108 protein-coding genes and 4 pseudogenes (2 of these 112 cut by a window edge) are annotated in these 115343 nt (G+C 39.9%); 68 read left to right on the forward strand and 44 right to left on the reverse strand.

Annotated elements, in window-relative coordinates:
* The 3 genes in view from BLS46_RS01730 to BLS46_RS01740 are tightly spaced (at most 11 nt apart) and all read left to right on the forward strand, a layout consistent with a single transcriptional unit that may run on beyond the window.
* Positions 1–387: the 3' portion of an amino acid ABC transporter permease gene (locus tag BLS46_RS01730; protein WP_000120844.1), read on the forward strand. It extends 255 nt beyond the left edge of the window; 387 of the gene's 642 nt are visible here — the last part of the coding sequence; its start codon lies beyond the left edge, outside the window; it ends in the stop codon at positions 385–387.
* Between the two features lie 10 nt (positions 388–397).
* The gene (locus tag BLS46_RS01735; protein ID WP_000891749.1) at positions 398–1027 is read left to right on the forward strand and encodes an amino acid ABC transporter ATP-binding protein; all 630 of its coding nucleotides are present in this window, start codon (positions 398–400) and stop codon (positions 1025–1027) included.
* An 11-nt stretch (positions 1028–1038) separates the two neighbouring features.
* Positions 1039–1875: an amino acid ABC transporter substrate-binding protein gene (locus BLS46_RS01740; RefSeq protein ID WP_093585156.1), complete on the forward strand. Its 837-nt coding sequence runs from the start codon at positions 1039–1041 to the stop codon at positions 1873–1875.
* 74 nt (positions 1876–1949) lie between these two features.
* Here the strand turns inward: BLS46_RS01740 and lysS are convergent, their stop codons facing one another.
* From lysS to BLS46_RS01765, 5 genes are all read right to left on the reverse strand, one after another.
* The gene (lysS, locus tag BLS46_RS01745) at positions 1950–3440 is read right to left on the reverse strand and encodes a lysine--tRNA ligase (RefSeq protein WP_093585159.1); all 1491 of its coding nucleotides are present in this window, start codon (positions 3438–3440) and stop codon (positions 1950–1952) included.
* Between the two features lie 138 nt (positions 3441–3578).
* Entirely contained in the window at positions 3579–4202 is a 624-nt protein-coding gene (locus tag BLS46_RS01750; protein WP_093585162.1) for a histidine phosphatase family protein, read from the reverse strand.
* Positions 4202–4684, reverse strand: a complete 483-nt coding sequence (locus BLS46_RS01755) for an aminoacyl-tRNA deacylase (protein ID WP_093585165.1) — start codon at positions 4682–4684, stop codon at positions 4202–4204. The genes BLS46_RS01750 and BLS46_RS01755 overlap by 1 nt, the downstream gene beginning before the upstream one ends.
* Positions 4684–5526 carry a DUF368 domain-containing protein gene (locus BLS46_RS01760; RefSeq protein WP_093585168.1) on the reverse strand — a complete coding sequence of 281 codons (843 nt, stop codon included), beginning with the start codon at positions 5524–5526 and terminating at the stop codon, positions 4684–4686. The genes BLS46_RS01755 and BLS46_RS01760 overlap by 1 nt, the downstream gene beginning before the upstream one ends.
* Positions 5527–5631: 105 nt before the next feature.
* Entirely contained in the window at positions 5632–6432 is an 801-nt protein-coding gene (locus BLS46_RS01765) for a glycoside hydrolase family 25 protein (protein ID WP_093585171.1), read from the reverse strand.
* A 158-nt stretch (positions 6433–6590) separates the two neighbouring features.
* On the opposite strand from BLS46_RS01765, the gene glmU reads away from it, so the two are divergent.
* From glmU to BLS46_RS01800, 7 genes are all read left to right on the forward strand, one after another.
* Entirely contained in the window at positions 6591–7970 is a 1380-nt protein-coding gene (gene glmU / locus BLS46_RS01770; RefSeq protein ID WP_093585174.1) for a bifunctional UDP-N-acetylglucosamine diphosphorylase/glucosamine-1-phosphate N-acetyltransferase GlmU, read from the forward strand.
* Positions 7971–7979: 9 nt separating this feature from the next.
* Positions 7980–8525: an NUDIX hydrolase gene (locus BLS46_RS01775; protein WP_093585177.1), complete on the forward strand. Its 546-nt coding sequence runs from the start codon at positions 7980–7982 to the stop codon at positions 8523–8525.
* An 11-nt stretch (positions 8526–8536) separates the two neighbouring features.
* On the forward strand, positions 8537–8848 hold the full coding sequence (gene macP, locus BLS46_RS01780) for a cell wall synthase accessory phosphoprotein MacP (RefSeq protein WP_093585181.1): 312 nt from the start codon (positions 8537–8539) through the stop codon (positions 8846–8848).
* A gap of 15 nt (positions 8849–8863) precedes the next feature.
* On the forward strand, positions 8864–9556 hold the full coding sequence (locus BLS46_RS01785) for a 5'-methylthioadenosine/adenosylhomocysteine nucleosidase (RefSeq protein WP_093585184.1): 693 nt from the start codon (positions 8864–8866) through the stop codon (positions 9554–9556).
* Positions 9557–9632: 76 nt separating this feature from the next.
* Positions 9633–10127 (forward strand): chromosome segregation protein RocS, encoded by a 495-nt coding sequence (rocS, locus tag BLS46_RS01790; protein WP_000021247.1) that lies wholly within the window; start codon positions 9633–9635, stop codon positions 10125–10127.
* Between the two features lie 80 nt (positions 10128–10207).
* Entirely contained in the window at positions 10208–10798 is a 591-nt protein-coding gene (locus BLS46_RS01795; RefSeq protein WP_093585187.1) for a 3'-5' exonuclease, read from the forward strand.
* Between the two features lie 8 nt (positions 10799–10806).
* Positions 10807–12570, forward strand: coding sequence for a glycerophosphoryl diester phosphodiesterase membrane domain-containing protein (locus tag BLS46_RS01800; RefSeq protein WP_093585191.1), 1764 nt, complete (start codon positions 10807–10809; stop codon positions 12568–12570).
* A 47-nt stretch (positions 12571–12617) separates the two neighbouring features.
* Here BLS46_RS01800 and BLS46_RS01805 read toward each other — a convergent pair whose 3' ends face one another.
* On the reverse strand, positions 12618–12917 hold the full coding sequence (locus BLS46_RS01805) for a YbaB/EbfC family nucleoid-associated protein (RefSeq protein ID WP_000981527.1): 300 nt from the start codon (positions 12915–12917) through the stop codon (positions 12618–12620).
* A gap of 50 nt (positions 12918–12967) precedes the next feature.
* Positions 12968–13690, reverse strand: a pseudogene (locus BLS46_RS01810) (IS30 family transposase); the annotation flags it as partial.
* A gap of 108 nt (positions 13691–13798) precedes the next feature.
* On the opposite strand from BLS46_RS01810, the gene BLS46_RS01815 reads away from it, so the two are divergent.
* The 3 genes from BLS46_RS01815 to ftsY are packed head-to-tail and all read left to right on the forward strand — an operon-like array spanning position 13799 to position 16710.
* Positions 13799–14590 carry a Cof-type HAD-IIB family hydrolase gene (locus BLS46_RS01815; RefSeq protein WP_093585822.1) on the forward strand — a complete coding sequence of 264 codons (792 nt, stop codon included), beginning with the start codon at positions 13799–13801 and terminating at the stop codon, positions 14588–14590.
* Complete coding sequence (locus BLS46_RS01820) at positions 14590–15408, forward strand: Cof-type HAD-IIB family hydrolase (protein ID WP_093585194.1); 819 nt, start codon at positions 14590–14592, stop codon at positions 15406–15408. The genes BLS46_RS01815 and BLS46_RS01820 overlap by 1 nt, the downstream gene beginning before the upstream one ends.
* Positions 15409–15411: 3 nt before the next feature.
* Positions 15412–16710, forward strand: coding sequence for a signal recognition particle-docking protein FtsY (gene ftsY / locus BLS46_RS01825; RefSeq protein WP_093585197.1), 1299 nt, complete (start codon positions 15412–15414; stop codon positions 16708–16710).
* Between the two features lie 44 nt (positions 16711–16754).
* Here the strand turns inward: ftsY and zwf are convergent, their stop codons facing one another.
* From zwf to BLS46_RS01840, 3 genes are all read right to left on the reverse strand, one after another.
* Positions 16755–18242 carry a glucose-6-phosphate dehydrogenase gene (gene zwf / locus BLS46_RS01830; protein ID WP_093585200.1) on the reverse strand — a complete coding sequence of 496 codons (1488 nt, stop codon included), beginning with the start codon at positions 18240–18242 and terminating at the stop codon, positions 16755–16757.
* A 149-nt stretch (positions 18243–18391) separates the two neighbouring features.
* On the reverse strand, positions 18392–19132 hold the full coding sequence (locus tag BLS46_RS01835) for an amino acid ABC transporter ATP-binding protein (protein ID WP_001096337.1): 741 nt from the start codon (positions 19130–19132) through the stop codon (positions 18392–18394).
* A complete protein-coding gene (locus tag BLS46_RS01840; protein WP_093585202.1) occupies positions 19132–20580 on the reverse strand; it encodes an amino acid ABC transporter substrate-binding protein/permease in 1449 nt (482 codons plus the stop codon). Before BLS46_RS01840 ends, BLS46_RS01835 begins: the two co-directional genes overlap by 1 nt.
* A gap of 180 nt (positions 20581–20760) precedes the next feature.
* On the opposite strand from BLS46_RS01840, the gene uvrB reads away from it, so the two are divergent.
* The 5 genes from uvrB to BLS46_RS01865 all read left to right on the forward strand — a co-directional run bounded on the left by uvrB (position 20761) and on the right by BLS46_RS01865 (position 26640).
* Positions 20761–22749 carry an excinuclease ABC subunit UvrB gene (gene uvrB / locus BLS46_RS01845; RefSeq protein WP_093585206.1) on the forward strand — a complete coding sequence of 663 codons (1989 nt, stop codon included), beginning with the start codon at positions 20761–20763 and terminating at the stop codon, positions 22747–22749.
* Between the two features lie 13 nt (positions 22750–22762).
* The gene (locus BLS46_RS01850; protein ID WP_093585209.1) at positions 22763–24580 is read left to right on the forward strand and encodes a DUF2971 domain-containing protein; all 1818 of its coding nucleotides are present in this window, start codon (positions 22763–22765) and stop codon (positions 24578–24580) included.
* Positions 24581–24637: 57 nt separating this feature from the next.
* Positions 24638–25501 (forward strand): hypothetical protein, encoded by an 864-nt coding sequence (locus BLS46_RS01855; RefSeq protein WP_093585212.1) that lies wholly within the window; start codon positions 24638–24640, stop codon positions 25499–25501.
* Positions 25502–25606: 105 nt separating this feature from the next.
* Positions 25607–26149 carry a hypothetical protein gene (locus BLS46_RS01860; RefSeq protein WP_093585215.1) on the forward strand — a complete coding sequence of 181 codons (543 nt, stop codon included), beginning with the start codon at positions 25607–25609 and terminating at the stop codon, positions 26147–26149.
* A gap of 23 nt (positions 26150–26172) precedes the next feature.
* Positions 26173–26640 (forward strand): 8-oxo-dGTP diphosphatase, encoded by a 468-nt coding sequence (locus tag BLS46_RS01865; RefSeq protein ID WP_093585218.1) that lies wholly within the window; start codon positions 26173–26175, stop codon positions 26638–26640.
* On the opposite strand, the gene BLS46_RS01870 is transcribed toward BLS46_RS01865, so the two are convergent.
* The 5 genes from BLS46_RS01870 to coaB all read right to left on the reverse strand — a co-directional run bounded on the left by BLS46_RS01870 (position 26637) and on the right by coaB (position 29733).
* Positions 26637–27152: a transcription repressor NadR gene (locus BLS46_RS01870; protein ID WP_093585221.1), complete on the reverse strand. Its 516-nt coding sequence runs from the start codon at positions 27150–27152 to the stop codon at positions 26637–26639. The two genes, BLS46_RS01865 and BLS46_RS01870, sit on opposite strands and share 4 nt — an antisense overlap.
* Positions 27153–27163: 11 nt before the next feature.
* Positions 27164–27691 (reverse strand): ECF transporter S component, encoded by a 528-nt coding sequence (locus BLS46_RS01875; protein ID WP_093585224.1) that lies wholly within the window; start codon positions 27689–27691, stop codon positions 27164–27166.
* A gap of 242 nt (positions 27692–27933) precedes the next feature.
* Positions 27934–28497, reverse strand: a complete 564-nt coding sequence (locus BLS46_RS01880) for an ECF transporter S component (RefSeq protein ID WP_093585228.1) — start codon at positions 28495–28497, stop codon at positions 27934–27936.
* Positions 28481–29032 (reverse strand): phosphopantothenoylcysteine decarboxylase, encoded by a 552-nt coding sequence (gene coaC / locus BLS46_RS01885; RefSeq protein ID WP_093585231.1) that lies wholly within the window; start codon positions 29030–29032, stop codon positions 28481–28483. The genes BLS46_RS01880 and coaC overlap by 17 nt, the downstream gene beginning before the upstream one ends.
* 11 nt (positions 29033–29043) lie before the next feature.
* Complete coding sequence (coaB, locus tag BLS46_RS01890) at positions 29044–29733, reverse strand: phosphopantothenate--cysteine ligase (RefSeq protein ID WP_093585234.1); 690 nt, start codon at positions 29731–29733, stop codon at positions 29044–29046.
* A gap of 126 nt (positions 29734–29859) precedes the next feature.
* Here coaB and BLS46_RS01895 point away from each other — a divergent pair, with 126 nt between their 5' ends.
* The 5 genes from BLS46_RS01895 (at position 29860) to radC (ending at position 37535) form a co-directional block, all read left to right on the forward strand.
* Positions 29860–31026: a hypothetical protein gene (locus BLS46_RS01895; RefSeq protein WP_093585237.1), complete on the forward strand. Its 1167-nt coding sequence runs from the start codon at positions 29860–29862 to the stop codon at positions 31024–31026.
* Positions 31019–32494, forward strand: coding sequence for a hypothetical protein (locus BLS46_RS01900; protein WP_093585240.1), 1476 nt, complete (start codon positions 31019–31021; stop codon positions 32492–32494). Before BLS46_RS01895 ends, BLS46_RS01900 begins: the two co-directional genes overlap by 8 nt.
* A gap of 173 nt (positions 32495–32667) precedes the next feature.
* Positions 32668–34338, forward strand: a complete 1671-nt coding sequence (locus BLS46_RS01905; RefSeq protein WP_093585243.1) for a formate--tetrahydrofolate ligase — start codon at positions 32668–32670, stop codon at positions 34336–34338.
* 182 nt (positions 34339–34520) lie between these two features.
* Positions 34521–36812 carry a DNA helicase PcrA gene (pcrA, locus tag BLS46_RS01910; protein ID WP_093585246.1) on the forward strand — a complete coding sequence of 764 codons (2292 nt, stop codon included), beginning with the start codon at positions 34521–34523 and terminating at the stop codon, positions 36810–36812.
* A 42-nt stretch (positions 36813–36854) separates the two neighbouring features.
* Positions 36855–37535 carry a RadC family protein gene (gene radC, locus BLS46_RS01915; RefSeq protein ID WP_093585249.1) on the forward strand — a complete coding sequence of 227 codons (681 nt, stop codon included), beginning with the start codon at positions 36855–36857 and terminating at the stop codon, positions 37533–37535.
* Here radC and BLS46_RS01920 read toward each other — a convergent pair.
* From BLS46_RS01920 to BLS46_RS01950, 7 genes are all read right to left on the reverse strand, one after another.
* Positions 37532–38221 carry a gamma-glutamyl-gamma-aminobutyrate hydrolase family protein gene (locus BLS46_RS01920; RefSeq protein WP_093585252.1) on the reverse strand — a complete coding sequence of 230 codons (690 nt, stop codon included), beginning with the start codon at positions 38219–38221 and terminating at the stop codon, positions 37532–37534. The genes radC and BLS46_RS01920 overlap by 4 nt on opposite strands.
* A gap of 15 nt (positions 38222–38236) precedes the next feature.
* Entirely contained in the window at positions 38237–38878 is a 642-nt protein-coding gene (locus tag BLS46_RS01925; protein WP_093585255.1) for a redox-sensing transcriptional repressor Rex, read from the reverse strand.
* A gap of 88 nt (positions 38879–38966) precedes the next feature.
* Positions 38967–39176, reverse strand: a complete 210-nt coding sequence (locus BLS46_RS01930; protein ID WP_093585258.1) for a DUF4649 family protein — start codon at positions 39174–39176, stop codon at positions 38967–38969.
* A 6-nt stretch (positions 39177–39182) separates the two neighbouring features.
* Positions 39183–39530 (reverse strand): DUF1831 domain-containing protein, encoded by a 348-nt coding sequence (locus BLS46_RS01935; protein ID WP_093585261.1) that lies wholly within the window; start codon positions 39528–39530, stop codon positions 39183–39185.
* Positions 39531–39534: 4 nt separating this feature from the next.
* Positions 39535–40650, reverse strand: coding sequence for a cysteine desulfurase family protein (locus BLS46_RS01940; protein ID WP_093585264.1), 1116 nt, complete (start codon positions 40648–40650; stop codon positions 39535–39537).
* A 9-nt stretch (positions 40651–40659) separates the two neighbouring features.
* Entirely contained in the window at positions 40660–41619 is a 960-nt protein-coding gene (locus BLS46_RS01945; RefSeq protein ID WP_001283842.1) for a ribose-phosphate diphosphokinase, read from the reverse strand.
* 67 nt (positions 41620–41686) lie between these two features.
* The gene (locus tag BLS46_RS01950; RefSeq protein ID WP_093585267.1) at positions 41687–42256 is read right to left on the reverse strand and encodes a CYTH domain-containing protein; all 570 of its coding nucleotides are present in this window, start codon (positions 42254–42256) and stop codon (positions 41687–41689) included.
* Between the two features lie 128 nt (positions 42257–42384).
* On the opposite strand from BLS46_RS01950, the gene BLS46_RS01955 reads away from it, so the two are divergent.
* From BLS46_RS01955 to BLS46_RS01995, 9 genes are all read left to right on the forward strand, one after another.
* A complete protein-coding gene (locus BLS46_RS01955) occupies positions 42385–43056 on the forward strand; it encodes a GTP diphosphokinase (RefSeq protein ID WP_061416815.1) in 672 nt (223 codons plus the stop codon).
* Positions 43040–43858, forward strand: a complete 819-nt coding sequence (locus BLS46_RS01960; RefSeq protein WP_000799045.1) for an NAD kinase — start codon at positions 43040–43042, stop codon at positions 43856–43858. Before BLS46_RS01955 ends, BLS46_RS01960 begins: the two co-directional genes overlap by 17 nt.
* The gene (locus BLS46_RS01965) at positions 43855–44751 is read left to right on the forward strand and encodes an RluA family pseudouridine synthase (RefSeq protein WP_093585270.1); all 897 of its coding nucleotides are present in this window, start codon (positions 43855–43857) and stop codon (positions 44749–44751) included. The genes BLS46_RS01960 and BLS46_RS01965 overlap by 4 nt, the downstream gene beginning before the upstream one ends.
* A gap of 42 nt (positions 44752–44793) precedes the next feature.
* A complete protein-coding gene (gene pta / locus BLS46_RS01970) occupies positions 44794–45768 on the forward strand; it encodes a phosphate acetyltransferase (RefSeq protein WP_093585273.1) in 975 nt (324 codons plus the stop codon).
* An 86-nt stretch (positions 45769–45854) separates the two neighbouring features.
* Positions 45855–47033, forward strand: a complete 1179-nt coding sequence (gene mutY, locus BLS46_RS01975) for an A/G-specific adenine glycosylase (protein WP_093585276.1) — start codon at positions 45855–45857, stop codon at positions 47031–47033.
* 56 nt (positions 47034–47089) lie between these two features.
* A complete protein-coding gene (gene yycF / locus BLS46_RS01980) occupies positions 47090–47797 on the forward strand; it encodes a response regulator YycF (RefSeq protein WP_093585279.1) in 708 nt (235 codons plus the stop codon).
* Positions 47790–49139: a cell wall metabolism sensor histidine kinase VicK gene (gene vicK, locus BLS46_RS01985; protein ID WP_093585282.1), complete on the forward strand. Its 1350-nt coding sequence runs from the start codon at positions 47790–47792 to the stop codon at positions 49137–49139. Before yycF ends, vicK begins: the two co-directional genes overlap by 8 nt.
* Before the next feature lies 1 nt (position 49140).
* The gene (locus BLS46_RS01990) at positions 49141–49950 is read left to right on the forward strand and encodes an MBL fold metallo-hydrolase (RefSeq protein WP_001289488.1); all 810 of its coding nucleotides are present in this window, start codon (positions 49141–49143) and stop codon (positions 49948–49950) included.
* Between the two features lie 85 nt (positions 49951–50035).
* Positions 50036–50809, forward strand: coding sequence for a potassium channel family protein (locus tag BLS46_RS01995; protein ID WP_093585285.1), 774 nt, complete (start codon positions 50036–50038; stop codon positions 50807–50809).
* Between the two features lie 37 nt (positions 50810–50846).
* Here the strand turns inward: BLS46_RS01995 and BLS46_RS02000 are convergent, their stop codons facing one another.
* Both BLS46_RS02000 and BLS46_RS02005 read right to left on the reverse strand, forming a co-directional pair.
* The gene (locus BLS46_RS02000; RefSeq protein ID WP_093585288.1) at positions 50847–51194 is read right to left on the reverse strand and encodes a DUF6568 family protein; all 348 of its coding nucleotides are present in this window, start codon (positions 51192–51194) and stop codon (positions 50847–50849) included.
* 111 nt (positions 51195–51305) lie between these two features.
* Complete coding sequence (locus BLS46_RS02005) at positions 51306–53024, reverse strand: phospho-sugar mutase (RefSeq protein ID WP_093585291.1); 1719 nt, start codon at positions 53022–53024, stop codon at positions 51306–51308.
* Between the two features lie 154 nt (positions 53025–53178).
* Between BLS46_RS02005 and BLS46_RS02010 the strand changes: the two genes are divergently transcribed.
* From BLS46_RS02010 to BLS46_RS02065, 12 genes are all read left to right on the forward strand, one after another.
* A complete protein-coding gene (locus tag BLS46_RS02010) occupies positions 53179–55080 on the forward strand; it encodes an ABC transporter ATP-binding protein (RefSeq protein ID WP_093585294.1) in 1902 nt (633 codons plus the stop codon).
* A 2-nt stretch (positions 55081–55082) separates the two neighbouring features.
* Positions 55083–55946, forward strand: coding sequence for an Rgg family transcriptional regulator (locus BLS46_RS02015; protein ID WP_180364046.1), 864 nt, complete (start codon positions 55083–55085; stop codon positions 55944–55946).
* Between the two features lie 80 nt (positions 55947–56026).
* Positions 56027–57205, forward strand: coding sequence for an MFS transporter (locus tag BLS46_RS02020; RefSeq protein ID WP_093585300.1), 1179 nt, complete (start codon positions 56027–56029; stop codon positions 57203–57205).
* An 89-nt stretch (positions 57206–57294) separates the two neighbouring features.
* Positions 57295–59253, forward strand: a complete 1959-nt coding sequence (gene ligA, locus BLS46_RS02025) for an NAD-dependent DNA ligase LigA (protein WP_093585303.1) — start codon at positions 57295–57297, stop codon at positions 59251–59253.
* Positions 59254–59407: 154 nt separating this feature from the next.
* Entirely contained in the window at positions 59408–61693 is a 2286-nt protein-coding gene (gene pulA / locus BLS46_RS02030; protein ID WP_093585306.1) for a type I pullulanase, read from the forward strand.
* A 196-nt stretch (positions 61694–61889) separates the two neighbouring features.
* Positions 61890–63314 carry an NADP-dependent glyceraldehyde-3-phosphate dehydrogenase gene (locus tag BLS46_RS02035; RefSeq protein ID WP_093585309.1) on the forward strand — a complete coding sequence of 475 codons (1425 nt, stop codon included), beginning with the start codon at positions 61890–61892 and terminating at the stop codon, positions 63312–63314.
* A gap of 275 nt (positions 63315–63589) precedes the next feature.
* A complete protein-coding gene (gene glgB, locus BLS46_RS02040) occupies positions 63590–65518 on the forward strand; it encodes a 1,4-alpha-glucan branching protein GlgB (protein ID WP_093585312.1) in 1929 nt (642 codons plus the stop codon).
* Positions 65508–66650: a glucose-1-phosphate adenylyltransferase gene (locus BLS46_RS02045; RefSeq protein ID WP_000787260.1), complete on the forward strand. Its 1143-nt coding sequence runs from the start codon at positions 65508–65510 to the stop codon at positions 66648–66650. The genes glgB and BLS46_RS02045 overlap by 11 nt, the downstream gene beginning before the upstream one ends.
* Positions 66640–67779, forward strand: coding sequence for a glucose-1-phosphate adenylyltransferase subunit GlgD (glgD, locus tag BLS46_RS02050; protein WP_093585315.1), 1140 nt, complete (start codon positions 66640–66642; stop codon positions 67777–67779). Before BLS46_RS02045 ends, glgD begins: the two co-directional genes overlap by 11 nt.
* Complete coding sequence (glgA, locus tag BLS46_RS02055) at positions 67776–69209, forward strand: glycogen synthase GlgA (RefSeq protein WP_093585318.1); 1434 nt, start codon at positions 67776–67778, stop codon at positions 69207–69209. The genes glgD and glgA overlap by 4 nt, the downstream gene beginning before the upstream one ends.
* Positions 69210–69270: 61 nt before the next feature.
* Positions 69271–69915 carry a phosphoserine phosphatase SerB gene (gene serB / locus BLS46_RS02060; protein ID WP_093585321.1) on the forward strand — a complete coding sequence of 215 codons (645 nt, stop codon included), beginning with the start codon at positions 69271–69273 and terminating at the stop codon, positions 69913–69915.
* A 9-nt stretch (positions 69916–69924) separates the two neighbouring features.
* Positions 69925–71040 carry a glycerate kinase gene (locus tag BLS46_RS02065; RefSeq protein WP_093585324.1) on the forward strand — a complete coding sequence of 372 codons (1116 nt, stop codon included), beginning with the start codon at positions 69925–69927 and terminating at the stop codon, positions 71038–71040.
* On the opposite strand, the gene BLS46_RS02070 is transcribed toward BLS46_RS02065, so the two are convergent.
* A complete protein-coding gene (locus tag BLS46_RS02070) occupies positions 71037–71483 on the reverse strand; it encodes a DUF1694 domain-containing protein (RefSeq protein WP_093585327.1) in 447 nt (148 codons plus the stop codon). The genes BLS46_RS02065 and BLS46_RS02070 overlap by 4 nt on opposite strands.
* Before the next feature lie 162 nt (positions 71484–71645).
* Between BLS46_RS02070 and eno the strand changes: the two genes are divergently transcribed.
* The 19 genes and pseudogenes from eno to BLS46_RS02165 all read left to right on the forward strand — a co-directional run bounded on the left by eno (position 71646) and on the right by BLS46_RS02165 (position 91106).
* A complete protein-coding gene (gene eno / locus BLS46_RS02075; RefSeq protein ID WP_000022821.1) occupies positions 71646–72950 on the forward strand; it encodes a surface-displayed alpha-enolase in 1305 nt (434 codons plus the stop codon).
* A 174-nt stretch (positions 72951–73124) separates the two neighbouring features.
* Complete coding sequence (locus BLS46_RS02080) at positions 73125–73619, forward strand: YkgJ family cysteine cluster protein (RefSeq protein ID WP_093585330.1); 495 nt, start codon at positions 73125–73127, stop codon at positions 73617–73619.
* A gap of 202 nt (positions 73620–73821) precedes the next feature.
* Complete coding sequence (locus BLS46_RS02085) at positions 73822–74658, forward strand: AraC family transcriptional regulator (RefSeq protein ID WP_093585333.1); 837 nt, start codon at positions 73822–73824, stop codon at positions 74656–74658.
* 239 nt (positions 74659–74897) lie between these two features.
* Positions 74898–75812 carry a peptidase gene (locus BLS46_RS02090; protein WP_093585336.1) on the forward strand — a complete coding sequence of 305 codons (915 nt, stop codon included), beginning with the start codon at positions 74898–74900 and terminating at the stop codon, positions 75810–75812.
* A 133-nt stretch (positions 75813–75945) separates the two neighbouring features.
* Entirely contained in the window at positions 75946–76488 is a 543-nt protein-coding gene (locus tag BLS46_RS02095; protein ID WP_093585339.1) for a ClbS/DfsB family four-helix bundle protein, read from the forward strand.
* Positions 76489–76781: 293 nt separating this feature from the next.
* On the forward strand, positions 76782–77399 hold the full coding sequence (locus BLS46_RS02100; protein WP_373878960.1) for a hypothetical protein: 618 nt from the start codon (positions 76782–76784) through the stop codon (positions 77397–77399).
* Positions 77400–77488: 89 nt separating this feature from the next.
* A pseudogene (locus BLS46_RS10095) lies at positions 77489–78100 on the forward strand (hypothetical protein).
* A gap of 30 nt (positions 78101–78130) precedes the next feature.
* Positions 78131–78823 (forward strand): pyrimidine 5'-nucleotidase PynA, encoded by a 693-nt coding sequence (locus BLS46_RS02110; protein WP_093585342.1) that lies wholly within the window; start codon positions 78131–78133, stop codon positions 78821–78823.
* A 36-nt stretch (positions 78824–78859) separates the two neighbouring features.
* The gene (locus BLS46_RS02115) at positions 78860–79771 is read left to right on the forward strand and encodes a hypothetical protein (protein WP_093585347.1); all 912 of its coding nucleotides are present in this window, start codon (positions 78860–78862) and stop codon (positions 79769–79771) included.
* A gap of 117 nt (positions 79772–79888) precedes the next feature.
* Positions 79889–80542, forward strand: a complete 654-nt coding sequence (locus BLS46_RS02120) for a uracil-DNA glycosylase (protein ID WP_093585350.1) — start codon at positions 79889–79891, stop codon at positions 80540–80542.
* 9 nt (positions 80543–80551) lie between these two features.
* Complete coding sequence (locus tag BLS46_RS02125) at positions 80552–81016, forward strand: NUDIX hydrolase (RefSeq protein ID WP_001135768.1); 465 nt, start codon at positions 80552–80554, stop codon at positions 81014–81016.
* Between the two features lie 12 nt (positions 81017–81028).
* Entirely contained in the window at positions 81029–82297 is a 1269-nt protein-coding gene (locus tag BLS46_RS02130; protein ID WP_093585352.1) for a dihydroorotase, read from the forward strand.
* 41 nt (positions 82298–82338) lie between these two features.
* Positions 82339–83689: pseudogene (locus tag BLS46_RS02135) on the forward strand (MATE family efflux transporter).
* Positions 83690–83843: 154 nt separating this feature from the next.
* The gene (locus tag BLS46_RS02140; protein WP_093585354.1) at positions 83844–84812 is read left to right on the forward strand and encodes a thiamine pyrophosphate-dependent dehydrogenase E1 component subunit alpha; all 969 of its coding nucleotides are present in this window, start codon (positions 83844–83846) and stop codon (positions 84810–84812) included.
* 15 nt (positions 84813–84827) lie between these two features.
* Positions 84828–85820, forward strand: a complete 993-nt coding sequence (locus BLS46_RS02145) for an alpha-ketoacid dehydrogenase subunit beta (RefSeq protein WP_000448706.1) — start codon at positions 84828–84830, stop codon at positions 85818–85820.
* Between the two features lie 565 nt (positions 85821–86385).
* Positions 86386–87429 (forward strand): dihydrolipoamide acetyltransferase, encoded by a 1044-nt coding sequence (locus tag BLS46_RS02150; RefSeq protein ID WP_093585357.1) that lies wholly within the window; start codon positions 86386–86388, stop codon positions 87427–87429.
* Between the two features lie 43 nt (positions 87430–87472).
* Entirely contained in the window at positions 87473–89179 is a 1707-nt protein-coding gene (lpdA, locus tag BLS46_RS02155; protein WP_093585360.1) for a dihydrolipoyl dehydrogenase, read from the forward strand.
* 191 nt (positions 89180–89370) lie between these two features.
* The gene (locus tag BLS46_RS02160; RefSeq protein ID WP_093585363.1) at positions 89371–90360 is read left to right on the forward strand and encodes a lipoate--protein ligase; all 990 of its coding nucleotides are present in this window, start codon (positions 89371–89373) and stop codon (positions 90358–90360) included.
* A gap of 104 nt (positions 90361–90464) precedes the next feature.
* On the forward strand, positions 90465–91106 hold the full coding sequence (locus BLS46_RS02165; protein ID WP_093585365.1) for a hypothetical protein: 642 nt from the start codon (positions 90465–90467) through the stop codon (positions 91104–91106).
* A 79-nt stretch (positions 91107–91185) separates the two neighbouring features.
* Here the strand turns inward: BLS46_RS02165 and xerS are convergent, their stop codons facing one another.
* The 6 genes and pseudogenes from xerS to ylqF form a co-directional block, all read right to left on the reverse strand.
* On the reverse strand, positions 91186–92256 hold the full coding sequence (gene xerS, locus BLS46_RS02170) for a tyrosine recombinase XerS (RefSeq protein WP_093585367.1): 1071 nt from the start codon (positions 92254–92256) through the stop codon (positions 91186–91188).
* A 185-nt stretch (positions 92257–92441) separates the two neighbouring features.
* Positions 92442–92883 (reverse strand): annotated as a pseudogene (locus BLS46_RS02175) (MepB family protein).
* A gap of 65 nt (positions 92884–92948) precedes the next feature.
* Entirely contained in the window at positions 92949–93689 is a 741-nt protein-coding gene (locus BLS46_RS02180; protein WP_093585369.1) for a CPBP family intramembrane glutamic endopeptidase, read from the reverse strand.
* Positions 93690–93740: 51 nt separating this feature from the next.
* Positions 93741–95291: a ClC family H(+)/Cl(-) exchange transporter gene (locus tag BLS46_RS02185; protein WP_093585371.1), complete on the reverse strand. Its 1551-nt coding sequence runs from the start codon at positions 95289–95291 to the stop codon at positions 93741–93743.
* Positions 95292–95307: 16 nt separating this feature from the next.
* Entirely contained in the window at positions 95308–96087 is a 780-nt protein-coding gene (locus BLS46_RS02190; RefSeq protein WP_093585373.1) for a ribonuclease HII, read from the reverse strand.
* Positions 96074–96925: a ribosome biogenesis GTPase YlqF gene (ylqF, locus tag BLS46_RS02195; protein WP_093585375.1), complete on the reverse strand. Its 852-nt coding sequence runs from the start codon at positions 96923–96925 to the stop codon at positions 96074–96076. Before ylqF ends, BLS46_RS02190 begins: the two co-directional genes overlap by 14 nt.
* Positions 96926–97132: 207 nt before the next feature.
* On the opposite strand from ylqF, the gene mazE reads away from it, so the two are divergent.
* Positions 97133–97348, forward strand: a complete 216-nt coding sequence (gene mazE / locus BLS46_RS02200; protein WP_001098942.1) for a type II toxin-antitoxin system PemI/MazE family antitoxin — start codon at positions 97133–97135, stop codon at positions 97346–97348.
* Positions 97332–97688 carry a type II toxin-antitoxin system PemK/MazF family toxin gene (locus BLS46_RS02205; protein WP_093585377.1) on the forward strand — a complete coding sequence of 119 codons (357 nt, stop codon included), beginning with the start codon at positions 97332–97334 and terminating at the stop codon, positions 97686–97688. The genes mazE and BLS46_RS02205 overlap by 17 nt, the downstream gene beginning before the upstream one ends.
* Positions 97689–97721: 33 nt before the next feature.
* On the opposite strand, the gene BLS46_RS02210 is transcribed toward BLS46_RS02205, so the two are convergent.
* The 5 genes from BLS46_RS02210 to BLS46_RS02235 form a co-directional block, all read right to left on the reverse strand.
* Positions 97722–98903, reverse strand: a complete 1182-nt coding sequence (locus BLS46_RS02210; protein WP_093585379.1) for a hypothetical protein — start codon at positions 98901–98903, stop codon at positions 97722–97724.
* A gap of 170 nt (positions 98904–99073) precedes the next feature.
* Positions 99074–102727: a helicase-exonuclease AddAB subunit AddA gene (addA, locus tag BLS46_RS02220; protein WP_093585382.1), complete on the reverse strand. Its 3654-nt coding sequence runs from the start codon at positions 102725–102727 to the stop codon at positions 99074–99076.
* Complete coding sequence (gene rexB, locus BLS46_RS02225; protein WP_093585384.1) at positions 102724–105999, reverse strand: ATP-dependent nuclease subunit B; 3276 nt, start codon at positions 105997–105999, stop codon at positions 102724–102726. Before rexB ends, addA begins: the two co-directional genes overlap by 4 nt.
* Before the next feature lie 106 nt (positions 106000–106105).
* Positions 106106–106525: an EVE domain-containing protein gene (locus BLS46_RS02230; RefSeq protein WP_093585386.1), complete on the reverse strand. Its 420-nt coding sequence runs from the start codon at positions 106523–106525 to the stop codon at positions 106106–106108.
* Positions 106518–106979, reverse strand: a complete 462-nt coding sequence (locus tag BLS46_RS02235; protein ID WP_093585388.1) for a MarR family winged helix-turn-helix transcriptional regulator — start codon at positions 106977–106979, stop codon at positions 106518–106520. Before BLS46_RS02235 ends, BLS46_RS02230 begins: the two co-directional genes overlap by 8 nt.
* A gap of 146 nt (positions 106980–107125) precedes the next feature.
* Between BLS46_RS02235 and BLS46_RS02240 the strand changes: the two genes are divergently transcribed.
* From BLS46_RS02240 to BLS46_RS02250, 3 genes are all read left to right on the forward strand, one after another.
* Entirely contained in the window at positions 107126–107935 is an 810-nt protein-coding gene (locus BLS46_RS02240) for a Cof-type HAD-IIB family hydrolase (RefSeq protein ID WP_093585390.1), read from the forward strand.
* A 144-nt stretch (positions 107936–108079) separates the two neighbouring features.
* On the forward strand, positions 108080–108988 hold the full coding sequence (locus BLS46_RS02245; RefSeq protein ID WP_093585392.1) for an ATP-binding cassette domain-containing protein: 909 nt from the start codon (positions 108080–108082) through the stop codon (positions 108986–108988).
* A gap of 10 nt (positions 108989–108998) precedes the next feature.
* Positions 108999–109751, forward strand: a complete 753-nt coding sequence (locus tag BLS46_RS02250; protein ID WP_093585394.1) for an ABC-2 family transporter permease — start codon at positions 108999–109001, stop codon at positions 109749–109751.
* 38 nt (positions 109752–109789) lie between these two features.
* Here the strand turns inward: BLS46_RS02250 and BLS46_RS02255 are convergent, their stop codons facing one another.
* The 8 genes from BLS46_RS02255 to BLS46_RS02290 all read right to left on the reverse strand — a co-directional run.
* Positions 109790–110668, reverse strand: coding sequence for a sensor histidine kinase (locus tag BLS46_RS02255; protein WP_093585396.1), 879 nt, complete (start codon positions 110666–110668; stop codon positions 109790–109792).
* Entirely contained in the window at positions 110665–111357 is a 693-nt protein-coding gene (locus BLS46_RS02260; RefSeq protein WP_093585398.1) for a response regulator transcription factor, read from the reverse strand. The genes BLS46_RS02255 and BLS46_RS02260 overlap by 4 nt, the downstream gene beginning before the upstream one ends.
* Positions 111358–111489: 132 nt before the next feature.
* The gene (locus tag BLS46_RS02265; protein ID WP_000759203.1) at positions 111490–112227 is read right to left on the reverse strand and encodes a TraX family protein; all 738 of its coding nucleotides are present in this window, start codon (positions 112225–112227) and stop codon (positions 111490–111492) included.
* Between the two features lie 138 nt (positions 112228–112365).
* Positions 112366–112677, reverse strand: a complete 312-nt coding sequence (locus tag BLS46_RS02270) for a hypothetical protein (protein WP_000420575.1) — start codon at positions 112675–112677, stop codon at positions 112366–112368.
* Positions 112678–112782: 105 nt separating this feature from the next.
* Positions 112783–113802 (reverse strand): hypothetical protein, encoded by a 1020-nt coding sequence (locus BLS46_RS02275; protein WP_093585400.1) that lies wholly within the window; start codon positions 113800–113802, stop codon positions 112783–112785.
* 13 nt (positions 113803–113815) lie between these two features.
* Positions 113816–114262 carry a hypothetical protein gene (locus BLS46_RS02280; RefSeq protein ID WP_093585402.1) on the reverse strand — a complete coding sequence of 149 codons (447 nt, stop codon included), beginning with the start codon at positions 114260–114262 and terminating at the stop codon, positions 113816–113818.
* Between the two features lie 236 nt (positions 114263–114498).
* Positions 114499–115227, reverse strand: a complete 729-nt coding sequence (locus BLS46_RS02285; RefSeq protein ID WP_093585404.1) for a HEAT repeat domain-containing protein — start codon at positions 115225–115227, stop codon at positions 114499–114501.
* Between the two features lie 48 nt (positions 115228–115275).
* On the reverse strand, positions 115276–115343 hold the 3' portion of the coding sequence (locus tag BLS46_RS02290; RefSeq protein ID WP_093585406.1) for a YfbM family protein. It continues 427 nt past the right edge of the window; only the last 68 of its 495 coding nucleotides appear in the window; its start codon lies beyond the right edge, outside the window; its stop codon occupies positions 115276–115278.

A 115343-nucleotide genomic window follows, 5' to 3' on the forward strand; every position in this document is an offset into this window, starting at 1 on the left:
GCGGCTATTATTGCCTTTGTTTTGAATTATGCAGCTTACTTTGCTGAAATCTTCCGTGGGGGGATTGATACTATTCCTAAGGGTCAATATGAGGCTGCTAAGGTCTTGAAGTTTAGCCCTTTTGCCACAGTGCGCTATATTATCTTACCACAGGTGACCAAAATTGTTCTTCCTAGTGTATTTAATGAAGTCATGAGTTTGGTCAAGGATACTTCTTTGGTCTATGCCTTAGGTATTTCAGATTTGATTTTGGCTAGTCGTACAGCAGCCAACCGTGATGCTAGTCTGATTCCTATGTTCTTGGCAGGAGCAATTTACTTGATTTTGATTGGTATTGTGACTATCCTTGCCAAAAAAGTTGAGAAGAAGTACAGTTACTATAGATAGGAGGATTGCTATGTTAGAATTACGAAACATCAACAAGGCCTTTGGTGGCAAACAAATCTTAACTAATTTCAGCCTATCAATTCCTGAAAAGCAAATCCTGGCAATCGTAGGTCCATCAGGAGGCGGAAAAACAACCTTGTTGCGTATGTTAGCTGGACTGGAAACTATCGATTCTGGAGAAATCTACTATAACGGTGAATCTCTAGCTTTAGACGAACTAGAAAAGCGCAACCTACTAGGATTTGTCTTCCAAGATTTTCAACTTTTCCCTCATTTATCAGTTCTGGACAATTTGACTCTATCGCCTGTGAAAACTATGGGAATGAAGCAGGAAGAGGCTGAGAAGAAGGCGCGTGGACTCTTGGAACAGTTAGGACTAGCAGGGCACGCAGATGCTTATCCCTTCTCACTATCAGGTGGGCAAAAGCAGCGAGTGGCTTTGGCGCGTGCTATGATGATTGACCCAGAAATCATTGGCTACGATGAACCAACTTCTGCTCTGGATCCAGAATTACGCTTGGAAGTGGAAAAACTGATTTTGCAAAATAGGGAACTTGGGATGACGCAAATTGTGGTTACTCACGATTTACAATTCGCTGAAAATATTGCAGATGTATTATTAAAAGTAGAGCCTAAATAGGGGGAAAAATGATGAAAAAATTGATGCTTGTATTAGTCAGTCTAATGACTGCTTTGTTCTTAGTAGCTTGTGGGAAAAATTCTAGTGAAACTAGTGGAGATAATTGGTCTAAGTACGAGTCTAACAAGTCTATTACTATTGGGTTTGATAGTACTTTTGTTCCAATGGGATTTGCTCAGAAAGATGGTTCCTATGCAGGATTTGATATTGATTTAGCTACAGCTGTTTTTGAAAAATACGGAATTACGGTAAATTGGCAACCGATTGATTGGGATTTGAAAGAAGCTGAATTGACAAAAGGAACGATTGATCTGATTTGGAATGGCTATTCAGCTACAGACGAACGTCGTGAAAAGGTAGCATTCAGTAACTCATATATGAAGAATGAGCAGGTATTGGTTACTAAGAAATCGTCAGGTATCACGACTGTAAAAGATATGACTGGAAAGACTTTGGGAGCTCAAGCTGGTTCATCTGGTTATGCGGACTTTGAAGGAAAGCCAGCGATTTTGAAGGATATTGTCGCTAATAATGAAGCGAATCAATACCAAACTTTTAATGAAGCCTTGATTGATTTGAAAAACGATCGAATTGACGGCCTATTGATTGATCGTGTCTATGCAAACTATTATTTAGAAGCAGAAGGCGTTTTAAACGATTATAATGTCTTTACAGTTGGACTAGAAACAGAAGCTTTTGCAGTTGGAGCACGTAAGGAAGATACAACTCTGGTTAATAAGATAAATGAAGGATTTTCTAGTCTTTACAAGGATGGTAAGTTCCAAGAAATTAGTCAAAAATGGTTTGGAGAAGATGTAGCCACCAGTCAAGTTAAAAATCAAGAATAAGAAAAGAGATTGAGTTTTTCCTCAGTCTCTTTTTGTATCGAAAAATCCTCTGGAAAGTACCAGAGGATAAGAGCTTATTTCATTGTCGGGAAAAGCAATACATCACGGATAGTGGTTGTATCAGTGAGGAGCATGCAGAGACGGTCGATACCGATACCCAAACCACCTGTTGGTGGCATACCATATTCAAGGGCTTCGATGTAATCGTAGTCGATGCCTGTTGCCTCGTCGTCACCAAGTTCTTTAGCTTTAGCTTGAGCTTCAAAACGGCTAAGCTGATCGATTGGGTCGTTCAACTCGGTAAAGGCATTACCATATTCCTTGGTCATGATGAAGAGCTCGAAACGGTCAGTAAAGCGTTCGTCTTCAGGATTTTTCTTAGCGAGCGGTGAGACAGCTACTGGATGACCATAGACAAAGGTTGGTTGGATCAAGGTTTCTTCAACGTACTCTTCAAAGAAAGCGTTGATGATGTGACCAACTTCAGTGTAGTGTTTTTCAACTGGAACTTTCTTCTCAGCAGCGATAGCTTTAGCTTCTTCGAAAGTCATATCTTGCCAGAAATCAACACCAGTAATTTCCTTGATAGCATCCACCATATGAACACGTTTAAACGGTTCATTGATCTTAATTTCAGTTCCTTGATAGTTTACTGGGCCATCACCTTTGACTGATTTAGCAGCGTGCTGGATAATACCCTCCGTCAAGTCCATGATATCTTGGAAGTCAGCATAAGCTTGATAAACTTCGATAGAAGTGAATTCAGGGTTGTGAGTAGCGTCCATTCCTTCGTTACGGAAGATACGGCCAATCTCGTAAACACGTTCCATACCACCAACGATAAGACGTTTCAAGTGAAGCTCAGTCGCGATACGAAGTACCATGTCGATGTTTTGTGCATTGTGGTGAGTGATAAATGGACGAGCAGCTGCACCACCAGCTTCGTTGTGAAGGACAGGTGTTTCCACTTCAAGGAAACCTTTTTGATCAAGATAACGACGGATTTCAGAGATGATTTTTGAACGAGTGACAAAACGCTCAAAGCTTTCACGATTAGAGATCAAGTCTAGGTAACGTTTACGATAGATGGTTTCAACGTCTGTCAAACCGTGGAATTTCTCAGGAAGAGGACGAAGCGCTTTAGACAAGTGCGTGATGTGTGTGGCCTTGATAGAGAGTTCTCCCATATCTGTACGCATAACTTCACCTTCGACACCGAGGAAGTCTCCTAGGTCAGCTTTTTTGAAGATTTCATAGTTTTCTTCACCAACTTCGTCTTTACGAACGTAAATCTGAATTTGACCTTCACGATCTTGGAGATGGGCGAAGCCGACTTTCCCTTTACCACGTTTAGTAACTAAACGTCCAGCGATAGTAGCATTTTCGTTTAATTCATGTAATTGTTCTTTATCGAGTTCTGCAAATTTGTCTTTTAGTTCTTGTGAGTTAGCAGTACGTTCAAAACGTTTTCCGAAGGGATCGATTCCCTGCTCACGGAGCGCAGCCATTTTTTCACGGCGAACGATCTGCTGGTCATTTAGTTCTTCCATATGTTCTGTTGACATGGGATCCTCCTAGTTTTACTCAAAATTGAATACGATGAGTCATTTTTTACGATACTCCCATTTTATCATAAATAGCAGAGAAATTCACGGATATTCTTTGAAAACTAAAAAGAACTTGACTATTAAGATCAAGTTCCATTATTTTCTTTGATAGGAAGTGTCATTCCATCTTTCTAGAGTGAAGTTTTCAAAATCCTCGGTTTCTAAAATTGTAAGACTGGCATTGGCCAAGCCTCCATCTTTGCGAAGGTGAGCCTCTTTATAACCTAAAAGTGTTCGAAGGCTAGCAGTCAGATTTGCCCCATGACCGACGATTAGAATGTTTTCAGTCGGACTTTCTTTCAGAGATTTGATAAATTGAATAGTACGCTGGGTCGTAGAGTAGAGGGATTCCGCTTCAAACATCTTCGTATCAAACTGAGCCAGATTGGAGCGAAAGGCCTTGATTTGTTGTGGATAGATGGCATTGAGCGTTGCGATTTTTAAACCTTCAAGTTTTCCAAGTTGCCATTCGCGTAGGTCTGGAATACTTTCTAAAGGACAGGGTGTCTGGAGTTGACTTTGGATAATTTCAGCAGATTTGACCGCTCTGGGTAAATCACTTGAATATATCTTATCAAAAGGTATTTCCTTGAGATACTGGCCAAGTTGTTTTAGGGTGTCAATGGATTCCGGAAGAAGGGGTGAGTCGCCACTAGCACCTTGAAAACGTCCTTCAAGATTCCAGAGGGTGCGACCATGACGAACAAAATAGAGTTTCATTACTTACTTTCCTCCAAAATATCTGCAAAATCCGCTTTTACAAAGCTGGCCAAGTCTCGAGGGCGTACGATGATACTGTGCCCGACTTCCCCAGCAGAGACGATCAATTCGTCCAAATCCAAGGCAGTCTGATCAATAAAAATTGGATAATTGTGTTTCTGACGAATACCGACAGGATTATTGGCTCCGTGAATATAACCAGTTGTTTTTTCTAGGTCTTTTTGAGGAATCATACTCACTTTTTTATTGCCAGAAACCTTTGCTAGTTTTTTCTCGGCGAGATGTTCTGTTATGGGAACAATTCCAATAATTGGTCCTGTTTTGTCTCCCAAAAGAGCCAAGGTTTTAAAGATATGTGTTCGATCATATTCCGAAGGAAGTTCACCCTCAAGCGCGTTGATCTGAATACCAGTATGGTCAATACCTGCCTTGGTTAAGATTTGTTCGACCAAGGTTTTTTTAATCTTGACTTTCTTTGCCATTATTTATACTTATCCTCCAATTGACTCATCCAGATACCAAGCCAGATACCAAGCGCAAAGAAGAAGGCAACGAGAACATAGCTCACAATAGAAAGTCCAGTATATTGGATACTTTCAGCATTTCCAGCATTTGGGATCAAAATTAAGAGAGTACTTGAAAGAACAATGCCAATGATAAAGTGATAAACACGAGAGTGATAGTTGTTCAAGGCGTGGTCCATTAATTTTGAAAAGATAATGAGGGTTGCTCCTGCACCAATGCCGATAGGAAGGAAAGTACCAAATAAATCAAAGGTTTTAAAACCAGTCAGCATAGGAGCGTACAGTCCCAAAATCAAAAGTAGATTTGACGGACTTAAACCAGGTACCAAGACACCAAGAGCTAAAAGAACACCTGCCAAGATGAAGTTTGCAAAACTAGCACTGAGTGAACCTACGACAAAATTGAGCGCGTAAAGACCCAAGCCTGAAAGGATAAAGGTAGTCCAGAACCAGACTAGGTCAACCTTATCACGGTCAGATTCTCGAGTAGATTCTTTAAGGAGGCTAGGAACTGTACCGATGATAGCTCCAGCAAAGCTCCACAAAACATAGACTTGGTAATTTTCTAGCAAATACTCGATCGGATAGGAAAACAAACCAATCCCTAGCAACATCCCGATAGCTACTGGGATAAAGTAAAGGACATTCTCTTTAAAATCCTTAAAGGGATGAGCCAGAAAGCCAATCATTCGCTCGTAAATTCCCAAAATAGCTGCTAAAACACCGCCAGAAATTCCTGGTAGGATAAACCCTAATGCAATGACGATTCCTTTAATAACTCGTGCAATCCATGAAAACATAATAAAATCCTCAATTTCATAAAATTCTTCTCTATGCTATCAATTATAACACAGACAGGGAGAAAATGAAAAAACAAGTGAAAAAGTTTGTTATTTTCACTTGTCTTATGGTCTCAAAAATAATTTTCTGAAGGTTTCTTCCTTCTCTTTAGCAGTAGAAATCAAATTGATGTCCAAATGATGTTCAAATCCTGCAATTCTTCCTTTAGATGTGTACTGGTGGAGATCGTAGTCCAGATCAGTATTTGGCTTCGTTTCAAAATAACCAGAGTCCGTTCCATAGGAAGGGATCCAAATAGCAGTGAACTTTTCTGTATTGATACTATGCTCTTGCATGAAGTAAACCCCAACATAGATGCCGATATTTTTAGCGCCTAAAGATTCCAGTTTGGCGCGAAAGGCCTCAACACCTTCATTCATATCAGACATTGTTTTTTCTTCAACATCTAACCAGTAGTAGCTAGGATTATAGGGAGAAGCAGCGTTGTAGAAGACTTCAGCAGCCTTCTCCATATCTTCTTTGCTTTTTCCAGCAACGTAAGCATAAACACCCACAGGGACATTGCGTTTTTGAAATTCTGCTATGTGATTTTTATAGGCTTTATCGACACCATTGATAAAGGCAGCATTATTTGTTTCAGTATGCTGAGCCCCATTGTGCACGCGAACGATAACACCAGAAATGTTTTGAGATAAGGTATCGTAGTTGATCTCCTCAGGTCTTTGCCAACCAGAGACGTCGATAATGGGTTTGTCAAGATTATGCAAGGCTTGTGTTTCAACTTGAAGAGCATTTGGTTTTGTTTTGATAGGATGATCCTCAAAACTTGGTCTATTGAGGAGTAAAATCGCTATGAAAATTCCAAATAAACTCAAAATAATAGCTGGATGAATTTGTCTTCTCATATTTATTTAGTTTATCGTAAAAATTTAAAAAAATCAAAGGAAACAGTCTAGAAATGTAGACAAGTAGGGGAGATTTTCAGGAAAGCACCTGTTTGTTTGTTCTTTAAAAGTAAAATTATGGTATAATATAAGGGAATTTTTACAGAAAAGAGAATAGTATGTCAAATTATGCCATTATTTTAGCAGCGGGTAAGGGTACTCGCATGAAATCAGATCTTCCTAAGGTACTTCATAAAGTAGCAGGAATTTCGATGTTGGAACACGTTTTTCGTAGTGTTGGTGCTATTCAACCTGAAAAGACAGTTACCGTAGTTGGACACAAGGCAGAGTTAGTTGAGCGAGTCTTGGCTGGGCAGACAGACTTTGTTACCCAGTCAGAACAGTTAGGAACAGGTCATGCTGTCATGATGGCAGAGCCAATCCTCCAGAATTGCTCTGGTCACACCTTGGTTATCGCTGGGGATACACCTCTAATTACAGGTGAAAGCTTGAAAAATCTCTTGGATTTCCATATCAATCACAAAAATGTGGCGACGATTTTAACAGCTGAAGCAGCAGATCCTTTTGGGTATGGTCGTATCGTTCGTAACGATAATGCTGAAGTTCTTCGCATTGTCGAGCAAAAGGATGCGACTGATTTTGAAAAACAAATCAAGGAAATCAATACTGGAACTTACGTATTTGACAATGAACGTCTTTTTGAAGCTCTCAAAAGCATCAACACTAACAATGCTCAAGGTGAGTATTATATTACAGATGTAATTGGTATTTTCCGTAATGCGGGTGAGAAGGTTGGTGCCTATACTCTTAAGGACTTTGATGAAAGCCTTGGAGTAAATGACCGTGTAGCTCTTGCTACTGCGGAAGCAGTGATGCGCCGCCGTATCAATCAAAAACATATGGTCAATGGTGTCAGCTTTGTTAATCCAGAAGCGACTTACATTGACATTGATGTTGAGATTGCTCCTGAAGTTCAAATCGAAGCCAACGTTACCTTAAAAGGTCAAACGAAGATTGGTGCGGAGACTATTTTAACAAATGGAACTTATATCGTGGATAGCACCATTGGGGCTGGAGCTGTGATTACGAATTCCATGATTGAGGAAAGTACGGTTGCAGACGGTGTGACAGTCGGTCCCTATGCCCACATTCGTCCAGGTTCAAGCCTAGCTGCCCAAGTTCACATTGGAAACTTTGTTGAAGTAAAAGGGTCGTCCATCGGTGAAAATACCAAGGCTGGTCATTTGACCTATATCGGAAATTGTGAAGTCGGTAGCCATGTTAACTTCGGTGCAGGAACCATTACAGTAAACTATGACGGGAAAAACAAATATAAGACTGTGATTGGTAACAATGTCTTTGTTGGCTCAAACTCAACCATTATTGCTCCAGTTGAATTAGGTGACAATTCTCTCGTTGGAGCTGGTTCAACCATTACCAAGAATGTTCCTGCAGATGCCATTGCTATCGGTCGTGGACGACAAGTTAACAAAGACGAGTACGCAACACGCTTACCTCATCATCCGAAGAACCAGTAGGAGTTTGTCATGGAATTTGAAGAAAAAACGATTAGTCGGAAGGAAATCTATCAAGGTCCTATTTTCAAACTAGTACAAGACCAGGTGGAACTACCAGAAGGAAAGGGAACTGCCCAACGTGACTTGATTTTTCACAATGGGGCTGTTTGTGTACTAGCTGTGACAGCCGAGGACAAAATCGTTCTCGTTAAGCAATATCGAAAAGCTATCGAGGCGGTTTCTTATGAGATTCCTGCTGGTAAACTAGAACTTGGTGAAAATGCTGATCCAATGGCAGCGGCACTTCGTGAATTGGAAGAAGAAGTTGCCTACACTGGTAAGTTAGAACTGTTGTACGATTTCTATTCTGCGATTGGATTTTGTAATGAAAAACTAAAACTCTACCTTGCTAGTGATTTGGTCAAGGTGGAAAATCCTCGCCCACAAGATGATGATGAAACCTTGGAAGTCTTAGAAGTAAGTCTAGAGGAAGCCAAGAACCTGATCCAGTCAGGTCATATCTGTGATGCCAAGACCATTATGGCGATTCAGCACTGGGAACTACAAAAGAAATAGAGGAGAAACCCATGGGAAAACCTTTATTAACAGATGAGATGATTGAACGTGCCAACCGCGGTGAGAAAATATCAGGGCCACCTCTTCAAGATGATGAGGAAACAAAGATCCTACCAACGTCTTCACAACATTTTGGTTATTCACGTTCTACAGACCACGGTTTTAGTCAAGATACACTTACAATCGAAGTAGAGCCAACGATTCATAAGAGCCGCCGCATTGAGAACACTAAGAGAAATGTCTTCAACTCAAAACTCAACCGAGTCTTGTTTGTGGTGATTTTACTTTTGATTTTGCTTGTTTTGGCAATGAAACTCTTGTAATTGAAAGGAAATGAAATGAAAATTGGAATCATTGCTGCCATGCCAGAAGAGCTTGTATATCTGACTCAGAATTTGGACAAAGCTCAAGAAGTTCAGGTCTTAGGAAATACCTACTATACTGGCACTATTGGCAAGACAGAAGTTGTTCTAGTTCAGAGTGGGATTGGGAAGGTCATGTCGGCTATGAGTGTAGCGGTGTTAGCTGATCATTTCCAAGTAGAAGCCATTATTAATACAGGATCAGCAGGTGCTCTTGCAGAAGGGATTGCTGTTGGAGATGTAGTGATTGCGGATAAACTTGTCTACCATGATGTGGACGTGACTGCTTTTGGCTATGCTTATGGTCAGATGGCTGGTCAACCCCTTTACTTTAATTCAGATAAGGAGTTTATCACTAGGATTCAAGAAAGTTTATCTCAAGTAGAACAGATCTGGCACCTAGGCTTGATTGCTACAGGGGACAGTTTTATAGCTGGAGAAGATAAGATTGCTAGTATCAAGTCCCACTTTCCAGATGTTTTAGCAGTTGAAATGGAAGGGGCGGCCATTGCTCAGGCGGCTCAGGCTCTTGACCTACCTTTCCTCGTCATTCGTGCTATGAGTGACAATGCCAATCACGAAGCCTCTATCTCTTTTGATGAGTTTATTATCGAAGCTGGGCGTCGTTCGGCCCAAGTCTTACTAGCCTTTTTAAAGGCCTTGAATTAAGCGGAAATTTGACAGTTTATCTAGCTTATGATAAGATTTAAATAAAGAAAAGCTAGAAAACGTTTCAGAGGATATTATGAGTATTGAAATGACCGTCAGCGAGATTGCAGAGGTCTTAGGACTATCTCGTCAGGCAATCAACAATCGTGTTAAAGAACTTCCCGAAGAGGACACGAAAAAAAATGACAAAGGTGTAACAGTAGTTACTCGAAGTGGCTTAATCAAGCTAGAAGAAATCTATAAAAAAACGATTTTTGAAGATGAACCAGTCAGTGATGATGTCAAACAACGCGAACTGATGGAAATCTTGGTCGATGAGAAAAATGCTGAAATTCTTCGTTTGTACGAGCAACTCAAGGCCAAGGACCAGCAACTGGCAGAAAAAGATGAGCAGATGCGCATCAAAGACCGCCAGATTGCAGAAAAGGACAAACAATTGGACCAACAGCAACAGTTAACTCTTCAAGCTATGAAGGATCAAGAAAGCTTGAAACTCGAGTTGGACCAAGCAAAAGAAGAAGTCCAAGCAACCAAAAAAGGCTTTTTTGCTCGCCTGTTTGGAGGAAAATAAAGAAGCTGTTTGGGTTATTCACTAACCTAATAGCTTCTTTTCTTATTATAGTTTAAATTGAGTCGGAATTGAGGTAAAAGATGGAAAAATTAAGAGATTATATCGCCTTTGACTTAGAATTCAATCAACACGAAGGAGTTACCCATTTAATTCAGGTATCAGCAGTTCGTTTTCAAGATGGTCAAGAGATAGGTGCCTTTGATTCTTATGTCCATACCAGCGTGCCTTTAAAGAGTTTTATTAATGGTTTGACAGGAATTACAGCTGAAACCTTGAAAGATGCGCCAAAAGTAGAAAAAGTGTTAAAAGACTTTCAGGCATTTGTCGGCAACTTTCCTATCGTTGGTTACAATGCAGCTAAGAGTGATTTGCCTATTCTCTTGGAGCATGGTATTGATTATCGTGACCAGTATAAGGCCGACCTATATGATGAGGCTTTTGAACGCCGTAGTTCTGACCTACACGGCATAGCCAATCTCAAATTGCAAACTGTGGCAAATTTTTTAGGGTTTAAAGGACAATCGCATAATAGTTTAGAAGATGCCCGTATGACAGCGCATGTTTATGAAGCCTTTTTGGAATCGGATGAAGGAAAACTATTGTTAGAAGAACAAAGTAATCTATCTATGAATCCCTTTGGTGGGCTAGACTTATCTCAATTTCTAGACTAGGAGTGCCTATGAAACCTGAAAAACCTAAAAAACTAGGTTTTAGGAAAATTTACCTCAACCTAGATAAAGTTCTCTTCCTCTTTTTCTTAATTTTCATGATGGTGGAATATCTGTGGTTACCTCTCAATTCTTGGCTTGCTGGTCTTTTACTAAGCCAGACGGGCTATTTGTTTATTTCTTACAATAATATTTTTGCCATTATCACGAGTTCTCCTTTAATCAGTCTGGCCTTTCTCGTCTTGATTGTAATCAATCTTTTGGTGGCCTATTTCCAGATTTGCCTCCTCTTTATTGGGGCGCGTCACCTTCTCTACCACGAAAAGAGAACCTTGATTGAGTACAGTCGCAAAGTTTTCCAGCAAAGTTTTCTGTTCATGAAACGCTTGAGCTTCTGTAAGATGGCTTTTCTATTCTTCTACGTAGCCATGCTCTTTCCTTTCATCAGGAAAATTTTAAAAATTTATTACTTAAATAAAATCGTTATTCCAGACTTTATTGTGACTTATCTGGAAGACAAGTACTGGCTAGTGGGCTTGATGATTTTTGCATCTGCTTGGATTTTGCTCTATGTGTCTGTCCGACTTATGTTTGCCCTTCCGAAGATTCTCTTTGAAAAGAGGACTGTGAGAGAAGGAGTAAAATATAGCCTACAAAAGACAAAAAAACAAGTTCTCTTTTATGCTTGGAACTTGCTACTCATTATTATTAAAACCTATCTCTTTTTCTTCCTTCTCTTGACTCCCTTGCTAATAGGACAGATTGTAATTGACAATTTAACACAGAAAGAATCACTGATTCTTGGAGTTATCAACTTTGTCTTGATAAAAAATATCCACTATATGGCCTTGACCTATTTCCTTGTTAAGTTTGTCTCCTTTTTGACAGGTGAGGAACTGGAGATTATGCCAAGAAGAAAAAAAGACCATTTGATGAGATGGGGAGTTATGGGCTGTGCTAGTATCTTTTTTGCGCTGGAAGGTTATATCTATCTGGAAGCTCCTGTGACAAATACCCCTTTAGTCATTTCACATAGGGGCGTTTCAAATAAAAATGGTGTACAAAACACTGTACAGTCTTTGGAAAAAACAGCGCAACTGAAACCAGATTTGATTGAAATGGATGTGCAGGAGACCAAAGATGGTCAGTTTGTGATGATGCATGACGCCAATCTTAAGAACTTAGCAGGTATCAATGTCAGACCTCAAGACTTGACTTTGGAGGAGTTGACAGGGTTAGATATTTCTGAAAATGGCTATCGAACCAAGATATCTAGTTTTGATGACTATCTCAATCGCGCGAATGAACTTCATCAAAGATTGTTGATTGAAATTAAAACCAGTAAAAAAGATAGTCCACAAATGATGGAACGTTTTCTAGAGAAGTATGGCTCTATTATCAAGCAGTATGGTCATCAGATGCAATCACTAGACTATCATGTGATTGACCAAGTTTTGAAATATGATTCGACTATTCCAGCTTATTTCATCTTGCCTTATAATAGTATTTTCCCAAAAACCAAGGCAACTGGCTATACCATGGAGTATTCAACATTGGATGAATATTTTGTTACTAAACTTTGGTATACGGAACAAAAGCTTTACGTATGGACCATCAATAGCTCTGACGCACTTGATAAATCGTTGCAGTTGTCAGTGGATGGGATGATTACAGATGACACGGAGATGCTACAGGAGACTTTAGCAGCAGCTCAGGAAGATCCAGAATACACCGATCTCCTTTTGAAAAAAGCTACGGAGTTCTTTAATTTCTAACAGAGAAAAAAAGGAGAAGTGAACCTTCCTCCTTTTTCTGTAGGTGATTAGAATGGTAATTTTCCAGCGAAAGCACCTAGTTTTTTCTTAGTCGTTTCGTCGATTTGTTCTAGAGCAGCGTTGATGGCTTGAACGGTCATATCAGACAAGGTTTCTAGATCTTCTGGATCTACAACTGCTGGACTGAAGTCAATACTAACAACTTTCTTATCTCCAGTTAAGGTCGCTTGGACAAGGTCTTGAGCAGATTTTCCAACAAATTGCATAGCAGCGAGTTCTGCTTGACTTTGTTCCATTTGTTTTTGAAGTTTTTGTGCTTGGCGCATCATGTTTTGCATGTTCATCATAGCGATTTACAGTTTCCTTTTCTATTATTCTCCTAACCATTTTATCAATTTTAGGGATAAAAGTCTATTATTAGTTTAAAGCTAAATTTCAAATTCAAGTTAGCCAGCAAGCAGTCTTCTCTGGGAAACTTGTAGTCCAAGCATTTTTTAGGATAGTTATTAATCCAATTTTCGATGAAGGCGACCTCCTTAGGAGTCGTTTTCTTAGTTCCTTTAGGTAACCATCTATGAATGAGCCTATTGTGATTCTCATTAGTTCCCTTTTCCCAAGAGGCATAGGGGTGTGCATAGTAGGTATGCTCCTTAGAAAACACATCAGACAAGCGGCGGAATTCGACTCCATTATCTGCCGTGATGGAAAGAATGTGATGTTGTTTTAAGATGAGTTTTAGAGTCTGATTGACGGACTCAGCGCTTTTATTTGGAATTAATCGAATGATTTGATGTTTGCTCCTTCGATCCGTCAAGACAAGCAAGCAGTGATTTTTCACTCTTGTAAGTAGAACCGTATCAATCTCATAATGCCCATTCTCCAATCGAAGATTGATAGCCTTGGGACGCTGTTCAATGGATTGACCAGCAGGTTTAAAGTTGGGGCTAGCTTGTTTCTTGACAGTTTTTCCTTTTCTAGGATAAAGGAGATTCTGTTTGGTCAATCCCAATTTTCCATGATGAATCCAGTAGTAGATGGATGAAATTCCCACTGTAACGCCCTTAGCCTTGACCATTATTTCAGGAGACAACTTTTGATTATGATAGTGGAGAATCTTTACTGAAAAAGACCTACTATCCAATAGCCAATCCTACTGTACTAGTCCTTTTTTTAGTTTATCTATGGTATAATAGAAGGTAGATTTATCAATTGGAGTATGAAGGATTTTATGATTAAACTTGTAGCAACCGATATGGATGGAACCTTTCTAGATGGAGAGGGGCGGTTTGATATGGAACGCCTTAAAAATTTACTTGTTTCCTACAAAGAAAAGGGGATTTATTTTGCAGTGGCTTCAGGTCGCGGTATCTTGTCGCTGAAAAAGCTGTTTGCGGATGTACGTGATGAAGTGATTTTTATAGCTGAAAATGGGAGCTATGTTGAGTTTCATGGCGAGGATATGTACGAGGCTACCATGTCTCGGGATTTTTACTTGAGCACTTTTGAAGCTTTAAAGAAATCGCCTTATTTTGATGAAAGAAAGATGCTCTTGACTGGGAAAAAAGCTTGTTATGTATTGGATACTGTAGATGAGACCTATCTGATGTTTAGCCGTCACTACAATGAAAACATTCAAAAAGTAGCGAGTTTGGAAGATATCGCGGATGAGATTTTTAAATTCACCACTAACTTTACAGAAGAAACGATAGAAGCTGGAGAGGCCTGGGTCAACGAAAATGTTTCTGGTGTGAAAGCCATGACCACAGGTTTTGAATCCATCGATATTGTCTTGGACTATGTTGATAAGGGTGTGGCTATTGTTGAGTTGGCTAAAAAGCTGGGTATGACCATGGATCAGGTTATGGCGTTTGGCGATAATCTCAATGACCTTCACATGATGCAGGTTGTCGGTCACCCAATCGCTCCTGAAAATGCGCGACCAGAGATTTTAGAATTAGCAGAAACAGTGATTGGCCATCATAAGGACCAATCAGTGATGGCTTATATGGAGGGTTTGTAATGGTAGATATTAAATTGATTGCATTGGATTTGGACGGCACTTTGCTGACTACTGATAAAAGACTGACAGATCGTACCAAGGCGGTCCTCAAGGCTGCGCGTGATCGTGGCATCAAGGTCGTACTGACAACGGGTCGTCCTTTAAAGGCTATGGATTTCTTTCTCCATGAGCTAGGGACTGACGGTCAGGAGGACGAGTACACGATTACCTTTAATGGTGGTCTGGTACAGAAAAACACAGGAGAGATTCTCGATAAAACAGTCTTTTCAATCGATGATGTGGCACGCTTGTACGAGGAAACTGAAAAACTCGGATTACCGTTAGATGCCATTTCAGAAGGAACAGTCTATCAAATCCAGTCTGACCAAGAAAGTCTCTATGCTAAGTTCAATCCAGCCCTGACTTTCGTACCTGTCGCTTTTGAAGATCTATCTAGTCAGATGACATATAATAAATGTGTGACCGCCTTTGCCCAAGAACCTTTGGATGCAGCGATTCAACAGATTTCTCCAGAATTGTTTGACCAATATGAAATCTTCAAATCGCGTGAAATGCTATTGGAATGGTCACCGAAAAACGTCCACAAGGCGACAGGCTTAGCAAAATTAATTAAACACTTGGGCATCGACCAAAGCCAAGTCATGGCTTGTGGTGACGAGGCCAATGACCTTTCTATGATTGAGTGGGCGGGTCTGGGAGTTGCCATGCAAAATGCAGTTCCTGCTGTTAAGGAAGTTGCCAATGTGATTACCCCTATGACCAACGACGAGGAAGCCGTTGCCTGGACTATCGAAGAATACGTGCTAAAGGAGAACTAAAATATGGGATTATTTGACCGTCTATTCGGAAAAAAAGAAGAGCCGAAAATCGAAGATATAGTAAAAGAAGCTCTGGAAAATCTTGATTTGTCAGAAGAGGTTGAAGAAAATCAAACGGCAGTCGAAGAAACAAGTCAGGAAGAGCCAGCAAGGGACAAAGTAGAAGAAACACCTGCTCAAGAAGAAAATTCTCAGGTCTTGACAGAAGAAGTTATTGAACCAGAAGCAGTTGAAGAAACTGCTCAGGAAGAGGTTGAGCTAGAATCTGATGAGCTAGAGCAAAGCCAAGAGACTGAAGAAGTTTTAGAAGAAGAAAGCCAAGAAACTGAAGAGGAACTAGCGTCTGAAGTCATAGAAGAACTTCCTCGGGTTGAAGAAACCGTACAGGAAAAATATGACCGCAGTCTCAAGAAAACACGTACGGGATTCGGTGCGCGTTTGAATGCCTTCTTTGCCAACTTCCGCTCTGTCGATGAAGACTTCTTCGAGGAATTGGAAGAACTGCTCATCATGAGTGACGTCGGTGTTCAGGTCGCTTCAAACTTAACAGAAGAGCTTCGCTATGAAGCTAAATTAGAAAACGCTAAGAAGCCTGACGCACTTCGCCGTGTCATTATCGAGAAATTGGTTGAGCTCTACGAAAAGGATGGCAACTACGATGAACAAATCCATTTCCAAGATGGCTTGACAGTTATGCTCTTTGTTGGTGTTAACGGTGTTGGAAAGACGACCTCTATTGGGAAATTGGCTCATCGTTACAAACAAGCTGGCAAGAAAGTCATGCTGGTTGCGGCGGATACCTTCCGTGCGGGAGCCGTTGCCCAGCTAGCAGAGTGGGGCCGTCGTGTGGATGTTCCCGTTGTGACGGGGCCTGAAAAAGCTGATCCTGCAAGTGTGGTCTTTGATGGGATGGAACGTGCTGTAGCAGAAGGAATTGATATTCTCATGATTGATACAGCAGGTCGTCTGCAAAACAAGGACAACCTCATGGCCGAGTTAGAAAAGATTGGTCGTATTATCAAACGTGTTGTGCCAGAGGCGCCACATGAAACCTTCCTGGCACTCGATGCTTCAACTGGACAAAATGCTTTGGTACAAGCTAAAGAATTTTCTAAAATTACCCCTGTGACAGGAATTGTATTGACTAAGATTGATGGAACTGCCCGTGGTGGTGTCGTTCTGGCTATCCGCGAAGAACTTAATATCCCTGTAAAATTGATTGGTTTCGGTGAAAAAATCGATGATATCGGGGAATTTAACTCAGAAAACTTTATGAAGGGTCTCTTAGAAGGCTTGATTTAATACAAAATAAATATCCTGCAAGTCAATCTTGCAGGATATTTTTGCTATTCTAAACGGCCATCTTCACGATAGGCGATATCTGGCTGCCAAGTCCATTTAGCTCCAAACTTCTCAAGTAAGTCAAAGCTAGCTTGTGGGCCCATACTTCCAGCTTTATAATCGTAAAGTGGAGCACCATTTTCAGCCCAGAGCTTTTCGATACGGTCAATCAATTTCCAAGAAGCACTTACCTCATCCCAGTGGCTAAAATTGGTTGAGTTGTTGTTCAAGACATCGTAGATTAATTTCTCGTATGGATCTGGTGAAGCACCAGTAGCAGTAGCATCTGTACGATAATCTAAAGAGCTTGGCGCCAGGTTAAATTCTTCACCTACTTGTTTACCATTGAGGCTGAGAGAGAATCCTTCTGTTGGCTGGATGTAGATGGTCAAGATATTTGGTGCCAAAGGTTCTCCAAAGATAGAGTCCATTTGCTTAAAGACGATATTGACATGAGTGCCTTTTTCCGTCAGGCGTTTACCAGTACGGAAGAAGAAAGGAACGCCACGGAAGCGATCGCTGTCTACAAAGAAAGCACCAGAGGCAAAGGTTTCTGTTGTAGATTCAGGGTTAACGTTTGGCTCGCTACGGTAGGAAATGTATTTCTTACCATCGATCTTTCCAGAACGGTATTGACCACGGATAAAGTGTTCTTTTAATTCTTCCTCACTTGGTTGGTGGAGATTTTTAAATACTTTAATCTTCTCCGCGCGAATCTCATCTTTTGTAAAACTTGCAGGCTTGTCCATGGCTAGAAGAGATAAAAGCTGGAGAGTGTGGTTTTGAACCATGTCACGGAGGGCACCAGATTCATCATAGTAGCCACCACGTTCCTCAACTCCTAGGCGCTCAGCAAAGGTAATCTGCACATTATCAATGTGCTCACGGTTCCAAACATTTTCAAAGATCATATTGGCAAATCGAACCGCAAAGATACTTTGAATCATTTCTTTCCCCAAGTAATGGTCAATACGGTAGATCTGTTCTTCATCAAATGTTGCTAGAAGATCTTCATTCAGCTTGCTTGCAGTTTCATAGTCTGTACCAAATGGTTTCTCAACGATTAAGCGCTCAAAACCTTTGCCATCAACAATGTTTTCAGATTTGAGGTGCTTGGCAATAGTTCCAAAGAACTGAGGTGCCATAGACAAGAAGAAGAGCTTATTGTGTTCGGCTTGGTATTTTTCATTCAGCTCAGCTTGTAATTGACGCAAAGCAATGTAATGTTCCGTATCATTCACATCATGGCTTTGATAGTAGAAGTGGCTAGCAAATTCTTGGGCTTGCTCGGCACTATCTGCCAAATCAAGGATGGACTCGACAACTACAGATTCAAAATATTCCTTACTCCAAGGTCTACGAGCTGTTCCGATAACAGCAAAATGCTCAGAGAGATTGCCTGATTTATAGAGTCTGAAAAGGGAAGGGTAGAGTTTGCGTTTAGCTAAATCTCCACTCGCACCGAAAATTGTAACAATAACCTTTGATGACATCTAGCTACCTAATTTCTATATTTTTTCCTAGTCGGACTAGGGATGAGATTTCCTCATTTTCATAGTCTTTATTTTATCATAATTTTCAAAAAAATCAAAAAATCCAATACGCAATTAAAAAACCGTAAGGAAAACCTTACAGTTTCGATTTATACGTTTAGGACCTTGTCCAAGAATTCTTTCAGACGAGGGTGTTGAGGGTTGTCAAAGATTTGGTCTGGTGTTCCATCTTCAAGGAATTCTCCGTCAGCTGTGAAGATAACACGGTTGGCTACCTGACGAGCAAATCCCATCTCATGGGTTACGATAATCATGGTCATGCCTTGTTCCGCCAGTTCCTTCATAACATTCAGTACATCTCCGACCATCTCAGGATCAAGAGCGGAAGTTGGCTCATCAAAGAGCATGATATCAGGATTCATGGCTAGTCCACGAGCGATAGCTACACGCTGTTTTTGACCACCTGATAGGCTATCTGGGTTAGCATTAGCTTTGTCTGCAAGACCGACTTTCTCCAGCAACTCCATCCCCAATTTTTCAGCTTCTTCTTTGGTCATTCGTTTGTGTTCAATAGGAGCAAAAGTGATATTCTCTAGGACGGACATGTGAGGGAAGAGGTTGAAGTGTTGGAAGACCATTCCGACGTTTTCGCGAACATGGTCGACATTGGTCGATTTTTCAGTCAAATCATAACCATTTACTGTGATGTGACCACTCGTTACCTCCTCGAGAAGGTTAAGGCTACGGAGGAAAGTGGATTTACCAGAACCAGAAGGACCGATGATACAGACAACATCCCCTTCATAGAATTTAGTAGTAATGCCTTTTAAAACTTCATTTTTTCCATAATACTTATGCAAATCATTTACATCAATTTTTAGTTTTGCCATTAACGAATCCTCTTTTCTAAGCGTTTCGCTAGTCTAGTCAAAAGCGTGATAATTACAAGATAGAAGATAGCAAGGATTGCATACATCTTAAAACTTTGGTAGTTACGAGCGATGATGATCTTACCAGTTTGGAAGAGTTCTACCAGACCGATGGCTGATACGATAGTTGTATCTTTCAATGCAATAACGAACTGGTTGACGAAATTTGGAAGCATTAGTTTAGTTGCTTGTGGCAAGATAATCTTACGCATGGTTTTTCCGTAGGAGATACCAAGACTGCGGCTGGCCTCCATTTGACCAACTGGAACCGCTTGGATACCACCACGAACGATTTCAGAGATATAAGCTGCCGCATTGAGTGAGAGGGCAATAGTACCAGCAACAAAGTCATTGATTGGACTTTGTTGGCCTGTAATCGACTCGATAAAGTTTGGAATCCCCCAGAAGATGAAAGCGGCAAGAATCATCAATGGAATACCTCGAATCACATCCACAAAAATCTCTGAAATGACTCTGAGTGATTTGTATGGACTAACGCTGAACATACCAAAGATAATCCCAATCACAATGGCAATCGCAAACGAGATAAGGGCTAAAGCGAGAGTGATTCCGAGTCCGCTAAGGAGTTGCTTGTAGTTGTTTTGAAGCAAGCCCCAGATAGTAGTTTCGTCAACTGTACTTGTAGAAGTAGTTGCTGCTCCGCTAGCCAGATACTTGTCGAGAATTTTTTGAAATTCACCGTTTGCTTTGAGGTTAGCAAGCCCCTTATTGAACATCTGAATCAATTCAGGATTGGTTCCTTTTTTAACAGCAAAGGCTGTTTCGCCGATTGGAGTTCCAGCGATTGGTGTTTTCAATTTTTGCCCTTGACTGATAGAATATTTGAGAACGGGCTCATCATCCATCACGGCATCGATGGCTCCAGTGTTTAGACTGTCATACATAGATGAGCCATCTGAAAAGGTTTTAATTTTGTAGCCGTATTTGCTTTGGTTCTCTGTAAGGAATGTTTGAGAAGCCGTCCCGTTTTTCACACCAACCGTCTTATCCTTGAGATCTTCATAAGAAGCGATAGTACTTGATTCTTTTACACCAAGAATAGTATTAGCAGTGTAGTAGGAATCAGAGAAATCAAATGTAGCTTTACGAGCGTCCGTCACAGACATTCCAGCGATGATACCATCAGCTTGTCCGGCCTGAACAGCACTGATCGCTGCATCAAAGCCTGGGTTGGTAATCTCAATTTCAAAACCTTGATCTTTGGCAATAGCCTTGATCAAGTCCATATCAATACCAGTGTACTCGTTGCTTGAATCTTGAAATACGAAGGGAGCAAAAGATGAATCACTGGCAATAACATACTTAGATTTAACTGTGTCAGCTTTTACTACTCCTAGTGAGAAAATGGGAAATAAAATTAGCAAAAACGCTAGGATTTTTTTCTTCATTTTAAGTCTCCTTTCCGAATATTTTCCCATTATAACAGAAAATATTTCAGAAGGCAAATTTAAAGGTTTTATATGTTAGAAGATATAACATAGATTTACAACCTTGATAAATCCAGAGATAAAGAATCTGGTGGAATTTATGGTAAAATAGAAGGATAGAAAAATACAGACGAGGCAATTATGATTAATCGAATTACAGACAATCAATTTAAACTAGTATCAAAATACCAACCTTCAGGAGATCAACCCCAAGCCATCGAGCAGTTGGTTGATAATATCGATGGTGGAGAAAAAGCTCAGATTCTGATGGGGGCGACTGGTACTGGGAAGACTTATACCATGAGTCAGGTCATTTCCAAGGTCAATAAACCCACTCTGGTCATTGCTCACAATAAGACTCTGGCGGGTCAGCTCTATGGAGAATTTAAGGAATTTTTCCCTGAAAATGCTGTTGAGTACTTTGTGTCCTACTATGACTATTACCAACCAGAAGCCTATGTACCTTCTAGCGATACCTATATTGAAAAGGACAGCTCTGTTAATGACGAGATTGACAAGCTCCGCCACTCAGCGACTTCAGCCCTTCTGGAACGTAATGATGTCATCGTTGTGGCTTCTGTCTCTTGTATCTATGGTTTGGGTTCGCCCAAGGAATACGCTGATAGTGTCGTTAGTCTCCGTCCAGGTCTTGAGATTTCTCGTGATAAACTCTTGAATGACTTGGTTGATATCCAGTTTGAGCGTAATGACATTGATTTCCAACGGGGAAGATTTCGTGTGCGTGGGGACGTGGTGGAAATTTTCCCAGCGTCCCGAGATGAACACGCTTTTCGAGTAGAGTTTTTCGGAGATGAAATTGACCGTATCCGCGAAGTTGAGGCGCTGACAGGTCAGGTGTTGGGAGAAGTAGATCATTTGGCGATTTTCCCTGCTACTCACTTTGTGACCAATGATGACCATATGGAAGTTGCCATTGCCAAGATTCAGGCCGAGTTGGAGGAGCAGTTAGCTATCTTTGAAAAGGAAGATAAATTGCTAGAAGCCCAGCGATTGAAACAGCGAACAGAGTATGATATCGAGATGTTACGTGAGATGGGCTATACCAATGGGGTTGAGAACTACTCTCGTCACATGGATGGACGGAGCGAAGGAGAGCCCCCTTATACACTTCTCGACTTCTTCCCAGATGATTTCTTAATCATGATTGATGAAAGTCACATGACCATGGGGCAAATCAAGGGCATGTACAATGGAGACCGTTCGCGTAAGGAAATGCTGGTCAATTACGGGTTCCGTTTACCGTCCGCCTTGGACAATCGTCCTCTTCGTCGTGAGGAGTTTGAGAGTCACGTTCATCAGATTGTTTATGTTTCAGCGACACCAGGTGACTATGAAAATGAACAGACCGAGACAGTGATCGAGCAAATCATTCGTCCAACAGGGCTTCTAGACCCAGAGGTGGAAGTCCGTCCGACTATGGGACAGATTGATGACCTTTTAGGTGAAATCAATGCTCGTGTTGAAAAGAATGAACGAACCTTTATTACAACCTTGACCAAGAAGATGGCAGAAGACTTGACCGACTACTTCAAGGAAATGGGTATCAAGGTCAAGTACATGCACTCGGATATCAAGACCTTGGAACGGACAGAGATTATACGTGACCTGCGTTTGGGTGTTTTTGATGTCTTGGTCGGAATCAACCTCCTTCGTGAAGGGATTGACGTTCCTGAGGTAAGCTTGGTAGCCATTCTTGATGCTGACAAGGAAGGTTTCCTTCGTAACGAACGCGGATTGATTCAGACCATTGGACGTGCTGCTCGTAATAGCGAAGGACATGTTATCATGTACGCTGATACCATTACTCAGTCTATGCAACGTGCCATTGATGAAACGGCTCGTCGTCGGAAAATCCAGATGGCCTATAATGAAGAACATGGTATTGTACCTCAGACAATCAAGAAAGAAATCCGTGACCTGATCGCTGTAACTAAGGCAGTTGCTAAGGAAGAGGACAAGGAAGTCGATATCAATAGCCTCAACAAACAAGAGCGCAAAGAACTCGTCAAGAAACTAGAGAAACAAATGCAAGAAGCCGTCGAAGTGCTTGACTTTGAACTGGCAGCTCAGATTCGTGATATGATGTTGGAAGTCAAGGCGTTGGGGTAGTGAAGGAGATGAAATGGAAATGTCAAACTATTTTACAGATAAATTTAGTGAATCCGAATTAAAGAATCATTTTGACTCGTTGGACGAAAATAAACTGAAATACGAACTTGAAAATTTTATTAATCAATATTTAGACTTATCTGAAGAAGAACAATTGAAATATACTGAAATTGTTCTTTATGTCTGTAGATATTTTATAGGGAAAATTGATAAAACTATCCAAAAAAAGATTTTAGAAACCATAAACAAAATACTATCAACAAAAACACAAATATATAGTTGGGTTGAAATATCTTATTATTTAGATACTCTTTATTTATATTTATTTGAAACCGAAAGGTATGAAGATTATTCTAAACTGTTTGAAAATGATAGTTATTTCTTTAAAATCTTTGATTTAATATTAAAAGAAAATCTAAAGGATGTAAAATACCGTATTTCAGACTTATTTTCAGTTTTTGTTAGATTATTTAGACAAAATAGTTTACCAGAAGAAAGAAGAATCTATTTTAAGAGAGAATTAGAATCATTTATAAGTTTTATATTCCAAGATATTGATTTTGAGAGAATTGCCTATTGGTATTTTGAATTAGATGAAATGTTATATATTTTTAAAAATGAACATCTCGAAAAAATTAATAACTATTATTTCAATAACCCTCAATCTAATTATGTTGAGGAATACTTGGATTTTGTGTTAAGACACTTTGATGACGTAATTAAAAATTCGATTGATGTTGTTCGAAAGATAGCAGAAGAAAATGATTCGGATATCATCCGCAACCAAGCTATTAAGTTAATTGAGAAGTATGATAATGATTACTTGAATGAGAAAAGTGATTCAGAATCTATCTCGTCATTAGACGCTGATCAACTTTTAGAACAAGCGGACAAGATTATATACTATATACGTTCTAAAATGACTGTTGATGCAAATGAGTTGAAAGAAATAGGTTCCTTTGGACATTATACTAAGATTGACACATTAACAAATTATCTTATAAAAGCAGACTGGAAAAATGAAAATAATTCTGAAATTCAACCTCCATTTTTACGACTGACTAATCTAAAACAGTTAAATGACCCGATGGAAGGAAGAGTAATATATGATTATTTGGGTATAGATAGTACGTTTTTCCAACAATATCAAACTTCCAATGTTTTTATATCCTCTCTAACCACGGTATCTGATAGTTTACCTATGTGGAAGGAATATGCAGATTCATCTCAAGGTGCCTTCCTTGAATATAATCTGTCTTATCTTGAAGATATAGTTGCTCATAAATCGATAGAGTTTGTTAAAGTTCATTATTTAGATTTAATGTCAGAGAATAAAGATGAAACAGATGTTGGTAAATCTCTTGATAAATTAAAACAGATATTTGAAAAATTGAAAGAGCTGAAAGCTGAAAAAGAATTGATAAGTTTTGCCGAGAAATTGAAGAAGATTTCTTACCTTTTCAAAGTTAAAGACTATGAGTATGAAATGGAGTATCGTATTTTAATTAATTTAGATGATACAGCTATACAAAATATTATTAAAAGAGATGCTAATGATTCATCAAATGAAAAGTACTTTAAGAAGGAAGAAATTGGGTTAGAAATTTTTGATAAAGTTAACTATAATGATTTTAGGAAGTATATAGTATTAAGTTCGAAAGATAATGGTAGATATGATTTATTTGTATACATCAATCTGGCTCCTTTGAAATACTCAAAAGTTATTCTAGGGCCAAAGGTTACGGATGCAGACTATATTGCTCCTTACCTCAAACTTGCCAATCCTGATATAGAGATAGAAAGCTCGAAAATCCCTTATCGTTCAGTTTAGAAAAAATTAAAGCTTCAAAGAAATTATAATCTTTTTATTAATAAGGAGAAGCAAGTAATGAAAAGAAAGTTACTTTTAATTTTCTGTATTATAAATATTGTCCCTTTATTCTTTATTCTACGTTTTGCCTTCCTTATCTTTACAACAACTTATGATATTTTTCCTGAAGCAAATCAAGCGGAAGTAGAGACAGCAGTAAGAAGAACCCTTGATTTGTATGGTTTTAAAGGAGATATGAAGGTTACGAAGTTTTCTAGAGATAAATGGACTTCTGAAAAATACAAAATTGAATACAATTATAGTGAAGAAGTTGATGGAAGTAGAGTCACTGTGGGTCATGCCTTGTTTTATCGTCCAAAGTCCTCAAAATACAATCCCCAAAAGACTGATGAAGAACTGGCCTATGATGGGACTACGAGAACCATGATACAAGAATTTTCAGACATGGCTCATAAACTACTCAACCAGCATCCTGTCAGTGTTTCTAATAAAGAGAAGGTAGAGAGTTTTTTTAAGCAATATGAAAATCCAAATCTAGAATATGTGAATAGTTACTGGAGTGTCGATACTGAATCTGAAAATATCCAAGACTATTATACCCTCATCGAAAAGAACCATAAGGAAGGGAAAGCTTTTCAAGGTTTATATGACCTCCCTATTGATGAATTTTTGGAAAAAGGAATTATTAAAGGAAGTGTTAGATATAAAGATACTGTTTTAGAAGAGGGTGAGAAAGATTATTTTGATAGCGAAGGCGGACTGACAGGATTTATTTCAAATGGGATAGATAATGCCGAGTTGCCAGATGCCTTTTATGAGGTTTCTTACTACTATGGTGCTAAAGGATATCGTTCAGGTAGTAGTGTTTCATTAAAGGTTCAAAACCATAAGATGCTCTATTATGGAAGTAATTTTAACTAAAAATTTTATATGTAATAATTTGTGTTAAAATAATAGACGAGATAATTTAAAAGTGATGGATATTAGTCATTAGTTAGTAGTTTGAATTTAAAGGAGAAATAAATAGTGAAAAATTCAAGTACTTTTAACAAGCTTATTTATACTGTCCTATATTCCTTACTGATAGCATTTGTTATCGCTCATTTCATATTATGGTCATTTGGTTTATCATTTACGCCGATTATTTGGGATATTTGGCTCTTTCTCCTGATTTTAACTTTCTATATTCGCTTTTTGAGGTCCTTTGCAATTCTTGATCTTCTATTTGGGATATTTGGACTGAAATTTATTCCCATAGCGTGGAATACAAAGCTTTTTGTTCCAATTATCCTCTCTATTTCGCATATTTTTATTTACTTTTTAAAGAGGAAATATCGCTTCCTTGAAGGAGTGCGCAGTGCGATTTGTAGTTTTTATATTTGGTTATTTGTAATTGTCGTTTTCGCCTTTATTCCAAATCCTCCTGTTTCAATCACTATTGATTATGAAGTTAGAGGACAAGAAATTGTCATAACAAGAGGATATTTGCTTCATGATGTATACTATTATCATGAGCTGATTAATCCCTTCATCATGAAATCTGATATTAAGTCTGAAAAAGTTATATAACAACTTAGAAAGTGAGTAAATTTATGTCCCGTTCCCAATTAACGATTTTAACAAACATTTGTCTGATTGAAGACCTCGAAACTCAGCGCGTGGTTATGCAGTATCGCTCTCCTGAAGAGAATCGCTGGTCTGGTTATGCCTTTCCTGGAGGTCATGTAGAAAATGGCGAGGCTTTCGCAGAGTCTGTCATTCGTGAAATATACGAAGAAACTGGTCTGACGATTCAGAATCCTCAACTTGTCGGCATTAAAAATTGGCCATTAGATACAGGTGAGCGTTATATCGTCTTTTGCTACAAGGCGACAGAGTTTACTGGAGATCTCCAATCCTCAGAAGAAGGAGAAGTTTCTTGGGTGCAAAAAGACCAGATTCCTGACTTGGATCTGGCCTATGATATGTTGCCCTTGATGGAAATGATGGAAGCACCTGACAAGTCAGAGTTCTTCTATCGCCACCGTACAGAGGATGGATGGGAAAAGAAAACCTTCTAGTCTTTTACTAAATAACCAAGTTTATCCAAGGCCTCCTCGATATAGTGGAGGTCTTGTTGTGTTTCAGCTTCAACAAGGTGATAATGAATGCCATCTGTCAATTCAGAAAGGGGTCTAAAGTCTGAATTCTCGACTTGTTCCAGAAAGTGCTGGACATCTCGACGACAGGTGAGTTTTAGCAGGGTTTCAATTTCACCATAAACGGGATGATCAATTAAGATATTTTGAACGCGTCCGCCATTATCTACAATAGCTAGAAGTTCCTGCCCAATTTCTTCCAGTTCATGTTTCACTTTAAAGAGTTTGTGAACGTAAGGACTGGCATTGTTTTCTTTATAGATATAGCCACGATTGGTGGATAGGATAGGAGCACCATCGGCTCTCAAGATGGCAATGTCTTGGACGATAATTTGGCGCGTGACATGAAAGTGTTCAGCCAAGGTCTGACCATTGAGAGCTTTTGGTGACTCTTTTAACAGTTTGAGAAGAGCCTGTTTGCGATCTTTTGTCATGGCTTTTCCTTTTAGCGACGTTTTCGAAGCACTTTATAGACAGCTAGTGCTAATGTATAGTCTACCATACTGTGGATAATTGTGCCAAATCCAACTAGGACAAAGAGAACATAAAACATATTTTCAACGTTAGTCCCTGAAGTGGCATAGAAGATGATACAAGCCAGTACTTCAGCGATAGCATGAACAACACCCAAAACAAAGTTAAAAATCCAAGATGCCTTTGGTTTATCCAAGGTTTCAGGGAATTTTTTTAAGTAAAATGCTCCCAAAATACCAAAAACGATGTGAGAAAAGGCGCGCAGAACGATAACCATAGGGTAGCCTGCCATCAGGAAGCCGAGACTAGAAGCAATAATCACAAAAGCAGCCATCAAAGGTGATAGGAACATGGCGATAAAGATGGCGATATGGCTTCCTAAAGTGTAAGAAGCTGGTGGGATGACGATTTTAAAAGGCATAATGATTGGAATCAAAATTGCGATTGCAGTGAGTAGGGCAGTCATGGTCATAAACTGCGTTTTTTTCCGTATATCCATAAGAACCTCCATTTAACTGTATATACACAAGTATAGTACAATAAATAGATAGACATGTCAAGAATTTATTTTGATTTTATTGAAAATTTTCAAAAGTATAGGTGGTAGATTCAAAGGATTTTCATATATTTTCAAAATTTTGAACTAATGACTCCTTGGTAAATAACCATTTATGAATAGAAGATGAGCCTTTACTGGTGAAAACTAAAACTCCACCTTCAAGACTGAAAGTGGAATTATGTTTATTTCTTCAAGGTTTCGAGACGTGGGACAATTGCTACTGTTAGAACTGCAGAGATGACAAGCTCAGCAATTGAGTTTGTAGAAATAACTGTTGCCAGGAGTTTTTGGATATCGCCGTTGAAGACATTTCCAAAAAGAAAGAAGATTCCCCCAAGAACAAAGACGGTGTTGGTAAGAGAACCGAGAGCGCCAGCAATGATGAGGCCTGTTCTGTTTTTCAATAATTTATAAACTAAATAAGGTGTCAGACCAATCAAAATACGAGGTAGGATGGCAATCATTGCGGAATAGATGTTTCCGTTTGGTACAAAAGGTGAGAATAGGTAGCTGGTTGGAAGGATTGTAATCGTGTTAACCGTCAAGCTAAGTAGCCCCATCAAGAAACCAAGTGTAACACCAACTCGTGGGCCGTAAATAATACTAGCAATGATTACTGGAATATGAACGATAGTTGGTTTGATTGGAAATGGGAAAAGATTAAATAGGAGAGAGCTCAAAAAGTGGATAACGAGCATAACTGCAAAAAAGATAGCAATTGGGGCAATGTTAGAGCGTTTGTTCATCGAGGGTTTCCTTTATTCTTTCTAAAATAGTATTCAGGTCAGCCAGGGCGCCTTTTCCGTAATCGCCACAGGCTAGTAGAGATTCCTTTGGAGAGATTATCTGATAACCATAGGTCTCTAATGTTTTTAGATTAGCCTGAGTTGCTGGGTGGTCATACATTTTTGTGTTCATGGCTGGTGCGACTAACTTTTTGATGTGGTCTGGCAGGGCAAGAGCTGTACTCGTAACCATGTTATCCGCAAAACCATGTGCTAGTTTGGCAATGGTATTAGCGGTAGCTGGGACGACGATAAAAAGATCGGTTTCTTTGCCTCTTTCGATATGATTGACTTGATCAGGATAGGGTTCCTGCATGACATCAAGGTGGACTGGATTCTGTGAGAGTACCTGTAGTGTCAAAGGCTGGATAAACTCTGTAGCGGCCTGAGTCATTAAGACAGTGACATCATGGCCTTGTTTTTTCAAGGAACTGACTAAATCAGCTGCTTTATAGGAGGCGATGGAACCTGTCACTGCAATCAGAATGTTTGCCATGGCTTTCCTTTCTATGAATCGTATGCTTGAATTTTCTCAAGGAGGAGTTCTGCAATTTCTTCTTTAGTCTGGACTGTTTGAAGCTGATCTTTCTCAACAAAGATTGCCCGATGCTGGTTTGCTGAGATTTGAGTAAGGTCATTTGCTATGATTAAGTCTGCCTGATTTTTGATAAGACTCTGTCTAGCTACCTCAATAAGATGATATTCAGTAACATCAACCAATAGTTTGAAACCAATCAGATGAATAGAAGGATTCCATTCCTTGACTAGAGAGATGATCTTGGGTGTTTTTTTAAGGAACAAAATCTGAACCTCATCATTTGAGGAAATCTTAGTTTGATGATTCTGCTTGCTTAAAAATTCTTCCAAATTAGAGCTAGCCTGAACTTCCTCAAATCCTGTCATATAAACAGGAGTATAGTCTGATACAGCCATTGAGTGGACTAAGATCTGATATTCCTGAACACGTTCTTGCATCTCAACTAGAAGATCGTTGGTATTGTCAATTTCTCGAATGCTTAGGTTGGGATGAGCTTCTGGCTTCACAGCTCGTTTTGTCGTTATCAAACAAACTTCATGCCCTGCAGCAAGCAAGGTTTCTGTGATGATTTTCCCCAGGCGACCTGTGGAATGGTTCGTAATAGAGCGGACGCTATCAATAGCTTCACTCGTACCGCCCGATGTGACTAAAATTTTCATAGCACTATTGTACACAAAAATAAACGTTAAGTAAAATGAAAGCATTTAAAAGAAAAATATATTATCATTGACATTTATAGTAATAAATAAGATAATGAATCTAAGTAAATTAAGAGGGGTATTATTATGGATTTTTTTAAATTTGCAGACAACATTGCAAAGGAAGCTAGTAAAGTATTGAATGATGTCGGTTCTGCTACTAGCGAAGCCTTAAATGAAGCGAGTAAATTTACTGGAGAAGTTATTACAGAATCTGCAAAAACTATAGGTGAAGTATCAGGCCAAGTTGGTAATGTTGTCTCAGATGTCTCAGGGAAAGCCGTTGAAGTTGCTGGAGATGTAGCAAATCAGATATCAAATGTGACTTCTCAAACATTTAACGAAGCTGGGAAAATAGCGAATAATACAAAAGAACAAATTGAATCGGTAGACCTTTTTAATTCTAAACTAAGACAAGAAGCTGTTGATGGATATAATGAAGCTATTAGTTGTTATAATGAGGAAGCTGATAACTTGGCTAATAAATCAATAGATCTTTATCAGGTTAGGGATAAAGCTATCAAAGTTGTAAAAATTGTTGAAGAAAGAATTAACAAACTAGCAAATAAACCAAAAGAGTTTGAAACAAAATTAGAAGAAATTGATGTTGAAATTCAGAATTTTGAAGATAAGCAAATTGCTATTTCACAGTCAATTAAGGAAGCTGAATTAGCAAGTGGTAGCACAGCGGCTACGGCTTCACTTAGCGCATTAGGAGTAACAGTTGCAACTTTAGGACCTACTGCCGCTATGGGTGTTGCAACTACATTTGGTGTTGCATCAACAGGTACTGCAATTTCAAGTTTGACAGGTGCTGCAGCAAATAGCGCCGCTCTGGCTTGGTTAGGTGGTGGAAGTTTAGCAGCTGGTGGCGGTGGAATGGCAGCAGGTAACGCATTTTTAGCATTAGCTGGTCCTGTCGGTTGGGGAATTGCAGGCGTTATGTTGACCGCTTCTGTAGGCGCTGGTGTAGTAGCTAATAGGAAAAATGAAGAAGTTGCAAAAGAAGCTATAGAGGAACAGAAAAAGGTAGAATTGTTGACTAGACAACTTAAAGAAAAAGTAATAGAAGTTACAGAATTAATAGAACTAACAGAAAAACAAACAGAGGGAATATACTTAGCTAATTTATCTTTAACTGGGATGGACTATAGCTTATTTACTGATGACGAAAAATATCAAGCAGGTGCTTTAGTGAATTCAACTCTATCATTGACTGCTATGGTAAATAAGGAAATTAGAATAAATGAGTAACCAGATTTTTAATCAAGCTTTTAACCAAGGTATTGGTGCATATGTCAATTGTTTAAATAACTTGAGAATTCAAGATTTACATAATGCTATGAAAATTATAGAGGATGAAGCACGCAGAGTCATCTTAAACAAGGACAATGCCTCAAAAATTTTAAACTATACGAGAGACAATATTGAAGACGTTATTCTAAAGAAGCGTGGAGGAGATTATGGTGGTCACGGCTTTATCGCTGAATTTGCAGAAGCAGGGATTGTAAATGCGAGGAGAGCCATTGAAGGGTTAAATCCTATTGTAAAAGTATTGAATGATAATGGACCAGCCGATTTATTAATTGGTAGAAATACCATTCAAATGAAGTTTTATGATAATTTACGTGATGAACTAGCTCAATCGTTTCATTACAGTTCAAAAATGAAAATGATGTTTCCAAAAGATCACGTTCTAGTATTTGAAAAAATAATGGCTGGGTCCAAGGAAGTTGAATTGAATGGTAAAAGATTGTCTATTAAACAAATTACGGACATACGACAAATAATCAATGATATTACCGAAAGCAAGGGACTTACTTCATATAAATCTTGGATGAAATCATCTGTTCTAAATTATAATGATGCTCAAAAAAATTCAATTCATTCTCTTTTAGATTCCGAAGAGAAGAATATTCGTAAAACAGTCAGACTAAAACAACAAGAATTAAATAAAAAAAGATTAGTGGCCCAAAAACGTGCATTACCAAATTTAAAAGAAGCTAACAAAGTTGCAAGAAACGCAGCTTTTTTACAAGGTGGTTTAGCATTAATGTCGACTGTGTATGGAAAATACAAAGAAGGTAGAACAATTTTTGAATTCACTCAAACAGATTGGCAAGATTGTGGATTAGAAACTATAGAAGGAGCCGTAAAAGGAGCTATATCAGGTTACACGATTTATGGCCTCACGAATGTTTTTAAAATGAGTGCACCAAGTGCAAGTGCATTTGTGACAGTTACCTACGGAATGATTGATATTATTACAAAGTTTAGAACATCTAGATTAACTGAAGAGGAATTTATAAATCTAGTCACTCTAAGTGCACTAGATGCTTCCTTTGCTACAATTGGTGCTTGTGTAGGGCAAACAATGATTCCTTTTCCAATTTTGGGAGCTGTGTTAGGTTCAATAACTAGTTCAATAATTTGGGAGATAGGTAAGGGGATTTTAAACGAAAGAGAACAAAACATAATTCAAGATTACAGGGAAAATCTGAATAGTTACATAAAAACTTTAGACGAAAATTATCTTGTCATTTACAACGAAATTATAGAAAAGTATAAAAAATTGGGTGAAATACAAGCATATTCGTTTGATTTGTCAATAAATACTAAACTTAGATTTGAGTACTCTATTGAGATGGCGGAAAATTTAGAAATCGAAGATAAAAGAATTCTTCATGATTTGACTGAAATTGATAGTTATTTTCTTTCCTAGATTATTTTCAGATTCTTTATAGTCTAAAACTATAAAAGCATATAAAATTTTAAAAAGCGCTATTGTAACCCCTGAAATATTGATATTTACGAACGTTTTAAGAGTTTAAGGGTGTTAAAAATCTTGTTTTGTGTTATAATGAATTATCACATTAGAGGCCAGAGGAGTTTTGAATGAAAACAGATATTGAAATCGCACAGAGTATTGAGTTGAAACCAATCGTGGATGTTGTAGAGAAACTTGGTATTTCTTACGACGATTTGGAGTTGTATGGAAAGTACAAGGCTAAACTCAGCTTTGATAAAATTCGTGCAGTTGAGAGCAATCCAGTTGGCAAATTGATCTTGGTTACTGCCATCAACCCAACGCCTGCAGGTGAAGGGAAATCAACCATTACCATTGGTCTTGCAGACGCCTTGAACAAGATTGGTAAGAAAACCATGATTGCTATTCGCGAACCGTCTCTTGGTCCAGTCATGGGGATCAAGGGAGGTGCAGCCGGTGGTGGTTATGCGCAAGTTCTGCCAATGGAGGACATCAACCTTCACTTTACTGGGGATATGCATGCCATTACAACTGCCAACAATGCCCTTTCTGCTTTGATTGACAATCACTTGCACCAAGGGAATGAGTTGGGAATTGACCAACGTCGTATCCTTTGGAAACGTGTCGTGGACTTGAATGACCGTGCACTTCGTCATGTGACCGTTGGACTTGGTGGTCCTCTAAACGGTATTCCACGTGAGGATGGTTTCGATATTACCGTAGCTTCAGAAATCATGGCCATTCTGTGTTTGGCGACGGATATTGAAGATTTGAAACGTCGTTTGGCAAATATCGTTATCGGCTATCGTTACGACCGTACGCCTGTTTCAGTTGGTGATTTGCAGGTTGAGGGTGCTTTGGCTTTGATCTTGAAGGATGCTATTAAGCCAAACTTAGTTCAGACAATTTACGGTACACCTGCCTTTGTACACGGTGGTCCATTTGCCAACATTGCTCATGGATGTAACTCTGTTTTGGCAACAAGTACAGCCCTTCGCTTGGCTGACTATACTGTTACTGAAGCTGGTTTTGGTGCGGACCTTGGCGCTGAAAAATTCCTTGATATCAAGACACCAAACTTGCCAACTTCTCCAGATGCGGTAGTCATCGTTGCAACCCTTCGTGCCCTTAAGATGAATGGTGGCGTTGCTAAAGATGCTCTGACAGAAGAAAACGTAGAAGCAGTTCGCGCAGGTTTTGCTAACTTGAGACGCCATGTTGAAAACATCCGTAAGTTTGGTATTCCTGCAGTTGTCGCGATTAACGAATTTGTCTCTGATACAGAAGCTGAAATCGCAGCCTTGAAAGAACTCTGTGCTTCAATTGATGTGCCAGTTGAACTAGCAAGTGTCTGGGCTGATGGCGCGGAAGGTGGAGTAGCTCTTGCTGAAACGGTTGTTAAGACTATCGCAGAAAATCCAGCTAACTACACACGTCTTTATGACAACGACCTTTCTGTCCAAGAAAAGATTGAAAAGATTGTTACAGAGATCTACCGTGGTAGCAAAGTAAACTTTGAGAAGAAAGCTCAAACGCAAATCGCTCAAATCGTTCAGAATGGTTGGGACAAATTGCCAATCTGTATGGCAAAAACTCAGTACAGTTTCTCAGACAATCCAAATGCACTTGGAGCCCCAGAAAACTTTGAAATTACCATTCGTGAGTTGGTACCAAAATTGGGTGCAGGTTTTATCGTTGCCCTAACAGGTGATGTTATGACCATGCCAGGTCTTCCAAAACGACCAGCGGCTCTCAATATGGATGTTGAAAGTGATGGAACTGTTCTAGGATTGTTCTAATAGTTTAATTGAAGTCAAATGAGTTTGGAAAAGCTATCCAAGCTCATTTTCTTGTCTAGATATGAGGCGTTGTCTTCAGCTGATGAGAGAATCGCTTTCTAGACGTAACTAGTCTAGGAAAAGATATTTTCCCTAATTTCTGATATAATAGAAACATTGACTTCAAGAGTAAGGAAGAGAAAATGAACGCATTATTGAATGGAATGAATGACCGTCAAGCTGAGGCGGTACAAACGACCGAAGGTCCCTTATTGATTATGGCGGGGGCTGGTTCTGGGAAGACTCGTGTTTTAACTCACAGAATCGCCTACTTGATTGATGAAAAAATGGTTAATCCTTGGAATATCTTGGCCATTACCTTTACCAACAAGGCAGCGCGTGAGATGAAGGAGCGTGCTTATGGGCTCAATCCAGCAACTCAGGATTGTCTGATTGCGACTTTTCACTCCATGTGTGTTCGTATCTTGCGTCGCGATGCGGATCATATTGGCTACAATCGGAATTTCACCATTGTAGATCCTGGTGAACAACGTACCCTTATGAAACGCATTCTCAAGCAGTTAAACTTGGATCCGAAAAAATGGAATGAACGAACCATTTTGGGAACCATTTCCAATGCTAAGAATGACTTGATTGATGATGTGGCTTACGCTGCTCAAGCTGGCGATATGTACACGCAAATCGTGGCCAAGTGTTACACAGCTTATCAAAAGGAGCTTCGTCAATCTGAGTCGGTTGACTTTGATGATTTAATCATGTTGACCCTGCGTCTCTTTGATCAGAATCCTGACGTCTTGACCTACTATCAGCAGAAGTTCCAATACATCCACGTTGATGAGTACCAAGATACCAACCATGCCCAGTACCAACTGGTCAAACTCTTGGCATCACGCTTTAAAAATATCTGTGTGGTTGGGGATGCAGACCAGTCTATCTACGGTTGGCGTGGTGCTGATATGCAGAATATCTTAGATTTTGAGAAAGACTATCCCCAAGCCAAGGTGGTTTTGCTAGAGGAAAATTATCGTTCAACCAAAACCATTCTGCAAGCAGCCAACGATGTCATCAAAAACAATAAAAACCGTCGTCCTAAGAATCTCTGGACCCAGAATGCCGATGGAGAGCAGATTATTTACTATCGTGCAAATGACGAACAAGACGAGGCTGTTTTTGTAGCAAAAACCATCGATGAACTCGGTCGCAGCCAAAACTTCCTTCACAAAGACTTTGCAGTGCTTTACCGTACTAATGCGCAATCACGTACTATTGAGGAAGCCCTCCTCAAGTCCAATATCCCTTATACCATGGTTGGAGGGACCAAGTTCTACAGCCGTAAGGAAATCCGTGATATTATTGCCTATCTTAATCTTATTGCTAATTTGAGTGACAATATCAGTTTTGAGCGCATTATCAACGAACCGAAACGTGGAATTGGACCAGGAACCGTTGAGAAAATCCGCGACTTTGCTAACCTGCAAGACATGTCTATGCTAGATGCTTCAGCAAATATTATGTTGTCTGGTATCAAGGGGAAGGCGGCCCAATCTATCTGGGATTTTGCCAATATGATTCTGGATTTGCGCGAGCAACTGGATCAATTAACCATTACAGAGTTGGTTGAGGCCATCCTAGAAAAAACAGGCTATATCGATATTCTTAATGCCCAAGCGACCTTGGAAAGCAAGGCTCGGGTTGAAAATATCGAGGAATTCCTTTCTGTTACCAAGAACTTCGATGACAATCCTGATGGTCAAGAAGAAGAAACTGGTTTGGACAAACTCAGTCGTTTCTTGAATGACTTGGCTTTGATTGCAGACACAGATTCAGGTAGCCAGGAAACATCTGAGGTGACCTTAATGACCCTGCATGCTGCCAAAGGTCTCGAGTTCCCAGTTGTCTTTATCATTGGAATGGAGGAAAATGTCTTTCCGCTTAGCCGTGCGGCTGAAGATCCTGATGAGCTGGAAGAAGAACGCCGTCTGGCCTATGTGGGTATTACGCGTGCGGAGAAAATCCTCTATCTGACCAATGCCAACTCACGCTTGCTTTTCGGTCGTACAAACTATAATCGCCCAACCCGTTTTATCAATGAAATTAGCTCTGACTTGCTTGAGTATCAAGGTTTGGCTCGTCCGGCAAATACCAGTTTCAAGGCTTCTTATAGCAGTGGTGGGATTGCTTTCGGTCAAGGTATGAGCTTAGCTCAGGCCCTTCAAGAACGGAAACGCAATGCTGCGCCAAGCTCTATCCAGTCAAGCGGTCTCCCATTTGGACAGTTTGTAGCCGGAAATAAAAAAGATTCAAGCGATACAAATTGGTCTATTGGGGACATTGCTCTCCATAAAAAGTGGGGTGAAGGAACAGTCCTCGAAGTTTCGGGTAGTGGCGCTACTCAGGAACTAAAAATCAATTTCCCAGAAGTGGGTCTGAAAAAACTTCTAGCCAGTGTTGCCCCAATTGAGAAAAAAATCTAATTTTTCATCCTTCTCACGAATAATAAAGTGAGGAGGATTTTTATGTACAGTATTTCATTCCAAGAAGATTCACTTTTGCCTAGAGAAAGACTAGTTAAAGAAGGAGTAGAGGCTCTGAGCAATCAAGAATTGTTAGCGATTCTGCTCAGAACCGGAACGCGTCAGGCTAATGTATTTGAAATTGCTCAGAAAGTCTTGAACAGTTTGACCAGTCTAACTGATTTAAAGAAAATGACCCTGCAGGAATTGCAGAGTCTATCTGGTATTGGACGGATTAAGGCCATTGAACTACAAGCAGTGATTGAACTGGGGCATCGCATTCATAAACATGAAACCCTTGAGATGGAAAGTATTCTCAGCAGTCAAAAGCTAGCCAAGAAAATGCAACAGGAACTTGGCGACAAAAAACAAGAGCACCTAGTGGCGCTCTATCTCAATACTCAAAATCAAATCATTCATCAGCAAACCATCTTTATCGGATCTGCGACACGCAGTATTGCTGAACCGAGAGAAATCCTTCACTATGCTTTGAAGCATATGGCAACCTCGGTGATTCTCGTTCACAATCATCCATCTGGTGCTGTATCTCCTAGTCGAAATGACGACCATGTCACTAAGCTAGTAAAGGAAGCTTGCGAACTGATGGGGATCGTTCTCTTGGACCACCTGATTGTCTCTCATTCTGATTACTTTAGTTACCGTGAAAAGACGGATCTGATTTAAAGTTCGTTTACAACATAGTCAAATAGTGTTTTATCCTTGGGACGATTTTCAAATAGAAATTCAGGATGCCATTGGACACCAAGATAAGGAAAATCATCTGTAGTTGTGACTGCCTCGATAATCTTATCCTTGGGATCATAGGCCACAACCTTAAGATTAGGAGCTAGATCTTTAATACTCTGGTGGTGGAAGGAGTTGATATGAGAGATTTCTCCATAGATCTCTCGGAGAATTGTATCAGGCTCAGTCACGAGGCGTTGGGTCGTGTATTCGGCTGAACAGTCCTGCCAATGATCCTCAATATCTTGGTGAAGTGTGCCTCCCATAGCGACGTTGAAGAGCTGGGTACCCCGACAAACAGAGAAAATTGGTTTCTTCTGTTTGATCGCTTCTCTGATAAGGGCTAATTCAAATTCATCTCTTTGAAGATGGTAGTCATCACTGTCAATGGTTTTAGGCTGGCCATAGTATTTTGGATCAACATTTTGCCCACCTGTTAGGATGAGTTTGTCAATCATAGCGACGTAATGGCTTGCCATTTCTTGATCACCAATCGGTAGGATGATGGGAATTCCGCCAGCGTCCTTGACTCCTTCAACAAAACCTTTTGCCGCATAGCTCATCATGACATCATCATCTGGATGAGCTTTTTCATTTCCTGTAATCCCAATAACTGGTTTTTTCATAAATGCTTTCGCTTTCTAATCCTCTTTACGCATAAAATAGAGGAGAGTTTGGAGTTCGCTTGTCAAATCAACATACTGAACGACCACATCTTTTGGAAGGTGAAGGTGGACGGGCGAAAAACTGAGAATACCTTTTATACTTGCATCAACCAAAAGATTGGCAACTTCTTGTGATTTAACACTTGGAACAGTTAGGATAGCAGTTTTGACATCTGCTTCTTTGATCTTTTCTTTAATCTGAGAGATGCCATAGATTGGAATCCCGTCAGGTGTCTGGGTGCCAACTTCTGGATGGTCATCTAGGTCAAAGGCCATGATAATCTTCATCTTGTTGCGCTCATGGAAGCGGTAGTGGAGAAGGGCATGGCCCATATTTCCAATCCCAACCAGCATAACATTTGTAATTGAGTTATCATTTAGGAGATCAGCAAAAAAATTCATCAATTTTTTGACATCATAACCAAATCCACGTCTTCCTAGTTCACCAAAGTAGGAAAAATCACGACGGACAGTCGCAGAATCGATACCGATAGCCTCTGCAATTTGTTTGGAGTTGGCACGTTCGATTTTCTCGGCATGAAATCTCTTGAAAATTCGATAGTAAAGAGAGAGTCTTTTTGCTGTTGCTTTTGGAATAGCAGACTGTTTATCTTTCACAAAATCACAACCTTTCTATTCTTCTATTTTATAGAAACATTGTGAAAAAATCAACAAAAACAAGAAAAAACTAAGAGAATTCTTAGTTTTAATCTGAAAAATTAGTTTGTGATAAAAAACGGTAGAGATCGCCAACTAATCCTTGATAAATCACCTTATCATTCAGCGTTAAGGAGCTGATTAGGAGAGTGTCGGGCAGGGTAACACAGCCTGATAGTGATAGCATAAGCTCTTCGTAATCGGCAAATTCAAGTGTACGTTCTACTTGATAGCTATCTTTATATGTGAGACGATACATAGCAAACTATCTTTCTTCTTTTGTGAAGATTCCGCGTTCTACAAGACTGTCCATGAGGAAGTAGAATTTCTCTTGGTGGATATGGTGTTCTTCAGATTTAAAGATATTCACCAAACGAAGACCAGATTTGTCAGTGATGTTAAGCTTGGCTCCAGTAAGTTCCTTGTTAATGATAATTTTTAGTTGGAAACCTTCACCGCTGTTGGGAACTTTTTCAAGTAGACGAGTCAGTTCGTAGTTTCCGACTTTTGTTTCAAAGAAAGTATTGTCTTTTAGTGTAAACTTTCTTACAGATGGACTAAGTGTATAGTCGTAGCGGCAGTTTTGTAGTTTAATGGTTTTTTCGAATGCCATTAGGTTAATCTCCAATAATATTTTTTAAGGTTTGTGCCAGTTGTTTCAGTTCGTTCTCGGTATTAAGAGGAGAAAGACTGATACGGATAGACTCTTTTAAACGATGGGAATCAGACCCATAAAAAGCTTCTAGGACATGGCTCGTTTGCACAATACCAGCAGTACAAGCAGAACCAGTTGAGATTGAAATTCCTTCAAGGTCTAACCGTAGCAAGAGCAAATCATTTTTTTGACCAGGGAAGCCAATGTTGAAAACATAAGGAAGCTGGTGTTGGCTTTCATTGAGATAGTAGTTGAGACCTGCAATTTCTTCTAGAAAAGCAGATTTGAGTGCACTTAGTTTTTGGTAATGGTCAGCCTGATAATCCAAGTCTTCTTTGAGAGCAGCAACCATGCCTACAATAGCAGCAAGGTTTTCTGTTCCAGCCCGTTTCTTTTGTTCTTGGTCCCCACCGTGAAGATAGGAATCAAAGTCCATAGACGAAGCGTAAAGAAAACCAATTCCTTTTGGTCCATGGAATTTATGAGCAGAAGCGCTAAGGAAATCAATTCCTAATTCTTCTGGATGGATAGGGATTTTCCCGATAGCTTGAACAGCATCAACATGATAAGCAGTAGGATGGTCTTTTAAAATATGTCCAATTTCAGCGATAGGTAAGAGACTGCCCGTTTCATTATTGGCATACATAGTAGAAACTAGGATGGTATCGTCACGTAAGGCTTCTTGAATCTGCCCCGCTGTAATCTCTTGATTTACTGGTTGGACGATTGTCGCTTCAAAGCCAAAATGTTGAACTAGATAATCAATGGTTTCAAGCACAGAATGGTGTTCAATAGCTGTCGTGATGATATGTTTTCCACGTTTTTGATGACGGAGACAATAGCCAATGATGGCTGTATTGTTACTTTCTGTACCGCCAGACGTAAAAAAGATATGTTGAGGTTTGGTTCCTAGTAAGTGAGCCAACTCCTGACGGGCTTCACGGAGCAGTTTGCCAGCATGGCGACCATGACTGTGAATACTTGAAGGATTGCCATGGATTTCCTGCATGACCTTGGTCATTTCTGCGATAGCTACTGCTGACATTGGAGTAGTGGCAGCATTGTCCAAATAAATCAAAGAATCACCTTATTCCTTTTTATTATATGCAAAGAGTGGGCTAACTGGTTTTCTTTCGTGGATACGGACGATGGCATCACCAATCAATTCGCTAGCAGTAATGTAGCACACATTTTTCGGAGTTCTTTCTTTTGTGGCTACTGAGTCTGTCACAAGGATTTCTTTGATGTTAGTAGCATCAAGAAGGTCAGCAGCGCCTTCTACAAAGAGACCATGACTGGATACCGCATAGATTTCAGTTGCACCTTCACGCTCAACGATTTTGGCTGCTTCTGAGAAAGTACGCCCAGTATTTAGGATATCGTCAATCAAGATGGCCTTCTTGCCTTCAACATCACCGATGATATAACCTTGGCTACGCTCTGAATCGTCTTGAGCATAGTCGATGATTGCGATTGGTGCATCTAAATATTCAGCTAAGCTGCGGGCACGTTTGACACCAGAATTTTTTGGACTAACAACAACCACATCTGATCCCAGCAACCCTTTATCGCTGTAGTGTTTAGCAAAGAGAGGAATTGTATAGAGGTTATCTACCGGAATATCAAAGAAACCTTGAACCTGAACAGCGTGCAAATCAAGAGTTAGAACACGACTTACACCAGCCTTGACAAGCATATTGGCAACCAGTTTTGCAGTGAGGGGTTCGCGAGAAGAAGCGATACGATCCTGACGAGCATAACCAAAGTAAGGAAGGACAACGTTGATACTATGAGCACTTGCACGTACACAAGCATCAACCATGATTAACAACTCCATCAAGTGGTTGCTAACGGGGTAGCTGGTTGATTGGATGATGTAGACATCGTAACCACGGACACTCTCTTCAATGTTGACCTGGATTTCACCATCAGAAAATTGGCGAGAAGATAATTTTCCGAGAGGTACCCCAACCGTTTCTGCGATTTTTTGTGCAATTTCATGATTGGAATTAAGTGCAAAAAGTTTCATGTTGTTTCTATCTGACATTATAGACCGTCCTCTGTAAACTCTAAATATTTTATCTCCATTATTTTACCAGAAAATGGAGATTATTTCAGCATTTTTTCATGCTTTTAATAAAACGAATTAATTTTGAAGGAGCTTTTTGGTAAGTGATATTATTTTCTGAAAGAAATTGCTGAAAATCTCGTTTTCCTTTCTCGTGATCAGTAACTTCTAGCTCCAGTTCGTAGTCTGTATGATCAAAGTAGTGGCTTTCATCTAGTGCCATTAGACCAATCGACGTTTCCATTTCGTAACGAATAGTTGCAAGACAACCCAGAACAAACCAGTCTTGGCTTAGAATACCAAGCTTAGCAAGTTCCTCTAGAACGAGTCCTTGAGGAAGTATTTGTTTTTCTAGGTAAGATTCAGCCTCTGGAAGATTCAGTTTCTGATTGTATTCCATATTTCCTACAATTTGTGGCACCTTCAAGGTCAACTCCGCCCAATCTGAAAAGGTGCGAATGCGCATGGCAACCTTTTTTTCACGCAATTGAAAATCAGGTGTATCAATGTAGTAGTTTTTCTGAAGGACGGGTTGGATATGGGAAAACTGTTTTTTTAGATGATCATATTCCTCTTTTTTCAGTAGTGTTTTCAGTTCAATTTCTAAATGTTTCATTTTTCTAACCTTTTTTCTATCTTTGAAAGCGATTTATGGTATAATGGACAATGTATTTATTGTATATGATTGTAGTGAAAAAATCAAAAATTTTCAATAACACAATCACATACCAAAAGGGAGAAAATATGACCATAGAATGGGAAGAATTTTTAGATCCTTACATTCAAGCTGTTGGTGAATTGAAGATTAAACTTCGTGGGATTCGCAAACAATATCGTAAACAAAACAAGCACTCTCCGATTGAGTTTGTTACTGGACGGGTGAAGCCGATCGAAAGTATTAAGGAAAAAATGAATCGTAGAGGGATTGGCTATGATACTTTGGAACATGACTTGCAGGATATCGCGGGTTTGCGGGTCATGGTGCAGTTCGTCGATGATGTTCAGGAAGTTGTTGCGATTTTACGCAAACGCCATGATATGAGAGTAGTACAGGAACGTGACTACATCACTCATCGTAAGGCTTCGGGTTATCGCTCCTATCATGTGGTGGTAGAGTATACAGTTGACACCATCAGTGGTGTTAAGACGATTCTGGCTGAAATTCAAATCCGGACCTTGGCTATGAATTTCTGGGCTACGATTGAGCATTCGCTCAATTATAAGTATCAGGGGGATTTCCCAGAGGAGATCAAGAAACGCTTGGAAATTACTGCCAAAATTGCTCATCAACTAGATGAAGAAATGGGGAAGATTCGAGATGACATTCAGGAAGCGCAGGCGCTCTTTGATCCTTTAAGTAGAAAACTAAACGATGGTGTAGGAAATAGTGACGATACAGATGAAGAATACAGGTAAACGAATTGATCTGATTGCAAATAGAAAACCGCAGAGTCAAAAGGTTTTGTATGAGCTGAAAAATCAGTTGAAAAAACATCATTTTATACTCAACGACACCAATCCTGACATCGTCATATCAATTGGTGGGGATGGGATGCTTTTGTCTGCCTTTCACAAGTACGAGAATCAGTTAGATAAAGTTCGATTTATTGGCGTACATACAGGACACTTGGGATTTTACACGGATTACCGCGACTTTGAGCTGGACCAGTTGGTTACCAATCTCCAACTAGATACTGGTGCCAAGGTTTCCTATCCTGTTTTGAATGTCAAGGTGACACTTGAAAACGGAGAAGTTAAGACCTTCCGTGCATTAAACGAGGCCAGCATCCGTCGATCGGATCGCACCATGGTTGCGGATATCATCATTAACCATGTTCCGTTTGAGCGATTTCGAGGAGATGGAGTAACTGTTTCAACGCCGACTGGAAGCACTGCCTATAACAAGTCCTTGGGGGGAGCTGTCTTGCATCCTACTATTGAGGCTTTGCAACTGACTGAAATTGCGAGTCTCAACAACCGAGTTTATCGAACCCTAGGTTCTTCAATCATCGTTCCGAAGAAAGATAAAATTGAGCTTTTACCGACTCGTAATGACTACCACACGCTATCGGTTGACAATAGTATCTATTCTTTCCGAAATATAGAACGGATTGAGTACCAAATCGACCATCACAAGATACACTTCGTAGCGACGCCAAGTCACACTAGTTTCTGGAATCGCGTCAAAGATGCCTTCATCGGCGAGGTGGACGAATGAGGTTTGAATTTATAGCAGATGAACATGTCAAAGTCAAAACCTTTCTTAAGAAACACGAGGTTTCTAAAGGACTTTTGGCTAAGATAAAGTTTCGAGGTGGGGCTATTTTGGTCAACGACCAACCTCAAAATGCGACTTATCTCTTAGATGTTGGAGACAGGGTGACCATCGATATTCCAGCAGAGGAAGGGTTTGAGAGCCTTGAAGCTATTGATCGACCACTGGATATCTTGTATGAGGATGACCATTTTCTGGTTTTGAATAAGCCTTATGGAGTAGCCTCTATTCCTAGTGTTAATCATTCTAATACCATTGCCAATTTTATCAAGGGCTACTATGTCAAGCGGGAATATGAAAATCAGCAGGTTCACATCGTGACCAGGCTTGATAGAGATACATCTGGTTTGATGCTCTTTGCCAAGCACGGCTATGCTCATGCACGTTTAGACAAGCAACTGCAACGAAAGTCTATCGAAAAAAGGTATTTTGCTTTGGTTAAAGGAGCTGGTGTTTTGGATCCTGAAGGGGAAATTATTGCCCCGATTGCGCGTGATGTGGACTCCATTATCACGAGACGGGTCGCCAAGGGTGGGAAATACGCCCATACGTCTTATAAAGTCGTAGCGTCTTATGGAGATATTTATCTAGTCGACATTCGCCTGCATACTGGTCGAACTCATCAGATCCGAGTGCATTTTTCTCATATTGGCTTCCCCTTGTTGGGAGATGATCTCTATGGTGGTAGCCTAGAAGATGGCATTCAACGTCAGGCCCTGCATTGCCATTCCTTATCATTTTATCATCCCTTCTTAGGGCATCAGCTGGAGCTGGAAAGCCCTTTGCCAGATGATTTTAACAATCTTATCACTCAGTTATCAACTAATACTCTTTAAAATCTATTTTGAGTATAATTAATTATCTTAAAGGAGAAACTCATGGAAGTTTTTGAAAGTCTCAAAGCCAGTTTAGTTGGCAAAAATGCTCGTATTGTTCTACCTGAAGGGGAAGAACCCCGTATCCTTCAAGCGACAAAACGCTTGGTAAAAGAAACAGAAGTTGTTCCTGTTTTACTTGGAAATCCTGCAAAAATTAAAATTTATCTTGAAATCGAAGGGATCATGGATGGTTATGAAGTGATTGATCCCCAACACTATCCTCAATTTGAAGATATGGTGGTTGCACTTGTAGAACGTCGTAAAGGAAAAATGTCAGAAGAAGAAGCGCGCCAGATCTTGCTAAAAGATGTTAACTACTTTGGTGTTATGCTTGTCTATATGGGCTTGGTAGATGGAATGGTATCGGGTGCCACTCATTCAACCGCTGCAACTGTTCGTCCAGCACTTCAAATCATTAAAACACGACCAAATGTTACACGGACATCAGGTGCCTTTCTTATGGTACGTGGTACAGAACGTTACTTGTTTGGTGACTGTGCCCTCAACATCAATCCAGATGCGGAAGCTTTGGCTGAAATTGCTATCAACTCAGCGATTACTGCAAAAATGTTTGGAATTGAACCCAAAATCGCTATGTTGAGTTATTCTACAAAAGGCTCTGGTTTTGGTGATAGTGTTGACAAGGTGGTTGAAGCAACTAAACTGGCACATGATTTACGTCCTGACCTTGAGATTGATGGAGAATTGCAATTTGACGCAGCCTTTGTCCCAGAAACAGCAGCCCTAAAAGCTCCAAAAAGCAATGTGGCAGGTCAAGCAAATGTCTTCATTTTCCCAGGTATCGAAGCAGGTAATATTGGTTATAAGATAGCTGAACGTCTAGGTGGTTTTGCGGCTGTCGGTCCCGTTTTACAAGGATTGAATAAACCAGTCAACGATCTATCACGTGGATGTAACCCAGATGATGTTTATAAATTAACTCTCATCACAGCAGCTCAGGCGATCAATCAATAAAGAAATGGAGTCTCTTCCTCTCGTAGAAGAGGCTTTTTTAGCGCTAAGAAAAGGACAGTTAGGAGCTTCTATGTTATACTAGATATATGTTAGATTTGAAAGAATACGGTGTTGATATGTGGCCAGAGGAGAAGATTTCCTCTTTCCGCGAGAAACTCCTCAACTGGTACGATGAAAACAAACGGGATTTACCCTGGCGTAGAAGTAAAAATCCTTATCATATCTGGGTTTCTGAAATTATGCTCCAGCAGACTAGGGTAGACACAGTTATTCCTTACTATGAACGATTCTTGGACTGGTTTCCAACTGTTGAAAGTTTGGCTAATGCGCCTGAAGAACGTTTGTTGAAAGCATGGGAGGGTTTGGGCTATTATTCCCGCGTACGCAATATGCAGGCCGCAGCCCAGCAGATTATGGCTGACTTTGGTGGTCAATTTCCAAACACTTATGATGGAATTTCCAGTCTGAAAGGGATTGGTCCTTATACTGCGGGAGCAATTTCCAGTATCGCTTTTAATTTACCCGAGCCAGCAGTTGATGGCAACGTCATGCGAGTTTTGTCTCGCTTGTTTGAGGTCAATCATGATATCGGAGTTCCTAGCAATCGAAAGATTTTCCAAGCAATGATGGAAATCTTGATTGATCCAGAACGGCCGGGTGACTTTAACCAAGCTTTGATGGATTTGGGTTCTGACATAGAGGCGCCAGTTAATCCTCGACCAGAAGAAAGCCCTGTTAAGGACTTTAGTGCTGCATATCAGAATGGCACAATGGATATTTATCCGATTAAAGAACCCAAGAAAAAGCCTCTCCCAATCTATCTCAAGGCTTTGGTTGTGCGCAATGCTCAAGGTCAATATCTACTTGAGAAAAACGAAAGTGAGAAACTGCTAGCTGGTTTTTGGCATTTTCCCTTGATAGAAGTAGAGGAGTTTTCACGGGAAGAGGAACAGCTGAATCTGTTTGCTCAGGTCGCTGAAAAAAGCGTTACTTTCGGTCCAACACCCCAAGAAAGTTTTGAGCAAGATTATGATTTAGAAGTTGATTGGTCCCATCAAGTATTTGATCAAGTCAAGCATGTCTTTAGTCATCGGAAATGGCATATTCAAATCCTAGCGGGTCAGGTGACAGAATCAAAACAGTTTTCTGACAGAGAAATTCGCTGGGTTTCTTCTCAGGAATTTTCTGATTATCCATTTGCTAAACCTCAACAAAAGATTTGGCAGGCTTATAAAACAGTTCTTGAAGATGAGGGCTGGAATTAGCCATTTGTGCCTTCTTTACATTTTTTTGTTATAATAGATAGAGAAAAGGTGAACATATGAAAAAAATATTAGTTGTAGATGATGAGAAACCAATCTCAGATATTATTAAGTTCAATATGACCAAGGAAGGCTATGAGGTTGTAACAGCCTTTAACGGTAGAGAAGCTATCGAGCTATTTGAGGCAGAGCAACCAGATATTATTATTCTAGACTTGATGCTACCTGAAATTGATGGTTTAGAAGTAGCCAAAGCCATTCGTAAGACGAGTAGTGTGCCTATCATTATGCTCTCAGCCAAGGATAGTGAGTTTGACAAGGTTATTGGTTTGGAGTTAGGTGCAGATGATTATGTCACAAAGCCTTTCTCAAACCGTGAATTGCAAGCTCGTGTGAAGGCTTTACTCCGTCGTACAGACCTCGCTTCAGCTGATAGTCAAGAGTCTGACGAAAAGAAATCCCAACCCCTACAGATTGGCGATTTGGAAATTCTGCCGGACGCTTACGTAGCCAAAAAATACGGTGAGGAATTAGATTTGACTCACCGTGAATTTGAACTTTTGTACCACTTGGCCTCTCATATTGGTCAAGTCATTACTCGTGAACACTTACTTGAGACTGTTTGGGGCTATGATTATTTTGGTGATGTTCGTACAGTAGACGTGACCATCCGACGTTTGCGTGAAAAAATTGAAGACACTCCAAGCCGTCCAGAATACATCCTAACACGTCGTGGTGTGGGGTACTATATGAGAAATAATGATTGAAGATATTAGACAAACGATTCTGACCAGTGATTTTATCTTTATCCTGATTTTACTTGGCTTTATCTTGGTGGTAACCTTGTTGTTACTAGAAAATCGTCGGGATAATGTTCGTCTAAAGCAGATTAATCAAAAGATTAAAGATTTGATTGCAGGGGATTATTCTCGAGTTTTGGATATGCAAGGAAGCTCTGAAATCACCAACATCACCAATAACCTCAATGATTTGTCTGAGGTCATTCGTTTAACGCAGGAAAATCTGGAGCAAGAAACAAAAAGGCTTAACAGTATTCTTTCTTATATGACAGATGGAGTTCTTGCAACCAATCGCCGTGGTCAGATTACCATGATTAACGATATGGCTAAGAAACAGCTGGGTATCGTAAAAGAAGAAGCATTGAACAAAAGCATCCTAGAATTGCTTAAGATAGAGGATGAATATGAACTGCGTGACCTCATTACACAGATTCCTGAATTGATGATTGATTCCCAAAATGCTAATGGAGAATATCTTAGTCTTCGTGTGCGTTTTGCACTCATTCGTCGTGAGTCTGGATTCATCTCTGGTTTGGTTGCCGTTTTGCACGATACGACTGAACAGGAGAAGGAAGAGCGTGAGCGGAGACTCTTTGTTTCTAACGTCAGCCATGAGTTGAGGACTCCTTTGACGAGTGTTAAATCTTATCTTGAAGCCTTAGACGAGGGAGCCTTGTATGATCCTGTAGCCCCTGATTTTATCAAGGTTTCGCTCGATGAAACCAACCGCATGATGCGAATGGTGACAGATCTTTTGCATCTCTCTCGTATTGATAATGCGACCACTCGGTTGGATGTGGAATTGATTAATTTTACAGCCTTCATCACCTTTATCCTCAATCGCTTTGATAAGATGAGGAGCCAGGATGAAGAGAAAAAATATGAGCTGGTTAGAGATTACCCAATCAATTCAGTTTGGATCGAGATTGATACCGATAAGATGACCCAGGTGATTGATAATATTCTTAACAATGCTATCAAGTACTCACCAGATGGTGGGAAAATTACTGTCAGCATGAAAACCACTGAAGACCAGATGATTCTATCTATCAAAGACCAAGGTCTAGGTATTCCAAAACAAGATTTGCCGAAAATATTTGATCGTTTCTACCGTGTGGATCGTGCAAGAAGCCGGGCTCAAGGTGGAACTGGGTTAGGTCTAGCCATCGCCAAAGAAATCATCAAACAACATAATGGCTTTATTTGGGCCAAAAGTGAATACGGTAAGGGGTCAACCTTTACCATCGTGCTCCCTTATGATAAGGATGCCGTAAAAGAAGAAGTCTGGGAGGATGAAGTAGAAGACTAGAATGAGTGAAATAGGCTTTAAATACAGTATTTTAGCATCAGGTTCCAGTGGAAATTCCTTTTATCTGGAAACGCCAAAAAAGAAGATATTAGTGGATGCAGGCTTGTCTGGTAAGAAAATTACAAGCCTCTTGAGCGAAATCAATCGCAAGCCTGAAGATTTGGATGCGATTTTGATTACGCATGAGCATTCAGACCATATTCATGGAGTCGGTGTCTTGGCTCGCAAATATGGCATGGATCTTTATGCCAATGAAAAAACTTGGCAGGCTATGGAAAATAGCAAGTACCTCGGTAAGGTGGACTCATCGCAGAAGCACATTTTTGAGATGGGTAAAACCAAAACCTTTGGCGATATCGACATTGAAAGTTTTGGGGTCAGCCACGATGCGGCAGCACCCCAGTTTTACCGCTTTATGAAAGACGACAAGAGCTTTGTCATGCTGACCGATACAGGTTATGTTAGTGACCGTATGGCAGGAATTGTCGAGAATGCTGACGGTTACCTCATCGAGTCCAACCACGATGTGGAGATTTTGCGAGCAGGTTCTTACGCTTGGCGACTCAAACAGCGAATCCTATCTGATCTTGGTCACCTCTCTAACGAAGACGGTGCTGAGGCCATGATTCGTGCAATGGGAAATCGGACTAAGAAAATCTACCTTGGACATTTGTCTAAGGAGAACAATATCAAAGAACTGGCTCATATGACCATGGTCAATCAGCTAGCCCAAGCTGATTTGGGTGTAGGAGTAGACTTTAAGGTTTACGACACTTCCCCAGACACCGCAACTCCACTGACAGATATATAAAAAAGAAGGCGGGGGCCTTCTTTTCTTATGTATTTATCAGAGATTTAGTGTGGTATAATGATTAAAAATATATAGGAGTAATATTGTGAAGAAAAAATGGTTATTTAGAGATTACTATGATACAACGATTATCATTCTAGCACTGATATCGGTTGTTCTAGTCTTGCTTGGATTTGCGGAAATGATTGATTTGGACAATCCTCCCTACAGCATCATTGATTTAGTGATTTGGTTTGTTTTTGTGGTAGATTATGGTTGGCGGTTCTTTTCAAGCCAAGGAAAATGGCGATTTATCCTTGAAAATATCTTTGACTTGTTAGCTATCCTTCCTTTAAATGCTATTTTTACAGTATTTCGATTAGGGCGTATCTTCCGCTTAGCAAGACTGACAAAATTACTGAAACTCACTCGTCTTTTAAGAATCGTTGGTTTGACTGGAAAGTTGGAAAAGAAGGTTAGCAAACTCTTACGAACAAATGGCTTACTTTATATTTTCTATCTCAATTCTTTTATTGTACTGGTAGGGAGTTCAATTTTATCTGTTGTTGAAGAAAAGTCTTTCTCTGATAGTCTTTGGTGGGCGCTTGTAACGGTAACAACTGTTGGTTATGGTGATATTGTTCCTACTTCCATTTTTGGGAAGTGGTTAGCAGTTTTACTGATGCTTATCGGTATTGGAACAATAGGGATGTTAACAAGTGCCTTGACGAATTTTTTTGTAAAGGATAATCAAGATAATCAGATACAATTTGAAAAACTACAAGATCAATTACATAGTCAAAAAATATTACTAGAGAAGCAATCTGAGAAAATCGAAGAACTGCATCGGATGATACAAGATTTGCTTGAAAAAATATAGTTTTGACCATACAAAAAGCCACTCGAAGAGTGGTTTTTTACAATCCTGCAAATTCTTTGATTTCTTGTGCTGACATGGAAGAGTCGCAACGGACATTGATTTGGCCATCAGCAACATGAACGAATCCCGGAACAGTTGGGATACCATAACGTGAACGGAAATCTTGCAAAGTATTGAGTTGGCTAGGTTCTTCGCTATTGATGAAGTAGATATGTGCTTTAGTTTCAGCTACGACACCTGCCAATGTGCCAGCAAATTTACGGCAGTAAGGGCAAGTTTTACGACCAATAAAGAAGGTTGCAGTTTCTTTTTTATCAAGAGCTTCTTGCGCACGCGCAACTGTAGTGACTTCAAGGTCTTTGATGTTATCTAAAAATTGTTCCATGAGATTACCTCGCTTTCATTGATAAGTCTAGTATGCCATAAAGTTCCTAAAATTGCTTAGATTTGATACGAAAAAAAGATGAGATTGGCTGGTCTCATCTTTTATAGATTTTTATTTTACAAAAGCATTGATTTCTGCTTCGATGTTAGCAATCTTAGCTTGTGATTCTTCGTTACTTTCACCCACAACGGCAATGTAGAATTTGATTTTTGGTTCAGTACCTGAAGGGCGAACGGCAATCCATGAACCGTCAGCAAGTGTGTATTTCAAAACATCACTTGGAGGAGTTGTCAAGTTTGTAACAGTACCGTCAGCAGCAGTAGCAGTTTGTGCCTTGAAGTCTTCTACGACAGTGATAGCTGTTGCGTTCCATTCTTTTGGAGCATTGTTACGGAATTTAGCCATAATTGCTTTGATTTGTTCAGCTCCATCAACCCCTGAGAGAGTTACAGAGATAGTCTTTTCAGCGTAGTAACCATACTCTTTGTAGATTTCTTCGATACCGTCTGCAAGTGTCAAACCACGTGAACGGTAGTAGGCAGCAAGTTCAGCAACGACAAGAACGGCTTGGATAGCGTCTTTATCACGTACGAATGGTTTAATCAAGTAACCGAAGCTTTCTTCAAATCCCATCATGTAAGTGTGATTGTGTTTTTCTTCGAATTCTTGGATTTTTTCAGCTATAAATTTGAAACCAGTCAAGACGTTGAACATGGTTGCGCCGTAGCTTTCAGCAATCTTCGTTACCAAGTCAGTTGATACGATGGATTTGCAGAGAGCAGCATTTTCAGGAAGAGTACCAGCATTTTTGTGGGCTTCCAAGATGTATTTTGCCATGATGGCACCGATTTGGTTACCTGAAAGGTTGAGGTAGCTACCATCTTTTTGAAGAACTTCAACACCAACACGGTCAGCATCAGGGTCAGTTGCGACAAGCACATCAGCACCAACTTTACATCCGAGTTCTTCTGCAAGTGCAAAGGCTGCTTGGCTTTCTGGGTTAGGAGACTTAACAGTTGAGAAGTCAGGGTCTGGAGTTGCTTGCGCTTCCACGACTTGAACTGAGTCAAATCCTGCTTGAGCAAGAGCGCGACGAGCCAACATTTCACCAGTACCATGAAGTGGTGTGTAGACAATCTTCATGTCTTTACCAAATTCTTCGATCAAGGCTGGGTTGATGTTAACATCTTTGACTTCTTTAAGGTATTCTACATCGACAGCTTCACCAATGACTTCAATCAAGCCAGAAATTTTTTCAGCTTCCACATCAGCAACTTCAACTGCGAATGGATTTTCGATTGCACGGATGTAAGTTGTCAAAGCATCCGCATCATGAGGGGGCATTTGTCCACCGTCTTCACCGTAAACCTTGTAACCGTTAAATGGAGCAGGGTTGTGACTGGCGGTAATCATGATACCTGCGAAACAGTTGAGGTGACGAACAGCGAATGAAAGTTCTGGAGTTGGACGGAGGCTTTCAAATACGTAAGATTTGATACCATGTTTAGCAAGAACTGCAGCAGATTCAAAGGCAAATTCTGGAGAGAAGTGGCGGCTATCGTATGCAATCGCCACACCGCGTTCTTTTTCATTCCCACCTTTTGACTCAATCAAACGAGCCAAACCTTCAGTTGCTTGACGAACAACATAGATATTGATGCGGTTTGTACCAGCTCCGATCAATCCACGCATACCAGCAGTACCAAATTCAAGATTGGTATAGAAGGCATCTTCCTTTGTTTTTTCATCCATATTTTCCAAATCTTGACGAAGGTAGTCTGGAAGGTCAGCAAAATCGACCCATTTTTGATAATTTTCTTGGTAAGTCATAAAGTGTCTCCTTTTTTGTAAATTCTTTTAATCGCTTTCATTATATCACGATTTATCATTTTAGTAAAACGTTAGCATAACTTTCTGAAAAAGCTTGAAATGAAATGGATTCTATAGTCTTGAACCCCTTAGGGAAACATGCTATACTACCTATATGATTATTTTACAAGCCAATAAAATTGAACGTTCTTTTGCAGGCGAGCTTTTGTTTGATAATATAAACCTGCAAGTAGATGAACGAGACCGGATTGCCCTCGTTGGGAAAAATGGAGCGGGTAAGTCTACTCTTTTGAAGATTTTGGTTGGAGAAGAGGAGCCAACTAGTGGGGAAATCAATAAGAAAAAAGATATTTCTCTGTCTTATCTAGCCCAAGATAGCCGATTTGAGTCTGAGAATACCATCTACGATGAAATGCTCCATGTCTTTGATGATTTGCGTCAGACTGAGAAACAACTTCGTCAGATGGAACTGGAGATGGGTGAAAAGTCTGGCGCTGAATTGGACAAACTGATGGCGGATTATGATCGTTTGTCAGAGAATTTTCGTCAGGCTGGTGGCTTTACCTACGAAGCTGATATCCGTGCTATCTTAAATGGATTCAAGTTTGACGAATCTATGTGGCAGATGAAAATTGCCGAGCTTTCTGGTGGTCAAAATACTCGTCTGGCACTGGCTAAAATGCTCCTTGAAAAGCCCAATCTCTTGGTCTTGGACGAGCCGACTAACCACTTGGATATTGAAACCATTGCCTGGCTAGAGAATTACTTGGTGAACTATAGCGGTGCACTCATTATTGTTAGCCACGACCGTTATTTTTTGGATAAGGTTGCTACGATTACGCTCGATTTGACCAAGCATTCTTTAGACCGTTATGTGGGAAATTACTCTCGTTTCGTTGAACAAAAAGAGCAAAAGCTAGCAACGGAAGCTAAGAACTATGAAAAGCAGCAGAAGGAAATCGCTGCTCTGGAAGACTTTGTCAATCGTAATCTAGTACGAGCTTCGACAACCAAACGTGCCCAATCTCGGCGTAAGCAACTGGAAAAAATGGAGCGTTTGGACAAGCCAGAAGCTGGTGAGAAATCAGCCAACATGACCTTTCAATCTGAAAAAACGTCTGGGAATGTTGTCCTGACAGTTGAAAATGCAGCCATTGGCTATGATGGGGAAATACTCTCAGAGCCAATCAATCTCGACCTCCGTAAGATGAATGCTGTTGCCATCGTAGGACCAAATGGTATTGGTAAGTCAACCCTTATCAAGTCTATCGTGGACCAGATTCCTTTTATCAAAGGAGAGAAGCGTTTTGGTGCCAATGTTGAGGTCGGCTACTATGACCAGACTCGAAGCAAGTTGACACCAAGTAATACTGTTCTGGATGAACTTTGGAATGATTTTAAACTGACACCAGAAGTTGAAATCCGTAACCGTCTTGGCGCTTTCCTCTTCTCAGGGGATGATGTTAAAAAATCAGTTGGAATGCTGTCTGGTGGCGAGAAAGCTCGTTTGCTTCTTGCAAAACTTTCAATGGAAAATAATAACTTCCTGATTTTGGACGAACCGACCAACCACTTGGATATTGATAGCAAGGAAGTGCTAGAAAATGCCTTGATAGACTTTGATGGAACCCTTCTGTTTGTCAGTCACGACCGTTACTTTATCAATCGTGTAGCCACTCATGTCTTGGAATTGTCTGAGAATGGTTCGACTCTTTACTTGGGAGATTACGACTACTATGTTGAGAAGAAAGCAGAAGTAGAAGCGAGTCAGAATGAAGAACATTCAACTAGTAATCAAGAAAAAGAAACAAGTCCAGCTAATGACTACCAAGCCCAGAAAGAAAGTCAGAAAGAAGCCCGTAAGCTCATGCGACAAATCGAAAATCTAGAAGCTGAAATCGAAACGTTAGAAAACCAAAGTCAAGCCATCTCTGAACAAATGTTGGAAACCAACGATGCCGAAAAACTCATGGAATTGCAGACTGAACTAGACAAAATCAGCCATCGTCAGGAAGAGGCTATGCTTGAATGGGAAGAATTATCGGAGCAGGTGTAAAGATGGAACATCTTGGAAAGGTATTTCGTGAATTTCGAACAAGTGGGAAGTACTCCTTGAAAGAGGCGGCAGGTGAATCATGTTCAACATCTCAATTATCTCGCTTCGAACTTGGAGAGTCTGATCTAGCAGTTTCTCGTTTCTTTGAGATTTTGGATAATATTCATGTGACTATTGAAAATTTCATGGACAAGGCTAGGGATTTTCAAAATCATGAACATGTTGCCTTGATGGCGCAGATTATTCCGCTTTATTACTCAAATGATATTGCAGGTTTTCAACAGCTTCAAAAGGAACAACTTGAGAAAGCAAAGAGTTCGACCAATCCCCTCTATTTTGAGCTGAATTGGATTCTGCTACAAGGACTGATTTGCCAAAGAGATGCTCGTTACACGATGAGGCAGAGTGATTTGGAAAAGGTAGCAGATTATCTTTTCCAAACAGAAGAATGGACTATGTATGAGTTGATTCTTTTCGGGAATCTCTATACTTTCTACAATGTGGACTATGTGGCTCGGATTGGCAGAGAAGTCATGGAGCGAGAAGAGTACTACAAAGAAATTGGTCGGCATCGAAAACTTGTTTTGATTCTAGCTCTTAACTGTTATCAGCATTGTTTGGAAAATCATTCCTTTACGGACGCGGACTATTTTGAGGGTTATGTAGAGAAGCTGATTGGAAATGGTATCAAGCTTTATGAGCGCAATATCTTCCATTATCTCAAGGGTTTTGCCCTCTACCAGAGAGACTTGAAAGAAGAAGGTTGTAGTCAGATGCAGGAAGCCATGCATATTTTTGATGTACTTGGACTTCCAGAGCAAGTGGCTTACTATCAGGAACATTATGAAAAATTTGTAAATCCTTAAATTTCCCAAATAAGGGAAAATAGAAGGGACTCCTTTCAGTTTTGATACAATAGTTTCAAAATTTGAGAGGAGCTTTTTATATGAATCGACATGCAATCCAGTTGATTAGTCGTGGGGCTATTAATAAAATAGGGAATATGCTCTATGACTATGGAAACAGTGTTTGGTTGGCATCGATGGGGACGATAGGACAGACTGTTCTTGGAATTTATCAAATTTCTGAGTTGGTTACATCGATTCTGGTCAATCCCTTTGGCGGAGTGATTTCAGACCGCTTTTCGCGTCGCAAAATTTTGATGACGACAGACTTGATTTGCGGTATTCTCTGTTTAGCTATTTCTTTCATCAGAAATGATAGCTTGATGATTGCTGCTCTGATTTTTGCAAATATTGTTCAGGCGGTTGCCTTTGCATTTTCTCGTACAGCCAATAAAGCCATTATAACTGAGGTTGTAGAAAAAGACGAGATTGTAACCTATAATGCTCGCTTAGAGCTCGTTTTGCAGGTTGTGGGTGTTAGCTCCCCTGTACTTTCTTTCCTTGTTTTACAATTTGCCAGTCTCCATATGACGCTCATTTTAGATGCCATTAGTTTTTTTATCGCATTTACCTTAGTAGCTTTCCTTCCCCAAAAAGAGACTCAGGAACAAGAGAAAAAGACTTTTAGCTGGAAAAATATTCTTTCTGATATGAAAGAAGGAATTCGCTATATTTGGCGCCAGCAAGAGATCTTTTTCCTTTTGTTAGTAGCTTCCAGTGTTAATTTCTTTTTTGCAGCCTTTGAATTTCTCCTCCCCTTTTCAAATCGACTTTACGGGGTAGAAGGAGCTTATGCAACTATTTTAACTATGGGCGCTATTGGTTCCATTGTGGGAGCTCTTCTAGCTAGTAAAATAAAGGCAAATGTTTATAATCTTTTGATTCTATTGGCTTTGACTGGAGTTGGAGTTTTTATGATGGGATTACCACTGCCAACTTTTCTTTCCTTTTCTGGAAATTTAGTTTGTGAACTGTTTATGACGATTTTTAATATTCACTTTTTTACTCAGGTGCAAACCAAGGTTAAGGGGGAATACTTGGGGAGAGTGCTAAGTACAATTTTTACCTTAGCCATCCTATTTATGCCGATTGCAAAAGGCTTTATGACGGTGCTACCAAGTGTTCATCTCTCTTCTTTCCTGATAATTGGGAGCGGGGTTATTGCCCTGTCTTGTTTATCCCTCGTTTATGTACGAAGTCATTTTAAAAAAGAGTTATAATTTCTCTTTTTTAGAAAATATTTCTCCACAATCCATTTTTCAGTCCTTCTCTATTGTGAGGAGGGCTTGATTTATGGTAGAATAGTTTTATGAATGAAAGAATGAATGAGTTAGTTGCCTTGCTCAACCGCTATGCGACCGAGTACTATACGAGTGATAATCCCTCGGTGTCAGATAGCGAGTATGATCGCCTCTACCGAGAGTTGGTCGAGTTGGAAGCTGCCTATCCAGATCAAGTTTTAGCAGACAGTCCGACCCATCGCGTTGGTGGTAAGGTTTTAGATGGTTTTGAAAAATACAGTCATCAGTATCCTCTTTATAGTTTGCAGGATGCTTTTTCACGTGAAGAGTTAGAGGCTTTTGATGCGCGTGTTCGTAAGGAGTTAGCCCATCCCACTTATATCTGTGAGCTAAAAATCGATGGTTTGTCTATCTCGCTAACTTATGAAAAGGGGATTTTGGTTGTCGGTGCGACACGTGGGGATGGTTCTGTTGGTGAAAATATCACAGAAAATCTCAAGCGTGTCAAGGACATTCCTTTGACCTTGCCAGAAGAACTAGATATCACCGTTCGTGGAGAGTGTTACATGCCACGCGCTTCGTTTGATCAAGTCAACCAAGCCCGCCAAGAAAATGGGGAACCTGAATTTGCCAATCCTCGTAACGCAGCAGCAGGCACCTTGCGTCAGTTGGATACGGCAGTAGTTGCCAAACGCAATCTTGCGACTTTTCTCTATCAAGAAGCTAGTCCTTCTACTCGAGATAGTCAAGAAAAAGTCTTGAAGCATCTTGAACAGCTTGGTTTTGTGGTTAATCCTAAACGAATATTGACTAAAAGTATAGATGAGATATGGGACTTTATCCAAGAAGTTGGACAAGAACGGGACAATTTACCTTATGACATTGATGGAGTGGTAATCAAGGTCAATGACCTTGCAGGTCAAGAAGAGCTTGGCTTTACCGTTAAAGCACCCAAGTGGGCAGTTGCCTATAAATTTCCTGCTGAGGAAAAAGAAGCCCAACTACTCTCAGTTGACTGGACAGTAGGTCGTACGGGTGTTGTGACCCCAACTGCCAATCTAACACCTGTTCAGCTTGCTGGGACCACTGTTAGTCGTGCAACACTGCACAACGTAGATTATATCGCCGAAAAGGATATCCGCAAAGATGATACAGTTATCGTTTATAAGGCGGGAGACATCATCCCTGCTGTTTTGCGTGTGGTAGAGTCTAAGCGTGTTTCTGAAGAAAAACTAGATATTCCGACTAACTGTCCAAGTTGTGACAGTCACTTGCTTCACTTTGAAGATGAAGTGGCTCTTCGTTGTATCAATCCTCGCTGTCCTGCCCAAATCATGGAAGGTTTGATTCACTTTGCTTCTCGAGATGTCATGAATATTACAGGACTTGGTCCATCTATCGTTGAAAAGCTTTTTGCTGCCAATTTAGTCAAGGATGTGGCGGATATTTACCGTTTGAAAGAAGATGATTTCCTCCTTTTAGAAGGTGTTAAGGAAAAGTCAGCCTCAAAACTGTATCAGGCTATTCAAGCATCTAAGGAAAACTCTGCTGAAAAGCTCTTGTTTGGTCTGGGAATTCGCCATGTCGGAAGTAAGGCTAGTCAGCTCTTGCTCCAACACTTCCACTCTATTGAAAATTTAGCTCAGGCTGATCCAGATGAAGTGGCAAGTATCGAAAGCTTGGGTGGTGTGATTGCCCAAAGCCTTCAGACCTATTTTGCTACAGAAGGGTCTAAGATTCTTTTAGACGAGTTGAAAGAAGCTGGAGTCAATCTGGATTACAAAGGACAGACGGTAGTAGCAGATGCAGCCTTGTCAGGTTTGACCGTTGTACTGACAGGAAAATTGGAACGTCTCAAACGCTCAGAAGCAAAAAGTAAACTCGAAAGTCTTGGTGCCAAAGTCACAGGCAGTGTTTCTAAGAAAACGAATCTTGTCGTAGCAGGAGCAGATGCAGGAAGCAAGCTTCAAAAAGCACAGGAACTTGGTATCGAAGTTCGAGATGAAGCTTGGCTAGAAAGTTTGTAAAGAATAGTTGAAAACTAGGTGTTAGATAGTCTCAAACTATCTCTCCTGATGTGTTTTGACATGGTTAAAATCTGTTGTCCATCGTGATGAAATGCCAACTGAATCCATCAGAATCAAATGAAATTAAAATAGAAATTAGAAATTAGGAAAAAACATGTACAATTATCCCGTTCTTCTCCATTTTCATAGAAAAAATGGAGATTATACAGCTTGCTCATTTAGCACAGACCGAGATGAAAACAAAAACTCTTTAACTTCAGGGACCACTTATTTTGGTCTTCAGTTTTCTTTTACCATGACCAGTCAGGAAAAGGTGGATAGTTTCACCTTCAAAGCCGAGATAGATGGTGTATTAAAAGAATATCTTGTACGTTTTAACTACTATCCCTTGCTAACAGAAGCATGGATTTTAGAGGGCGACGAGACTGTTTATTATTCTGAAAACCCAGCCATTGCTAGTCCTTACTATAAAGATCAAAATCCTTTTGCCTTTGATAAAGCCATCCATAGCGCAAGCTTTGATCATCACTGGGGATATCAAGGAGACTTGGGCTGCCAAGGGTCTGATTCCCAGACCAGTTTTAAACTTTGGGCTCCAACAGCTACAGCTGTTCAGGTGGTTGTCTATGAAAACACTAGTAACGATGCACCTATTTGGAAAACCTTTAATCTAGAGCGTGGCAATAGCTATTCATATAGTCATAAGTACAATACCATTGGTGTGTGGAGTCTAGACTTAGATGAAAATCTTGCTGGTAAGGCTTATCAGTATCAAATTGAATTTCCTCACCACCAGACTTTGACGAGAGATCCTTACACAACTGCAACAAGTCCTGACGGGAAACGTTCTGTAATTCTTTCTCATCAGGACAGACAAGTAGAAAGATTTGAAGTCAAACATGGGACAGAAGCGCCATGGCGTTTGGAGAATCCATGTAAAGCAGTTATCTGTGAAATGCATATTCGAGATTTTACCAAATCGCCTACATCTGGTGTTCCTGAAGAACTCCGCGGAACCTTCTTGGGTGCTGCTCAGACTGGAACAGTTAACCAGTACGGTCAAGCAACCGCCTTTGACTATATCAAAGAACTTGGTTGCAACTATGTTCAACTTCAACCCATCTTTGATCGTCATAAGGAATATGATCAAGATGGAAATGTAACCTATAACTGGGGTTATGATCCTCAAAACTACAACGCACCAGAAACGAGCTTCTCTAGCAATCCAGATGATCCCGGACAAGTTATTCGAGACCTCAAGACCATGATTCAGGCTTATCATGATGCAGGAATCGGTGTCATTATGGACGTGGTTTATAACCATACCTTTTCAACAGTTGACGCTCCATTCCAGACAACTGTTCCCGATTATTTCTATCGTATGAATCGTGATGGAACTTTTCAAAACGGTACGGGAGTAGGAAATGAAACTGCAAGTGAACACGAAATGTTCCGCAAGTATATGATTGATTCCATCCTTTATTGGGTGAAAGAATACAATATTGACGGTTTCCGTTTCGACTTGATGGGCATTCATGATGTCAAAACTATGCAGGCAATTCGTTGGGCACTGGATGAGGTCGATCCGCGTATTCTCACTTATGGAGAAGGCTGGGATATGGGAACAGGTCTAGCTCCTTATGACAAGGCTAAGAAGGATAACGCCTATCAGATGCCAAATATAGGTTTCTTTAACGATAATCAGCGTGATGCGATCAAAGGAGGAGAAGTTTATGGAGCAATCAAATCAGGATTTGTGAGTGGTGCTGCTACAGAACCAATCGTCGCCAAGGCTATTCTTGGTAGCCGAGAGTTGGGATCTTATCTCAGTCCAAACCAAGTTCTCAACTATGTTGAAGCTCATGACAATTACAATCTTCATGACTTGCTAGCAACCCTTCATCCTGATAAGAGTTCCGACCAGATTATGCGCAAGGTTGAGACAGCGACAGCTATGAATCTTCTCATGCAAGGAATGGCCTTTATAGAACTAGGTCAAGAGTTTGGTCGAACTAAGTTGATTCCAACTGGTGAACATGGAGAACTAACTCCTGCAGACCGAGAACGTGCTATGAATAGCTATAATGCTCCGGACAGTGTTAACCAAGTCAACTGGGATCTGATCAATGAACGCCAAGACAGCATTGAGTTTATTCGTCAGATTATCCGCCTAAAAACGCAAATTAGTGCCTTCTCTTATCCAACATATGAAGAAATTTACCGTCATGTCTTTGTCCATACAGCTGCTGAGAATAGCGGGTGGATTGTTTATGAGATTCACGGTGGAGCAGAGCACTTATTGGTGGTATTCAATGCTAAGGGAACTTCCTTCTACTTTGAAAATGCAGGTAAGCTTGAAATGTTCCTTACCAACAGTCGTTCAAAACAAGAAAATGTTATTGATGATATTAGTGTCGCAGTTTTAAAAGTGCTCTCATAAATTAATGTAGTAAAAAGGGTTAGATTATCTAATCCTTTTTGTCATTTATGAGGTTTTTAATGAAGAGTAGAATTAAGTTTCAAATAATTTGAAGGATCAAGATTGTGAAAAAAATCTCAATTTTTTCACAAAAAGGGTTGTAATTTTCTGAAAATTTGATAAAATAAGTCTTAATCATTTTCAGGAGGAAGAGAATTTGACAAATTATCAGAATTTAGTAAATGGAAATTGGAAATCATCTGAAAAGGAAATTACAATCTATTCACCCATTAATCAGGAAAAGCTGGGGACAGTACCAGCTATGAGTCAAGCTGAAGTAGATGAGGCTATGAAGGCTACGCGTGCAGCTCTCCCAGCATGGCGTGATTTAGCACCAGTTGAGCGTGCAGCCTATTTGCATAAGACAGCAGACATTTTGGAACGTGATAAAGAAAAAATTGGTACAATTCTTGCCAAAGAGGTTGCTAAAGGGATAAAAGCAGCCATTGGAGAAGTAGTACGTACAGCAGAATTGATTCGTTTTGCTGCTGAGGAAGGTCTCCGTATCACTGGACAAGCAATGGAAGGTGGCGGTTTTGAAGCTGCAAGTAAAAACAAACTAGCCGTTGTTCGTCGTGAGCCAGTTGGTGTCGTTTTAGCTATCGCGCCATTTAACTACCCAGTCAACCTTTCTGGATCTAAGATTGCTCCAGCATTGATTGCAGGAAATGTCGTTATGTTTAAACCACCAACACAAGGATCTATTTCTGGTCTCTTGCTTGCTAAAGCATTTGACGAAGCCGGAATTCCAGCAGGTGTCTTTAATACCATCACTGGACGTGGTTCTGAAATCGGAGACTACATCATTGAACATAAGGAAGTTAACTTTATTAACTTTACGGGTTCAACACCGATTGGGGAGCGTATCGGTCGTTTAGCGGGCATGCGTCCAATTATGCTGGAGCTTGGCGGGAAAGATGCAGCAATTGTTTTAGAAGATGCAGATTTAGAAAATGCAGCTAAGCAAATCGTAGGTGGTGCCTTTAGCTACTCTGGTCAGCGTTGTACTGCTATCAAACGTGTCTTGGTTGTGGAAAGCGTAGCTGACAGATTAGCTGAATTGCTCCAGGCTGAAGTTGCTAAGCTGACAGTCGGTGATCCATTTGACAATGCTGATATCACACCTGTTATTGATAATGCTTCAGCTGACTTCATCTGGGGATTGATTGAAGATGCTCAAGAAAAGGGTGCCAAAGCGCTCAGCCCAATTAAACGTGAGAATAATCTCATTTGGCCAGGACTTTTTGATTATGTAACAAGAGAAATGAAATTAGCTTGGGAAGAACCATTTGGACCTGTTCTCCCAATTATCCGTGTTGCTGATGCGGATGAAGCAGTAGCAATTGCTAATGAATCAGAATTCGGTCTTCAATCTTCAGTCTTTACAAATGACTTTAAGAAGGCGTTTGAAATTGCTGAAAAACTTGAAGTTGGAACGGTTCATATTAATAATAAAACACAACGTGGACCAGATAATTTCCCATTCCTTGGTATAAAAGGTTCTGGTGCAGGAGTACAAGGAATTAAATATAGTATCGAAGCGATGACAAATGTAAAATCCATTGTTTTTGATGTAAAATAATTTTTAAAATCAGGAAATAACATTCCTGATTTTTATTTTTACTAAAAAATCCAGTTAGAATTTGAAAAATAACGAATGTTTTGATATTATACTAAGCAAATATATGTAAATCATTTATTTTTTCAACAATTAAATGAAAAATTATATAATGTTAAAATATATTTTCTAAAATTTTCAAGATATTTTTTAAGAAATTCCGTAAACTGCTTGAAAGTTCTTTTAAAAGATAGTATAATAGAATTATAGAAAACGCTTACAAAAAGAAAGGGGATTGGATGAATAATCAAGAAGCATTGAGAACCTTCACTACTGGAGAAAATTTTCATCTTCAGCACTATCTAGGAGCACATAAAGAGGAAAAAGACGGAGAAATTGGTTTTACTTTCCGTGTTTGGGCACCTAACGCTCAGGCTGTGCACTTAGTTGGTGATTTTACAAACTGGACAGAGCACCAAATTCCTATGGTACGGAATGAATCGGGTGTTTGGGAAGTCTTCACAAGTCTGGCTCATGAAGGGCAGATTTATAAGTATCATATCACGCGTGCAAATGGGCACCAGATTATGAAAATTGATCCATTGGCGGTTCGTTTTGAAGCCCGCCCAGAGACTGGAGCCATCCTGACTGATATTCCAGAGAAAAAATGGAAAGATGGTCTTTGGCTAGCTAGGAGAAAACGCTGGGGCTTTTTTGAGAGACCAGTCAATATTTATGAAGCCCATGCTGGATCTTGGAAGAGAAATCCAGATGGTAGTCCATATAGCTTTGCACAACTTAAGGAAGAACTCATTCCATACCTTGTTGAGATGAACTACACTCACATCGAGTTTATGCCTTTAATGGCTCACCCACTTGGATTGAGTTGGGGCTACCAGCTTATGGGTTACTTTGCTATGGAGCACTCTTATGGGCGACCAGAGGAATTCCAAGATTTTGTTGAGGAATGTCATTTAAACAATATCGGTGTAATTGTGGATTGGGTTCCAGGTCATTTTACCATCAACGATGACGCTCTTGCTTATTACGATGGAACACCAACTTTTGAATACCAAGACCACAATAAGGCCCATAACTACGGTTGGGGAGCTCTTAACTTTGACCTTGGGAAGAATGAAGTCCAGTCCTTCTTGATTTCTAGCATTAAATTCTGGATTGAGTTTTATCATTTAGACGGTATTCGAGTGGATGCAGTCAGCAATATGCTCTACCTAGACTATGATAATGCTCCTTGGACTCCAAACAAAGACGGTGGCAATCTCAACTACGAAGGCTACTATTTCCTTCAACGTTTGAACACTGTTATCAAGTTAGCGCATCCAGATGTGATGATGATTGCAGAAGAAAGTTCATCAGCAACAAAGATTACTGGTATGAAAGAAATGGGCGGTCTAGGATTTGACTACAAGTGGAATATGGGGTGGATGAACGACATTCTCCGTTTCTACGAGGAAGATCCGATTTATCGTAAGTATGATTTTAATCTTGTGACATTCAGCTTTATGTATGTTTTCAACGAAAACTACCTCTTACCATTCTCGCATGATGAAGTCGTACATGGTAAGAAGAGCATGATGCACAAGATGTGGGGAGATCGATACAATCAATTTGCAGGACTACGCAATCTCTACACTTATCAGATTTGTCATCCAGGTAAGAAACTCTTGTTCATGGGAAGCGAATATGGTCAGTTCTTAGAGTGGAAGTCTGAGGAACAGCTAGAATGGTCTAACTTGGAAGATCCAATGAATGCTAAAATGAAACACTTCACTTCTCAACTCAATCAATTCTATAAAGATCACCGCTGCCTTTGGGAAATTGACACCAGCTACGATGGCATCGAAATTATCGATGCGGATAATAGAGATCAGAGTGTCCTTTCCTTTATTCGTAAGAGTAAAAAGGGTGAAATGCTAGTCTGTGTCTTTAATATGGCGCCTGTTGAACGAAAAGACTTTACAATCGGACTTCCTGTCGCAGGAGTTTATGAAGAAGTTTGGAATACAGAATTGGAACAATGGGGTGGTGTCTGGAAAGAATACAACCAAACGGTTCAAACTCAAGAAGGATTATGGAAGGATTATGAGCAGACCTTGACCTTTACCTTGCCAGCTATGGGAGCAAGTATCTGGAAGATTAAACGTCGCTTGAAACCAACTAAAACTGTCACAAATAAAACCCAAAAAGGAGTAGAAAATGAAGAATGAAATGCTAGCTTTGATCCTTGCCGGTGGGCAAGGAACACGTCTCGGAAAACTCACTCAAAGCATTGCCAAGCCAGCAGTGCAATTCGGTGGGCGCTACCGTATCATTGACTTTGCGCTTTCAAACTGTGCTAACTCTGGGATTCACAACGTCGGTGTTATTACGCAGTATCAACCTCTTGCCTTAAACAACCATATTGGAAATGGTTCGAGCTGGGGTCTGGATGGAATTAACACAGGTGTTTCTATTCTTCAACCCTACTCTGCAAGCGAGGGAAATCGTTGGTTTGAAGGAACTAGCCACGCTATCTACCAAAATATTGACTACATCGACAGTGTCAATCCTGAATATGTTCTGATCCTTTCTGGTGACCATATTTACAAGATGGACTATGATGACATGCTCCAATCACATAAGGACAACAATGCCAGCTTGACAGTAGCTGTCCTAGACGTACCTCTCAAAGAAGCTAGTCGCTTTGGTATCATGAATACAGATGCCAATAATCGTATCGTTGAATTCGAAGAAAAACCTGCTCAACCTAAGTCTACAAAGGCTTCTATGGGGATTTATATTTTTGACTGGAAACGACTTCGCAATATGCTTGTTGCTGCTGAAAAGAGCAAGGTAGATATGTCAGACTTTGGTAAAAACGTTATTCCAAATTACCTTGAGTCTGGAGAAAGTGTCTATGCTTATGAATTCAAAGGCTACTGGAAAGACGTTGGTACTATCGAGTCTCTATGGGAAGCAAATATGGAATACATTGATCCAAACAACGCTTTGGATAGTCGTGATCGTCAGTGGAAAATCTACTCACGCAACTTGATTTCACCACCAAACTTTATTGGAAAACACGCTCATGTAGAAGATTCTTTAGTTGTGGATGGCTGTCTCGTGGATGGAACTGTTAAGCATTCCATTCTCTCAACAGAAGCGCAAGTACGTGAGGGTGCTGAAGTAGTAGACTCTGTAATCATGAGTGGTGCCATTATCGGAAAAGGTGCAAAAATTAAACGTGCTATCATTGGTGAAGGTGCTGTTATTTCTGAAGGTGTCGAAATTGATGGAACAGACGAAGTACAAGTAGTAGGATATGATGAAGTAGTGGGGGTAGCAACAGATGAAGATTGATAAATATTCAGCCATTTTAGGAAACACAGTTGGTTTTCATGATATGTCAACGTTAACAGAACACCGTCCGGTAGCTAGCTTGCCTTTCGGCGGGAAATACCGTTTGATTGACTTCCCCCTTTCCAGTCTTGCAAATGCAGGTGTTCGTAGTATCTTTGGTATTTTTCAACAAGATAATATCAGTTCAGTCTTTGACCACATTCGTTCAGGTCGTGAGTGGGGCTTATCTACCCTTCTCAGTCACTACTATCTAGGAATTTACAATACTCGTGTTGAAAGTAGCACAGTTGGGAAAGAATATTACCAACAGCTTCTCACTTATTTGAAACGTTCAGGATCAAATCAGACGGTTGCACTTAACTGTGATATCGTGGTGAATATTGACCTCAATCAAGTATTCCATTTACATACTACTGCTGGTCGTCCAATTACAGTTGTTTATAAGAAATTACCTAAAAAGGATATTTCAGATGTTAATGCCATCTTGGAAGTGGATGAAACAGACCGTGTTCTTTCTCATAAACTTTTTGATGCCAAATCAACAGATGAACTTTTCAACATGTCTACAGATATATTCGTCGTTGATACTCCGTGGTTGATTAAGCGTTTGGAAGAAGAAGTTCAAAAAGAATACCCAGAAAAATTACGCTATGTTTTACGTGAGTTGGCAGCTAAAGAAGGTGCTTTTGCTTATGAATACACTGGCTACCTAGCCAATATTCACTCTGTTCAATCCTATTATCAATCCAATATTGATATGCTGGAGTCTCAAAAATTCTACTCTCTCTTCTCACCTAACCAAAAGGTTTATACCAAGGTTAAGAATGAAGAACCAACTTACTACTCAAACACCTCTAAGGTAAGTACTTCGCAGTTCGCCTCTGGTAGTATCATAGAGGGTGAAGTAGTTCAGTCGGTCCTATCACGCAATATTCACGTTCATAAGGATAGTCTAGTTAAAGACAGCCTTCTCTTCCCACGTGTTGTGATTGGCCAAGGTGCCCAAGTTGAGTATGCAATCTTGGACAAAGGGGTTGAGGTTGCTGACGGTGTCGTTATTCGCGGTACTGCAGAACACCCGGTTGTAGTCAAAAAAGGCGAAAAAGTTACAGAGGATATTCATTCATGAAAATTTTATTCGTAGCAGCAGAGGGGGCGCCCTTTTCAAAAACAGGTGGTTTGGGAGACGTTATTGGCGCTCTTCCCAAATCACTTGTAAAAGCGGGGCACGAAGTTGCAGTTTTCTTACCTTATTATGATATGGTAGAGGCTAAGTTTGGGGACCAGATTGAGGATGTTCTTCACTTTGAAGTGAGTGTAGGATGGCGCAGACAGTACTGTGGTATTAAGAAAACGGTTTTGAATGGTGTAACCTTCTACTTCATTGATAATCAAACTTATTTCTTCCGAGGTCATGTTTACGGAGATTTCGATGATGGTGAACGTTTTGCCTTCTTCCAACTGGCTGCTCTTGAAGCCATGGAGCGAATTGATTTCATTCCAGATATTCTCCATGCCCATGATTATCACACCGCTATGATTCCTTTTCTCTTGAAGGAAAAATACAGATGGATTCAGGCATATCAAGGAATCAGAACAGTTTTAACTATTCATAATTTGGAATTTCAAGGTCAATTTTCTGAAGGAATGTTGTGGGATTTGTTTGGAGTCGGTTTTGAACGTTACGCTGATGGGACCCTTCGTTGGAATGATTGTCTAAACTGGATGAAAGCTGGTATCCTATACGCGGATCGTGTCTCAACCGTATCGCCTAGCTATGCACATGAGATTATGACTAGTCAGTTCGGTTGTGGCTTGGATCAGATTCTTCGCATGGAGTCAGGTAAGGTTTCAGGTATTGTCAATGGTATTGACGCAGATCTTTATAATCCTCAAACAGACCCACTTTTAGACTATCATTTTGATAAGGAAGATTTGTCTGGAAAAGCTCAAAACAAAGCAAAATTGCAAGAGAGAGTTGGTCTACCTGTGAGAGCAGATGTTCCTCTAGTTGGGATCGTCTCTCGTTTGACGCGCCAAAAAGGTTTTGATGTCGTTGTAGAAAGCTTGCATCGTTTCTTACAAGAAGACGTTCAAATCGTTCTTTTGGGAACAGGTGACCCAGCTTTTGAACATTCTTTCTCATGGTTTGCTCAAGTCTATCCTGACAAGCTATCAGCAAATATCACTTTTGACGTCAAACTTGCTCAAGAAATCTACGCAGCTTGTGACCTCTTCCTTATGCCAAGCCGTTTTGAACCATGTGGCTTGTCACAAATGATGGCTATGCGTTATGGAACACTACCATTGGTTCATGAAGTAGGTGGATTGCGTGATACAGTTCAAGCTTTTAATCCGATTGAAGGAACTGGAACTGGATTTAGCTTTGACAATTTAACACCTTACTGGCTTAACTGGAGTTTCCAAACAGCCTTGGATGTTTATAAGTACCAGCCGGACGTTTGGAAAAATCTACAAAAACAAGCTATGGAATGCGATTTCTCATGGGATACAGCCTGCAAATCTTACCTGGATTTGTACCATAGTTTAGTCAACTAATAGATAAAATCGTATGATTCTTTCATACGATTTTTGGGCTGTTTAGAGAAGAGGAAAAGTGATGACTCAAGTAAAAGGCTTGTGTGTCATGGACGTTGATGGCACCCTGATAGCAGAGGAAGTAATTGATCTTTTAGGAAGAGAAGCAGGTTGTGAAGCAGAAATTTCAGAGATTACCAATCAGGCAATGCGAGGTGAACTGGATTTTGAAACAAGTTTAAGAGCAAGAGTGGCTTTGTTAAAAGGTCTTCCGATTTCGGTCTTTGATACTGTTTTCAAATCCATTCATCTGTCCAAGAATGCTCAAGAATTTATCTCCATACTTCAAAAGAACGGTATTCTAGTTGGTTTAGTGTCTGGTGGCTTTACACCAATCGTTGAGAGATTAGCAAAATCCCTAAGCATTTCCTATTTCTCTGCCAACCAGTTAGAAGTCAAAGACGGCTTTTTAACAGGACGATTAGTTGGTGAAATTGTGACAGGTCAAGTAAAAAAAGCTACTCTTGAGAGATGGAGAAATGAGATAGAACTTCCCAAAGAAAGAACGATCGCCATCGGTGATGGGGCTAATGACCTCTTGATGTTAAAGTCAGCAGGTCACGGTATAGCCTTTTGTGCCAAAGACGTCGTAAAAGCTGAGATAGCTTGTCATGTAGATACGAGAGATCTTTTAGAAGTTCTACCTTTGATTGATTTCTTAGAATGAGAGGGAACTATGAAAATTGTAATCGCACCCGATTCTTTTAAAGAAAGTTTGACGGCAGAACAGGTCGCTCAAGCTATAAAAAAAGGCTTCGAACAGTCAATAGCGGATGTAGAATGTCTGCTCTGTCCTGTTGGTGATGGCGGGGAAGGAACTGTAGATGCTATTCAACATTCTCTTGAACTCGAAGAAAAATGGCAAGAGGTTACGGGACCTTTTGGTCTAAATGAAGCAATGCGTTACTTTCAAAAAGGTCAAATAGCGCTCTTTGAAGTTGCTGACTTGGTTGGTCTTGGAAATATTCCGCGGGAGAAACGAAATCCTCTTCATATCCAAACCAGAGGTATTGGAGAGCTGATTCACCATCTCATTGATCAAGGAATGAAGGAAATCTATATCGGTGTAGGTGGTACGGCTAGTAATGATGGTGGGATAGGCATTGCTGCTGGTTTAGGTTATTGTTTTTATGATAAGAATGGAAAAGAATTGCCAGCTTGCGGTCAGACTTTGCTTGAGTTCGAGTCAATTTCAGACAGCGACTTGTATAGGATTCCTGAAGCTGTGAAGATTCGCATTTTAGCAGATGTCGTGAGCCCTCTATGTGGTCATCAAGGGGCAACCTATACATTTGGAAAACAAAAGGGCTTAGATCCTGCTTTGTTTGAGACAGTAGATTTGGCTGTAAAGCGGTTCTATGAAAAAGTCTCACCTACAACATTAAAACTTATAGGAGCAGGAGCCGGCGGTGGCATTGCGGCTGGGCTCTGCGCCTTTGCTGAGGCCTGTATCGTATCCGGGATTGATACTTGCCTGGACTTGATAGACTTTGACAAGAAAGTTGCAGGTGCCGACTTGGTTATCGTTGGAGAAGGCAGACTGGACAGTCAAAGCTTCGTTGGAAAAGCTCCTATCGGCGTAGCAAAAAGAACCCCTAACAGAGTTCCGGTTATTGCTATTTGTGGTAGTCTTGCTGACGATTTGCCTCCCCTACCATTTGAAAATATACAAGCAGCCTTTTCCATTTTAGAGAAAAGTGAGCCTTTAGAAGACAGTCTGAAAAATGCAAGTCTCTATTTGGAACACACAGCTACTAATATTGGTCGTTTGTTAAATTTGAGGAAGGATTAACCTAACCATTTTTTCCAGATTGATTTTTTAGGAGTTTCTGTCTTTTTCTCCTCCCAGAGATTCGAGAATGCAAGTCTAAGGTCTTTTTCATCTACTTGAACAGGTTCGTTCGTGTGAATGACAAGGCCAAAAGGAGAGGTGATATGATCGTCTGAAACAATAGTCGCCTGGCAATTACTTTCCTTTGCTTGTTTTAAGTAAAAGACTTGTTTGTCAAACTCGATATTTGGCGAAATCTTCACAAAAAGACTCTCTGTCTTTTCTTGAAAGTTTTTCAAAATCATTAAAAATCCTTTTTGGAGTTGAAGGCTATTGGCCGTCTCAACATCCGCATAGCCAAGAACTCTTTCCTCGAAAGTGCCGAGATAGCGGCGTTGTTCGTCAGGCTTTAATTTCGGTTCACCATGAGCTTTTTCTAGTAGTTGTTTTGATAAATCTGTCATAAAAACAGTATATCACAAAAACCTCAAGAAAACAGACAAAAGAAAGCGATTACTTTATAAAGTTAAGGAAAATTTGCACAAAGATAACGTTTTTTCTTGAAAAACGCTTATTTTTAAGGTATCATAGAGGTGTAAAAAATTTAACTCAAAGGAGAGTAAAAAATGTCAATTATTACTGATGTTTACGCTCGCGAAGTCCTAGACTCACGCGGTAACCCAACACTTGAAGTAGAAGTTTATACTGAATCAGGTGCTTTCGGACGTGGTATGGTTCCATCAGGAGCTTCTACTGGTGAACACGAAGCAGTTGAACTTCGCGACGGTGACAAATCTCGTTACGGTGGTCTTGGTACACAAAAAGCTGTTGACAACGTAAACAACATCATTGCTGAAGCAATTATCGGCTACGATGTACGTGATCAACAAGCTATCGACCGTGCTATGATCGCTCTTGACGGTACTCCTAACAAAGGTAAATTGGGTGCGAACGCAATCCTTGGTGTGTCTATCGCTGTAGCTCGTGCTGCTGCTGACTACCTTGAAATCCCACTTTACAGCTACCTTGGTGGATTCAACACTAAAGTTCTTCCAACTCCAATGATGAACATCATCAACGGTGGTTCTCACTCTGACGCTCCAATCGCTTTCCAAGAATTCATGATCGTACCTGCTGGTGCACCATCATTCAAAGAAGCTCTTCGTTGGGGTGCTGAAATCTTCCACGCTCTTAAGAAAATCCTTAAATCACGTGGTTTGGAAACTGCCGTAGGTGACGAAGGTGGATTCGCTCCTCGTTTCGAAGGAACTGAAGATGGTGTTGAAACTATCCTTGCTGCGATCGAAGCTGCTGGTTATGTTCCTGGTAAAGACGTATTTATCGGATTTGACTGTGCTTCATCAGAATTCTACGATAAAGAACGTAAAGTTTACGACTACACTAAATTCGAAGGTGAAGGAGCTGCTGTACGTACTGCTGCAGAACAAATCGACTACCTTGAAGAATTGGTAAACAAATACCCAATCATCACTATCGAAGATGGTATGGACGAAAACGACTGGGACGGTTGGAAAGCTCTTACTGAACGTCTTGGTGGTAAAGTTCAATTGGTTGGTGACGACTTCTTCGTAACAAACACTTCTTACCTTGAGAAAGGTATTGCAGAAGGTGCTGCTAACTCAATCCTTATCAAAGTTAACCAAATCGGTACTCTTACTGAAACATTCGACGCTATCGAAATGGCGAAAGAAGCTGGTTACACTGCAGTTGTATCACACCGTTCAGGTGAAACTGAAGATTCAACAATCGCTGACATCGCAGTTGCAACAAACGCAGGACAAATCAAGACTGGTTCACTTTCACGTACAGACCGTATCGCTAAATACAACCAATTGCTTCGTATCGAAGACCAACTTGGTGAAGTAGCTGAATACCGTGGATTGAAATCATTCTACAACTTGAAAAAATAAAATAGTTCAGTGAACTATTTTATCCCGAACCTTGAAATTAAAAAGTTCGGCCGTTGATTTAACAACGTTTTAAGCCCCTCGGATTTTATCCGAAGGGCTTTTTGTATGCAAAGGTAAAAAATGGGAAATAGTTTATGGTATAATAGACAAAAACACTTGTATTAGAAAGCAATTATGTCTAAAGAAATTGATATTGAGTATTACCACCAGTTAGCCTTGCAAAAACAGAAGGAGCACCGAAAAGTCTTGGCTAATCTAAAGAAAAAACCTCCTAAAAACTTAGATAAGATAGCCCAGCAAATTCATGAAGAAGTCTTTGCTGAAATTGATTGTACTGTCTGCGCTAACTGTTGCAAGACATTGGGGCCCGACTTCAAAGAAGCAGATATAACCCGTATTGCTAAGTATTTTAAGATGAAATTACCAGCCTTTGAAGCAGAGTTTTTACAGGTGGACGAAGACGGTGACAAGGTTTTTAAATCCATGCCCTGTCCCTTTCTAGGAGGAGATAATCTCTGTTCCATCTATGACGTTCGTCTCAAGGCCTGTCGTGAATTTCCCCATACAGACCGGAAAAAGATCCATCAAATTAATCATTTGACGATTAAGAATACCTTGACCTGCCCAGCAGCCTATCTCTTTGTTGAGAAATTAAAAGATAAGTTATAGAATTTACACCTTTAAATCTTGTACAAAGATTCTAGGGTGGAAGTATCTGATATCTGTTAGACTATAGATAGAATTGAACACGGCCTAAAAGCTATGAGAAAAAGAGAAAATTTCCTAGAACCAGAAGCTTCAGCGTCAATTTTCCTATTTTAACTTTGCTTTTAACGGCCTTTGTATCTTGTGGAGGTAAGAAGAAAAGAATATGATGCATCAATTCAATCGAACCATGGATTATTTGGAGCAGCAGCTGACTGGAGAAGTGGATATGAAAAGATTTCAGCAGCTATCGGGCTATTCTTACCCTCTCTTTAGCAGGCTCTTTTCCATCCTAGCAGATATGACTTTAGCAGAATACTTGCGTAATCGCAGGCTGTCAGAAGCTGTGACGGACTTGCGGGAAAGCTCTGAGAAAGTCATTGACATAGCGATGAAATACGGCTATGAGTCTGCGGATGCCTTCAGCGCAGCCTTTAAGAAATTCCATGGTGCAACCCCCTCAGAAGTTAGGAATGGAAAACCTTATCGGGTCTTTCCTAGACTTCAATTATCCTTAAAGATTACAGGAGGAAAGAACATGGATATCAAGATTCAAAAGAAACCTGTTTTTACTGTAGCAGGCGTCCTATTGGAAGCTATTGACAATAGCCAGTGTCCGTCTGCTTGGGATCAACTCTATGCCAATCACAGCTTTGAAAGCCTAGAAAGTTTGGGCAGTGGCCAATCCTTTGGACTCTGCTCTGATGTCAAAGAGGGTGAAATCATTAACTACATGGCGGCTTATGATGTGACGGATAAAGCGAAAGCAGAAGCCTTAGGCCTTTCTATCAAGGAAATCCCAGCAGCTGAATATGCTATCGTACCAGTCAAGGGGGCTGTACCAACCAGCATCCACCATGCTTGGAAGTATGTTTTGGAAGTCTTTTTCCCAGAAACTGGCTATCGCCACTCAGGAGCGCCAGACTTTGAAGTTTATTTCGAAGGTGATATGTCGTCTCCAAACTACCAAATGGAACTCTGGATACCAGTGATCAAGGACTAGATTATTTTCTATTTTTTATAAAGATGGAAAGCTGACTCTGTAGAAGATTTCTTTTACAGAGCTTTTTCTTTATTTGAGAAATAACTTATGAAAAAAAGGATTACAATTTAATTTAAATTTAAATATAAAGAAATTCATGTCTGTAAATCAAACATGCTATATTTTTTGTGTGGATTTAATGGGGTATGAGTAACGTTATCTCGGTATAATAGTCTCATAGAAGATAAGGAGGCATGAATATGCAGATGTATTTTGGAGATGTGTCACTTTGCTATAGCTATTCATTGGCAATGGCACTAGAAACCTATGGTTATGACTTTAAAGCAGAGTTTTTAGAGGCAATCATGGTCATGGGAAATGGCGCTAGTATCATAAAGGAAGATGAGCAACACCCTATAGTATTTTTTGATAATGGAATGCCAGACCTTTCCATCTCCCATTCCTTAAAAATACTAGGGTTTGACTATGAGGATTTCTATCTAAAAGATGGAGCAGAAGTTAATTTGGAAGAAATTAAAAGAAAGTTGGAAACCTTTCTGTCCAATGGACCTGTCGTACTGGGACCTCTTGATATGGGTCATCTGACTTACAATCCCAATCACACAATCCTTTATGGTGTGGATCACTTTGTAACCGTGTATGCTCTTGATGGTCAGTATCTCTATTTGCATGATCCAGCTGGTTTTGCCTGTATGAAGGTTGCTTTTAAAGACATCTTAGAAGCCTGGAAGGCAGAGTCTATTGACTATAAGCGTGGAGCTTATTCCATGTGGGGAAATTTTAAGAAGGTCAAGAGTCCTAGTCAGACTGAAATCTATCAGGAAACGGCAAGGATTATGAAAAACCGATATCTGAATGGTCAAAGTGGTGTTTTGGAACGCTATGCAAAAGCAGTGGCTGAAAATGGCTTAAATACAGAACAAAAACAATTGCATCAGTATTTCAGCTTTAAACTTGCTGCTGTTCGAAATCTCTATCTCAGTAAGTTCTTAAAAGATCATGATCCGAAAGGGGCAAGATTCAAAGAAGAATTGGCTACTCTATTTGGCAAAGCCCACCTTTCATGTTTAAAAGAAGATTACCAAGAACTAGCCCACTTGCTCTATCAGATAGCTGAAGTGGATGGTCGCTTTAGAGATTTATATGTAAACTAGTGACTATAAGCATAAAATAACTAGTCAGTAAAAGCAGTTTTTCGTAAAATGAAGAACTGCTTTTTGATTATGGTTATGGTATAATGAAGTAAGAAAATAGCTTATTCTACTTAAAAATGAAGGGAGAACTCCTATGCCTAGACCAAGAACAAAAGAGGAGCTACTGCTAGCCTCTAAGGAAAACTATGAAAAGCTTAATCACTTTATATCTAAATTAAGTGAAGAGGAACTACAGATTCCTTTTGATTTTTCAAAAGACCAAAAGAAAAAAGAAGCTCACTGGAAAAGAGATAAAAATCTACGGGATGTCCTGATCCATCTCTATGAATGGCATCAGTTACTTTTGACCTGGGTACATTCTAATCAAAAGGGTCATGAGAGACCTTTTCTCCCTGAACCTTATAATTGGAAAACTTATGGGGAAATGAATGTCGCTATTTGGAAGAAGCACCAGAAAACGTCTTTAGAAGAAGCGACCAAACTCCTCAATCAATCGCATAAAGAGGTTTTAGAGTTGATGGAAGGCTTCAGCAATGACGAATTGTTCACAAAAGGTGTTTATAAGTGGACGGGAGGAACAAGTCTAGGTTCCTACTTTGTCAGTAGCACCTCCAGTCACTATGACTGGGCTCTGAAAAAACTCAAAGCTCATCAGAGAAATTGTAAGAATAGCTAGTTGAAGTGCTATTGAAATTCACCAAAAGTTCTTCTAAGCTTCGAATAGTTTCATTCTCGTGATTTTTGAACAATTCTAGCTTTAGAATCCTTCAAAAATTAAAATTTAAGGCTGTCATAGACTTAGAATAGCCCTAAAACATTTATTTTATAGCAATTTTAAGTTTAGAATTACAATGATATTAAAGGAATTGGACTGTTCGACGCTTAGAATGCCTTGATTCTGAGAAATGTTGACTAGAAAATGGTTAGAATGGAGTTTTTCTGATATAGGATGATAGATAGATGGGTGAGATGATGAACATACAAAAAGAGAAAGTGAGAAGAGAGTTGGTGTCCCTTTGTTTGGGAGAGTTTACAGCCGTCCTAACCTTTTGGTTTTGTTTTTTCCTTTTGAAAAATCGGCTTGGTGATGTGAATAGTCTAGTAACCATTCTCTATCCTCTGTCTTTACTGACATTTATATTGCTTCAAGGTTCAATCTATTGGGCGATTTTGATGAGAAGACTCTCGAAACCTCAGTTCGGAAGCGCTAGTGTCCCCAAACTATATGGTGGTTTCAGAATACTAGACCTTGTTTTACTTATTTCAGGCTTTCCTTTTATTGTCTGGAATACACAGAGTTTTCAAGTGGCTATTATAGCCACACTAATACAGCTTTTTGCACTAATCGAATGGATCAATTATTTCCTCCTACGCTTATCCTATAGTCTGAATCCTCTTGTTATTGTCTGGAATACACAGAGTTTCCAAGTGGCTATCTTAGCCACATTGATACAGCTTTTTGCTCTTATTGAATGGGTTAACTATTTCCTCGTACGCCTATCTTATAGTTTGAACCCACTTGTTTTATGGAAACGAATTGCAAAGGGAAAACTTGAAAAAAGCAGAATAGCGAAGGAGTTGGAGTAGGGGAGAATGAAGAGGTTAGCCATACGTTTTGTAATATGCTATAATAAATCTATCAAATTTTTTAAATAACTACTTAAAGTTAGATAAGTATGCAAATAAACTCTAGAAAACAGAAATCAGATATTGTTATTTCTAAACCATCAGCCAGTGAAGTAGAAAAATACTTGAAATCGTGGAAAAACCTTAAAAATTATAGGTTACAAGAAGATGCTTTAGATAAATTATTTTTTGAGCTATTACCAAGTAACGAAGAAATTTCTGATATTTTATTATAGGTTGCTACATTAAATGATTTTTATAGCACAAATATTTTTTCAGTTTATCCAGTTGCAGAGCATATTCTGAGTCTTAAAATTGACGAGAGATTGAGACAAGGTGATGTAACTTTAGTCAATGAAATTCAGAATGTTACTATCAATGGAGTAACTAGAAAGTTCTATTCTTTTTCTACTAAATACTGTTCCCATCATAATCCTAAAGAATACCCTATTTATGATAGCTATGTAGAAAAAGTATTGAAATATTTTAGAAAAACAGATAAATTTTCCAACTTTAAGAATGCAGATCTAAAAGATTATCAAAAATTTAAAAATATAATTATTGCTTTTAGAGAATACTACGGATTAGAAGAATTTAATCTTAAAGAGATTGATCAGTATTTATGGCAGTTGGGAAAAGAATATTTTCCAAATAAATATTAGCGACTTTTTCTCACTCAGAAAGGAAATTTAATGTCCTACAAATTTTTACTCTTCGACCTCGACCACACCTTGCTTGATTTTGATGCTGCTGAGGATGTGGCTCTGACGCAACTTCTAAAAGAAGAAGGGGTTGCAGACATTCAAGCCAATAAAGACTATTACGTTCCTATGAACAAGGCTCTCTGGAAGGATTTGGAGCAAAAGAAAATCAGTAAACAAGAGCTGGTTAACACGCGCTTTTCACGTTTGTTTGCTCATTTTGGGCTAGAGAAAGATGGGACTTTACTGGCCCAGCGATACCAGTTTCTTCTAGCCCGGCAGGGACAAACTCTTTCGCGGGCTCATGAACTTTTGGACAGTCTCATTGAGCGTGATTATGAGCTGTACGCTGCGACAAATGGGATAACTGCTATTCAAACAGGGCGCTTGGCTCAATCAGGTCTGGCTCCCTATTTCAACCAAATCTTTATTTCCGAGCAGTTGCAAACGCAAAAGCCTGATGCACTATTCTATGAAAAAATAGGTCAGCAGATTGCTGGATTTGATAAAGAAAAAACGGTTATGATTGGAGATTCCCTGACAGCGGACATTCAAGGTGGGAATAATGCTGGAATCAACACTATCTGGTTCAATCCCCATCATCTGGAAAATAATACACAAGCCCAGCCGACCTATGAAGTCCATTCTTACCAAGACTTGCTGGATTGTTTGGAACTACTTTAATAATGGAATAATAAACTATAGAGGAGTCTATAAATTATGGGAACATGGAATGCAACCATTTTTGGAAACGATACCTCCTTAGATATTAAGGAAGAATTTTTCGAGAGATACAATGGAGGAGAAGAACCAGCTACTATCAAAAATGACTTGACAATGGGTTTAGACGATGACGATAGATATAATGTCTTGTTCGCTCTGGCACATTGTATATGGGAAGTTGGGCAATTAGATGATGGATTCTTACTTGAAATCAAAGAGATTATTGATAAAAAGGAAGATTTAGCTCTTGCCCAAGAATTAGGTGCAGATAGTAAATTTTTAAAACAGAGGAGTGCAAATCTAGAAAAGTTTTTAGAAAAAATTAGTGTCAAAAAAGAAAAGCCTAAAAAAAGAATTGCTCCGCCTGTTCCTGTCGAAAGTAAATATAGGAATGGTGCTGTGATGGTGTTTCAATATGAAGACGGTGTATATGGTTCATTGATAGCCGCAGATGGAGCCTTTTTTGACAAGGAAACCTATTATGCTTATCTACTGACTGATATTAAAATTCCTAGAAAACCCACCATGAAAGATGTGCGAGAAGCACGAATTATCGATCCAAGTTTTCATAGCCAAGAATACAATTCATTTCGAGATTCGAGGTATTACTATACCTTTGTAAATTGTATTTCAGGGTATTTAAAAAGTTCTGCAACGAAAAGATTTGAAAGATATAATGATAGTTTTTTTGAAATTATCGGCTATCTTTCTGATTGGGGGAGTTGCTGTAGCGCGGCTTCTGTAGGATTTGATTATTATAGACAAAAATCGAGTGATGAGTTTAAAACGAGTGTCACAAGGGAATTGAATAAAAGATTTAATGAAAATCTAAATATCCGAACTGAGATGACTATCGATGAGATTGACAAGGAATTTATCCTGTCTAATGCTTCACAAGATAGTAAGTAGTCACTTTCAAATGGAGATTCTTTTCAAAAATTCTCGAAATATTTGTAGAAACTAAAAAAGTGGTTTAGATAGCCACTTTTTGCTATAATAGAGGCAGGAAAAACGAAGGAGTTGGCTATGCAACACTCATCTTGGCATGCTTTGATTAAGGAGCAATTACCTGAAGGTTATTTCGGGAAAATCAATCAATTTATGGAACAGGTCTATGCTCAGGGAACTGTCTATCCACCTAAGGAAAAAGTTTTTCAGGCTCTCTTGACTACACCACTTGAAGAAGTTAAGGTGGTGATTCTAGGGCAAGACCCCTATCACGGGCCAGGTCAGGCACAGGGCTTGAGTTTTTCTGTTCCTGACTCTATCCCAGCGCCACCGTCCTTGCAAAATATCTTGAAAGAATTGTCAGATGATATCGGGGTTAAGAAATCACATGATTTGACCGCTTGGGCTGAGCAAGGAGTCTTACTTCTCAATGCTTGCTTGACGGTTCCTGCTGGTCAAGCCAATGGTCATGCTGGGCAGATATGGGAGCCTTTTACTGATGCCGTGATTCGGGTTGTCAATAATCTAGACAGACCTGTAGTCTTTGTACTCTGGGGTGCTTATGCACGCAAGAAGAAGGCCTTGGTTACCAATCCTCACCATTTGATTATCGAATCAGCTCATCCCAGTCCTTTATCTGTTTTCAGAGGATTTTGGGGTTCCAAGCCTTTTTCTAAGGCTAATGCATTTTTAAAAGAGACAGGACAAGTGCCAATTGATTGGCTTAGATAAGGAGAGAATATGCCTCAGTTAGCGACGATTTGCTACATTGATAACGGAAAAGAACTGCTCATGCTGCATCGCAATAAGAAGCCCAATGATGTCCATGAAGGCAAATGGATTGGTGTGGGTGGTAAGCTGGAGCGAGGGGAGACTCCTCAGGAATGCGCTGCGCGTGAAATTCTCGAAGAGACAGGCCTCAAAGCCAAGCCAGTACTTAAAGGTGTTATCACTTTTCCAGAATTCACACCAGATCTAGACTGGTACACCTATGTTTTTAAGGTGACTGAGTTTGAGGGTGACTTGATTGACTGCAATGAGGGGACGCTGGAATGGGTCCCCTATGATGAAGTCTTGAGCAAGCCAACTTGGGAAGGTGACCACACCTTTGTTGAATGGCTTTTAGAGGACAAACCCTTCTTTTCAGCAAAGTTTGTTTATGATGGGGATAAATTGTTGGATACCCAAGTTGATTTCTATGAATAAAGGAGAAAGCAGATGCTACTAATCAAAAATGGTCGTGTAATGGATCCTAAGTCTGGTTTGGATCAAGTGTGTGATGTTTTAGTCCAAGATGGGAAAATTGTCAAAATTGCTGCCGAAATCAAGGAAGAAGGAGCAGAGCTAATTGATGCTACTGGGCTTGTGGTTGCGCCTGGACTAGTTGATATTCATGTTCATTTCCGTGAACCGGGTCAAACACACAAAGAAGACATCCATACGGGCGCCCTAGCTGCTGCTGCAGGTGGATTTACAACCGTTGTCATGATGGCTAATACTAGTCCAACCATTTCGGATGTGGAGACTTTGCAAGAAGTTCTCCAGTCAGCTGCTAAAGAAAAGATCAATGTCAAGACAGTTGCGACCATTACTAAGAACTTTAATGGGCAAGACTTGACTGATTTTAAGGCACTTTTGGAAGCTGGAGCCGTTGGTTTTTCAGATGACGGTATTCCACTTGAAAGTAGCAAGGTTCTCAAAGAAGCCTTGGAGACTGCTAAAAAACTTGGCACCTTTGTTTGTCTACACGAGGAAGATCCAGGCTTGAATGGGATTCTTGGATTTAACGAAAACATCGCTAAAGACCACTTCAAGATCTGTGGTGCGACAGGAGTGGCAGAATACGCTATGATTGCGCGTGATGTCATGATTGCCTACGCAACTAAGGCCCATGTTCACATCCAGCATTTATCTAAGGAGGAAAGTGTCAAGGTAGTGGAGTTCGCTCAAGGTTTGGGTGCCCATGTCACCGCAGAAGTAGCTCCTCAGCATTTCTCTAAGACAGAGGCCCTCCTCTTGACGCAAGGTAGTAATGCCAAAATGAATCCTCCGCTTCGTTTGGAGTCGGATCGTCGTGCTGTGATCGAAGGTCTCAAGTCAGGCGTCATCACTGTGATTGCGACAGACCACGCGCCTCACCATGCAGATGAGAAAAATGTAGAGGATATCACTAAAGCACCATCTGGTATGACTGGATTGGAAACCTCTCTTTCTCTCGGCTTGACTTATTTGGTGGAAGCTGGTGAGCTAAGCTTGATGGAATTGCTAGAAAAAATGACTGTCAATCCAGCTAAGCTTTATAACTTTGAAGCAGGCTACTTAGCTGAAAATGGTCCAGCGGATATCACCATCTTTGATGACAAGGCTGATCGTACTGTTGGTCCAGACTTTGCTTCAAAATCATCAAATTCACCATTTATCGGCGAAACCTTAAAAGGGCAGGTCAAATATACTATCTGTAAGGGACAAATCGTCTACCAAAACTAGATGGGACTCTGCTCTTAAATTGAAAAGAATAGAGAGCACTTATGTATCCAACCCATCAATTTAAAGATAAGTTTGTCTTATTTCTTAAGATATTTTTCCCCATCCTGATTTATCAGTTTGCCAATTATTCTGCCTCTTTTGTCGATACAACCATGACGGGGCAGTACAATACCATGGACTTGGCTGGTGTTTCAACTGCAACGAGTCTCTGGAATCCTTTCTTTACCTTTTTAACAGGGATTGTTTCGGCTATGGTTCCTATCATAGGCCATCATCTAGGACGAGGCAAAAAGGAAGAAGTAGCATCTGACTTCTACCAATTCATCTACTTAGCTTTCGGACTGTCTTTGGTCTTGCTTGGAATGGTAGTATTCTTGGCACCCCCAGTCTTAAATCATATCGGCTTAGAAAATCAAGTGGCAGCTGTTTCGGTTTCTTATCTTTGGTACTTGTCTATCGGAATTATTCCCTTGTTGCTCTTTAGTGTTATCCGATCGCTACTTGATTCACTCGGTCTGACCAAACTATCTATGTACCTCATGATCTTATTGCTACCTTTAAATTGTGGATTTAATTATTTATTGATCTACGGTGCTTTTGGCTTTCCAGAGTTAGGTGGAGCAGGGCTTAGGTACGTCCCTAGCTTACTGGTGTCTTCTTGGAATCTCTGTCATCATCTTGGTCAAGCAGAAAAACCTAAAAGAACTTCATTTAGAACGACGCGCCCCTCTGAAATTAGAGAGAATTATAGAGGGAATTCGCTTGGGCTTACCAATCGGTGGTACTGTTTTTGCTGAGGTTATTATTTTTTCAGTCGTTGGTTTGATTATGGCTAAATTTTCGTCTATGATTATTGCTAGCCATCAGTCAGCCATGAACTTCTCAACTCTCATGTATGCCTTTCCTGTGAGCATCTCCTCTGCCATGGCCATAGTTGTTTCTTATGAAGTAGGGGCTAAGCGTTTTGATGATGCCAAGACCTATATCAAAATTGGTCGTTGGATAGCATTGATATTTGCAGGCTTTACATTGAGCTTTCTCTATATTTTGAGAGATGTCGTAGCCAGTTTATATGGGAATAATCCTGACTTCATTGAACTAACATCTACCTTCCTAACTTATAGTCTATTTTTCCAGTTAGCTGACACCGTTGCAGCTCCTTTACAAGGAATACTGATAGGCTATAAGGATACGGTTGTTCCCTTCTATCTAGGAGTAATTGCTTACTGGGCTGTGTCCATTCCATTAGGCTTATTCCTAGATCATGTGACAACTTTGGGAGCCTATTCTTACTGGATTGGTCTAATAGCGAGTTTGGTCGTTAGTGTTATCCTCTATCAATGGCGTTTGCAAACAATTATGAAAAGATTTGAAGTTTCCAATGTCAAATAAACTTTGTGAAAAAATGTTTTAATTTATAGAAAATCCCGATAAACTGGGGTTTTCTTTTTGTATTTTGTGAAAGAATCTAAGCATATATTTTGACAGTGCTTTCATAATGCGATAGAATGAGGATATAAAACTTTAAACCTAGAAAGGCGAGATTATGTCAACTTTAGATAGAAATCTCTTGCTAGAGATGTTCCGTAAGATGGAAGAAATCCGTCGAATGGACTTAAAAATTGCACAATTAGTAAAAAAAGGAAAAGTTCCTGGTATGACTCACTTTTCTGTTGGAGAGGAAGCCGCTAACGTCGGAGCTATGCTAGCTCTCAATCCAGATGATCTGATTACCTCAAACCACCGTGGTCATGGACAAGCTATTGCCAAAGGAATCGACCTCAATGGTATGATGGCAGAAATCCTTGGTAAATACACTGGGACCTGTAAAGGAAAAGGTGGTTCTATGCATATTGCCGACCTTGATGCGGGTAACCTTGGTGCCAATGGTATCGTAGGTGGTGGTATGGGAATCGCTGTTGGTGCAGCCCTCAGTCAGCAAATGAAAAAGACAGGCAAGATTGTTGTCTGCTTCTTTGGTGACGGTGCTACCAACGAAGGTGTTTTCCACGAAGCTGTTAACATGGCTTCCATCTGGAATCTGCCAGTAATTTTCTACTGTATTAATAACGGTTATGGAATCTCTGCGGATATCAAGAAAATGACCAATGTAGAGCATATCCATCACCGTAGTGCGGCATACGGAATTCCTGGAATGTTTATCGAAGATGGAAACAATGTCATTGATGTTTATGAAGGATTTAAGAAAGCTGTAGACCATGTTCGTGGTGGCAATGGCCCAGTCTTGATTGAAAGTGTCACTTATCGCTGGCTCGGTCACTCATCATCTGACCCTGGTAAATATCGTACACGTGAAGAAGTAGAATTGTGGAAACAAAAAGACCCAATTGAAAACCTCCGCAATTACCTCATTGAAAATACTATTGCAAGTGCAGAAGAATTGGAAGAAATCCAAGCGCAAGTCAAGGAAGCAGTAGAAGCTTCTGTTAAATTTGCGGAAGAAAGTCCATTCCCACCACTAGAATCCGCATTTGAAGATATTTACGCAGACTAAGGAGAAAGAGATAAAATGGAAACAAAAACAATGTCGTTCCGTGACACCATTATCCTTGCTATGTCTGAGGAAATGCGTCGCGATGAAAATGTATTCTTGATGGGAGAAGACGTCGGTGTCTTCGGAGGAGACTTCGGAACTTCTGTCGGAATGCTTGAAGAATTTGGTCCAGAACGTATTCGTGACTGTCCGATTTCTGAAGCGGCCATCTCTGGAGCAGCAGCAGGAGCAGCCATGACAGGACTTCGCCCAATCGTTGATATGACCTTTATGGACTTCTCGGTCATTGCCATGGACAATATCGTTAACCAAGCCGCTAAAACACGTTATATGTTTGGTGGGAAAGGTCAGGTTCCAATGACAGTTCGATGTGCAGCTGGTAACGGAGTTGGTTCTGCGGCTCAGCACTCGCAATCCCTTGAGTCTTGGTTTACTCACATTCCTGGACTTAAGGTTGTAGCGCCTGGTACGCCTGCTGACATGAAAGGACTTCTCAAGTCTTCTATCCGTGATAATAACCCTGTTATCATCCTTGAGTACAAGTCAGAATTTAACCAAAAAGGGGAAGTGCCAGTTGATCCAGACTACACAATCCCACTTGGGGTTGGGGAAATCAAACGCCAAGGTACGGATGTAACAGTTGTTACTTACGGTAAAATGCTTCGTCGTGTGGTTCAAGCTGCTGAAGAATTAGCTGAAGAAGGAATTTCAGTTGAAATTGTGGACCCACGTACCCTTGTTCCACTTGATAAGGATATCATCATTAACTCAGTTAAGAAGACTGGTAAGGTCGTACTGGTCAACGATGCCCATAAAACAAGTGGCTATATCGGAGAGATTTCAGCTATTATTTCAGAATCAGAAGCATTTGACTATCTAGATGCACCAATCCGTCGTTGTGCAGGAGAAGATGTGCCAATGCCTTACGCACAAAACCTAGAAAATGCTATGATTCCAACCGTTGAAAGCATCAAAGATGCCATCCGTAAGACTTATAACAAAGAATAATTTTGCATAAATTAAATTATGTAAGATTTTAGAGGTTTTTAACTTTAGTAACTTGAGATATATTTTGTATCCAAGTTGTTTGTAAAGTTGCGACAGGAACGAATCGAATTGTTATTATTCGATGAGTGACTTAGTAAATCTACTAGGTTGACCGCCTGATAGCGGCAACCGTAGTAACTTGAGACATGTTTCGTGTCCAAGTTACTTGTAGAGTTGAACAGGGGCTAAAGTCTGTGTGAAAAAGATAAACTTTTACTAGAAACTAATGTTTCTTCGTCAAGTTTCCTATTTTCGCTTTGACTTTTAACTAACGCCCTTAGTATCATGTAATTGAATTCGGACGGAGGTCTGCGAAAAAAAGATAGATTTCCTTGTGTTCATCGAACACATCGTCAATCTCCTATTTTTTCATTGCTCTCTTCGTCCTTAATATCTTATATTCGAACACGGGCTAAAAGCTCGGAAAAAAGATAAATCTCCTTGGCTTCATCGAAGTCTGCATAGATTTCCTATTTTTCAGTCGCTTTTTTACGCCCTTAGTATCATAATTAGAATTGGAGAGGTCATGGCTGATGACAAGCTAAGAGCGACTCCTGCGGCTAGAAAGTTAGCGGATGATCTAGGTATCAACCTCTACGACGCTTCTGGCTCAGGTGCAAACGGTCGTGTCCACAAAGAAGACGTGGAAACTTATAAAGACACAAACGTGGTTCGCATTTCGCCACTTGCAAAACGAATTGCCCTTGAACATAACATTGCTTGGCAGGAAATCCAAGGAACTGGTCATCGTGGTAAGATCATGAAGAAGGACGTTTTGGCCTTCCTTCCTGAAAATATCGAAAACGACACCATCAAGTCACCTGCTCAAATCGAAAAAGTGGAAGAAGTTCCAGACAATATCACTCCTTATGGTGAGATTGAGCGTATTCCAATGACACCAATGCGTAAGGTTATTGCCCAACGTATGGTTGAATCCTACCTAACTGCGCCAACCTTCACACTTAACTATGATGTCGATATGTCTGAAATGCTAGCTCTTCGTAAGAAGGTTCTTGAACCAATCATGGAATCAACTGGTAAGAAAATTACGGTTACTGATCTTCTTTCGCTAGCTGTTGTTAAGACATTGATGAAACACCCTTACATCAACGCTTCATTGACCGAAGATGGTAAGACCATTATCACTCATAACTATGTCAACCTTGCTATGGCAGTCGGTATGGATAATGGCCTAATGACACCTGTTGTTTACAATGCTGAAAAGATGAGCTTGTCAGAGTTGGTTGTAGCCTTTAAGGAGGTGATTGGTCGTACCTTGGATGGTAAATTAGCTCCAAGTGAGTTGCAAAACTCAACCTTCACAATTAGTAACTTGGGAATGTTTGGCGTTCAATCTTTTGGTCCGATCATCAACCAACCAAACTCAGCTATCCTCGGGGTTAGCTCAACAGTTGAGAAACCTGTAGTTGTCAATGGTGAGATTGTCATTCGCCCTATCATGAGCCTAGGATTAACTATTGACCACCGTGTTGTAGATGGTATGGCTGGTGCTAAGTTTATGAAAGATTTGAAAGCCTTGATTGAGAATCCAATCTCAATGTTGGTTTAAGTAGCTATTGTTATTTTAGAGTTTTAGATAAAGGAAGTAAGACATGGCCTTAGAAGTAATTATGCCAAAAGCCGGCGTGGATATGACAGAAGGACAAATCGTCCAATGGAATAAGAAAGTCGGGGAATTTGTAAAAGAAGGAGAAATCCTTTTGGAAATCATGACTGACAAAGTCAGCATGGAATTAGAAGCCGAAGAAGATGGATACTTGATTGCCATCCTCAAAGGAGATGGTGAAACTGTTCCAGTAACTGAAGTTATCGGTTATCTTGGCGAAGAAGGTGAAAACATCCCAACCGCTGGAGCGGCAGCGCCAGAATCAAAACCTGCACCTGCAGCTAGTGCCTCAAACGACGATGGTAAGAGTGATGATGCCTTTGATATCGTTGTGATTGGTGGAGGTCCTGCTGGTTACGTTGCGGCAATTAAAGCAGCCCAACTCGGTGGTAAGGTTGCTCTTGTTGAGAAATCTGAACTTGGTGGAACGTGCTTGAACCGTGGATGTATCCCAACTAAGACCTACCTTCACAACGCTGAAATCATTGAAAACATCGGACATGCAGCAAACCGTGGTATCGTCATCGAAAATCCAAACTTCACTGTAGATATGGACAAACTCCTTGAAACCAAGTCTAAGGTTGTCAATACTTTGGTTGGTGGAGTTGCAGGTCTTCTTCGTAGCTATGGAGTTACTGTTCATAAGGGAATTGGAACCATCACTAAAGACAAGAATGTCTTGGTTAATGGTTCGGAGTTGCTTGAAACCAAGAAAATCATCCTTGCTGGTGGTTCAAAAGTCAGCAAGATCAATGTTCCTGGTATGGAATCATCACTCGTGATGACAAGTGATGACATTCTTGAAATGAACGAAGTTCCAGAAAGCCTTGTTATCATCGGTGGTGGTGTTGTCGGTATCGAACTTGGTCAGGCCTTCATGACATTTGGTTCAAAAGTGACTGTTATCGAAATGATGGACCGTATCGTTCCAGCCATGGATGCTGAAGTTTCTAAGAACCTTCGTTTGATTCTTGAGCGTAAAGGAATGACCATCTTAACTGGTACAAAACTGCAAGAAATCATCGAGGAAAATGGTCAACTTCGTATCAAGGTTGAAGGAAAAGACGATATTATTGCAAGCAAAGCTCTTCTTTCAATCGGTCGTGTTCCAGATCTTGAAGGTATGGGCGAAGTTGAGTTTGAATTGGATCGTGGACGTATCAAGGTCAACGAATACATGGAAACTTCTATTCCAGGTATATATGCACCAGGTGATATCAATGGTACCAAGATGTTAGCCCACGCAGCCTTCCGTATGGGTGAAGTAGCAGCTGAAAATGCGCTTAAAGGAAATCACGTTGTAGCGAAACTTAACTTGACTCCTGCAGCCATTTACACTCTTCCTGAAGTAGCAGCAGTAGGTTTAACAGAAGAGCAAGCTCGTGAGAAATACGATGTCGCTATCGGTAAATTCAACTTTGCGGCTAACGGACGTGCCATTGCTTCTGATGCAGCTCAAGGTTTCGTTAAAGTCATTGCGGATAAGAAATACGGAGAAATCCTTGGCGTCCATATCATCGGTCCTGCAGCTGCAGAATTGATCAACGAAGCGTCAAGCATTATTGAAATGGAAATTACTGTTGAAGAAATGCTTAAGACCATCCACGGGCACCCAACATACTCTGAAGTGATGTACGAAGCATTTGCGGATGTTTTAGGAATGGCTATCCATTCACCTAAGAAAAATAAATAAGATTTTCAACTAAATTTTCTTAAAGTAGTACGGACGGCAGCGACCTCTATTAGAGTTCCATGCCTAAAAATTGAGCCTCTTGTCTCAATTTTTCCGAGAAATGTAACGATAACACGTTACATTTCTTTTTACCACTTTAGAAAATTGGATTGCTATGAACAGAATTTAAAAACTAAATTTTTGGAAACACCATGAAATATATTATCAATCATTCAAACGAAACTGCCTTTAATATCGCCTTGGAAGAATATTCCTTTAAACACCTTTTGGATGAGGATCAAATCTTCCTACTTTGGATTAACAAGCCATCTATCATTGTTGGACGTCACCAGAACACTATCGAAGAAATCAACCGTGATTATGTTCGTGAAAATGGCATTGAGGTGGTCCGACGTATCAGTGGTGGTGGAGCTGTTTATCACGACCTAAACAACCTCAACTACACCATCATTTCAAAAGAAGATGAAAACAAAGCCTTTGACTTCAAGAGCTTCTCAACTCCAGTCATCAATACCTTGGCTCAACTTGGTGTTAAAGCTGAGTTCACAGGCCGTAATGACCTTGAGATTGATGGCAAAAAATTCTGTGGCAATGCCCAAGCCTATATCAATGGTCGTATCATGCACCACGGTTGCTTGCTCTTTGACGTTGATTTGTCAGTCCTAGCAAATGCTCTCAAGGTTTCAAAGGACAAATTTGAGTCAAAAGGTGTGAAATCCGTCCGTGCTCGTGTAACCAATATTATCAATGAATTACCAGAAAAGATCACTGTTGAAGAATTCCGTGATTTGCTATTGGAATACATGAAAAAAGAGTACCCAGAGATGACTGAATACACTTTTTCTGAGCAAGAATTGGCCGAAATCAATCGCATCAAGGATACCAAGTTTGGAACTTGGGACTGGAACTACGGTAAATCACCTGAATTTAACGTCCGTCGTGGAACAAAATTTACCAGCGGTAAGGTTGAAGTTTTTGCCAACGTCATTGAATCAAAAATCCAAGATATCAAGATCTATGGTGACTTCTTTGGTATTGAAGACGTTGCAGCTGTAGAAGATGTCCTTCGTGGAGTGAAATACGAACGCGAAGATGTCCTCAAGGCACTAGAAACTATTGACATTACACGCTACTTCGCTGGCATTAGCCGCGAAGAAATCGCTGAAGCAGTAGTGGGGTAAGGGAAAAGAATCCATTTATGATGGATTCTTTTATTAGGGTTAAACTTAATAATCATGCTGATTAGATTATAATAGTGATGAAAAATGAAAAGGAGTTATTCGTTATGTTAGAAATTCCAGTAGAAAAACTTAATCTATTTGAACAGTTAGACCGCAATGTTGTTGCTTTTTATAGAAATACGGAAATTTCTCAAACTGAAAGTTTAAATATAACCATCACACAAGAACATTATGATAAGAAATACAGAGAGCTTCAGCCTTTAGGATACCAAGCTGTTCAAATACCTTTAGGAATGGCCTTAGATAATATAATCCAGCAAGCCCATTTCCAAAATCTTATAATTGGCGGTCTTCTTCCCGATGAAATCAAAGTAAAGAAAGAGGACTTAATGCCTTTGAAAGACATTGTTGATAGTTTTTGTATTCTGTATGCTGCAGCAAATAACCGACTGGAAAATAGTAAGGCTTATGAATTTATGAAAAATAAGACAGTGTTCTTTATTGGTAAACTGTTAACTGACAGTCTTAAAAAAGGTGACGAAATTTCTTATATGGGAATCGAAAGAGAATCAGCTGATGGAACTTCTTATGAAGCAGTAAAATGTTTTCTAACTAAAGAGAGTGCTGAGCAGTACAATGATTCAAAAAAACCTGTAAGCCCAGCAAATCTAGCCTATCTACAAGCCTTTTGGGGTAAACCAGTAATTATAGAGCCCCATCGTAACTACTGGATTGAGTTTAAATAAATAAAAAACGAAAGATAAAAGGAATTGATCTTTCGTTTTTTAGCGATAGTTGATTTACATAATTTATAATATGTAACACTTATAAACTATCTAAAGCATTCTTTTGTTCATCATTGACGATATGGGTATAGAGGTCAGTGACTTGTGTACTGGCATGTCCTAGCTGATGACTGACCAAAACTTGCGATTTAGTCGCATCATAGAGTCTAGTTGCTAGGGTATGGCGCAGTTTGTGGGGAGTTACACGAACTTTGAAGTCCTCAGAGTACTTAGCAACCATTTTTTCAACGCTGGAAGCGTCAATACGATTGGGAACACCTCGATAGAGAGTCAGAAAGAGTGCTGTATCCGTCTTTTCAGTCTTATATCGTTGATTTCGAATGGCTAGATAATTCTCTAGATAAGGCTTAGCAAAGGCAGCGACATTAACCGAGTCACGTTTGCCACCTTTACGTGTGACATCAATAACCATCATTTTGAGATTGAGATCTCTTAGATCTAGATTAACAGCTTCAGATAAGCGGACACCTGAGGCCAAGAGAAGGGCAATAATGGCTAAATCACGTTCCTTATTTTTATTAAATGATGAAAGAGCCCGATTTGAGAGTTGTTGTGGGTACTCTTGGTCGATATAAGTTAGAAAACCTTCTGTTTCATCACCTAGAAAGAGTTTTTGCTTGATGTTTTCAGCTCTGGCAGCAAGGGTTTCTTTCTTTTTCTTGGTTGAAACTTTCTTCATTACATTACGATAGAAATAGGGTTCTCCTTGCTCGTTTTCAACTTCCTCGGTTAGATACTTATAAAGACTAGAAAGTGCCGATAAGGTTCGATTGATAGTTGTCTGAGAGACACCTTGCTTGGTTGTATTAGCATTCAGCAAAGGTCGTTCTCGTAGATATAGGATAAAGGATTCCATGTCTTTTTTTGTCATATGTTCTAAGATAGATAAGGGAATATCGGCCATTGTATCAACGTTTGAAATACCAGACTCCAAAACCCAGCTGAAAAATCGATCGTATTCCTTGAGATATTCGTACAAGGTTGTAAAACTGTAGGGCACAGCAAGCTTAGATTGGTAGTATTCCAGAACATACCAGGGCATGATTTGTTTTAGTTTGTCGATTCGTTCCAGTAAAATCTCACGTTTCATATATTTTCTCCATAAATAAGTCTAACTAGTAGTATAGCATAGACTTATTTATTTTTCAAGAAAATTATAGTTTTTCGGAAAGATGTAATAAGTGTTTACTGATTTTAGAAAAAAACAAAGACCTGGTTCTGCAATCATAAGAAACAGGTCTTTGTGTGTATGTAATCCGGCAAAATGATAATAACTTATGCTTGTTTGTCAATTTCTCTATAGTATTTCAATTGCCATTTTTGTGTTGCTAGAGCTGTTTTATTTAAATTTGTGCACCAAGGAGGATAAAATCTCATAGACATTTTTCCTTTGCAATTTGTTGCTGAGAGAATTTTTTTATGAATAGCCACCTCTTTTGGAATAATAAATAGTCCCACCTTATCTTTATCGATGACAACGATAATCAGCTCAGTCCCAAGATCTTCATTGGTATAAGGAATGTTCTTGTTATCTTGGTCTTTTTTCCAGAAAACGGTAAAATATCCTTCTTTTTTCGGTGTTTTTTGCCAAGTGGCATCTTTTATATTCTTGCTCTTCCTTTATCTTGATAAGAGTACCTTCGTATTTTTCATTGTATTTTTCTTAAATGAAATCAAAATCGCCATAAAAATTATATAGAACATCGAGTATTTTCATTATGATGTATGTCCTCCTTAGCAAATAACTTTTCCTAAGAATAATACTGTTTCCAACAAAATTAGCTACTGACTATACTCATCTTTTTTATGTATTACCATATAGCAGGATATCAAAATGACGAAAATTTTAATCAGGTAGGTTTCGTATAGATCAGTATCTATGGTTAGCTGAGACAAGACGTTAATGATCGAATGTGTCATAACGCAAATCCAAAGATTCTTTGTTTTGATATAAAGAGCTGAGAGTATGAAAGAATTTGTCAGCAATCCAAATAAAAACGGTAGAGTTTGCAGTGTCGTTAGGGAACCATCGATGTAAAAGAACAACAGATGCCAAAGCGCCCAGCTGAAAAAAGTTGAGATTGTTGAGTGAAAATACGGTAGCTTCTCTTGTAAAATTGGTTGAAAGACATATCGCCATCCAATCTCTTCTATACCACCAAACACAATAAATTTGAAGAACATCAAAAATGGGAGATACCAGCTAAATTCTATTATTTTCCCACCAAACATTAGAAAAGAAAAATCAAGGATAATTAGGAAAAAAGATAATAAATAATGTTTATAACTAGTATGGATGTTAAAAAAATCTTTTACGATCTTCTTAAAATGAATATGAAAATAGTGATTTGCAACAATTATTCCCCAAAGAGCTGAAGAAATCCCACCTAGAAAGATTCCTAAAATAGTTAATAGATTGGAATGAACAGAAAAATGATTCAATAGAAAGAAAAGAAGACAAACTGATACTAACTGGCTAAATGTGCCTAGCAAATATACCGCAATTGCCTTATTTCTTTTCATAGAGAATCCTTTCAAATTTATTTTACGCAAAATAAATTATGTAAACGAAGCTTACAACAACAAATCTTTGACTTTCCCAATTTCACTTTTTGGAATCACCAGGTGAATCATATCACCCAGATACATTCTAGTTGAGCCGTTAACTGTTTGGCTTTTGCCATTATGGACTTGGGTGGTGATGAGTACGTTATGTGGCAAGTTGAGCTCGTGAACCTGTTTTCCTGCTATTTTATCAGAAACAGGGATTTCAATTAGGGTAACTTCTCCTTCATCTGTTGCTTCTTCTGGTAGCATTTTTTCTAGCATGGCTTCATAGACTGGAGTACCCTTGAGCAAATCCATGACGATGTAGGCAACTAAGGTCACTAAGCCAAGCGGCATGAGGTTGCGAATATCCCCGACCATCTCGGTTACGAGTATCATAGCAGTTAAGGGAGCCTTAGATATTGCCCCAAAGTAGCCACTCATTCCCAGAATGACAAATATAGGAAATTGTTCCTGACTGACAAATCCAAGGTTGACACAAATAACACCGACTAGGGCACCTAGTAAGGAACCAAGCGCCAAAATGGGTAGGAAAATTCCTCCTGGGAGGCCGCTTCCATAACTAATCATGCTCCAAATAAAGCGGATCAAAAAGTAAGATAATAGAAGCTGAAAACTAAAATCTTGCTCAGTCAAAGAAAGAACGACCTGATTTCCACCACCAAGAATTTGAGGTAAGAAAATTCCGACTGGTATGATGAGGATAAAGGCTAGGATTGGATAATAAGCTCTATCCAAATGGATTTTTTGACCAAGCCATTCATAAATTTGACCAACATTGAGTACAGCTTTCTCATAGAGAAAACCAGAAAGCCCGAGAAAAACTCCCATAACCAGGTAAATCCAATACTGGTCTAGGGTCATGAGAGGAATATTGTCTGGCATATCTAGTACAGGTGTTAGGCCAAATATGAGTAGTGAGACAAAGTTTGCTACGAGACTAGCTGCTAGTGTTGAGACCCAGAAAAAGCGGGAAAAATGGTGGTATACTTCTTCTACGACAAAGAGTAACCCAGCAATCGGAGCATTAAAGGCAGCAGCTAAGCCAGCTGCAGCACCACTGGCAATCAGGGAGCGTTCCTCTACTGGGCTAGATTTGAGCCACTTGGCAATACCTTTACCACCAACAGCTCCAAGTTGAATACTCGGCCCTTCACGCCCTAGCATAAGACCACTGGCAATAGCAAGAATCCCTAATACATATTTCTTCCAGAGGACACTCCACCAGTTGAGGGTCATGAGTCCCTTCAGCTCGGCTTCGACTTGAGGAATTCCTGAACCCTTGATGTCTTTTTCCGACCGAGTTAGTCTCGCACTAAGCCAACAAACTATTAAATAAAATAGACCAATGATAAAAAGATTGCGCACTATGTGCGCTTGATCTTGATAGAGTCCTTGTATCAGGTGGAAGCCCTTTTCGATTAAGAAACGAAAGGATCCGACGATTACCCCGACGACGAGACCAACAATGATTCCTCGTCCAACTTGGGATAATATGGTGCTTGAGGCAAAGGCAAATTCTTTCTTGGAACTAAGTGTTTTTGACTGTTCCTCCATAATCATTTCCTCCAATTTAACTTTCTTTATTTGCTGTAACCAGTGATTTTATCGGTTCAAAACTGGTTCGATGAATGGGAGTAACACCTAGTTTATCGAGACTTTCTAAGTGATTTGCCGTTCCATATCCAGCATTGGCAGCGAAATCATATCCAGGATATTGATCATCATAGTCCTTCATCAATTCATCCCGTGTCACCTTGGCCACTATAGATGCAGCTGCAATAGAGAGAGAGTTGGCATCTCCTTTGATGATGGAGGTTTGTGAAATTGGCAACTCCAGTTTCATGGCATCTATCAAGAGGTGCTCAGGTTGCGGACTGAGCTGGGAGATTGCTTCCTTCATGGCAAGCTTGGTCGCTTCATAGATATTGACTTGGTCAATGACTTGATTATCTATGATTCCGACACCGATTGCTAATGCTTGTTCTTGAACGGTTTGAAAGATTTCCAAATGTTTCTTTTTGGGGATCTTTTTGCTATCGTTGAGGCCTCTAATCTTACAATTTTTTGGCAAGATAACGGCTGCAGCAACCACAGGTCCAGCCAGCGGACCACGACCGACCTCGTCAACACCTGCTATTAGGGTCAATCCTTGTTTGTAAAGTTCCTTTTCATAGGAAAGCATGGATTCCAACCGAAGATCCTCATCCAGTTCAGCCTGAATGGCTTTTTTACGCTTGATGATTTCCTTTTGAACTCCAGAACGGATATCTTTTTCGAATTCTAGAAAAAGAGGATTGTCTAATTCTTTAACAGTGGCAAGAAGTTCTTTGATTTCTTTAATCGTCGTCATCGATGTCGTCCAATGTATCTAAGGTGTAGTTGCCGAGTTTTCCATCACGGACTTCCTTGACGAAGAGGCTATAAAAGCGGTCGTAGTCGTCTCGGAAACCAAGGGCACGGGTCATATCCATGATGATAACAGGTGCTTCTTCTTCAACTTTCATTTGTTTGAAGCGTTCAGCTAGCTTATCTGGATAATGTTTTTTGAAATAATTGAGACCAAAAATGGTCACTTCATCCATAGGAAGCAACTGGTCTTTAATTGCTCCAGTCAAGGCCAGTTTGAGTGCGACAGCATCATCCTCAAACTTAGGCCAGAGAATCCCTGGTGTGTCTAGGATTTCAAGGTCTTTATTGGTTTTAAGCCATTGTTGACCCTTGGTAACACCTGGTTTATTGCCAACCACTGCAATCTTTTTCCCAGCCAAACGGTTCATCAGGGTTGATTTGCCGGCATTTGGAATTCCGATAATCATGGTACGCAAAGTTTCAATTTTGATACCGCGTTCTTTCTGGCGTGCAATCTTATCAGCCATGAGCTTTTTGGCTGCATCAGTCACGACCTTTATAGTTACTTGCTCTTTGGAATTGATAGCCAGTGTTTGAATTCCCTGTGATTCAAAGTACTGACGCCATTCTTTTGTCATTACTGGATCAGCCAGATCTGCCTTGTTCAAAATCAAAAGTTTGGGTTTATCACCCACAATCTTGTTTAACATAGGATTTTGACTAGATAAAGGTAGACGCGCATCCACCAAAATCGTCACAAAATCAACAAATTTTAGATTCTCCTGAACTTGTCGCCGAGCCTTAGACATGTGGCCCGGAAACCATTGAATAGTAGCCATAAATTTCCCTTTCCGACTAAAAAAACGTAATAAAACGTTTTCTTTCTCACTATCTATTCTATCATAAATTAGGTGTTTTTGCACAGGCTTTGACTAAAATAAAATCACACTATAGTACATAACTAAATTTATGTAATTAAATGTTTACTTGACTTAATGTGTTGTTTGGTATATACTTTGTATATACGGTTTCGTGGAGGTAGAGCGATGAATACAGTAAAGACTCGGAAGGTGGGAAATTCTCTCACAGTGACCATTCCTAAAAATTTGGGTATGACGGAAGGTCAAGAAATGGTTGTCTATAAAGGAATTGATGGGGTTATTGTCTTGGCTCCAAAACTAAAAGATCCTTTTGACGGGATTACTGATTTGAGAATGACAAATGATTTTGAAGGGGTGAGGTCACTTGATAGCGAAATCTGAGTATATTCCTGAAAAGCAAGATATCATTTGGCTTGACTTTGATCCATCAGTTGGCCGTGAAATTCAAAAACGGCGCCCTGCCTTGGTTGTTTCTAGGAGAGAATATGCCTTGCAAACTGGTTTTGTGGCTGTCTGTCCTATCACTCATGGCCAACAACGGTTGGCAGAAAAAGGCTTGCTCGTTCCTGTTTCGTCGGATAAGGTAGATGGCGCTGTCAATCCATTTCAATTGTATACCTTTGATTTTCGGATGCGCAATGCTCAAAAAATAACAAGTATGGATACGCAGTGTTTTCAGAAAGTAGTCCAACTTTACCAGTACATCTTCGGAGATACATAAATCCTACCATGCATAGACAAGGTAGGATTTTTTCTATATGAGTAACCTATCTAAAAACGGGTGAAGGCAGTTTGACAAAATCCCTCTAATCCAGCTTTCTTGTGCTGATGATAGATGTTCTGTCTGAAGACATTCTTTTAGAAAATCTCGAACTTGTTCTGGTGCAATTTCAAACTCAAAGGCTTTCATCTTGTAGAAAAAGTCGATGAGATGCCCAGATAAGTAATCATCTGAAAAGGGTACTTCACCACTTTTTCGATATTCTAATAGAAGCCGAGAAAATCTGGCTTTTTCATCAGGCAAACCACTAAAATAAGAATTAAGAAGCCAAGTCTGCTTTTGCTTTCGTTCAATAGGATCTTGGTTCGCGATTCGCTGATCCTTTTCCAGCTCCTTTTGGTTTTGTTTAGCCTTGACAGCCCGTTCTTCTCTATTCTTACCAAAGAGGATTTTTTCCCACTTTCGTTCTTCTTGGGTCAAAGTTTCTGTAAAGCCAAAGTAATCTTGATAAGCGCGTTCTGCAGGTCCCATGGCAAGAATGAGATTGTCAGCGTATTGCTTGGCGATTTTATCTCTCTTTTTACGTTCTTTCTCTGCTTGAATCCGTAAATGCTGCTCGTAATCTATTTTTTCCTTACCTAGTTTGACAAGGTAGAGTTGATCATCATCAGACTTACCAAGTAAAAAAGGTTTGATACACTTTTCCAGCACTTCTTCCATACGAGCCTTTTTCTTTGGCTCTGCCTTGGTCCAACTTCCGCCTTGAAAGACTTCTAGGAAAAGTTGGTAATCTTTCTCAGGTGCGAATTGATTGCCACGATTGGCTTTGAAAACACCTTTTTCCCAAAACCATTTTAGAAGTCGTTCGTCAAAATCGCTTTTATTGACCTTGATATTTTCCTTTTTCTGAGCTTTTCTGATTAGGTTTTCAACTTTCCTGAGTAGTTTTTCTTCCTCTTCCAGTTGCTGGTCTAAAGTCAGTCGATGAAAATGACGAACACAATCGCTACCAATCGGAAAGAGGCGTTGACCTGTAACACCGTTAAAGAGTTCGTAGGCATATTTAATGGCATTCCCACAGACGCAATTACTACGACCAATGCCATTAAAAATCAAGGAAACTTCATTCCATTCCTTGGCAGCTTTTTCCCAGGTATCAGCTTTTGAAGCCTGTAAAACCGCATCGTGTAGGGATTTTCTAACTGGAAGTGGCATGAGGTCTCCTTTCTAATACTCAATGAAAATCAAAGAGCAAACTAGGAAGCTAGCTGCAGGTTGGTCAAAGCACTGCTTTGAGGTTGTAGATGAAACTGACGAAGTCAGTAACCTTACATACGGCAAGGTGAAGCTGACGTGGTTTGAATTTGATTTTCGAAGAGTATAAATTATACTTTTACAACTTGAACCTCATCTTTGCCGAGTAAGATTAAGTATTTTTCAATATTTTTAATCGAATAGGCACGAGATAAAGCCTCTCCGTATAAGGCTAACTGACCACGATAGCGTTCAATAAGCTGATTTGCTTCATCATAACGGTCAGTCTTATAGTCAAAAAGGACAATACGATCCTCGAAAAGCAGATATCCGTCCAAGATTCCACGAACAACAAAGTCTTCCTGACTCTTTTGGTCGCATTTGAGCATGGAGAAAGGTTGCTCGCGGTAGAGATGGTCGGTATTAGCGAGAATCTCCTGACCAAGTGATGTGTCAAAGAAAGCAAGAATTTTAGAAAGATTAATCTTTTCCCTAACAGCTGGACCAGTTTGAACTTGTTGCAGAGTTTCTTCCAGAGTGGCAAGTGTTGGTTGCTGACTAAGGTCAATTCTCTGCATAAGTTCATGAGTGGCACTACCAATCTCAGCTCCAGTTACTTTTTCTTTAGTTGAAAAATCTGGTAAATCAAAGCTGATTTGCTTTTCCGGTGATTGAGTTTGACCAGCAATTTGTACCCCTTCCATATCCATAACGGGTTCGTAGAATTTCTTGATTTGGCTTGGGGTTTGAACACTTGGTAGTTCAATGGCTGCGCGGTGAAGAGTATTATAAACTTCCACCTCTTTCAGCATTTCAAGGGCTTCTTTAATCGTTTCAGACTGGCGGTTATCTGATTGAGAGCTATCTTGTAGAGGACTCTTGTTTTCCAATTCACCGATAGCTTCCCTGGTCAACTGGTCTTCACCAACAAAACGATAGCTAAAGGTGAGATTGTCCTTGGCAAATACTTTGCTAATAGCCCAGATCCAATCTTGAAAATTCTTGGCTTGCAGTCTGGTATTGCTATCTAGTTTTCCGTTTTCAGCTGGTGGATATTCCTTGGCTTCCAGCTTTTCACGAGAACCCTTACCGACAAGATAGAGCTTTTTCTCAGCCCGTGTCATGGCAACATACAGCAAACGCATCTGCTCTGAATAGCTAGCCAGTTGCAGTTCTTCTTCATTCTGCGTATAAGTAAGGCTGGGGATGGAAAGTTTAATGGTTTTAGGATAGTGAGATTCTACTGTTCCTGTTTCCACCTTGGCAATGTATTTGACACCAAGCCCATTTTGACGACTGAGAATAACGTCTGACATCGAGTCTTGCTTGTTGAAGTCCTGATCCATATTGAGAATAAAAACGTAAGGAAACTCCAGCCCTTTACTCTTGTGAATAGTCATGAGCTCTACTGCGTCTTTAGGCGGTGCGACGGCTACGCTTGCGAGATCGTGCTGGGCTTCTAGGACTTGGTCAATCATACGTATAAAACGAGACAAGCCTTTGAAATTACTCTTTTCAAACTGGTCAGCTCGCAGAGCTAGGGCATAAAGATTGGCCTGTCTGGCTGGCCCATTGGACAAAGCCCCAACATAGTCATAATAAAAACGGTCATTATAAATCTTCCAAATCAAGTCATAGAGAGAGTGGGTTTTGGCATACAAGCGCCAAGAATCCAAGATATCCATGAATTGATCTAGTTTTTCAGCTAGATCCTTGTAAATTAACTCTTTCTGACTTGTTGCGAGTTTTTGAGCATTGACCAGTTTCTCATAGAGATTTTCTTGGACCTTATCTTCTATTTTCTGAAGGGACAAGCGTGCCAACTCGTCCTCATCAAAACTAAACATAGGAGACTTCATCAGTGCAACCAAGGCATAGTCTTGCAGGGGATTGTGGATGACACGAAGAGTATCCAGCATGACTTGTACTTCTAGGGATTGGAGATAATTATTTTGCTCACCGTCGGTTTTAACTGGAATTCCGTACTCAGATAAGGCAAGTAGAATCTGATCATTTCGACTGCGACTGGAAGTCAAAAGGGCAATTTCTTTGAAGGCAACACCTTTTTCCTGATGGAGCTTCAAGATTTCCTTGATAACTAGGCGCATTTCTCCTGTGAGTTTCGTGTCTGCATCACTTTCTTCTTCCTCTTGCCCACTATCGTTCTTGTCGTAGAGGAGAAATTCTGCCTTGTTGTCTGGATTGGGAGTCAGTTTGGTATTGGCAAAAACAAGCTGGTGCATGCTGTCATAGTTGATTTCGCCGACCTCTTGGTCCATAAGGCGTGCAAAAACATCATTGGTTGCTGACAGCACCTCTGAACTACTACGGAAATTTTCCTTGAGCAAAATCAGTTTTCCTTCTTGAGGATTTTGCGCATAGCGTTGAAATTTTTCATTGAAAATCTGCGGGTCTGCCTGACGGAACCGGTAGATGGACTGCTTGATATCTCCCACCATAAAGTGATTGTGACCATTCGACAGCAATTCCAGCATCCGTTCTTGAATGTGGTTGGTATCCTGATACTCATCGACCATGACTTCGTGGAATCGTTCCTGATAAGCCTCGCGGACTTGTGGGAAATTCTCTAAAATTTCAATGGTGAAATGACTGATATCAGTGAATTCAAAGGCATTTTCTTGGCGTTTACGTTCACGATAAACCTCCACAAAATCACTCATAAAGGTTTGGAAGGTTTTAGCTAGCTCCCAGGTATCTTCATGATAATGTTCTTGGTAGTCGAGAATCGTTATCTGGTCCGCTAGTTGTCCTAGTTTAGCACACTGGGCCTTTCTCTCCTCGTTATAGGTATCTGCCAGTGGTTTCAAATCGGCCTTACGACTGGAGTTAGCCAGAGCCCGACCATTTTTCTCCTTAGAGATGGCGACAACACGAGAAAGCACTGCTTGATAAGCCTGACTATCGGACTCTTGATTTAAGGAGCCAATTTCATCCAGAACCAACTGCACATTTTCTAAATAGGCAGCTTTGGGAAACTCCTTGGCATCGTTATCCAGATGATAACGGAAGAAACTTTCCAAGTCCCAAAGCGCCTGCTTGATTTGCTCAGTTAGTTTCTCTTTCTCATTTGTAAAGTCAGCTTTTTCAAACCCTTTGAGAAAAGACTCGTTCAACCATTTTTGGGGACTGCTAGTGGATTGGAGAAAATCATAGATTTTGTAGACTTGCTGGCGTAGACCTCGTTCATCCTTGCCACGCCCAGCAAAGTTCTTCACCAAACTACTAAATTTCTCTTTATTCTCACCTTGGTAATGGTCTTCAAAAACCTGATGAAAAACTTCGTTTTTTAAGATTAACTGTTCACTTTCATTTTGTAGAATACGGAAATTAGGTGAGATATCAATCAGATAACCATGTTTGCCAAGGAATTTTTGTGTGAAAGAGTCCATGGTTCCTATAGCAGCGTTTGGCAGATCTGCCAACTGGCGTCCCAAGTGCTGTTTGAGCTCGACATCGTTGGTTTTTTGGATTTGTTGGTTGATTTTTTTCTCCAAGCGTTCTTTTAGTTCTGTAGCAGCCTTGACAGTAAAGGTCGAGATAAAGAGTTGGCTGATTTCCACACCACGCGCTAACTGATCCAGAATACGCTCTGCCATAACAAATGTTTTCCCAGAACCAGCAGACGCTGAAACAAGGATATTTTGCCCTGCCGTATAAATAGCTTCGATTTGCTCGGCTGTTTTCTTCTGTTCCTTGCTCGAACTCGCTTCTGCTTCTTGCAGTTTTTGAATTTCTTCCTCAGTTAAAAAGGAAATGGGCTTCATCGATTCAACTCCTCTCTCATTTTTTCAAACCAAGCTTGCTTGAGTTTTTCTCCGACCAGTCGTTTGCCATCCGCTAGGTCTAACTTTTCTAGGAAACGTGCTTGACCCAAATGGTAATTGGCTTCAAATCCTGTAATTGCCTGATGTTGCTGGACGTATGGGGCAATACTTCTTCCGTTCTCTGTGTATGGATTGATAGCGAACTGGCCTTGTAAAATCTTCTCAGCTGCCTTCTTGTAAAGATGGGCATTATAGTCTAGTAAGAGCTGGAACTCCTCATCTGTCAGCTGATTGACCTTGTTTTTATTGTAAAATTCCCCTAAATGACTACTTTCTTTTTCTAAGAAAAGACCCTGATATTTCATAGACTTGCTGGCTTCCACTACTGCTCCTGCCAAATTCTTAACGGTCAACAGAGATTGGACAGGCTCTGCCATTTCCAAGTACATAGCACCGAAAAAGTTCTGCTCCCCTTTACTTTTTAGGGCAGCAAGATAGGTTGGCAACTGGGAATTAAGCCCATTGAAGAAATGAGGAAACTGGAACTGAGTCAGACTAGACTTGTAGTCCACCACTCCTAGCGCACCATCTGCTTTCAGGCGATCAATACGGTCAACCTTGCCTCGAACATGAACACTGCGACCATTATCCAATTGAATAAATGCCTGATCCTTGCCACCAAATGTTGCTTCCTCTTGGATGGTTTCAATGGCTGGGTTATGACGAAGGATGTGGCCCGTAGTTCGCGCAACATCAAGTAGAACTTCCTTGGTAAACTGGGCTTCCAAACTTTCCTGATAAATAGCCTCAAATTCGCGTTCTTGGCTGGTTTCCTTAATAGCTTGCTCCAGACGTTGATCAAACGGATTTTCAGCAGGCAGTTTCAAGGCACGTTCAAAAATACGGTGTAAGAAATTTCCGTGACTGCGAGCATCTGGACGAAGGCGCAATTCTTCCTGCAAACCTAAGACATAACGGAGGAAATAACTGTATTGGTTACGGTAAAACTCCGTTAAACCAGACGTAGACAGGTAAAACTCCTTGTCAGCTGGATAGAGAGCCTGCAAGGTTTCCCTAGCTAAAGGCTTGCTGCTTGGACTAGTTGGGATAGCTGGATTTGTAAGACCTTTTTGATCAAGTTTTTTCCCCATGACACGCGCTAGAACCTTGACAAAGGTCAAATCTTGCTCATTTTCACTAGAATTCGCTTGCTGATGATAAGCAACCAGACTAGACAAGAGACTGTGATAAGAACCCATATCATCCTTAGACAGACTTTTTTGATGAATCTTCTTCTCTATCCGGCTAAATCCAAAACTAACCAGTTCATGAAGATAGGCAGATTCCTTGCTCTCATTTTCATTGAGAAGACTTGGTGCTGACAACACCAACTGTTTACGGGCAGCATTAACTAAGGAAAGCATGGTATAGCGATTTTTCTTGAGGTTTTCACTGCTTGCAATCAGTAATTGCGCTCCCTCTTCAGTAGCTTGGTTTAGACTTTGTCTTTCTTCGTCTGTCAAAAGGCTAGTATTTTGCGCGATTTTTGGTAAATGATCCTGAGTGAGTCCAATGGCATAGACAAAGTTAGCAGTCAGTGGTGCAATCAAATCGTAACTCTGCACCAGAACAGTGTCCACTGTCGCTGGAATAGTGCGATACTGAGATAAACTCATCCCTGAGTGGAGCAAGGCTAGGAAGTCCTCCAGACTAACTTGTGAACCATCAAAAACTGTCGCAAATTGTTCTAAAACATGACAAAAGGCTTTCCAAACTTCAGCTTGTCTTTCCTGTTCTAGAGCTTCCATAGTAGCTGTCAAGTCTTGCATCTGCTTGCTTAAGGCAGCATTTTTTAGAAAAGTATTCCACTTTTGCAAGAGATTTTCAGCCTTTTGTTTTCGACTGGTAAATAAGGTTTCAAGTGGCGCTAAAACTCGCAGACGAATGGCGTTCAAACGCTCCAAATCAAACTTTCCATGGTGGGATTTAGTGAAGGTTTGCTGAAAAGCTGGCAAGCCATTGATGCCAAGATAGCGAAGATATTGCTCAAAAGCATCGATATCCGCTTGGCTAAGGTCAGTATACAAGCCTGTTCTGAGAAGATTAATCAAATCCTCCTGACGGAAACGGTAGCGTTTTAAACGCAAAATAGACTCCACATACTGGGTCAAGGGATGATGGGCCATGGATTCGCTTTTACCAAGATAGAATGGAATCTGGTACTGGTCAAAAATAGTCTTTAAGGACAACTGATAAGAAGCCACATCTCCTAACAGAATTCGGAAATGTTTGTAACTCAGTTCTGGATTGTCATGTAATTTCTGACGAATGCTACGGGCTACCAGCTCCAACTCCTCTTTTTGCGTCAAGCAAGACCAAATTTGCAGGTTTTCACGGTCCTTCTCATCGATATCCAAAGCGAGTTCTGAGAAGTCATAAGAAGACTCCAGCAAACGAGAGGCCTTGTCAAAGCTATCCATCTTCTCATGAGTCTGAGAACGATTCTGAGCAGGTGTTTGATATTTTGCCCCCAAATGATGAAGAAATTCCACACTGGCTTGGTAGAGATTCCCTTCAGTGAAAGGACTGGTATAAGCCTTTTTACTTGCATAAGCACCAAGGACAATATCGGCACCTTTGCGATGGAGCAGATCCACCACATGCTCCTCCTCGGCAGAAAAACGGGTAAAACCGTCAATGACCAAGGCAAGCTGACTGAAATCACTACTTACCTTGTCATTCTCAATAGCCTCAACCAAATGGGTCAACTGACTTCCCTGAGCCAACTGATTTTGATTGAGATAAGCAGTTACTTTCTCAAAAATCAAGAGTAAATCTGCTCTCTTATCCTCATCGGTCAAACTTTCCAAGTCCAAAAAGCTCATCTGAGCAGTCGTCATCTCGTGATAAAGTTCAATCAACTGCTGGATAAATTGAGGGTCTTGTTTAATAGCTCCATAAACACGTAACTCTTTGGGGTCCAGTTCCGCAAGGCATTTATAAAAGGCCATTCCAAGGCCGATGTCATCAAGACTGGTCTTTGTAGGCAAGTCATTTAAAATCAGGTAACGAGCCATTTGAGCAAAGCGCGTGACGGTAATCGCAAAAGAAGCCTGCTGGGACAAGCATTCCAGCACGGCACGTTCCTTTTCAAATGAAAGAGAGTTGGGGGCAATGTAGAAAACCCGCTTGCCAGTAGCCACTAGCTCTTCTGCCTCTCTAGTAAGAATTTCTGTCAAAGAAGACCTAATATCAGTATACAGTAATTTCATCTTAGCCTCATTTGGTTTATCAAAGTTTCTTACTCTATTATAGCAAAGTTCGCTTCACAGTCCAAATCCAAAATTCTTGTTGATAATCATTTAACTAGCAAATCAATCATACTTCATCTTCCACTTTCATATGTTGAAAAATATGGAGGAAAAAGTCTTTGGAAACTTCAAAATGTCCATAACGAAGTCGAGAAGTATAGTCTCTCCATCCAGGATGTTGTCTGGCTATTTCTATGGAACAATCTTTGACTGGTAGATAATACTCGACATTTCGTCTAAAGGGAAAGAATCCTTCAAATTGCTCTACTTGATGGGCTTTGTCATCTATAATTTTACCTACGGCCACAAAAGCCTGTAACTTATCTTGACCATTCATATCGTATTTTGGACTATAGTATAAAAGATAGTCACCTTTTTTCATACGATTTAAGGGGCCGCCCTTTCCATGACAGACCTGACAAAAATTTCCCTCAACTCCTCTTAAAACATGGTTCTTCGAAACAACTCCTACCCAATATCTAGGCATTTTTATCCTCCAACTCTACTAAAAAGCGATTAAAAACTTCTCTATCGTTAGATAGTTTTTCAAAAAATTTTTCATCAACACCTTCTACTAAAGGTAAAGCTTGATTGACCTTCTCCGCGCCAGACTTCGTCGCTGAGACCAGTTTTGCCCGACTATCCTTTGGATGTTGATCACGTTTAATGTAGTCTTTCTTCTCCAGTAGCCTAACAATCTGGGAAACCGTCATAACATCCATACCAGTGAACCGAGCAATATCAACTTGCGTTACATAATCCTCTCTATTGCTCAAAAACAAGAGCGAAGTCAAAACGATAAATTGAGGCAAAGTGAGGCCAACTGATTTCAAGACTCTTTTTAAGTTGCTTTCCCACTTGTTGTAGACTTTGATGAACAGAAGACCTGTAGACTCTGTTTCATCATTTTTGTAAATTGAATTAAAGTGATACTTTGACATTATTCCTCCTTAAATATTAAGTATACATATTATATAAGAATTTATTTTGTTTTTCAAGAAAAGGAAAGTCGAATGTTACAATTCTGTCAGACATTTTATAGTCTATATGCTATAATAAAAGCAAAACACCTAGAAAGGGAAGTCTTATGATTAAATTACTTGCACTAGATATGGACGGGACTCTTCTAAATAACGCCAAGGAAATCCCTGCTGCTCACATCACTGCCATTCATCAGGCCATTGAAAAAGGTGTCAAACTGGTTCTCTGTACAGGTCGCCCGCTTTTTGGTGTCCTCCCCTACTATAAAAAACTAGGGCTTGACCTCCAGAACGAGTATGTCATTGTCAATAACGGTTGCTCAACCCATCAGACCAGTGACTGGAGTCTAGTTGACTGGCAAGAACTCAGCCCAGCTGATATCGAATACCTCTATGACCTAGCTGAGAAAAGCGACGTCCAGTTGACTCTTTTCGATGAGGAACATTATTTTGTCCTCGGTGGCAAGCCTAATGAAATCGTTCAAAATGATGCCAAACTAGTCTTTTCAGACCTGACTGAAATTTCCCTTGAGGAAGCAACTAGTGGCAAGTACCGGATGTTCCAAGGCATGTTTTTGGGAACAAAAGAGCAAACAGACGATTTTGAGCAGCGGTTTTCTAAGGAACTCTGCCAAAGATTCAGCGGCGTTCGTTCGCAGCCTGTTATTTATGAAGCCATGCCGCTTGGAACGACAAAGGCTACTGCTCTTTCTCGACTAGCAGCAATTTTGAAGATTGAGCCCTCAGAAATTATGGCTATGGGCGATGCCAATAACGATATCGAAATGCTTCAGTTTGCAGGACTTGGCATTGCTATGGGAAATGCCAGCGACCATGTCAAATCCCTTGCTAATGACGTCACAGCTAGCAATGAAGAAGACGGCGTCGCGCGTGCGATTGAGAAGTATATTTTATAGAGAAAATTCCCAGTTAAATCCTTAACTGGGTTTTTGACATTTTAAAAATCAGAAAACTTTAGAAACTCTTTAGAATTACTTGAGCTTTCTTTGATTTCTATACCTTATACTAAAGTTAGAAAAATAAATCAAAAGGAGAAAATCATGAAAACAGTACTCGAAATTCATGGACTGACCAAACAATTCGGCCAACAAGCTATTCTTCAAGATCTTAGTCTAACCATAAAAGAGGGGGATATTTATGGTCTAATTGGAAAAAACGGAGCAGGAAAAACTACTCTTATCAAAATCATTACACAATTATTGTTTGCGGACAAAGGTACAGTTTCCCTCTTTTCTAGTCAAGAACAAAATGAGTGGACCAAGGCTTTATCTCGAGTGGGTTCTGTTATCGAATCACCTGTAGCCCATAATCACTTAACAGCATACCAGAATCTGAAATATTATTGTATGATACGTCATATTCCAAATGCTGATAAGGTGATTCATGAGACCTTGGACTATGTTGGGTTGTCAGATACGGGAAAAAAAGTCTTTCGTGATTTCTCACTAGGAATGAAACAAAGACTTGGTATCGCCATTGCCCTCCTATCCAAACCTGATTTCCTGATTCTTGATGAACCCATTAACGGTCTGGATCCTATTGGAATCAAAGAATTTCGCCTAATGATCCAGCGGCTCAATCAAGAGAAAGGAATAACTATCCTCATCTCTAGCCATATCTTGTCAGAACTCTATCTCCTAGCTAATCGTTTTGGTATCTTAGATCAAGGAAAGATTATCCGTGAAATCAGCAAAGCTGAATTTGAAACACTAAGTGAAGATTATATCGTACTTAGAACAAGCGACAAAGAAAGAGCTTGTCAGGTATTGAAAGAACAAATCCAGCTCCAGTTTAAGGTTGTAAACCCTGAAAATGAAATCCATATCTTTGGTAATGAACAAGATGTCAAACAGATTCTTAAGCAACTAACTTTGACCGATGTTGCTATTGATGAGATTTACTTTGCCCGTCAAAACCTAGAAGAATACTTCACCCAATTGGTAGAATAGGAGAAAAATCATGATACATACCATTCAAGCAGATTTTTACCGTCTTTTCCGCTCCAAAGGATTCTGGATTACAGAATTCATTCTCTTTGTCCTCTTGCTAATGGGTGCCACTATCGGGGCTACAGGACATTTAATGTCAGTAAATACAACACCACCAGAGACTCCTACCCATGGTTGGAATGGGATAGAAGCTCTTATCAATGCGTCTAGCAATGATTCAAACCTCGTTTTTCTCTGCATTATACTAACATGTTTAGTTCTCGGAGTGGATTTAATCGGCAAGCTCTATAAAAATAGTTTGACAGTTGGCGTTTCTCGTACAGAGTTTTTCTTCGCTAAATCCTTTGTTCTAGCAAGTATCGCTCTATTACAACTCATCGCCAGCCTTGTGATTGCTTTTGTTCCCTCAACTCTACTAAACGGACTTGGTACGATACCTGATGGTTTTATTGCCAATCTCCTCTTAATGATTTTCCTTCAATTTCTCTGCCTTCTCGCTTGGCTTTCGATTATTTCCTTTATTCTCTATGTGACTCACTCCTATCTTACCGTATTTATCGGCTATCTAGTTACCTCTATCATCCTTTCTATGCCAATGCTTGTTTTCCCAGACATTGAAATTCTACGATATCTGAGCTTAAATTTTGCCTATGCCATGACTGCTGATAGTCAATCCGTTCTCTATACCATTACGGTTTGCATCGCTATCATACTTTTCTTCTCTCTCAGTGGATTAAGCGTTTTCAAGAAGAAGAGCTTATAAAAAGGACCTCCTCTAGGATATAGAGGAGGTTTCTTTTGTTAAAAATAAATAAAGACCGAAAACCATTCTCCATCAGTGGCTAGCTTCATTTCCACTCCAAGAAGATGAACCAATTCCTCAGTAATATAGAGACCTAAACCAGAGGATTCTTCGGTATCTGACATATTTTCAGAATAAAAACGATTGCTGAGATTGTCTATATTCTTGATAGATTTTTTGACAAGATTATCAATTTCCAAAACAAGCCTATTTTCTTCCTTTTTCAAAGAAAGTCGAGCTTTCTCCTTTCCATGCTTGAGAACATTTCCAAGGAGGTTTTGTATAATTCGATCAAGCAAGTCCTCATCAGTCGTCGTTTTCAATCCAGGTTCAACGTTAAAATCAAGAACAATATGTGAAGTTTGAAAAACATCGTAATAGGCTAAAGTCTTTTTCGTTATAAAAGTTGATAAATCAAGCTCTTCCAGTTTCGGTTTGACTGCTCCTTCCATCAAATGACGGTATTCGAGGAGAGCTTCCAAACGTTTGGAAACCAAATCCTGATGATGGGCTATTTTATTTAAGGTTTCTGAACTATTATCGGGGTGTTTTATTAGTTGCTGAGTGTATCCTGAAGCGATTGTCAAAGGTGTACGAATATCATGAGCAATGTTACTGATTGCCATATCTAGGGTGCGTTTTTCACGCTTCATGATTAGCTGATTTTGCTCCACTTCTTGAAATAGATTCTCAATTTGGTTATGTAGACGCAAAATGGTCTTTGAAAAGAAATTTACCCCAATCCTCTTCATGCTACCAGAGCGAATCTTTTCTTCGATTTGTCTGCTTAAATCTCTAATTGCTATATGATAGCGAATCAAAGAAATCGCTAGAATGATGTTGATAAGGAGCAACAAAGATATCAAAATGTAAATCATTGTTTATCTCCTTTTAATCGGACACCAACTCCCCAAATGGTTTCGATGTACTCGTGATTTGGATCCAGTTGATGTAGTTTCTTACGGAGATTGCTTAAATGAGTGTTGAGCGTATTGTCTCCAGGCAGGTAACTTTCTTCCCAAATCAATTCATAGAGTTCTTCTTTTGTGAAGATTTTTTTAGGATGATGGAGCAACATTTGAAGAATCTGGCACTCTTTCTTTGCGAGACGAATGGTTTCAGTTGCGCTACTTATTTCAAAACTATCCGCATCGAACTGGATATTTTTAAAGTTTTGTACGAAGTTATCAATTTCTCTTCGCTCTCCTGACTGATGTTCACCACTTTGGCGCAATTGCACAGTAACTCTGGCAGAGACTTCGTCCAAATCAAAAGGCTTCACTATGTAATCATTGGCACCATCTAGGAGATATTGGCTGATAAGCTTTTTATCACCCAAAGCAGTGAGCATGATGACCGGAGTCTGACTAGTTTGTCGAATAGCTTGCAAGACTTGGTCGCCATTTTTCCCAGGGAGCATGATATCTAGCAAAACGAGATCAATGCCACCTTTCTCAAATTGCATTATACCTTCTGTGCCAGAAAATGCTTGAATCACCTCGTGTTCCTCTGTAAGAAGAGTTCTCAAGATTTCCTGGATTTCATTATTATCTTCAATTACAAGTATGCTCGAATTACAAGTATGCTCGCCATAAACCTCGTCCTTTCTAAAACTATTATAACATGTTTTGCTAGGAATTCCAGATACAGAAAAGCTCCTCTCACATTTTAAGCAAGAAGGAGCTAATGAATATTGAATCTACTTAACCAAATAAGCAATCAAAGTTATGATCCATAAATGAGCTGGGTAGAAAATATAAAAGAAATATTTATTCCAACTGGTTTCCTTACCTCGCTGTCCATTATACAAGGCCAGAAAAGGAAAGACGGTGATAAAGAGCCAGTCAGAATTGTAAAGCATCATTTCCAAGGTTTGGTACCAAGTATCATAGGTATGGATGGAAGTCACTAATAGGAAGGCCCAAAGGAGAGTATAGAGGAGATTTCGCAATCCCTTACGATTTCGGCAAGAGTAACTAATCAAGAGAAATGGTAGCATGGTGATACCACCCTCAGTAAAAAGACAACCGAAAATCAAGAGAACAGCAACCCCAATCCGACGCCACAACTTCTCTTTTTTATCCAGCTCTTTTCTGGGAAAACCAATCCAAAGCATGGTGACACCAATGGCCAAAGTCAGGAAAATGTTGTTATTGACCATTACTCCTTTAGATGCAAATAAGGCATTGAGTAGGCTATTTCCAGAAAACATGATAAGCGCCCCACTCCAGAGACGGATGAGATAGTCTTTCAGATTTAGAGTATGAATAAAGCCTTCCATAGCCATATAGGCAAACCAAACTCCCACACAACGGGTCAAGGCGTGAAAGATACCTTCCCACAAAGGAGAAACGATTCCGGTAATATGCGGAATATGGTCTAGAACCATTACTGCCGCCATCAGATACTTCAACTGCGTCGCATTCCATTTTTTCATAATAAACCTCTTTCTTTTTGATCTACATAGAGTATAGCATACATTTTCACGTATAATCGTACACCTATCTTACATTTAAAAAGCCTATCTTACATTTTTGTAAGACAGGCTTATAGCAACTAATTTTTATAAAAGATATTATTTGATTTTATGCTTATTCATTTTTTCTTGGAAAATGTCTGTAATGATTTGGCGCAATTCTTCTCGTTCCTTCTCAGGAATCTCACCACTTCTCTTGGCAACTGCATAGAGCTCTGGATGTTCGATGGAAATTCGCTTTATTGTCCGAGTTGTTGCGTGTTTTCTCACAAAAAATGGGATGCGTTTGATCCATTCCTGAGGTACTAGGGCAAGGATTTTCGCAGCAGTTTCCTTATCGCTAATTTCAGATGTTGTCAGTCCCTGCTTTATCATTTCCTGTTCTTTTTCAGTAAAATCTTTTAATTCCATGATTCTTCTCCTAGTTAGTAAATGACTCTATGGTAGATTATATACTAATCCTGACCAAAGTACAAATAGAATAACATCAAAAAAACTTAGTAGGTCTTCATTTCACTAATCATCACGCGCTACTTCTCCAACTAGCTCAAAATCTATCATATGGTAGTTTTCATCCAAGCGAATTAAGGAAAAATATTCATTCCAAAATAGGTGGTCGCTACGACTTTTCCACTGGATACCATACCATAGTTGGGTCGAGTCTACAGGATGTGCAGGCGGAACTGACCATAATTTATCACCAAAGGTTGTTCGCATGGTTCCTTCTTCAATTCTAGTCAGTAAATCTACACCATTCAGCTTATAGGATATAGCTTTTGATTTTGCTGCTTTGATACGATCTTCATCTAATTTAAACTGAATAATTTTACAGTTCTCTAAGGCAATTTCTTTTGAGTCATCTCCGTATAAGCCAATACTTCCAAGGATTAAACCATCTTTGCCAAGAAGATAGGGAGCATACGACACAGCATTGCTATCTTGATGAAAACCTTTTTCGATAAAAATACTCTTATCAGCCTGATATTTTTTGATTTTCCCCGAAGAAAGAGCCTCATCATAATCGTTACTAAAGCTGTCATTCTCTCTGATGTAGATGTCAAAACCTTCTTTTAGAAGGCCACTCACACTTGTTTGCGTTAGTGTGATCGGTTTGTCATCTATCATCAATTCTGGAGCTTTGGGTGGCAACCCTATCTGACCATAAGCTATCATAAGAAATAAAGCCACCATAAAAGAAACCACAAGTGCGATCATCGCTTTTCCCGTGCGTTTTCTAGCATTAAAAAGTGCCATAATCGGTGGTAGGATGACAATTTTTGCCAGGATAGCATTACCAGTTCCTCCCCTACTCATGATTTGTACTACACAAACACCAGCAATCGCAATCATCGACAAGTAAACCAGAAGTTCGCCAAGCCCCATCTTGTCTGTACGAGTTTGTTCATTTACTGGCTCATCTAAGACAGATTTCCCATTCACTACCAGCCTTTTGAGGAAGAAATACATGCCGAGTCCAATCCCCAAGAATGCCAATGCAAGAAAAGCCAGCGAACTGATTACAACTATTCTACCCATCTCAATTTTCTCCTTAGTTGATACATTCAACCTTTAATCTCTTTTTCAAGGTTCTATTCGCAATCAGTAGCACAAGCAAAAGAAAGGGCGCCCCATTAAGAACAAATATGGGGAAAGCCTTGATAGCAATCCATAATATCGTCCCTTTTTTCTCAATCCAACTACTTCCCCAGTCACCATTGATCAATGGAAATAGTGATTCTATGTAGCCTTGATACCATAGGAAGAATGGATTTTGGGAGCAATTCGCATTCAGCCAGATAATTATCAAGCAAAACAGAATCAAGTAGACCAGACCGAGAAATACACTAATCCGTCTGGTGGTCTTTGTCGCCTGTTGACAGATTCTTTCTTTAGCCTCTTGATCAAACCCTTCCAGAGCACTATTCTTGAAAGTTTCTTTTTCAAATCTGTAGAGTAGATACCGATAGAGGTAATCCTTTCGCATATTGCCTTTCATATAAAACCTCGTCTAAAGCTTGGAGAACGAATTAAAAATCTTCTAATTCAAGGAATTGCAGTCTAGATAATTTGTGATTATTACAGAAGGGGACATAGGACTTTTTTTCAGAGCATATCGACATGCCATGTTTTTTTCATCGCCAAAACCATAGAATTTCTCATCAAGGACAGATTTTCTCTTCTCCCTCCTCAAAAGCACCAGTAGTCAGACGTGTATTTCTAAATAATTGATCCCTAATGCTTACTTAGAAATCTAATAGCAGATTTTTGAGCCTTTTTAATTTTTTCAAGGTCCATATTTTCTACCGCAGAAGATGATATCCATCTCTTGCCAAATAATATTTGAGCTGCTTCTATCATCATACCGCAAGCATAGAGGTCTTTTTCTTCGGTAATAGCTTGAATAAAACTAGTCTTTGCTTCTTTGGATATGATTTCTACTTTTACTCTATGAAAGGACAGTTGCATGAGACTTGTCGCAGACCATGCACGACAAAAAGCATCTCCATCACCTAGCATTTGTCTTGTCAAAAGACCAATTTCTTTTTCTGTTCCTACCCAACCTAAAGCTATGACCACCTTTTGACGAAGAATAGTATTCTTTATATCTAAAAGTGAAATGAGAATAGGAATCAGTTGGTCACAAAGCGACCAATAAAAATCTCGATGCTTTGATTTAGAAAGGATTTCCGCTATAAGATACGCAGTCAATACACTTTGTTTTTCATCTTTAACTTCATCCAACTGTTCAAATAGAAACTCTAATCCATCTCTTCCATGTTTATCAAAGCTACCTTCTAAATGCAGGTTTCTACCTTCATTCCAATCTTTGCAAATCAGTTCATAATGATATGCGATTTCTTGGGAACTACCCAAATTAGCTACAAATTTGATTCTTTTACCAGAAGGAAAGCTTTCTTTTTCCAAGTCAAGATATGCTTTTTGTAAATCTTCTTTATCCATTTTTTGCCTCAAGCTGTTTTATTCTTTTAAAAACGTTTGATAAACCTTTTAACAAATAGTGACCATGACATTGCCATTGAGCTCTAAAATCTTCTTGTAAAAATCTTTCATTGCTT

It is taken from the genome of Streptococcus sp. NLAE-zl-C503 (assembly GCF_900104285.1).
Classification (GTDB): domain Bacteria; phylum Bacillota; class Bacilli; order Lactobacillales; family Streptococcaceae; genus Streptococcus.

Coding starts and splice junctions, on each gene's coding strand:
- BLS46_RS02120 (WP_093585350.1), top strand. CDS start 79,889: ATGCAACACTCATCTTGGCATGCTTTGATTAAGGAGCAATTACCTGAA.
- BLS46_RS01850 (WP_093585209.1), top strand. CDS start 22,763: ATGGAAATGTCAAACTATTTTACAGATAAATTTAGTGAATCCGAATTA.
- glgA (WP_093585318.1), top strand. CDS start 67,776: ATGAAAATTTTATTCGTAGCAGCAGAGGGGGCGCCCTTTTCAAAAACA.
- BLS46_RS01960 (WP_000799045.1), top strand. CDS start 43,040: ATGAAGAATACAGGTAAACGAATTGATCTGATTGCAAATAGAAAACCG.
- BLS46_RS01820 (WP_093585194.1), top strand. CDS start 14,590: ATGGTAGATATTAAATTGATTGCATTGGATTTGGACGGCACTTTGCTG.
- BLS46_RS01880 (WP_093585228.1), bottom strand. CDS start 28,497: ATGAACAAACGCTCTAACATTGCCCCAATTGCTATCTTTTTTGCAGTT.
- BLS46_RS01930 (WP_093585258.1), bottom strand. CDS start 39,176: ATGTATCGTCTCACATATAAAGATAGCTATCAAGTAGAACGTACACTT.
- BLS46_RS02245 (WP_093585392.1), top strand. CDS start 108,080: ATGAAAACAGTACTCGAAATTCATGGACTGACCAAACAATTCGGCCAA.
- BLS46_RS01775 (WP_093585177.1), top strand. CDS start 7,980: ATGGAATTTGAAGAAAAAACGATTAGTCGGAAGGAAATCTATCAAGGT.
- BLS46_RS02160 (WP_093585363.1), top strand. CDS start 89,371: ATGAAATATATTATCAATCATTCAAACGAAACTGCCTTTAATATCGCC.
- glgD (WP_093585315.1), top strand. CDS start 66,640: ATGAAGATTGATAAATATTCAGCCATTTTAGGAAACACAGTTGGTTTT.
- BLS46_RS01965 (WP_093585270.1), top strand. CDS start 43,855: ATGAGGTTTGAATTTATAGCAGATGAACATGTCAAAGTCAAAACCTTT.
- mazE (WP_001098942.1), top strand. CDS start 97,133: ATGAATACAGTAAAGACTCGGAAGGTGGGAAATTCTCTCACAGTGACC.
- BLS46_RS02065 (WP_093585324.1), top strand. CDS start 69,925: ATGAAAATTGTAATCGCACCCGATTCTTTTAAAGAAAGTTTGACGGCA.
- BLS46_RS02190 (WP_093585373.1), bottom strand. CDS start 96,087: ATGACGACGATTAAAGAAATCAAAGAACTTCTTGCCACTGTTAAAGAA.
- BLS46_RS02275 (WP_093585400.1), bottom strand. CDS start 113,802: ATGGGTAGAATAGTTGTAATCAGTTCGCTGGCTTTTCTTGCATTGGCA.
- rexB (WP_093585384.1), bottom strand. CDS start 105,999: ATGAAATTACTGTATACTGATATTAGGTCTTCTTTGACAGAAATTCTT.
- BLS46_RS01945 (WP_001283842.1), bottom strand. CDS start 41,619: ATGTCAGATAGAAACAACATGAAACTTTTTGCACTTAATTCCAATCAT.
- BLS46_RS01905 (WP_093585243.1), top strand. CDS start 32,668: ATGAAAACAGATATTGAAATCGCACAGAGTATTGAGTTGAAACCAATC.
- addA (WP_093585382.1), bottom strand. CDS start 102,727: ATGAAGCCCATTTCCTTTTTAACTGAGGAAGAAATTCAAAAACTGCAA.
- mutY (WP_093585276.1), top strand. CDS start 45,855: ATGTTAGATTTGAAAGAATACGGTGTTGATATGTGGCCAGAGGAGAAG.
- BLS46_RS02085 (WP_093585333.1), top strand. CDS start 73,822: ATGATGCATCAATTCAATCGAACCATGGATTATTTGGAGCAGCAGCTG.
- BLS46_RS02100 (WP_373878960.1), top strand. CDS start 76,782: ATGATGAACATACAAAAAGAGAAAGTGAGAAGAGAGTTGGTGTCCCTT.
- BLS46_RS01855 (WP_093585212.1), top strand. CDS start 24,638: ATGAAAAGAAAGTTACTTTTAATTTTCTGTATTATAAATATTGTCCCT.
- BLS46_RS01750 (WP_093585162.1), bottom strand. CDS start 4,202: ATGAAACTCTATTTTGTTCGTCATGGTCGCACCCTCTGGAATCTTGAA.
- BLS46_RS02015 (WP_180364046.1), top strand. CDS start 55,083: ATGGAACATCTTGGAAAGGTATTTCGTGAATTTCGAACAAGTGGGAAG.
- BLS46_RS01950 (WP_093585267.1), bottom strand. CDS start 42,256: ATGAAACATTTAGAAATTGAACTGAAAACACTACTGAAAAAAGAGGAA.
- BLS46_RS02045 (WP_000787260.1), top strand. CDS start 65,508: ATGAAGAATGAAATGCTAGCTTTGATCCTTGCCGGTGGGCAAGGAACA.
- BLS46_RS01760 (WP_093585168.1), bottom strand. CDS start 5,526: ATGTTTTCATGGATTGCACGAGTTATTAAAGGAATCGTCATTGCATTA.
- BLS46_RS01865 (WP_093585218.1), top strand. CDS start 26,173: ATGTCCCGTTCCCAATTAACGATTTTAACAAACATTTGTCTGATTGAA.
- coaB (WP_093585234.1), bottom strand. CDS start 29,733: ATGAAAATTTTAGTCACATCGGGCGGTACGAGTGAAGCTATTGATAGC.
- pulA (WP_093585306.1), top strand. CDS start 59,408: ATGTACAATTATCCCGTTCTTCTCCATTTTCATAGAAAAAATGGAGAT.
- BLS46_RS02180 (WP_093585369.1), bottom strand. CDS start 93,689: ATGAAAAGAAATAAGGCAATTGCGGTATATTTGCTAGGCACATTTAGC.
- xerS (WP_093585367.1), bottom strand. CDS start 92,256: ATGAAACGTGAGATTTTACTGGAACGAATCGACAAACTAAAACAAATC.
- BLS46_RS02165 (WP_093585365.1), top strand. CDS start 90,465: ATGTTAGAAATTCCAGTAGAAAAACTTAATCTATTTGAACAGTTAGAC.
- BLS46_RS02210 (WP_093585379.1), bottom strand. CDS start 98,903: ATGCCACTTCCAGTTAGAAAATCCCTACACGATGCGGTTTTACAGGCT.
- BLS46_RS02255 (WP_093585396.1), bottom strand. CDS start 110,668: ATGATTTACATTTTGATATCTTTGTTGCTCCTTATCAACATCATTCTA.
- zwf (WP_093585200.1), bottom strand. CDS start 18,242: ATGTCATCAAAGGTTATTGTTACAATTTTCGGTGCGAGTGGAGATTTA.
- BLS46_RS02005 (WP_093585291.1), bottom strand. CDS start 53,024: ATGACTTACCAAGAAAATTATCAAAAATGGGTCGATTTTGCTGACCTT.
- macP (WP_093585181.1), top strand. CDS start 8,537: ATGGGAAAACCTTTATTAACAGATGAGATGATTGAACGTGCCAACCGC.
- BLS46_RS02285 (WP_093585404.1), bottom strand. CDS start 115,227: ATGGATAAAGAAGATTTACAAAAAGCATATCTTGACTTGGAAAAAGAA.
- coaC (WP_093585231.1), bottom strand. CDS start 29,032: ATGGCAAACATTCTGATTGCAGTGACAGGTTCCATCGCCTCCTATAAA.
- BLS46_RS02270 (WP_000420575.1), bottom strand. CDS start 112,677: ATGGAATTAAAAGATTTTACTGAAAAAGAACAGGAAATGATAAAGCAG.
- BLS46_RS01735 (WP_000891749.1), top strand. CDS start 398: ATGTTAGAATTACGAAACATCAACAAGGCCTTTGGTGGCAAACAAATC.
- BLS46_RS01900 (WP_093585240.1), top strand. CDS start 31,019: ATGAGTAACCAGATTTTTAATCAAGCTTTTAACCAAGGTATTGGTGCA.
- pta (WP_093585273.1), top strand. CDS start 44,794: ATGGAAGTTTTTGAAAGTCTCAAAGCCAGTTTAGTTGGCAAAAATGCT.
- BLS46_RS02235 (WP_093585388.1), bottom strand. CDS start 106,979: ATGTCAAAGTATCACTTTAATTCAATTTACAAAAATGATGAAACAGAG.
- lysS (WP_093585159.1), bottom strand. CDS start 3,440: ATGTCAACAGAACATATGGAAGAACTAAATGACCAGCAGATCGTTCGC.
- ligA (WP_093585303.1), top strand. CDS start 57,295: ATGAATGAAAGAATGAATGAGTTAGTTGCCTTGCTCAACCGCTATGCG.
- BLS46_RS01755 (WP_093585165.1), bottom strand. CDS start 4,684: ATGGCAAAGAAAGTCAAGATTAAAAAAACCTTGGTCGAACAAATCTTA.
- BLS46_RS02250 (WP_093585394.1), top strand. CDS start 108,999: ATGATACATACCATTCAAGCAGATTTTTACCGTCTTTTCCGCTCCAAA.
- BLS46_RS01895 (WP_093585237.1), top strand. CDS start 29,860: ATGGATTTTTTTAAATTTGCAGACAACATTGCAAAGGAAGCTAGTAAA.
- BLS46_RS01795 (WP_093585187.1), top strand. CDS start 10,208: ATGGAAAAATTAAGAGATTATATCGCCTTTGACTTAGAATTCAATCAA.
- eno (WP_000022821.1), top strand. CDS start 71,646: ATGTCAATTATTACTGATGTTTACGCTCGCGAAGTCCTAGACTCACGC.
- BLS46_RS02240 (WP_093585390.1), top strand. CDS start 107,126: ATGATTAAATTACTTGCACTAGATATGGACGGGACTCTTCTAAATAAC.
- BLS46_RS02010 (WP_093585294.1), top strand. CDS start 53,179: ATGATTATTTTACAAGCCAATAAAATTGAACGTTCTTTTGCAGGCGAG.
- BLS46_RS02280 (WP_093585402.1), bottom strand. CDS start 114,262: ATGAAAGGCAATATGCGAAAGGATTACCTCTATCGGTATCTACTCTAC.
- BLS46_RS01785 (WP_093585184.1), top strand. CDS start 8,864: ATGAAAATTGGAATCATTGCTGCCATGCCAGAAGAGCTTGTATATCTG.
- BLS46_RS01935 (WP_093585261.1), bottom strand. CDS start 39,530: ATGGCATTCGAAAAAACCATTAAACTACAAAACTGCCGCTACGACTAT.
- BLS46_RS01870 (WP_093585221.1), bottom strand. CDS start 27,152: ATGACAAAAGATCGCAAACAGGCTCTTCTCAAACTGTTAAAAGAGTCA.
- vicK (WP_093585282.1), top strand. CDS start 47,790: ATGATTGAAGATATTAGACAAACGATTCTGACCAGTGATTTTATCTTT.
- BLS46_RS01800 (WP_093585191.1), top strand. CDS start 10,807: ATGAAACCTGAAAAACCTAAAAAACTAGGTTTTAGGAAAATTTACCTC.
- BLS46_RS02265 (WP_000759203.1), bottom strand. CDS start 112,227: ATGAAAAAATGGAATGCGACGCAGTTGAAGTATCTGATGGCGGCAGTA.
- lpdA (WP_093585360.1), top strand. CDS start 87,473: ATGGCCTTAGAAGTAATTATGCCAAAAGCCGGCGTGGATATGACAGAA.
- BLS46_RS01840 (WP_093585202.1), bottom strand. CDS start 20,580: ATGAAGAAAAAAATCCTAGCGTTTTTGCTAATTTTATTTCCCATTTTC.
- BLS46_RS01835 (WP_001096337.1), bottom strand. CDS start 19,132: ATGGCAAAACTAAAAATTGATGTAAATGATTTGCATAAGTATTATGGA.
- BLS46_RS02230 (WP_093585386.1), bottom strand. CDS start 106,525: ATGCCTAGATATTGGGTAGGAGTTGTTTCGAAGAACCATGTTTTAAGA.
- BLS46_RS01920 (WP_093585252.1), bottom strand. CDS start 38,221: ATGAAAAAACCAGTTATTGGGATTACAGGAAATGAAAAAGCTCATCCA.
- uvrB (WP_093585206.1), top strand. CDS start 20,761: ATGATTAATCGAATTACAGACAATCAATTTAAACTAGTATCAAAATAC.
- BLS46_RS02150 (WP_093585357.1), top strand. CDS start 86,386: ATGGCTGATGACAAGCTAAGAGCGACTCCTGCGGCTAGAAAGTTAGCG.
- BLS46_RS02115 (WP_093585347.1), top strand. CDS start 78,860: ATGGGAACATGGAATGCAACCATTTTTGGAAACGATACCTCCTTAGAT.
- BLS46_RS02000 (WP_093585288.1), bottom strand. CDS start 51,194: ATGGAACAATTTTTAGATAACATCAAAGACCTTGAAGTCACTACAGTT.
- BLS46_RS01955 (WP_061416815.1), top strand. CDS start 42,385: ATGACCATAGAATGGGAAGAATTTTTAGATCCTTACATTCAAGCTGTT.
- glgB (WP_093585312.1), top strand. CDS start 63,590: ATGAATAATCAAGAAGCATTGAGAACCTTCACTACTGGAGAAAATTTT.
- BLS46_RS02110 (WP_093585342.1), top strand. CDS start 78,131: ATGTCCTACAAATTTTTACTCTTCGACCTCGACCACACCTTGCTTGAT.
- radC (WP_093585249.1), top strand. CDS start 36,855: ATGTACAGTATTTCATTCCAAGAAGATTCACTTTTGCCTAGAGAAAGA.
- BLS46_RS02070 (WP_093585327.1), bottom strand. CDS start 71,483: ATGACAGATTTATCAAAACAACTACTAGAAAAAGCTCATGGTGAACCG.
- pcrA (WP_093585246.1), top strand. CDS start 34,521: ATGAACGCATTATTGAATGGAATGAATGACCGTCAAGCTGAGGCGGTA.
- BLS46_RS01875 (WP_093585224.1), bottom strand. CDS start 27,691: ATGGATATACGGAAAAAAACGCAGTTTATGACCATGACTGCCCTACTC.
- BLS46_RS01990 (WP_001289488.1), top strand. CDS start 49,141: ATGAGTGAAATAGGCTTTAAATACAGTATTTTAGCATCAGGTTCCAGT.
- BLS46_RS02130 (WP_093585352.1), top strand. CDS start 81,029: ATGCTACTAATCAAAAATGGTCGTGTAATGGATCCTAAGTCTGGTTTG.
- ylqF (WP_093585375.1), bottom strand. CDS start 96,925: ATGGCTACTATTCAATGGTTTCCGGGCCACATGTCTAAGGCTCGGCGA.
- BLS46_RS02140 (WP_093585354.1), top strand. CDS start 83,844: ATGTCAACTTTAGATAGAAATCTCTTGCTAGAGATGTTCCGTAAGATG.
- BLS46_RS02080 (WP_093585330.1), top strand. CDS start 73,125: ATGTCTAAAGAAATTGATATTGAGTATTACCACCAGTTAGCCTTGCAA.
- serB (WP_093585321.1), top strand. CDS start 69,271: ATGACTCAAGTAAAAGGCTTGTGTGTCATGGACGTTGATGGCACCCTG.
- BLS46_RS01765 (WP_093585171.1), bottom strand. CDS start 6,432: ATGAGAAGACAAATTCATCCAGCTATTATTTTGAGTTTATTTGGAATT.
- ftsY (WP_093585197.1), top strand. CDS start 15,412: ATGGGATTATTTGACCGTCTATTCGGAAAAAAAGAAGAGCCGAAAATC.
- BLS46_RS02090 (WP_093585336.1), top strand. CDS start 74,898: ATGCAGATGTATTTTGGAGATGTGTCACTTTGCTATAGCTATTCATTG.
- yycF (WP_093585279.1), top strand. CDS start 47,090: ATGAAAAAAATATTAGTTGTAGATGATGAGAAACCAATCTCAGATATT.
- BLS46_RS02145 (WP_000448706.1), top strand. CDS start 84,828: ATGGAAACAAAAACAATGTCGTTCCGTGACACCATTATCCTTGCTATG.
- BLS46_RS02095 (WP_093585339.1), top strand. CDS start 75,946: ATGCCTAGACCAAGAACAAAAGAGGAGCTACTGCTAGCCTCTAAGGAA.
- rocS (WP_000021247.1), top strand. CDS start 9,633: ATGAGTATTGAAATGACCGTCAGCGAGATTGCAGAGGTCTTAGGACTA.
- BLS46_RS01740 (WP_093585156.1), top strand. CDS start 1,039: ATGAAAAAATTGATGCTTGTATTAGTCAGTCTAATGACTGCTTTGTTC.
- glmU (WP_093585174.1), top strand. CDS start 6,591: ATGTCAAATTATGCCATTATTTTAGCAGCGGGTAAGGGTACTCGCATG.
- BLS46_RS01805 (WP_000981527.1), bottom strand. CDS start 12,917: ATGATGAACATGCAAAACATGATGCGCCAAGCACAAAAACTTCAAAAA.
- BLS46_RS02125 (WP_001135768.1), top strand. CDS start 80,552: ATGCCTCAGTTAGCGACGATTTGCTACATTGATAACGGAAAAGAACTG.
- BLS46_RS01815 (WP_093585822.1), top strand. CDS start 13,799: ATGATTAAACTTGTAGCAACCGATATGGATGGAACCTTTCTAGATGGA.
- BLS46_RS02020 (WP_093585300.1), top strand. CDS start 56,027: ATGAATCGACATGCAATCCAGTTGATTAGTCGTGGGGCTATTAATAAA.
- BLS46_RS02185 (WP_093585371.1), bottom strand. CDS start 95,291: ATGGAGGAACAGTCAAAAACACTTAGTTCCAAGAAAGAATTTGCCTTT.